The sequence below is a fragment of the Corynebacterium gottingense genome (assembly GCF_007559235.1).
GTDB classification, from domain to species: Bacteria; Actinomycetota; Actinomycetes; order Mycobacteriales; family Mycobacteriaceae; genus Corynebacterium; species Corynebacterium gottingense.
Window position 1 is genome coordinate 1 of record NZ_VMHH01000008.1, and the last position, 115,343, is coordinate 115,343.

Annotated in this window: 92 protein-coding genes (1 of these 92 running past the window's edge); 48 read left to right on the plus strand and 44 right to left on the minus strand. The window is 62.9% G+C overall.

The window, feature by feature from the left end; genetic code table 11:
• Positions 1-207: 207 nt before the first annotated feature.
• Positions 208-1,134 carry an endonuclease domain-containing protein gene (locus tag FPH17_RS09080; protein WP_154880041.1) on the minus strand — a complete coding sequence of 309 codons (927 nt, stop codon included), beginning with the start codon at positions 1,132-1,134 and terminating at the stop codon, positions 208-210.
• Between the two features lie 113 nt (positions 1,135-1,247).
• Between FPH17_RS09080 and FPH17_RS09085 the strand changes: the two genes are divergently transcribed.
• Positions 1,248-2,639 carry an SLC5/6 family protein gene (locus tag FPH17_RS09085; RefSeq protein WP_154880044.1) on the plus strand — a complete coding sequence of 464 codons (1,392 nt, stop codon included), beginning with the start codon at positions 1,248-1,250 and terminating at the stop codon, positions 2,637-2,639.
• Here FPH17_RS09085 and FPH17_RS09090 read toward each other — a convergent pair.
• Positions 2,636-3,604: a GIY-YIG nuclease family protein gene (locus FPH17_RS09090; protein WP_133064739.1), complete on the minus strand. Its 969-nt coding sequence runs from the start codon at positions 3,602-3,604 to the stop codon at positions 2,636-2,638. The two genes, FPH17_RS09085 and FPH17_RS09090, sit on opposite strands and share 4 nt — an antisense overlap.
• Positions 3,605-3,800: 196 nt before the next feature.
• Here FPH17_RS09090 and FPH17_RS09095 point away from each other — a divergent pair, with 196 nt between their 5' ends.
• The 6 genes from FPH17_RS09095 (at position 3,801) to FPH17_RS09120 (ending at position 14,569) form a co-directional block, all read left to right on the plus strand.
• Positions 3,801-6,224, plus strand: coding sequence for a LamG-like jellyroll fold domain-containing protein (locus FPH17_RS09095; RefSeq protein ID WP_154880046.1), 2,424 nt, complete (start codon positions 3,801-3,803; stop codon positions 6,222-6,224).
• An 844-nt stretch (positions 6,225-7,068) separates the two neighbouring features.
• Positions 7,069-8,580: a DUF5129 domain-containing protein gene (locus FPH17_RS09100; protein ID WP_154880048.1), complete on the plus strand. Its 1,512-nt coding sequence runs from the start codon at positions 7,069-7,071 to the stop codon at positions 8,578-8,580.
• A 367-nt stretch (positions 8,581-8,947) separates the two neighbouring features.
• Positions 8,948-10,906, plus strand: a complete 1,959-nt coding sequence (locus FPH17_RS09105; protein WP_154880051.1) for a hypothetical protein — start codon at positions 8,948-8,950, stop codon at positions 10,904-10,906.
• A 107-nt stretch (positions 10,907-11,013) separates the two neighbouring features.
• On the plus strand, positions 11,014-12,129 hold the full coding sequence (locus FPH17_RS09110) for a 3'-5' exonuclease (RefSeq protein WP_238397032.1): 1,116 nt from the start codon (positions 11,014-11,016) through the stop codon (positions 12,127-12,129).
• A gap of 195 nt (positions 12,130-12,324) precedes the next feature.
• Positions 12,325-13,521: a sodium/glutamate symporter gene (gene gltS, locus FPH17_RS09115; protein WP_154880057.1), complete on the plus strand. Its 1,197-nt coding sequence runs from the start codon at positions 12,325-12,327 to the stop codon at positions 13,519-13,521.
• A 130-nt stretch (positions 13,522-13,651) separates the two neighbouring features.
• Positions 13,652-14,569, plus strand: a complete 918-nt coding sequence (locus tag FPH17_RS09120; protein WP_154880059.1) for a type II restriction endonuclease — start codon at positions 13,652-13,654, stop codon at positions 14,567-14,569.
• On the opposite strand, the gene FPH17_RS09125 is transcribed toward FPH17_RS09120, so the two are convergent.
• A complete protein-coding gene (locus FPH17_RS09125; protein WP_154880061.1) occupies positions 14,566-15,501 on the minus strand; it encodes a DNA adenine methylase in 936 nt (311 codons plus the stop codon). The genes FPH17_RS09120 and FPH17_RS09125 overlap by 4 nt on opposite strands.
• 157 nt (positions 15,502-15,658) lie before the next feature.
• Here FPH17_RS09125 and FPH17_RS09130 point away from each other — a divergent pair, with 157 nt between their 5' ends.
• Positions 15,659-16,972, plus strand: coding sequence for an MFS transporter (locus FPH17_RS09130; protein WP_154880063.1), 1,314 nt, complete (start codon positions 15,659-15,661; stop codon positions 16,970-16,972).
• A gap of 135 nt (positions 16,973-17,107) precedes the next feature.
• Here the strand turns inward: FPH17_RS09130 and FPH17_RS09135 are convergent, their stop codons facing one another.
• The 14 genes from FPH17_RS09135 to FPH17_RS09200 form a co-directional block, all read right to left on the minus strand.
• Positions 17,108-21,871, minus strand: a complete 4,764-nt coding sequence (locus FPH17_RS09135; RefSeq protein WP_154880065.1) for a DEAD/DEAH box helicase — start codon at positions 21,869-21,871, stop codon at positions 17,108-17,110.
• On the minus strand, positions 21,868-25,488 hold the full coding sequence (locus tag FPH17_RS09140) for a hypothetical protein (protein WP_154880067.1): 3,621 nt from the start codon (positions 25,486-25,488) through the stop codon (positions 21,868-21,870). Before FPH17_RS09140 ends, FPH17_RS09135 begins: the two co-directional genes overlap by 4 nt.
• 1,021 nt (positions 25,489-26,509) lie before the next feature.
• Positions 26,510-26,785 carry a CRISPR-associated endonuclease Cas2 gene (gene cas2 / locus FPH17_RS09145; RefSeq protein ID WP_167496807.1) on the minus strand — a complete coding sequence of 92 codons (276 nt, stop codon included), beginning with the start codon at positions 26,783-26,785 and terminating at the stop codon, positions 26,510-26,512.
• A complete protein-coding gene (cas1, locus tag FPH17_RS09150; RefSeq protein ID WP_154880072.1) occupies positions 26,782-28,695 on the minus strand; it encodes a CRISPR-associated endonuclease Cas1 in 1,914 nt (637 codons plus the stop codon). The genes cas2 and cas1 overlap by 4 nt, the downstream gene beginning before the upstream one ends.
• Entirely contained in the window at positions 28,682-29,404 is a 723-nt protein-coding gene (gene cas6 / locus FPH17_RS09155; protein ID WP_154880073.1) for a CRISPR system precrRNA processing endoribonuclease RAMP protein Cas6, read from the minus strand. The genes cas1 and cas6 overlap by 14 nt, the downstream gene beginning before the upstream one ends.
• On the minus strand, positions 29,401-29,760 hold the full coding sequence (locus tag FPH17_RS09160) for a hypothetical protein (RefSeq protein WP_154880075.1): 360 nt from the start codon (positions 29,758-29,760) through the stop codon (positions 29,401-29,403). Before FPH17_RS09160 ends, cas6 begins: the two co-directional genes overlap by 4 nt.
• Positions 29,761-29,772: 12 nt before the next feature.
• Positions 29,773-31,758 carry an RAMP superfamily CRISPR-associated protein gene (locus FPH17_RS09165; protein ID WP_167496809.1) on the minus strand — a complete coding sequence of 662 codons (1,986 nt, stop codon included), beginning with the start codon at positions 31,756-31,758 and terminating at the stop codon, positions 29,773-29,775.
• 13 nt (positions 31,759-31,771) lie between these two features.
• Entirely contained in the window at positions 31,772-32,323 is a 552-nt protein-coding gene (gene csx19 / locus FPH17_RS09170) for a type III-D CRISPR-associated protein Csx19 (RefSeq protein WP_154880080.1), read from the minus strand.
• Positions 32,292-33,776, minus strand: a complete 1,485-nt coding sequence (locus tag FPH17_RS09175) for an RAMP superfamily CRISPR-associated protein (protein WP_154880082.1) — start codon at positions 33,774-33,776, stop codon at positions 32,292-32,294. The genes csx19 and FPH17_RS09175 overlap by 32 nt, the downstream gene beginning before the upstream one ends.
• Positions 33,776-36,010 carry an RAMP superfamily CRISPR-associated protein gene (locus FPH17_RS09180; RefSeq protein WP_154880084.1) on the minus strand — a complete coding sequence of 745 codons (2,235 nt, stop codon included), beginning with the start codon at positions 36,008-36,010 and terminating at the stop codon, positions 33,776-33,778. The genes FPH17_RS09175 and FPH17_RS09180 overlap by 1 nt, the downstream gene beginning before the upstream one ends.
• On the minus strand, positions 36,007-37,749 hold the full coding sequence (locus tag FPH17_RS09185) for a Cas10/Cmr2 second palm domain-containing protein (protein ID WP_154880086.1): 1,743 nt from the start codon (positions 37,747-37,749) through the stop codon (positions 36,007-36,009). Before FPH17_RS09185 ends, FPH17_RS09180 begins: the two co-directional genes overlap by 4 nt.
• The gene (locus FPH17_RS09190) at positions 37,736-39,028 is read right to left on the minus strand and encodes a hypothetical protein (RefSeq protein ID WP_154880088.1); all 1,293 of its coding nucleotides are present in this window, start codon (positions 39,026-39,028) and stop codon (positions 37,736-37,738) included. The genes FPH17_RS09185 and FPH17_RS09190 overlap by 14 nt, the downstream gene beginning before the upstream one ends.
• A 17-nt stretch (positions 39,029-39,045) precedes the next feature.
• On the minus strand, positions 39,046-41,190 hold the full coding sequence (locus tag FPH17_RS09195; RefSeq protein ID WP_154880090.1) for a hypothetical protein: 2,145 nt from the start codon (positions 41,188-41,190) through the stop codon (positions 39,046-39,048).
• A gap of 112 nt (positions 41,191-41,302) precedes the next feature.
• Positions 41,303-41,926 carry a hypothetical protein gene (locus FPH17_RS09200; protein ID WP_154880092.1) on the minus strand — a complete coding sequence of 208 codons (624 nt, stop codon included), beginning with the start codon at positions 41,924-41,926 and terminating at the stop codon, positions 41,303-41,305.
• Between the two features lie 334 nt (positions 41,927-42,260).
• Between FPH17_RS09200 and FPH17_RS09205 the strand changes: the two genes are divergently transcribed.
• The 5 genes from FPH17_RS09205 (at position 42,261) to FPH17_RS09225 (ending at position 52,371) form a co-directional block, all read left to right on the plus strand.
• Positions 42,261-47,195, plus strand: a complete 4,935-nt coding sequence (locus FPH17_RS09205) for a DEAD/DEAH box helicase (RefSeq protein ID WP_154880093.1) — start codon at positions 42,261-42,263, stop codon at positions 47,193-47,195.
• 7 nt (positions 47,196-47,202) lie between these two features.
• Positions 47,203-48,702, plus strand: a complete 1,500-nt coding sequence (locus tag FPH17_RS09210; RefSeq protein ID WP_154880095.1) for an ATP-binding protein — start codon at positions 47,203-47,205, stop codon at positions 48,700-48,702.
• The gene (locus FPH17_RS09215) at positions 48,702-51,884 is read left to right on the plus strand and encodes a Z1 domain-containing protein (protein WP_154880097.1); all 3,183 of its coding nucleotides are present in this window, start codon (positions 48,702-48,704) and stop codon (positions 51,882-51,884) included. The genes FPH17_RS09210 and FPH17_RS09215 overlap by 1 nt, the downstream gene beginning before the upstream one ends.
• On the plus strand, positions 51,885-52,028 hold the full coding sequence (locus FPH17_RS09220) for a hypothetical protein (protein ID WP_238397031.1): 144 nt from the start codon (positions 51,885-51,887) through the stop codon (positions 52,026-52,028). It abuts the gene before it with no gap.
• 106 nt (positions 52,029-52,134) lie between these two features.
• The gene (locus FPH17_RS09225; RefSeq protein ID WP_154880099.1) at positions 52,135-52,371 is read left to right on the plus strand and encodes a hypothetical protein; all 237 of its coding nucleotides are present in this window, start codon (positions 52,135-52,137) and stop codon (positions 52,369-52,371) included.
• Here FPH17_RS09225 and FPH17_RS09230 read toward each other — a convergent pair.
• The gene (locus FPH17_RS09230) at positions 52,368-53,321 is read right to left on the minus strand and encodes an NAD(P)/FAD-dependent oxidoreductase (protein ID WP_154880101.1); all 954 of its coding nucleotides are present in this window, start codon (positions 53,319-53,321) and stop codon (positions 52,368-52,370) included. The genes FPH17_RS09225 and FPH17_RS09230 overlap by 4 nt on opposite strands.
• A 406-nt stretch (positions 53,322-53,727) precedes the next feature.
• On the opposite strand from FPH17_RS09230, the gene FPH17_RS09235 reads away from it, so the two are divergent.
• The gene (locus tag FPH17_RS09235) at positions 53,728-55,569 is read left to right on the plus strand and encodes a GmrSD restriction endonuclease domain-containing protein (protein ID WP_154880103.1); all 1,842 of its coding nucleotides are present in this window, start codon (positions 53,728-53,730) and stop codon (positions 55,567-55,569) included.
• A 19-nt stretch (positions 55,570-55,588) separates the two neighbouring features.
• Here FPH17_RS09235 and FPH17_RS09240 read toward each other — a convergent pair whose 3' ends face one another.
• The 5 genes from FPH17_RS09240 to FPH17_RS09260 all read right to left on the minus strand — a co-directional run bounded on the left by FPH17_RS09240 (position 55,589) and on the right by FPH17_RS09260 (position 63,143).
• The gene (locus FPH17_RS09240) at positions 55,589-56,680 is read right to left on the minus strand and encodes a DUF3322 domain-containing protein (RefSeq protein WP_154880105.1); all 1,092 of its coding nucleotides are present in this window, start codon (positions 56,678-56,680) and stop codon (positions 55,589-55,591) included.
• Positions 56,667-60,002: an ATP-binding protein gene (locus FPH17_RS09245; protein WP_154880107.1), complete on the minus strand. Its 3,336-nt coding sequence runs from the start codon at positions 60,000-60,002 to the stop codon at positions 56,667-56,669. The genes FPH17_RS09240 and FPH17_RS09245 overlap by 14 nt, the downstream gene beginning before the upstream one ends.
• Positions 59,999-60,586, minus strand: coding sequence for a DUF4194 domain-containing protein (locus tag FPH17_RS09250; protein ID WP_154880109.1), 588 nt, complete (start codon positions 60,584-60,586; stop codon positions 59,999-60,001). The genes FPH17_RS09245 and FPH17_RS09250 overlap by 4 nt, the downstream gene beginning before the upstream one ends.
• Entirely contained in the window at positions 60,587-62,059 is a 1,473-nt protein-coding gene (locus FPH17_RS09255) for a DUF3375 domain-containing protein (protein WP_154880111.1), read from the minus strand.
• Between the two features lie 241 nt (positions 62,060-62,300).
• Positions 62,301-63,143 (minus strand): DUF4352 domain-containing protein, encoded by an 843-nt coding sequence (locus tag FPH17_RS09260; RefSeq protein ID WP_154880113.1) that lies wholly within the window; start codon positions 63,141-63,143, stop codon positions 62,301-62,303.
• Between the two features lie 170 nt (positions 63,144-63,313).
• On the opposite strand from FPH17_RS09260, the gene FPH17_RS09265 reads away from it, so the two are divergent.
• The 5 genes from FPH17_RS09265 to FPH17_RS09285 all read left to right on the plus strand — a co-directional run bounded on the left by FPH17_RS09265 (position 63,314) and on the right by FPH17_RS09285 (position 67,269).
• A complete protein-coding gene (locus FPH17_RS09265) occupies positions 63,314-64,252 on the plus strand; it encodes an ABC transporter ATP-binding protein (RefSeq protein WP_154880115.1) in 939 nt (312 codons plus the stop codon).
• Positions 64,253-64,255: 3 nt separating this feature from the next.
• Entirely contained in the window at positions 64,256-65,041 is a 786-nt protein-coding gene (locus FPH17_RS09270; RefSeq protein WP_154880117.1) for an ABC transporter permease, read from the plus strand.
• A gap of 5 nt (positions 65,042-65,046) precedes the next feature.
• The gene (locus tag FPH17_RS09275) at positions 65,047-66,123 is read left to right on the plus strand and encodes a sensor histidine kinase (RefSeq protein WP_414437214.1); all 1,077 of its coding nucleotides are present in this window, start codon (positions 65,047-65,049) and stop codon (positions 66,121-66,123) included.
• A complete protein-coding gene (locus FPH17_RS09280) occupies positions 66,120-66,719 on the plus strand; it encodes a response regulator transcription factor (RefSeq protein ID WP_154880121.1) in 600 nt (199 codons plus the stop codon). Before FPH17_RS09275 ends, FPH17_RS09280 begins: the two co-directional genes overlap by 4 nt.
• Before the next feature lie 142 nt (positions 66,720-66,861).
• Positions 66,862-67,269, plus strand: a complete 408-nt coding sequence (locus FPH17_RS09285) for a cupin domain-containing protein (protein ID WP_414437213.1) — start codon at positions 66,862-66,864, stop codon at positions 67,267-67,269.
• Position 67,270: 1 nt separating this feature from the next.
• Here the strand turns inward: FPH17_RS09285 and FPH17_RS09290 are convergent, their stop codons facing one another.
• Together FPH17_RS09290 and FPH17_RS09295 are read right to left on the minus strand one after the other, a co-directional pair.
• Positions 67,271-67,702 (minus strand): DUF488 domain-containing protein, encoded by a 432-nt coding sequence (locus tag FPH17_RS09290; RefSeq protein ID WP_154880123.1) that lies wholly within the window; start codon positions 67,700-67,702, stop codon positions 67,271-67,273.
• Positions 67,702-68,490, minus strand: coding sequence for an NADPH-dependent oxidoreductase (locus FPH17_RS09295; RefSeq protein ID WP_154880125.1), 789 nt, complete (start codon positions 68,488-68,490; stop codon positions 67,702-67,704). Before FPH17_RS09295 ends, FPH17_RS09290 begins: the two co-directional genes overlap by 1 nt.
• Before the next feature lie 312 nt (positions 68,491-68,802).
• On the opposite strand from FPH17_RS09295, the gene FPH17_RS09300 reads away from it, so the two are divergent.
• The 11 genes from FPH17_RS09300 (at position 68,803) to FPH17_RS09350 (ending at position 81,048) form a co-directional block, all read left to right on the plus strand.
• Positions 68,803-70,155, plus strand: a complete 1,353-nt coding sequence (locus tag FPH17_RS09300; protein ID WP_154880127.1) for a hypothetical protein — start codon at positions 68,803-68,805, stop codon at positions 70,153-70,155.
• Between the two features lie 633 nt (positions 70,156-70,788).
• Positions 70,789-71,319 (plus strand): flavodoxin domain-containing protein, encoded by a 531-nt coding sequence (locus tag FPH17_RS09305; RefSeq protein WP_154880128.1) that lies wholly within the window; start codon positions 70,789-70,791, stop codon positions 71,317-71,319.
• A 224-nt stretch (positions 71,320-71,543) separates the two neighbouring features.
• Positions 71,544-74,360, plus strand: a complete 2,817-nt coding sequence (leuS, locus tag FPH17_RS09310) for a leucine--tRNA ligase (RefSeq protein ID WP_154880130.1) — start codon at positions 71,544-71,546, stop codon at positions 74,358-74,360.
• 65 nt (positions 74,361-74,425) lie between these two features.
• A complete protein-coding gene (locus FPH17_RS09315; protein WP_154880132.1) occupies positions 74,426-75,622 on the plus strand; it encodes a hypothetical protein in 1,197 nt (398 codons plus the stop codon).
• A 134-nt stretch (positions 75,623-75,756) separates the two neighbouring features.
• Positions 75,757-76,695 (plus strand): hypothetical protein, encoded by a 939-nt coding sequence (locus FPH17_RS09320; protein ID WP_154880134.1) that lies wholly within the window; start codon positions 75,757-75,759, stop codon positions 76,693-76,695.
• A gap of 72 nt (positions 76,696-76,767) precedes the next feature.
• Positions 76,768-77,553, plus strand: coding sequence for a hypothetical protein (locus FPH17_RS09325; protein ID WP_154880136.1), 786 nt, complete (start codon positions 76,768-76,770; stop codon positions 77,551-77,553).
• Positions 77,543-79,054: a hypothetical protein gene (locus tag FPH17_RS09330; protein ID WP_154880138.1), complete on the plus strand. Its 1,512-nt coding sequence runs from the start codon at positions 77,543-77,545 to the stop codon at positions 79,052-79,054. Before FPH17_RS09325 ends, FPH17_RS09330 begins: the two co-directional genes overlap by 11 nt.
• Positions 79,055-79,103: 49 nt before the next feature.
• On the plus strand, positions 79,104-79,796 hold the full coding sequence (locus FPH17_RS09335; RefSeq protein ID WP_154880141.1) for a hypothetical protein: 693 nt from the start codon (positions 79,104-79,106) through the stop codon (positions 79,794-79,796).
• A 31-nt stretch (positions 79,797-79,827) separates the two neighbouring features.
• A complete protein-coding gene (locus tag FPH17_RS09340; RefSeq protein ID WP_165765702.1) occupies positions 79,828-80,328 on the plus strand; it encodes a VanZ family protein in 501 nt (166 codons plus the stop codon).
• Between the two features lie 10 nt (positions 80,329-80,338).
• The gene (locus FPH17_RS09345; RefSeq protein ID WP_095553798.1) at positions 80,339-80,710 is read left to right on the plus strand and encodes a YidH family protein; all 372 of its coding nucleotides are present in this window, start codon (positions 80,339-80,341) and stop codon (positions 80,708-80,710) included.
• Positions 80,710-81,048 (plus strand): DUF202 domain-containing protein, encoded by a 339-nt coding sequence (locus FPH17_RS09350; RefSeq protein ID WP_095555622.1) that lies wholly within the window; start codon positions 80,710-80,712, stop codon positions 81,046-81,048. The genes FPH17_RS09345 and FPH17_RS09350 overlap by 1 nt, the downstream gene beginning before the upstream one ends.
• Before the next feature lie 7 nt (positions 81,049-81,055).
• Here the strand turns inward: FPH17_RS09350 and FPH17_RS09355 are convergent, their stop codons facing one another.
• The 3 genes from FPH17_RS09355 to FPH17_RS09365 are packed head-to-tail and all read right to left on the minus strand — an operon-like array spanning position 81,056 to position 83,960.
• Entirely contained in the window at positions 81,056-82,471 is a 1,416-nt protein-coding gene (locus FPH17_RS09355) for an IS1096 element passenger TnpR family protein (protein WP_154880147.1), read from the minus strand.
• Between the two features lie 37 nt (positions 82,472-82,508).
• Complete coding sequence (locus tag FPH17_RS09360; RefSeq protein WP_095547099.1) at positions 82,509-83,423, minus strand: SLAC1 family transporter; 915 nt, start codon at positions 83,421-83,423, stop codon at positions 82,509-82,511.
• Positions 83,424-83,960 carry a pirin family protein gene (locus tag FPH17_RS09365; RefSeq protein WP_154880149.1) on the minus strand — a complete coding sequence of 179 codons (537 nt, stop codon included), beginning with the start codon at positions 83,958-83,960 and terminating at the stop codon, positions 83,424-83,426.
• A 17-nt stretch (positions 83,961-83,977) separates the two neighbouring features.
• On the opposite strand from FPH17_RS09365, the gene FPH17_RS09370 reads away from it, so the two are divergent.
• Positions 83,978-85,168 carry a multidrug effflux MFS transporter gene (locus FPH17_RS09370; RefSeq protein ID WP_154880151.1) on the plus strand — a complete coding sequence of 397 codons (1,191 nt, stop codon included), beginning with the start codon at positions 83,978-83,980 and terminating at the stop codon, positions 85,166-85,168.
• Here the strand turns inward: FPH17_RS09370 and FPH17_RS09375 are convergent.
• Together FPH17_RS09375 and FPH17_RS09380 are read right to left on the minus strand one after the other, a co-directional pair.
• A complete protein-coding gene (locus FPH17_RS09375; RefSeq protein WP_095278383.1) occupies positions 85,165-85,764 on the minus strand; it encodes a response regulator in 600 nt (199 codons plus the stop codon). The two genes, FPH17_RS09370 and FPH17_RS09375, sit on opposite strands and share 4 nt — an antisense overlap.
• Positions 85,761-86,861, minus strand: coding sequence for a sensor histidine kinase (locus tag FPH17_RS09380; protein ID WP_154880153.1), 1,101 nt, complete (start codon positions 86,859-86,861; stop codon positions 85,761-85,763). The genes FPH17_RS09375 and FPH17_RS09380 overlap by 4 nt, the downstream gene beginning before the upstream one ends.
• A gap of 89 nt (positions 86,862-86,950) precedes the next feature.
• Between FPH17_RS09380 and FPH17_RS09385 the strand changes: the two genes are divergently transcribed.
• Together FPH17_RS09385 and FPH17_RS09390 are read left to right on the plus strand one after the other, a co-directional pair.
• Positions 86,951-87,931 carry an ABC transporter permease gene (locus tag FPH17_RS09385; RefSeq protein ID WP_154880155.1) on the plus strand — a complete coding sequence of 327 codons (981 nt, stop codon included), beginning with the start codon at positions 86,951-86,953 and terminating at the stop codon, positions 87,929-87,931.
• A complete protein-coding gene (locus tag FPH17_RS09390; protein ID WP_095545655.1) occupies positions 87,932-88,591 on the plus strand; it encodes an ABC transporter ATP-binding protein in 660 nt (219 codons plus the stop codon). It begins immediately after the preceding gene.
• Here the strand turns inward: FPH17_RS09390 and FPH17_RS09395 are convergent.
• The 3 genes from FPH17_RS09395 to FPH17_RS09405 form a co-directional block, all read right to left on the minus strand.
• Entirely contained in the window at positions 88,560-89,672 is a 1,113-nt protein-coding gene (locus FPH17_RS09395) for an MFS transporter (protein WP_095553877.1), read from the minus strand. The two genes, FPH17_RS09390 and FPH17_RS09395, sit on opposite strands and share 32 nt — an antisense overlap.
• Before the next feature lie 66 nt (positions 89,673-89,738).
• Positions 89,739-90,563 carry a hypothetical protein gene (locus FPH17_RS09400; RefSeq protein ID WP_154880158.1) on the minus strand — a complete coding sequence of 275 codons (825 nt, stop codon included), beginning with the start codon at positions 90,561-90,563 and terminating at the stop codon, positions 89,739-89,741.
• A gap of 18 nt (positions 90,564-90,581) precedes the next feature.
• Entirely contained in the window at positions 90,582-91,688 is a 1,107-nt protein-coding gene (locus tag FPH17_RS09405) for a hypothetical protein (RefSeq protein WP_154880160.1), read from the minus strand.
• A 272-nt stretch (positions 91,689-91,960) separates the two neighbouring features.
• Between FPH17_RS09405 and FPH17_RS09410 the strand changes: the two genes are divergently transcribed.
• Positions 91,961-92,707, plus strand: coding sequence for a YwaF family protein (locus tag FPH17_RS09410; protein WP_154880162.1), 747 nt, complete (start codon positions 91,961-91,963; stop codon positions 92,705-92,707).
• On the opposite strand, the gene FPH17_RS09415 is transcribed toward FPH17_RS09410, so the two are convergent.
• The 3 genes from FPH17_RS09415 to FPH17_RS09425 are packed head-to-tail and all read right to left on the minus strand — an operon-like array spanning position 92,683 to position 95,972.
• On the minus strand, positions 92,683-93,630 hold the full coding sequence (locus tag FPH17_RS09415; protein WP_154880164.1) for an NAD(P)-binding domain-containing protein: 948 nt from the start codon (positions 93,628-93,630) through the stop codon (positions 92,683-92,685). The genes FPH17_RS09410 and FPH17_RS09415 overlap by 25 nt on opposite strands.
• Positions 93,623-95,155, minus strand: a complete 1,533-nt coding sequence (locus FPH17_RS09420; RefSeq protein WP_154880166.1) for a bifunctional ADP-dependent NAD(P)H-hydrate dehydratase/NAD(P)H-hydrate epimerase — start codon at positions 95,153-95,155, stop codon at positions 93,623-93,625. Before FPH17_RS09420 ends, FPH17_RS09415 begins: the two co-directional genes overlap by 8 nt.
• 10 nt (positions 95,156-95,165) lie before the next feature.
• Entirely contained in the window at positions 95,166-95,972 is an 807-nt protein-coding gene (locus tag FPH17_RS09425; protein ID WP_154880168.1) for an Fpg/Nei family DNA glycosylase, read from the minus strand.
• Between the two features lie 46 nt (positions 95,973-96,018).
• On the opposite strand from FPH17_RS09425, the gene FPH17_RS09430 reads away from it, so the two are divergent.
• The 3 genes from FPH17_RS09430 (at position 96,019) to trhO (ending at position 98,826) form a co-directional block, all read left to right on the plus strand.
• Entirely contained in the window at positions 96,019-97,512 is a 1,494-nt protein-coding gene (locus tag FPH17_RS09430) for a DUF1846 domain-containing protein (RefSeq protein ID WP_144718030.1), read from the plus strand.
• Positions 97,513-97,574: 62 nt separating this feature from the next.
• Entirely contained in the window at positions 97,575-97,934 is a 360-nt protein-coding gene (locus FPH17_RS09435) for an excisionase family DNA-binding protein (RefSeq protein ID WP_233125432.1), read from the plus strand.
• Positions 97,921-98,826: an oxygen-dependent tRNA uridine(34) hydroxylase TrhO gene (gene trhO / locus FPH17_RS09440; RefSeq protein ID WP_154880170.1), complete on the plus strand. Its 906-nt coding sequence runs from the start codon at positions 97,921-97,923 to the stop codon at positions 98,824-98,826. Before FPH17_RS09435 ends, trhO begins: the two co-directional genes overlap by 14 nt.
• Here trhO and FPH17_RS09445 read toward each other — a convergent pair.
• From FPH17_RS09445 to FPH17_RS09455, 3 genes are read right to left on the minus strand one after another with little or no spacing between them, the layout of a single operon-like run.
• Positions 98,801-99,208, minus strand: a complete 408-nt coding sequence (locus FPH17_RS09445; protein WP_095555635.1) for a hypothetical protein — start codon at positions 99,206-99,208, stop codon at positions 98,801-98,803. The genes trhO and FPH17_RS09445 overlap by 26 nt on opposite strands.
• Before the next feature lie 3 nt (positions 99,209-99,211).
• Positions 99,212-100,174 (minus strand): universal stress protein, encoded by a 963-nt coding sequence (locus FPH17_RS09450; RefSeq protein ID WP_154880171.1) that lies wholly within the window; start codon positions 100,172-100,174, stop codon positions 99,212-99,214.
• A 10-nt stretch (positions 100,175-100,184) separates the two neighbouring features.
• Positions 100,185-100,643, minus strand: a complete 459-nt coding sequence (locus FPH17_RS09455; RefSeq protein WP_154880173.1) for a MarR family winged helix-turn-helix transcriptional regulator — start codon at positions 100,641-100,643, stop codon at positions 100,185-100,187.
• Between the two features lie 58 nt (positions 100,644-100,701).
• Here FPH17_RS09455 and FPH17_RS09460 point away from each other — a divergent pair, with 58 nt between their 5' ends.
• The 8 genes from FPH17_RS09460 to rplI all read left to right on the plus strand — a co-directional run bounded on the left by FPH17_RS09460 (position 100,702) and on the right by rplI (position 107,029).
• A complete protein-coding gene (locus tag FPH17_RS09460; RefSeq protein ID WP_154880208.1) occupies positions 100,702-101,079 on the plus strand; it encodes a DUF5318 family protein in 378 nt (125 codons plus the stop codon).
• A 77-nt stretch (positions 101,080-101,156) separates the two neighbouring features.
• A complete protein-coding gene (locus FPH17_RS09465) occupies positions 101,157-103,445 on the plus strand; it encodes a transglycosylase domain-containing protein (RefSeq protein ID WP_154880175.1) in 2,289 nt (762 codons plus the stop codon).
• Between the two features lie 13 nt (positions 103,446-103,458).
• Positions 103,459-104,967 carry a glycosyltransferase family 87 protein gene (locus FPH17_RS09470; protein WP_154880177.1) on the plus strand — a complete coding sequence of 503 codons (1,509 nt, stop codon included), beginning with the start codon at positions 103,459-103,461 and terminating at the stop codon, positions 104,965-104,967.
• Positions 104,913-105,104 carry a hypothetical protein gene (locus tag FPH17_RS09475; protein ID WP_154880179.1) on the plus strand — a complete coding sequence of 64 codons (192 nt, stop codon included), beginning with the start codon at positions 104,913-104,915 and terminating at the stop codon, positions 105,102-105,104. Before FPH17_RS09470 ends, FPH17_RS09475 begins: the two co-directional genes overlap by 55 nt.
• Before the next feature lie 38 nt (positions 105,105-105,142).
• Positions 105,143-105,520, plus strand: a complete 378-nt coding sequence (locus FPH17_RS09480; protein ID WP_154880181.1) for a DUF2442 domain-containing protein — start codon at positions 105,143-105,145, stop codon at positions 105,518-105,520.
• Positions 105,521-105,634: 114 nt separating this feature from the next.
• Positions 105,635-105,931, plus strand: a complete 297-nt coding sequence (rpsF, locus tag FPH17_RS09485; RefSeq protein WP_095278341.1) for a 30S ribosomal protein S6 — start codon at positions 105,635-105,637, stop codon at positions 105,929-105,931.
• Between the two features lie 48 nt (positions 105,932-105,979).
• On the plus strand, positions 105,980-106,525 hold the full coding sequence (locus FPH17_RS09490) for a single-stranded DNA-binding protein (protein WP_095535639.1): 546 nt from the start codon (positions 105,980-105,982) through the stop codon (positions 106,523-106,525).
• Between the two features lie 51 nt (positions 106,526-106,576).
• On the plus strand, positions 106,577-107,029 hold the full coding sequence (rplI, locus tag FPH17_RS09495) for a 50S ribosomal protein L9 (protein WP_095278337.1): 453 nt from the start codon (positions 106,577-106,579) through the stop codon (positions 107,027-107,029).
• Between the two features lie 11 nt (positions 107,030-107,040).
• On the opposite strand, the gene FPH17_RS09500 is transcribed toward rplI, so the two are convergent.
• Positions 107,041-108,534, minus strand: a complete 1,494-nt coding sequence (locus tag FPH17_RS09500) for an HNH endonuclease signature motif containing protein (protein ID WP_167496810.1) — start codon at positions 108,532-108,534, stop codon at positions 107,041-107,043.
• Positions 108,535-109,085: 551 nt separating this feature from the next.
• On the opposite strand from FPH17_RS09500, the gene dnaB reads away from it, so the two are divergent.
• Positions 109,086-110,585, plus strand: coding sequence for a replicative DNA helicase (dnaB, locus tag FPH17_RS09505; protein ID WP_095278333.1), 1,500 nt, complete (start codon positions 109,086-109,088; stop codon positions 110,583-110,585).
• Here the strand turns inward: dnaB and FPH17_RS09510 are convergent.
• From FPH17_RS09510 to FPH17_RS09520, 3 genes are read right to left on the minus strand one after another with little or no spacing between them, the layout of a single operon-like run.
• Positions 110,566-112,716, minus strand: coding sequence for a heavy metal translocating P-type ATPase (locus FPH17_RS09510; protein WP_154880185.1), 2,151 nt, complete (start codon positions 112,714-112,716; stop codon positions 110,566-110,568). The two genes, dnaB and FPH17_RS09510, sit on opposite strands and share 20 nt — an antisense overlap.
• Before the next feature lie 4 nt (positions 112,717-112,720).
• Positions 112,721-112,921 (minus strand): heavy-metal-associated domain-containing protein, encoded by a 201-nt coding sequence (locus FPH17_RS09515; RefSeq protein ID WP_154880188.1) that lies wholly within the window; start codon positions 112,919-112,921, stop codon positions 112,721-112,723.
• 48 nt (positions 112,922-112,969) lie between these two features.
• A complete protein-coding gene (locus FPH17_RS09520) occupies positions 112,970-113,182 on the minus strand; it encodes a transporter (protein WP_154880190.1) in 213 nt (70 codons plus the stop codon).
• A 105-nt stretch (positions 113,183-113,287) separates the two neighbouring features.
• On the opposite strand from FPH17_RS09520, the gene FPH17_RS09525 reads away from it, so the two are divergent.
• Together FPH17_RS09525 and FPH17_RS09530 are read left to right on the plus strand one after the other, a co-directional pair.
• Positions 113,288-113,671: a thioredoxin family protein gene (locus FPH17_RS09525; protein ID WP_154880192.1), complete on the plus strand. Its 384-nt coding sequence runs from the start codon at positions 113,288-113,290 to the stop codon at positions 113,669-113,671.
• Between the two features lie 60 nt (positions 113,672-113,731).
• Positions 113,732-114,523 carry a PspA/IM30 family protein gene (locus FPH17_RS09530; protein WP_154880194.1) on the plus strand — a complete coding sequence of 264 codons (792 nt, stop codon included), beginning with the start codon at positions 113,732-113,734 and terminating at the stop codon, positions 114,521-114,523.
• On the opposite strand, the gene FPH17_RS09535 is transcribed toward FPH17_RS09530, so the two are convergent.
• Positions 114,520-115,343 carry the 3' portion of an NYN domain-containing protein gene (locus FPH17_RS09535; RefSeq protein ID WP_154880196.1) on the minus strand. The gene runs 283 nt beyond the window's last position, so 824 of the gene's 1,107 nt are visible here — the last part of the coding sequence; its start codon lies beyond the right edge, outside the window — the gene reads right to left on this strand; its stop codon occupies positions 114,520-114,522. The two genes, FPH17_RS09530 and FPH17_RS09535, sit on opposite strands and share 4 nt — an antisense overlap.

Below are 115,343 nucleotides of genomic sequence, written 5' to 3' on the forward strand. Positions count from 1 at the left end.
GCCCCGACCCGCCCCAAAACCACCCCGACCCGCCCCAAAACCACAGATACCGATAGTAAGACCCCGTTTTCGCCCCCATGGAGCGCATTATCGGTGTCTTACTATCGGTATCTAGCTGGGCGGTGGCCGCCCGGTATCCGCAAAGGCCCGGACTCCAGCCCCAAAAGCCCCACCAACCCCAACCGCAACGCCAAACCCCCGGCCCGCCTACCGCCGCCAGTGCTCCCCGTGGCCGGGCCGCCACTGCGTCGCCGGCACCCGCGGCGGCCCGAGCTGCTCCGAGCGCGCCTTGAGGTCGAGGATGTGGCGGATGCACCAGTCCTCGTCGCGCAGGATCTGCCGCGGTGTGAGCCTGGCAACCTCGTAACCCTGCACCCGGATCCAGTTCTCCCGCTGCGCCTGCTCCAGGGCGGCGGTCTGCCCGTCCTCGGCAAACTTCACGTCGCCGTCGACCTCGATGACCAGTTGGTCCCACAGCAGGTCAGGCCGCACGTACGGCCCGATCCACAGCTGCTCCTGCGCCTCGATGCCGCGCTCGCGGAGGATGACGCGCAGGAGCGACTCGTACGGCGACTGCGACAGGGACGAGCTCCAGGCCAGCGCCGTCCGCGCGTGCGCGATGCCCTTCTTCCTGGCCAGGCGGCGCACCACCTCCTCGAGCTCCGCCCGCGCGCCGGGGCCGAACTGGTGGAGGAACGAGTCCATCGCAACGACGCCGTGGCGCACCCCGTGGAGCCGGGCGACGTCGACGGCGGTGCGGGCGGGGGTGGTGAGGAGGACGGTGTCGCCGTCGAGCAGCGAGATGGAAGCCCGGTCAACCTCTGGGATCCGCATCTCCCGGTACTGCACCCCCTCGGGCCACTGCTTCTTCGGCGGCGGCGAGTGGTGCGGATTGGCCAGCATTACCGGCGAGTGCTTCGCGGGCAGCGTCCATAGGCCCATGATGACGGCGGCTGAGCGGCCCACCACCACCGACTTTTGTGCGCCGACCCCAATCGCGTACGCGCGCAGAAACTCCTGCTCGTAGGCCTTGAGACCGCGCCAGACCTGCTCGGCCACGTACCGCGTCGCGGACAGCTTCCGGCACGTGAGCGCGTCGATCTCCCCCGGCCGGACCAGGTGCGTCACAAGCATTGCTCTTTCCATGTCCCCTCCCCGCGCGTCAGCCTACCAACTCGGTTTGGCGTCGAAAGTGGGTACGACCCCCGTGCTACCCTTGTGAGCTACGACATTGAAAGCGTGGAACTATGACCACTTCACATAAGCAAGACACTACCCATCCCGTCCCCTACGCCGACCTGCCCGAGCAGTACAGCGACGAGCACCTCGAGCTCGGCCGCGCGCAGTTCGACGCTGACCACCTCACCGAGGCGGACAAAGAGCAGATCCGCGAGCAGCGGCGCTCCAAGGCTCCGGACGGCAACTTCTTCTCCTGGGTGATCGCCCTGTTCGGCACCGGCGTCGGCGCCGGCATCCTGTTCCTGCCCATCAACGCGGGCAGCTTCGGGTTCTGGCCGCTGGTGATCGCCACGCTGATCATCGGGCCGATGGTGTTCCTCTCGCACCGCGCGTACGCCCGGATCGTGGCGGCGTCGCCGTCGAAAGGCCTGGACGTGCTCCAGGTCGTCACCGCGCTGACCGGCCGCAAGCGAGGCTTGGCCAGCGCGCTCATGTACTGGCTGGGCATCTATCCGGTGGTGCTCATCTATGCCATTTCGATCACGAATACGGTTGACAGCTTCGTTGTTAATCAGCTCCATGGCCCCGAAATCAACCGCTGGATCCTGGCCACCGTATGTGTCGGCGTGCTCACGGGCGCCTACGCGCTGGGCATGAAGGTGACCCTGTGGCTGGCAAATGCGCTGGTCTACCCGCTGATTTTTGCGCTCGCGGCGGTGTCGATCTACCTGATCCCGCGGTGGGATGTCGCCAGCTTCCGCGGCTACGAGTCGCAGACGCCGATGTGGCAGGCGGTGCTGCTGATCATGCCGGTGCTGGTGTTCTCATTCAGCCACATCGCGGCGGTGTCGCAGTTCGCGCTGGATATGCAGAAGCGCACGGGTGGCGACGTCGCCGCGACCGAGCGCGCCGTCTCCAAGATCGAGCTGGTCACGGCCGCGATGCTCGTCCTCTTCACCATGTTCTTCGTCTGGTCGTGCGCGCTCGCGCTCGGCGCCGACGGCATGGACGCCGCGAACGAGCAGAACGTCCCGGTCCTGTCCTACCTGGCCAACGAGACGCACACGCCGTTCCTCGCGTGGGTCAGCCCGCTCATTGCCATCTGCGCGATCATCACGTCCTACTTCGGCCACCTCCTCGGCACCGAGGAAGGCACCGGCTACCTCATCCGCGTCGCGGCCCCGCGCACGGCGGCCAAGCTCACCCCGCGCTCGATCCGCCGCGTGGTCAACGTCTTCGTCTTCGTCACGGCCGTCCTCGTCGCGGTGCTCAACCCGTCGGTCCTGGACATGATCTCCGTCGTCGGCGGCGTCTTCGTCGCGTTCCTCCTCTACATCCTGCCCGCGCTCCTCGCGTTCAAAGCCACCGCGTTCAGGCACTACGCCCGCCGCCCGGACACCATCTTCCTCCTGGTCATGGGCTCGCTCATCCTCGTCGTGTCCATTTGGGGCATGTTCTAGCCGCTTATCGACGCCCCTCCGTCCCCCATCCCTTCCGCCTCCACCTCATCAGTCTCGCGGTCCTCCCAGTCCGCGAGGCTGACGTTTGCGTTCTCCGCCAGGTGCCAGGCGGTGCGCCCGTTGGTGGCCGCGCCGCGCACAAAGCTGGCGGCCGAGCTTGGGCTGGAGAACTCCACGTCCTTGGTCAGGCGGAAGTTGTCCATGCTGTCCGCGTACCGCTCGCGGTTGGCGGTGATGGCCTTCGGGGCGCTCGCCGTGAGGTCCTCGCGCAGCTTGGCTCCGCTGAACACCACGAACCCGCCCGGCGTGCGCTGCCCGAGCGCGTGGATGGAGCGGTCGTAGCTGGCCAGCTCGAACACGGGCTCGTCGTCAGCACTGCTTGGCGCGTGCTCCTGCGGCACCGCCGCCTGCCCGCGCCGCGTTGCCTCCGAGGCGACAGGCTGGAACGCCGTGATGCCGAGGGCGCTGATGATCAGGTTGGTGTTCTCGATGAACTCGTCGAGCACCGCCTGCACCTCCTCGGTCACGTTGCCCGGCGACGGTGTATTCCCGTTCGCCACCTCGTACCGGCCCGCGTTGACGGCGCGCTGGTGGAAGGCGTTTTCCAGGAACGTGATCTCGGTCGGACCCCACGAGTTGTCCACCACCACGAGGTAGATGATCCGGTTGAAGAAGTCCTTGTCGTCGCTGCGGGTGTGCTCGGCGGCGCGCGCGAACGCCATGCCGTTCTGCCTGCGCGTGGCCTGCCCGATGTAGATCTTCGGCTGATCCGTGTCCGGGTTCGTGCCCACCAGGAAGTACACCGCGGGCTGGTTGAGGTCCGGCCGCTGCTTCAGCTTCGCCGAATTGATCTCCGTGCGCGGGATCGAATAGACGCGGCCCACCCAATTCGCAATCGACGCCTTAATCGGCCCGTCCGGCGTCCCGTCCATCATGAACATTTGCAGCGTCTTCGGTGTGGGCATGGGGTCCTCCTGCTGGGCTCGGTTGTGCGGGTCCACTGTATCCCCTATTCCGCCCGCCCCCGCACATTGGACTTCCCTCTCCAACTCCCAACCTTCACCTCAATTTCACCGTAACGCAACCTGGCAGCGCTACGTTTGAGTGTGGATTTCACCCACCAAAGCAATCCCGTCAGTCACGCACCGCAAAGGATCCCCCATGCGCACACACATCGCGGCCGTCACCGCGCTCGCCCTGCTCACCCCGATGACGCAGCTCCCGCTCCCCACCGCGAACGCCGCCGAAGCCGGCGCCGACCTCGCCTCCCGCTTCACCCTCGGCGTGCTTCCGGACACCCAGTTCTACGCCCGCTACGGCGACAAAGACGCCGGCGACATCTTTGGCACCCGCTACGGCTCGAACCCGTTCGACGCGCAGACCCAGTTCCTGGCAAAGCACCACGAGGACCTGAACACCCAGTTCGTGGCGCATCTTGGTGATGTCGTCGACCAGGCCAACGTCCGCAACTCCTGGGACATCAGCTCGGAGGCGATGAAACCGCTGGAGGACGCGCACCTCAACTACTCCATCCTGCCGGGCAACCACGACTACTTCATGTTCGACGGCGAGGACGGCCCGTCCGCGTTTGAGGAGTACTTCCCAGAGGAGCGCGCGAAGCAGAACGCCACCTTCCAGGCCCGCCACCAGTCCACGGGCATCCACGACGGCGGCGACGGCTACGGCTTCCCGGGCCAGAAGACGGATTCCGAGTACCACATCTTCGAGGCCGAGGGACAGCAGTACCTCCTGCTCGCGCTGGGTTTCCGCGCGCCTGATGACACCCTCGATTGGGCCCAGCAGGTCATCGACGAGCACCCGGACCTCCCCGTCATCCTCACCGCCCACGAGATCTCCGGCATAGGCGGCGACGGCTCCACCTACTTCACCAAGGAGTACGGCGAGCACCTCTGGGACAAGCTGATCCGCAAGAATGACCAGATCTTCCTCACCATCGCGGGCCACCACCACGGCGCGGGCTACCACGTGGAGAAGAACGACGCCGGCCACGACGTCATCAACATCTTGCAGGACTACCAGATGGCCTACCTGGGCGGCAATGGCCTGATGGGCCAGCTCCAGTTCGACCTGACCAACAACACGCTCGACATGACGGCCTACTCGCCGTGGGTCAAGGACAAGGAGCACGCGAAGCTCACCAGCTTCGACCACCTCCTCCCCGAGGGCGAGGGCGACTCCTACTCCATCGACCTCAACTTCGCCGAGCGCTTCAAGTCCTTCGCCCCCGACTTCACCAAGGGCGATGAGAACGACCCCGACTACGCCGAGCTCCTCCGCACCACCGTCGCCGACGGCTTCCAGCCCTACGAGGTCACCGAGCAGGACAAGCCCCGCAACGACCAGGATTACGTCCACGTTGATGGCACTGCCGTCCACTGGCGCCCCGGCCAGACCACGTTCGAGGGCAAGATGCTTAACGACGCCTCCCCTGCCCCCAAGGGTGCCGTCATCCCCGATGTGGCCAACGGCAACGACATGACCCGCGTCCGCTACCGTGTCGGCGCCCGCGAGGACGCCGTGACCTTCTCGGAAGACACGCACCCCCTCTCCTCGGACCGCGGCTCCCTGCGCTGGAAGGACCCCAAGTTCAAGCACTCCACCGCCTGGTTCGAGACCGCCACCGGCGCCGACATCAACGACATGCAGTTTGAGAACGGCTACACCATGGAGGCCTTCCTCAAGCTCGACGAGGACTGGAACGCCGACAACAACAAGTGGTCCAACGCCCTCATCCGCGACGAGTCCGGCACCGTCGCCCACCCCGACAGCGAGGACGGCGACCCGATCCAGATGCTGGGCGTGTCCAGCCTCCGCGAGCTGCGCTGGTACGCCTGGGGCCAGAACGGCGAGGGCTTCTCCAACTGGACCCACGAGGTCCCGAAGGGCGAGTGGATGCACGTGGCCGTGGTCAATGACCCGAAGGACAAGTCGGTCACCATGTACGTCGACGGCTCCCCCATTCTTCGCGACGGCTACGGCCCCCTCGGCATGGGCGGCGAAGGCGCCCAGTGGCTCCTCGGCACCTCCGCCTGGGAGAACGACAAGGTCGACGGCTGGTTCGGCAACATCGGCGAGGTCCGCATCGTGGACCACCCGATCGGCCCGGACCAGTGGCTGACCGCCCGCGCGGCCGACGCTCCGGCCCCGTCGTCCACGACCTCGGCTCCTTCGGCGACCACCTCTGCGGCTGCCACCTCTGCGGCGGCGACCTCTGCGGCTGCCACCTCTTCGCCGGCGGCACCGGCGGCTACAGAGACCACCACCGTCACCACTACGGTGACCGCCCCGAACACCGAGCCGACCACTGCGGCGACCACTGCACCGACGACTGCGCCGACCACTGCGGCCCCGGCCCCGGCGACGGCAACGGCGACTGCAACCGAGACCGTCACGGTCACCGAGACCGCCACCCCCAGTGAGGGCTCCTCCACAGCCGAGTCCGCCGGTCTCTTCGCGGGCGGCGTACTCTTCGGCCTGCTCACTCTGTTCGGCGCCCTGGTCTTCGACCTCGGCGGCGTGATCAACTCGATCGTCGACCAGATCCGCTCCGCCCTCAACATCTAAACGGTCCGTTAAACGCCGGCGAGTCATCTCAACTCGCCGGCGTTTTCGCGTTCCGGTCCCATTTAAATTCGGATTTTGTGCCGCAATACCCGCCCCCTCGATATGAAATATGTCACATTCCGCACGCCCGGCTCAGGTTCTCCTGTCGTTACAATTAGGAATCTCCTTACGTGGCCTCCGCGCTCTGGTATAAATACACGTTCTATGCAGTGTTAGAAACACGCCCTCTACCTCGAACTACAACCATGTTGTGCACGTTTGTCCAGGTTATCGGTAGGGTCAGGAAACTTCCCTTGCTGGTGAAGCGCTTTAAGAAATGAAAATTATGCACCGAATCAATTGTCTTCAACGGGTAGGTAATGCCCTTCATGTTTTGTAAACTAAGGGCCGGAGAATTTCGAAGCAGGGCCCGGCGTTATGAACACGGACGTCGGGCCCTTCTCGTGCCGCCAAAAGCGCTGCACCACTCGTCCCACGGGCCCCACGCGTGCTGCCCCGGCAATAGATACCGATAGTAAGACCCCGACAACGCCGCTCAGGAGAGCGAGTTCGGTATCTTACTATCGGTATCTGCGGAGAGAGAGCGGGGATGTCCCGTCGAGCTACGACGTCTCCCTCCGAACGCCGTCCCACGCGCCCCACGGGCCCCACGTGTGCTGCCCCGGCAATAGATACCGATAGTAAGACCCCGACAACGCCGCTCAGGAGCGCGAGTTCGGTATCTTACTATCGGTATCTGCGCGAAACGGCCACGGACAGAGCACGCCAAACCTCACACCAACCCGCACCAACTCCCACCAAACCCCCAGCGCACCGCGCTAATCCGTGTGATAATCCCCGTATGGTGAGCCGAGAGTACGAGTCTGTCCCCGGCGGCAAGTGGTGGCAGATGCAGGAGACTGCGGAGAGTAAGCGTCGTAACGCGGAGTGGGACGAGGAGCGCAAGTTCAGTCGTCAGTTCAGGGCGAACGGTGCGCGTCGATTAGCGGTGCTGGTCGCGGTGGTGATCGGCCTGCTCCCGGCGATCCTCATGTTCGCCCTGTGGCGCGCGCCCGAGGAGCCGGACCCGGTGGAGACGGTCGCGGAGGCGCCGCCCGCCTTCGTGGACGACCCGGACGACCTGCTCTCCCCGGACGAGGAGCTGCGGCTGCTCGACGGTGCGGACGACCTCCCGCACCCGTCGACGGTGCAGCAGCTGCGCTTCATCGTGTTCGACGATTCGCTGGACAACGTGAACGATTCGGTGGAGAACTTCATGCGCGACACCTACCCGGACGAGATCGGCGACGACACGTTCGCGGACGGCGTCATCCTCGTCGGCGCGGCGATGAAGACGCGCCACCAGTTCATTTTCGCTGGTAAAGACGTCGCTAGCCAGCTCGCGCTCCGCAGCGGCAGCCACCTCGACCGCTCGCTCGCGGCGATGAAAGACGGCCTGGCCTCCGGCGACATCCCGCGCGGCCTCCTGGATGGCGCGCGCGTCGCGATGGACCCGGAGGAGGTCGCCAGCCGGAACGACTCCAGCTTCCTCGGCTACCTTACCGCCATCCCCACCGGCTTCGGCTTGTTCGCCGCGGCCCTCGCGGTCGGCTTCGTGCCGGTGAAGCGCATTGAGCGTCGCAAGCAGCGGATCGCCGAGGCCCGCCTCGATCGCCAGAAGCTTATCGACGCCCACTCGTCCCTCGCCCTCCGCCTCTCCGAACTCGACCTGCGCGCCCACTCCCTGTCCTCCCGCTTCGCCAACGGCGAGCTGCGCCAGGAGTGGGAGGAGGTCCGCGACCGGTTCCTCGCCATCGACGACGCGGTCGCGCACCTCCCCGTTGACACCGACAGCGACGCCCTGGCCAACTGGGAACAGCTCCACGACGCCGCCGCCACCGTCAAGGACGTGGAGCGCGCAGAGGAGAACATCAACCTCCTGTTCCGCATGGAGCAGGGCGACGTCAATGTGCGCGTCGAGCGCCTGCGCACCCTGCGCGCCGACGCCGTCGACGCCGGCAAGAAGGCGAAGGACTCCCACCTGAAGGCGGGGCTGCAGGACATCGTGAACCGTCTCGACGCGATAGCCACAGATCCGGCGAACCCCGCGTTCATGGACGCGTTCGTGCGCCTGCTCGCGGACTACCGCATCCTCATGGACGTCCTGCAGGAGCAGCAGTTCACCGCGCGAAAGGGCGTGAAGGATCCGCGCGCGCCACGCCTGTGGGAACGGGACTACGCGTACCCGGGCGTGTACACCTACGCCACCCTCTCCCTGTGGGACAGCACGACCAACCGCCCGAGCTCCAGTTCCGGTGGGACGAACTCGGGGTTCAGCTCCGGCTTCTCCGGCTCGGGCGGCTCCAGCTCCTTCTAGCGGGTGTCTGGACCGGCGGGGTCGATACTCGCCGAATGCGCAACCCCCACCGATCCTCCCTACGGCAACGCAGAACCCCCTCGCACACTCGCGTTCTAAATGGGGGGGTGTTGAACGCTCTTCCGGCTTCGGGGGGGTGAGCCGTGGGCGAAGGGGCCTGCTTATTGCAGTATGGCACGGATTGCCCAATACGTCTACCCCAACGGCGCCCTACACACACCACGCCAGTAAAACGCCAGCTCAGAGCAACGAAATTTGCACTACCCCCACCCGTTTCACTCGGCGCATCCCCCTCGCTTGGCGTACTATGTCAGCGCACGGACAGTCCGCATGCACCTCATCCCCAGCCCCGAAATCCGAAGGCGCCATGACCCGCTCCACGCACGACACGCCCACACAAAAGCAGCACGACCAGCACGCGTCTCCCCGCCGCGCCGAGGACCTCACGCCCGATGAGGCTAACGACGTCCGGACAAACCTGGCCTACGACTTGCAGGGCGCCAAGTTTGACCTGCCCGCGGACTTCGAGACCACAAAGGAAGAGCTCCCGGAGTGGCGCCTTGCGCACTTCGCCGTGATTGTCCCGCTTCCGGTGGGGGCCTTCGACAGCGCCGATTTCACCCGCTGGGCGCCGGGCCGTTTCCGCGGCATCAAGTCGATCCAGGTCCCCGCCTTCGACGAGGCGCGCGGCACCTACCGCAACCCGGAGACCATGGAGCGGGAGCGGAAGCTGGATCAGCCGGCCTGGAGGTATTCGCCGCGCGTCTTCCACCGCGGCGCGAACGTGCATTTCCGCCAGCCGCTCAATGAGTCGATGGGCGCGGACGCGCTGGACGCGAAGGGCGGGGCGTCGGAATTCGCCCCCTCGCGCAATCGCCACGGCATGAGCGTCTCGGCCCGCCGCTTCCTGTTCCAGCCGGACATCACCCCGGAAAACGGCAAGGAGCCGCCAGCGGATCCGCGCCAGTCTCCCGTGGACTCGAGCTTTTCGCTTATCGACGCCACAAATCCCCTCGCCTCCGTCACCCTCACCTGCGCCGAGCTCCTGGACTACCAGGGCCCGGAGCTCAAGTACGCCGATACTGCCAATCAACCCGAGACGCCGGACACACCTGACACACCGGACTCGCGGGAGTTCCGCAACCAGTTCCTGGTGCTGCACGTGGTCGCGGAGCATTGCTCGGGCGACGCGCTCGAGGCGGTGTCGAAGTCGTTGCACCGCCCGCGCAGCAAGGTCAAGGTGGGGCGGCCCGGCGAGGCGCCGCGGGCCGGGAACCTCCTCGAGATGTGCTTCGATAGGGTCAACGAGGGCCTCGGCGGCGCACAGCTGCAGGTCAGCCGCGGCGGCACCGCCTACGTGAAGGGGGATCGCCGGCGCCCGCTGGCAACGCGCCCGTACACCACGATCACGGCGATCCCGGCCTGCGACGAGCCCGAGTTGCCCCGCCGCATGCGCAGCTCTCTCCGCGAGGGCTTAGGCACCTGGACGCGCCACGACGCGTGGGCGTGGTTCCTGGCCACACGCGCCGACGATTACAGCCCGGAGCTCACGGCGATGGACCAGGTCTCGCTGGATGAGTCGCGGGTGCAGCTGTTCCAGGATTGGACGGTGCATTCTGATGAGAACGGGCTGGCGGTGGTGCGTCGCTCGCCGATTGAGAACCGCAACAACAACTTCTGGATGCTCACCGGCACCCGCCTCGTCGACCTGGCCATCTTGGTCCGCCGAGCGGACAACTACCTGTCCGTGATGGCGAAGCAGATGCGTCGCATGTCCTTCGGCTCCGAGGAATTGGAAGCCGTCCGCCGGAAGCCGGAGTGGGACGACGAGGACGTGGAGTTGGCGTCGAAAATCTTGCGCACCAGCTTGCGGGACTTTGAGGACATCCAGACGGAATTTGTCATCTTCCGCGACTACCTCTGGTACGAGTCGGTGAGCGGCCGCCCGGTGGATACGGCCGTGCTGCATCACATGCTCAAGGAGACCGGTACGCGCGACGATTTCCACGAGGTCGCTTCGGAGCTGGAGCTGCGCAAGGACATTTACAAGACGCAGGGCGATGCGATCCGCGTGGCGCTGGATAACGTGAAGCGCCGGCGCGCGGAGCAGGCGCAGGATCGCCGCGAGCAGCTCAACATCAACCTGGCGATCGTCGGTACCGCCCTTGCCATCCCGGGCCTGATCGACCTGTGGCCGCGCGACGATTCCTCGTACGGCGCCTTCGTCATCTCGGTGATTCTGGTGCTTACCATCACGGCATTCCTGCTCAGCCCGAAGCTGCGCGGCGTTTTCCGCCCAAAACAGGAGCCCACTGCCGAGAGCTGACACCCCGTCTCCGCAAACCAGAACTCAAAGTATAACTCAAACGCAAACCATAAAGCAGCAGCTCAGGATCATAAAAGCGGATTGTGAGTGTGATTTTGAGTTATGGTTTGAGTGCGATTGTTGGAAATCGAACTCAGAATTCGCGCCCGCTTATCGACGCCCCCGTCGCCGATTCCCTCCCCGCCGGCACCACCAACGAGACCTTCCTCCAGCGCGAGTACGAGGGCGTTGTGCTGGCCAACTCCATCACCACCAAGGCGGAGTACCTCAAGGTGGCCCGCACCGGCCGCGGCACGCCGCTGAGTAGGACTCAACGAAAGGTGGTGTGGACACTCCTGCAGTCCGCGATGCAGACCCAGGCAGTGGACGGCAAGCTGTTCTGGCCCACCATGTCCGCCGTGGGTGCCGAGCTCCTGCGCATCCAGCGCGACCGCTCGGACCGTGCCCTGTTCGACCATGTCGTGGTTGACGAGGCCCAGGACTTCAACGCCGGCCACTGGCGCTTCCTTCGCGCCTGCGTGGACCCGGGCCCCAACGACATCTTCCTCGCCGAGGACTCCCACCAGCGCATCTACGGCCAGCCCCTCGTGCTCAGCCGCTTCGGCATCTTCACGCGCGGCAAGGCGTCGCGCAAGCTCACGCTGAACTACCGCACCACCAAGGAGAACCTGGACTACGCCGTGCGCATCCTTAACGCGGCAGGGGAGTTCACCGACTCCGCGGGAGAGACCGATGACACCCGCGGCTACCGATCCGCCCGTTCCGGCCCGAACCCCCAGCTCCTGCGCTGCGCCACGCCAGCCGAGGAGTTCGACGCAGCGGCCGCCTACATTAACTACTGGCTGGACGCCGACGAGGTCCACGAGCCCCGCATCGGCGTGATGTGCCGCACCCGCGGGCAGCTGAGCCGCATTGTCAGCGGGCTGGCCGACCACGGCATCGACGCCGTGCAGACCAAGGACGCGGCGCACGCGTCGGGGGAGCAGGTGGCCGTGATGACCATGCACGGCGCCAAGGGCATGGAGTTCACGCACGTCATCCTGATGAGCGTGGGCCGCGACATCCTCCCGCAGCCCTTCCGCCTCGCCGGGCTGTCCGACGACGACCGCGCCGCCGCTTTGCAGCAGGAGCGCTCCCTGCTCTACGTCGCCGCCTCGCGCGCCCGCGACGCGCTGGTGATCACGACGGTGGGCGAGCAGTCGGAGCTGCTGCCGGAGGTGTAGGGGTTTCTCTTAGGCAAGGTCCTGCGGGAACGGAAAATGAGTTACGCGGGGCCTTTGGTCTTTCGGTTTATGGAGCGTCGCGTATTTGAACCTATTTCTCCTTTTGTGAAGGTGATAACACCCGCCCGAAGAGCGAGCTACCTCACTGTGGTGTCTAAAGTAATCGTGTTCACAAACGATGAAAGAGGGTGACATATGCAAATTGAGATAGGGCTGATTAGCTCGGCAGCAATCACACTGCTTTTGCTGTTGTTTGGCGCTTGGGCGGCGAGAAGCTGGAAGGTATTCAGCATGTTTGCCATTCCGGGGCCCGTGGTTGGGGGTTTTCTCTTTGCCCTTGTGGTGCTTGGGCTGCGGGAGTGGGGATCGGTTGAACTCACGGTTGACACCACGTTGCAGTCGCCCGCAATGCTGGCCTTCTTCACCACGATTGGTCTGGGAGCATCGCTAAGCCTGATCAAAACTGGCGGGCGTTTTCTCATGGTGTACCTGCTGGCATGTTGGTCGGTAGCGATTCTCCAGAATCTCGTTGGAATTGGCCTCGCCAAGGTCTTGGGGCTCAACGAGCTTCTGGGCATCATGGCAGGAGCTGTTTCACTCGAAGGTGGCCACGGCGCTGCTGCGGCGTTCGGCCCTACCGCCGAGGAGCTCGGTGCAGAAGGCGCTACGGCTGTGGCAATCGCAGCGGCAACCTTTGGTCTTATCGCCGGTTCACTTATCGGCGGACCTCTGGCAACGTGGCTGATTAAGAGAAACAACCTCGCGGTGGAGACCCACGATATTGGCAACGTCGAAGAGCGCGGAGTAGATAACGACTCAGACATCAGCGAAGGGTCCGTCACCGCGACTGCGGCCGTTATCGGCGTAGTGGTCGTGATCGGTGTCTACCTGGGCGAGCTCTTCGGTGAATGGACCGGGTACTCGTTGCCGGGATACGTCGGTGCCATGCTCATTGCGATTGTCTTGCGCAACCTTAATGACGCGCTTGGTTGGGTGAAGATTCACGGGAAAACCCTCAAGTTGATTTCTGACGTCTCCTTAGGCTACTTCCTCACGCAAGCCATGATGAGTCTCAAGATTTGGGACCTCTATGATCTCGCGCTGCCGCTCCTGGTCATCTTGCTTGTACAAGTTGCTGTACTTGCTGCTTTGGTCGTGTTGGTTGTCTTTCGGGTCCTGGGCAGAAACTACGATGCAGCGGTCATTTGCGGAGGCATGATGGGTCACGGTCTTGGCGGCACTCCGAACGCGGTCGCCAACATGGACGCGGTTGGCCGCAAGCACGGATTGCAGTCAAAGGTAGCAATGGTGGTTGTCCCACTTTCTGGTGCCGTGCTGATTGACATTGTTGCGCTGCCATGGATCGTCTTCTGCCTCAACTGGGTAGCGTAACCACCGGGGATGGGGGAGATCCGCTTTGGCTCCATTGATATGGAGAGGCGTCGTAGCGCCCCGTTCCCGCCCCAACACGTCGGGTGCGGTGGCGTCGATAAGCGAGACCGCCCTGGTTTAGAGTGAGAGAATGCGGATTGAAGAGGGGCCGGTGGCGTCGGCAAGCGAAGTGGAGCGGGAGGCGCTGCTGCCTCGGCACGAGGACGTGGTGGTGCGCACGATGCTGGGGCTGCTGCCCAAGGATGCGGCGGACTGGCAGCTGGTGGGGATTGTGAACAAGGACGGGGACGTGTTCACGTTTGGGAATGACTCGAAAATCGTGGGGCGCGCGTTTGAGGTGGTGGCGACGGCGTACGTGAAGCAGCTTGCCGATGCGTTGGGGTACACCTTCCGCGAAAGCGAGGTGCAGACCCAGTACCCGGACTTCGTGCTGGAGAAGCCGAATGGGCGGCTCATTGCCATTGACGTCAAATCTACCTACCGCAGCGTGGGCAAGCGCGGGGCGACTCGTGCGTTCAGCTTCACCCTGGGCAGTTTCACCAGCTACCTGCGCAACGACGGGACGAAGAACATTTACCGCACGTACGATGATTACGACGCGCACTATGTGCTGGCGTTCCTGTATTCGCGGACGAACCGCTTCGAGACGATCCGCGTTCCCGTCGCCAACATGGACAGCATCCGCCCTGCTTACGAGGACGTCGAGGTGGCGTTCATGGAGAAGTACCGCTTGGCCGGGGACAAGACCGGTAGCGGCAACACCGATAATTTGGCCACGTTCAAGGCGACGTCGATGGAGCCGTTCCAATACGGCGCCGGCCCGTTCGCCCTGCTCGGCCACGACGTGTTCGAGCACTACTGGCGCAACCACCCCAGAAACGCCGACTCCGCCGAGGTCAAACGCGCGAAGTTCAAGAACCTGCCCGCGTACTTCGACTGGCTGGAACGCCAGGACAGCGCCCCGTTCGACCCCGCGCAGCTGCGTGCGTCCTACGCGCAGTACAAGGATTTCGTGGCCGACCGCGGCTGGGCGATCCGGCTGAACTAGAACAGCGTCGCCAGGCTCGCTTCGGGGCTTGCTTTGGCGCTTGTCGACGCCACTTCATCCCCCGGCACCGCGTGCCCGGGCGAAATGACCAACGCCTCCGTCATCGCTTTGCGGTTCTGCACCGACGCGCCGACGTGGTAGAAGTGCTCGGTGGTGCGCAGCTCGCCCTCCCAGGCGCGCAGGTGCGTGTTCTCGCGGTGGATGTTTGAGTGCCACATGCTCAGCGCGTACCCGGCGGGGGAGTCCTGCACCTGGCGGGCCAGCTGGTCGGCGAGGTTCTGGCTCCACGTGCAGAAGTACTCGTCATGCCTATCGATGTACGGCGGATCCAGGTACAGAAAGTCCTGCTCCGTGAGCTGGCCGATGATGTCGGTGAAGTTGGCGTGGCGGAACTCCCACTCAGGGCGCTTGGACAGGAGCGTTTCCACCCAGTGGACCTGGTTCACGATCCTGGTAATCAGCGCAGGCTGGAAGCGCTGCGGCTTCCGGCAGAAGGGGACGTTGTATCTGCCCTTGGCGTTGAACCGCATCATGCCGTTGAAGTTGCTGCGCTGCAGGAAGAGGAAGTCGAAGGGGCTGCCGGTCTCATTGAAACGGTCGCGGACCTCGTAGTAGTAGGAGTACTTGTCCGCCGGGGTTGCGGCCAGCTTCGGCGCCTCCTGCTCCAGGTAGTCGCGGACCTTCCAGGCGGTGAGCTCCCCGGATTGGATGCTGCGGTAGAAGTTGACCAGGTGCGGATTGATGTCCACAAACACCGCGCGCTGGGGTGCGAGGTTGAACCCCACGACGCCCGAACCCATAAACGGTTCGTAATAGGTCCCTGCGCCGTTCCACCGAACGTTCGCCGCGATGAAGGGGACAAGTTTGGTCTTGATCCCTTGGATCTTCAGCGGCGGCACGTTCACGTGACCTATCTGCTGCGGCAGGAGCATGGCGGGGCCTTTCGGGCGAGTGGCGGTTGTGTGGTGAGTGTAGCAACCGCGCCGAACACGCCCGTGCGCTGCGGAAAGGGGGGTCCTGTAGCATGGCATGCACCCGACGGCCGTCACGTTTTGCCATGGTGGCGCCGGTGAGACCAGGAGCACTTGAGTGACAACTTCACACGGAACTGATGAAAAGCTCACCAACGAGCACAAGCGCGTCCTCGGCGGTGCGCTGGTGGGCACCACGATCGAATGGTTCGACTTCTTCATCTACGCGCAGGCCGCCGGCCTGATCTTTGCCACGCAGTTTTTCAACCCGGTCGCTGACGCCTCGCCGGGGCTGGCGCAGATTATCGCCTGGGCCTCGCTCGGTATCTCCTTTTTGTTCCGGCCTTTCGGCGCGATCCTCGCCGGCCACCTCGGCGACCGTATCGGGCGTAAGCCCGTGCTCGTGCTCACACTCGTCGGCATGGGCCTGGCGACGTTTCTCATGGGGCTGCTGCCCAACTACGAGTCCTGGGGGATTGCCGCACCGATCCTGCTCGTGGTGCTGCGGATCGTGCAAGGCATGTCCGCGGGCGGCGAGTGGGGCGGCGCCGCGCTCATTGCCGTCGAGCACGCGCCAGGGCTGCGGCGCGGCTACTTCGGCGCGTTTCCGCAGCTCGGCGTGCCGCTAGGGATGATGCTGGCGACCATCATGATGCTCACGCTCACCGCCGCGATGACGCCCGAACAATTCGAGACCTGGGGTTGGCGCATCCCATTCCTGTCCTCGCTCGCGCTGATCCTGGTTGGCTTCTTCATCCGCCGCTCCGTCGAAGAATCGCCCGTATTCACCGAGATGGAGCAGCTGCGCGAACGCTCCTCCGCACCGCCGAAAGACCTGTTCGCCGGCCACTCCAAACTCGTTGCGCAGTGCGCGCTCATCTTCGCCGGCAACAACGCCGCCGGCTACCTGCTCATCGCCTTCTTCGTCTCCTACGGGTCGCAGACACTCGGCTTCGAGCGCCCCGTGGTGCTGGGGATCATGCTGCTGGGCAGCGGCGCGTGGTTCATCTCCACCCTGGTCAGCGGGCACATTTCCGACGTCATCGGCCGTCGCGCCGTCTTCTTCTGGGGCTACGTCGCGCTCATCCTGTGGTCGCTGCCGCAATGGGTACTCGTCGACTCCGGCGAGATCTTCCTCTTCGCCCTGGCCACCATCGTCCTCGGCATCCTGCTCGGCGTGACCTACGGGCCACAATCCGCCCTCTACGCCGAAATGTTCCCCGCCTCCGTCCGCCTGTCTGGCCTGAACATCAGCTACGCGCTCGGCTCCATCATCGGTGGTGCGTTCGCTCCGATGATCTCGCAGATGATCCTGGAACGCACCGGCAACGCCATCTACATCGGTGCGTACATCGCCGCGCTGTGCGTGTGCTCGATGCTGGCCGTGGTGGCCGTGCCGAAGGCGATTCAGGGGCGCGCGCTGGGGGAGTAGGTGGCACGGCGTCGGTAAGCGAGAAGCCTCTGAGTCGACAGCATTGAGCCCGTATGTGAACTGCTCCCCATTAGTTGGACTGATCGACGTCGGCTCCGTCCACGCCTTGAACCCTGATGCAACTGCTGGTCGTAATCACGCTGCCTCTCCCCCAGTTGCACGGACCAGTTCACTGAGGAGGTTGATTGCGTCTTCGCGGCGTAGCTCTTCGTGGTATCGCTGGTTGGAGTAGGATCGGAGGCACTGGTAGCAAGACGTGTCAATGCCACAACTGCATTGCTGCACTCTCTTCAGTGCTGCTGCGGCTACTTCTGGCATGTGTTCGAAGATCTTCTGGCTGATTCCGGCACCGCCGGGCACGGTGTCGTAGAGGACCATGGTTGGTCGGTCTTGCCATATCGCGATGGTGCCGTTGAGGTCGTCTCTGTTGATCTCGAGGAGTTCGGAGGATGCTTCGATGAGGGCGTAGAGTGCACTTCGCCATGGTTCGAAGTCGTGGTCGCGGCATGAGGGGATAGATATTGTCGCGATATCCGTCTGGAAGAAGTGACCGAGCGTTTTCACTTCTAGCCGTCCGGTGCAGTGGCGCCCGTTCCGCGGGTTGGTGTGTTGCTTGGGGTACTCGGCTTCGTTGGTGGCGTAGCCGCAGCGTTCGCAGATTTTGAAGCCGCGCTTTTGGGGTCCCTGCTCCATGATGCCCATCTCGGTGCGCTTCCATGATGCGGTTTCTGCATGGGCACCAATCGCTGCGGAGGGGTAGGTCCTGGTGGCGTTTACGTCACCGAAGTCTCGGACGAACTCGACGCGGTTCCACCGACCGGATGGCGGGACCATCCGGGCACGGCGCGTTGCCCGTTGCGCGATGAACCCAAAGATGGGGTGCGTCATTTGACGGTCGCTTCGAATTGGCAGTGGGGCGTCGCAACGGGAGCATACGGTGCCATCTGCGAGTGGGGTGGTTGAGGTTTCGATGTGTTCACAGTGTGGGCACTGCGCCCAGTGATAGTTGGGCACGGCTCGTTCTGGAATGGTTCGTAAACCTCCGGAGGTCCATTCGTAACCTCCGGCGATCACGCTTGAGCCGGGAGCGTAGTCGCTGATAGCGAGTTGCAGGTCTCGAGACAGATTGAACTGTTTGCCGGTGTTGCTGAACGTGGTTTGGAGTTCAACGGTGTCTACTGGGAACCCGTACTTTGGCAGGAGGTTGACGCGGGGAAGGTACGTGAGCAAGTTCTGCCTGACCAGTGTGTTGATGCTGAAGCGGACGCCTTCGGCACCTTTGAAGTTGTGCTCGGCGCTCATCGCATCGCGGGCTTGCACCAGGGTGCTGTGGTCGTGTTTGAAACCGTCGTACTCTTTCTTCCACAGGTCGAGGTAGGGCTGGATCCACCCCTTGGATTCAATGCGGAGGGAATCGTGCACGGCAGCCGGGAAGATTCTTCGATAAGCAGCGGTGATGTCGCTGGGGAGGTCTGCGAGGTAGTCCTCGAGGTGCGTGAGCCCTTCGGGCACGAGGTCGGTGCCGAGGAAGAAGTCGCCGATGGTGTGCCATTCGCGTCCGCGCTCAGCCTGGTCCCGGAGGAACGCTGCGAAGGCAACTGAGTACATGTGGCGTTCATCGATGCGAACGTTCTCGGTGGTGATGAACGGTGCAGGCATTTCTCCATCGATCATGGTGAGTGGATCGGTGAAGATGGAGAAGTCATGTGAGGCGCGCCGGGCATATGTGAGCACGAACGCGGCGGAGCCGGCCCGACGCCCCGCGCGTCCGGCGCGTTGCACGTAGTTGGCGGTGCGTGGTGGAACGTTTCGGAGGATCACGGCCTGCAGATCACCGACGTCGACGCCGAGTTCGAAGGTGGTGGAGCAGCTCAGCACGTTGAGGGCGCCCTTGATGAAGTCTTGTTGGATGGCGGCGGCCACCTCGGAGGTCCACTGCGCGGTGTGTTCTTTTGCTCGAAGCGGGATGAGCTCCATGTTTTCTGCGAGGTCGCGGTAGTGGTGGCTCAGGAAAACGTCGCTACTGGTGTTCAGTGGACGGAGTGTTCCCTCGCAGGAACCGTTGGTGCACAGATTGAGCACGTTAAACGGGGTCACGGTACGGCAGGTATCGCACTCAAACCAGTCTGAGTCCTGGCCGTGCAGAACTTCTAACTGTTGGGGGACAACGGCGTATCCGGCTGCTTTGACACTCGGACGGTCTATGATGCTAGCTGCCTGCAGGCCCTCGAATGCGAAGCGCAATAGGATTTCGGCGCGTTCTCCGGTGCCATCCGTCTCGCCGATTTTGGCAAGGAACTTCCGGACATACTGCTCACGGCGGTTCGTCCGTCCGGTTGCGGGGAGCCAGGAGTAGACACGGTTGGTTGGGTCGCCTCCGCCTTCGAGGCGGAATGAATATTGGCCGTGAGTTGGCGAGAGCCTGTCGTCGTCAAGGTCGACTTTGTCGGAAGCGATAAGGGCGCCGCGGTGTCGCATTTCGGTGACTAGGACGTTCAGTAGTGCGGTTGCGGCGGCGTGTGCCTCATGAGTTGGAAGCTGTTCGCTGAGCAGCGTCGTCAGCTGGTCAAGCAGCGGCATAGTCTGGAGCGTTTCGTTCTTGACCTGGACTTTCGCGAGGGCGAGACCTTCGAGCGAGAGACGTCGCGCGACGGAGGTCAGGTCGGCGAACAGTGCTGTGTGTATGGTTTGTTGCTGCCCAGTGGTATTCAGCCCTTGCTCGAAGATAGAGTTCTCGCGTGCGATCTGCCACGCCTTTGCCGTGATCTGCTCGAGGGAAGCAGGCGCACCGGCTGTAGCTCGGAGGGCCTCTACAAAGATGCGACGTTCGAGTAGCCGCTGGTAGGTGTTCTCCAGGTACGGTGCGGCGAATGCCGCAGCTTGTCGGGAGTCGGAGAACGCGAGCAGCTTGCGTCCTCCGCCGATCAGCGCACGAGTTTCGGCATCTCGTGATTCCGGCAAGAGTTGGAACAGCGATGTGGTGAGCACTGCGGGCGCGGCGTTGTTGTCGGTGAGCAGGCGCCGGATCTGTCCTTCGCGGGAGCCCCCGCAGACGATACAGGTAAGGGAGCGATCGTTGGGAAGCAGACGGATCGGTGCGAGGTCACTACTGTGGCATGTAGTGTTTCTGCAGGCTGTAACGTCGCTGTGGTTGATGGTTCCGCACGCCATGCATAGTCTGTGCAGCTTGCTTACTTCTGCGTGCGTGTCCGTTGCTTGTGAGGGCTGGAGTACTTGGTCGTCGTCATCGGAAAGGGCGATGTCGCCGTCTGGGTTGAGTACCGCCCAATACAGGGAGCGTGAGTTGTAGCTGGATGCAGTTGGTTGGAGCGTTCCGTCGATTTGTTCGGCTCGGATGTGTACTGCTCCGCATGTGATACAACTGCCGATCTCGTAGACGGGCCGTCCGTCCTCTGTCTGAAGGTGTCGCTGGATTTGGACCTGCGGAACCAGCCCGGGTGCATAGGAGAGGAACGCGCCTTCGGTTGCGCGGATAAACATGTGGTAGCGCGCAGAGAGCACAGGGGTTCCCTGTGGCTGGGATTGCGTGATTGATCCTGCCAACAGAACAATGTTGTGCACGCGGTGCATCGCCTGACGCAGTTCGAGGTCTGGCCAGAGCTCTCGGGCGAGGTCTTCGAGGGGTTGGCTGCCTTGGGTCAGTAGTTCTCGTAGTTGTACTACGTGCTGTTCTCGTTGCAGGGCTTCGTATTCGTTGGTGGCTGTTACTTCGGCCTGGTTGTACACGGCAGTGCGGCATTCGCCGGTGTCGTAGGGGGCGTCGAGAAGCTCGGGGGTGAGTGACCAGGTGGCCTCGGTGGGGTGGGTGACTTTGGTGGCGTAGATGACGTTTTCGGATTTGAACGGCGCCCCGAAGAGTTCGGAGCCGAACTCGGTGACGCGCTCGTCTCCGCCTTCGAGCGATGCTGAGGTGGCGATGCACTGCAGCGGCGTGTCGCGTGAGACACGGTCGCGTACGCGGCGCAGCAGCATGGCAACTTCACTTCCTTGGGCACCTGCGTAGACGTGTGCTTCGTCGATCACGATAAACTGCCAGTTGTTGGCGTGTGCGCCGTCGAAAAGGGCGGTATCTCGTGGTCGCAGGAGCAGGTACTCGAGCATGGCGTAGTTCGTCAACAGGATGTGCGGTGGGGTTTCCTGCATTTCTTCACGCGAGAGGAGCTCATTTGGGATGGGTTCGGCGTCGTGGCCTTCGACGACTTTGTAGTATTCGAGCGCCTCCTTTCGCGTCGTTTTGGTGTCGCCTGTGTAGCGTCCGAACGTGATGTCAGGGATATCCGCGAGAAGCGAGCGCAGCCTCTTGACCTGGTCATTCGCGAGTGCGTTCATGGGGTAGAGCAATAACGCACGCACGCCAGGACCGAGCTTGCCGGCGTCTCTCTGGCGAAGGAGCTCGCTGATGATGGGCAGCAGGAAGCTCTCGGTTTTACCGGAGCCAGTACCGGTGGAGACGATGATGTTGTTGCCGGCTTGCGCTTTGCGTAGCGCGTGTTCCTGGTGCTCGTATAGGGGACGCTCGAGGTCGAAGCTGCCTGAGAGGTCTCGGAATCCGGGTGCGAGGACGCCTTCGTCGATGAGTTGGTTGGCCGTCTTGCCGGGGGCATACGCCGGTGTCAGCTCGAGGATAGGGCCTTTCGCCAGGGAGGCGTCATTGCGCAAGGTTTCAGCGAATGCCGCGGCGATGTCTGGTTGCCGCATGCGCAACAGGGTTCGCAGGTAGCGGTAGTAGTCATCTTTGATGGAGGAGGCAGCTTCTACGGGGTCAATGTTGTGCTGCGAGGTGGCGTTCGCCTCGTGCACCATTGCTTCTCGACGCTTTCCTTCGGTGTTAACCGGCGTCGATGCAGATTGGAAAACTTGGTCAAAGATGCTGCTCATAGTGATAGGTCCTTATTGGTGAGGGAGAGCGTGACTGCCTCCGCGTAGACGAGGTCGAAGATGAAGAGTTTTGGTGCGTGGAGCGCCAGCTCGGCAAGGGTGTCGAGGTGTTCAGTGAGGAACGGGATAGGTTTGATCAGTTCGTGCGCGGTCATGCGGAGTAGCAGCATGGACACCAACGACACATAGGGGACTTTTGACCACAGGTCGTTGCTTTGTGCACCGTTCGTGTTCAGAGTGGTGATTGCGGGGTAGAGAGCAGGGCTGGCTTTATTACCGATGAGGTATTCCACCCCCTGAAGCTCCTTGAAGAGTGTGGCAATGTCCGAGATCCTGTCCAGTGGTGCATGTGCACGGATGAGTTCGGCATGGGCAATCATGCGCGCAGCAACGTCCAGCACTGCGTGGTCGAGCGCAACCACGTTGAGTAGCTCATCGAGGCGTGCTAACCGTTCCGCAGGAATGACTGGAAGTTGTTGTAGTTCCCGATTGGTGTCTTGGAAGATCTGGGAGGGGTTTCCTTGCCGATAGAGCAGGTCGAAGGCCACTTTGCCGGTGTCTTTCAGGAAAGCCTGTGAGGCCTCTATTTCTTGTAGTGTTTCCGGGGTGGCGGTGCGTTCATAGAGGGTGCATAGGTCGTTCATTTCCTGGAGTACCGCGATCCATGGAGCCGGGTGGAATGGACCGCTGGTTTCTGGTGAGGCGAAACTGTCATATATCAGCCTGGTGGCGAGCAGCATTGCAACCTGTTCATTCTGAGACAGCGATGTCGCGTCGAGTACCTCCAGTGAGGCGCGTGGGTCGTGGCGAAGGTGGAGCTGTGTGGCCTCATTGAAGTCCAACATCGAATCACTGTACGTGCTGATGACGTGGTGGAATTTCCTCCGTGTTTCCCACACCTTCTTAAGCTCACCCGGGAGCAGCGCGTTTTTGGGCACTGGCTGGTAGAGCCAGATATCTGCGCTAAGGGGGCCGACAAAGCTGTTCACGGTCCCGTCGTCCACAACGAACGCCTGCCGCGATGGGAACGGGGATGCCCATGTAGATAGGAAGGCCTTTTCTTTCGCGTCGAAGATGAGTGGGCCTTTCCCGAGCAACGTTTCCGGAAGTTGAGCCGTGTTTCCCTGCACCTTGAGCTCGTGTGCGGGTGCTTCGGGTTCGAACAGGAGCCATGCGCGGAGGTCGATTCCCCGTTCAGCTGTTCGTCCTGTTGTCAGTACCGCTTCGGCACCGTCTACCTCCACGTTTTTGAGCAGTTTTGCGCGTGAGAGCCGCGCGATGGGAGCGAAGACATTTGTTCGTTCAACTTCCCCGGGCCGGAATTTGCCGCGGCGATTCGGGTTCTGGCGAACGTACGCATCGTATTCGGTCTCCTTGTACCAGCTCACCGCGAGTACGTAGGTCCGACCACCCTCCAAACCGGCGTTAAGGCTGGTCATGCTTGTCTGCCAGCGGTGTTTCTTATAGCTGGAGCTTAGGCTGATGCTACGGAGAACGCGGTGCGTGTCTGCCTTCATTTCTATAATGTGCGCGCTGACTTCAAAGGCCGGTTCTGGGAAGCGAAGCTCGAATAATCCGGTCGTCTCCACGTCGTCGATGTTGAACGTGAGCGGCTCGGAGCGCCATACATTGGCACGGTCTACTGTGGGGATGCGGAATGCCATGGCCGGAGCGTTGACCTGGACGTCAAGGAAGTACGTGTCTGAGGCTGCTGCGTTAGATACTCGGAACGTCTTCGGTGCGCCGTTGTGTGTTGTGCGCTTGTTGGCTGGAGGAAGCCGGAGGCCAGAGCGTGTTGCGTCGTCAAACGTTACAAACGCCGGGCTGAGCGTGCCACCTGAGGAAAAGTTCTTCCCGGGCTTGGGGATGAGGATCCGGTATGGAAGGGACTCTGCGGATTGGTACGTGAGTGAGGCCTTCAGCCCCTCGGCGATATTGATGGTGCAGGTCTCGTTCAGGCTTCCGTTCCGGAAAATGCTGTAGTCGAATACGCCGACCCAAGGGTCGTCGCAGGCGTCGAGTAGCGGAATTGGTGTGCCGTACTCATCCACTTCGTACTCGTAGACTTCGTAGTCCTCAGCGCCGGGGGTGCCATTTACGCGGTGAGTACACTTGATTGTCCAGGTTGCGCCGTCATCGGGCAGGGTAATTGATGGGATGGTGTGCAGTACCGGGTGGTGATTCAGCCCAACAACATGCTCGAGTGCAACGGCCGCGAAGTCTGTTTGCGGGGTCCGAATGCGATTCACCGGGACCGTGTGCTGCTTCGAGCCGATACGAATATTGAGAGGCTCATTGCGCAGACGAAGATGGCGAATACGCCACCCGTGCCAGCCATCGACGGGTATAGAGGAGATTTCCGGGTGGTTGCTCGAAAGCTTCGCGCTGCCAGGCATCAGGATGTATGCGGAAGAACCGGTCAACTCTTTCTGATTTCTCCGGGGCTGTCCGCTTTGACGGAGAAACAGAAATGGCCGGTCGGGATCTAAAACCTGAGCGATCTTCTTGATGCTGCCACCGCGGATGCCATAAATGTTCCGAGTTTGTTCGCTGATTGGGACGCGGACTTCCTGGAACCCGAGCGTGGTGTAGTCCCGCGGCTGGGAGATTTCGATGCGTCGGGAGTCAAAAAGGAAGGCGTGCTTGATTTCGTGGGCGTCGACATCTTCCATTGCCGGTACAGCGGGGATAACGAACTCAATCACCCCGTTTTCCAGATCAACGTGAATCGTTGGGGCGGCACTCTGCTTAGCAGCCCTCGCAGCAATTGGCTCTTCTTGAGTTACCAGTTCGCGGCCGGCGAGCAGATCGACAACCGTGGTGAACGCAGGTTCAGGTAGAGAAGCGGTATAGCCCGGCTCGAAAGCGTCTTCCCAGCCAGGGGTTGAACGCGAGAACTCTGCGAGTTCGTAGAAGCGCTCAAGAATGTTGATGGCGCGTTCGCCACTGTATTTCAGCAGGTTCTGGAGTGTGAACGGGAGATCGCGCCGGACCGCCTCGCCGTGCACATACTGCGCGAACTGGTGAGCGTCCCCGAACTTCATCCCATCGCCATGGAGTGTTTGAATCAGCTCAACGACGGTCTGCGCATCCTTCGCTGAGATTCCAGCATGCAAGTAAATCTTTGCGACGTAATCACGTCCCCGAAAAGAAACGTCATTAAACGGGGCGAGCCGTGTCCTCGTGAGCCAGGAATGCAGCCGATCACGCGTCAACTGAGGAAGCCAGTGATCTTCGTCCAAATTAAATTTGTGCAGGAAACTGTCCCAGAATGATGCATCGCCGCTTATCAACGCGTGGTGGACCAGCGCAGCAAGCACCACCATCGGGTGCCTATCGATGAGCCCTTTCGCCTGCTCCTCAGAACCTTCCGTCGCTTCGAGCAAACGTTTGAAAAGCTGGTCGAGCACTCCAAACCCACGCGTGCCGATGTACAGATCCGCCACAATAAACTGCGGCTCCTCGACTCGGGCGAGGTAGGGTTTCCTGAGGTCGCTGATGGCACGAGCGAGAATGTTTGAGGCGCTCCGCAGCTGGTCAACCACGGTATCAGTCGTGAGGACAGCGTTGAGAAGCTCGGCTAAGTCCTGTTTTCGGGCTATACGGTTTTCAGACACATATAAATATTAGCTACCGCGCCGGACATTCTTGGGGGATTGCTGATTGAGGTCTCCCGACGAATCGGCGAGATTCAGCTTCGAACGCCATGCAAGCACCATGCTTTACATGTGGGGATACATTTCAATTCACTAAACAGTGAGACTCAGCTTCGAACGTCATCAAAAAAGGAGAGATACGAAGATGATGAGTTTCGATTCGCTAAACAGCGAGACTCAGCTTCGAACTGATCCGAAGTTCATCGCTCATTCTAATGGAAAGTCGTTTCAATTCGCTAAACAGCGAGACTCAGCTTCGAACCCGGCACAGCTTGCTGGTAACAAGACCGTGTTCGACTAGTTTCAACTCGCTAAACAGCGAGACTCAGCTTCGAACTCGTCCTCACCCTCATTGTCGGATTCGTCGTTGCGTTTCAATTCGCTAAACAGCGAGACTCAGCTTCGAACGCAAGGCAAGAAAACCGTCCTTGCGACCTCACCTGGTTTCAATTCGCTAAACAGCGAGACTCAGCTTCGAACTAAGTACAGCGCTGTGATGCAACACTGTCCTAAGGTTTCAATTCGCTAAACAGCGAGACTCAGCTTCGAACATAACAATAAGTACGCCGACGACCGTGTCGAATTCGTTTCAATTCGCTAAACAGCGAGACTCAGCTTCGAACACGAATCGACCAGGCCATTGCCTCTGGTGACCAGTTTCAATTCGCTAAACAGCGAGACTCAGCTTCGAACCAGAAAGGAAAGTTCCATGCACCCTGTAGTAATTATGTTTCAATTCGCTAAACAGCGAGACTCAGCTTCGAACCTGAAGGTGAGCAGATCCCAATGACCTTCGACGCGTTTCAATTCGCTAAACAGCGAGACTCAGCTTCGAACCCTACCAGATTTTCGTAGCCTGTGACCAGCATCGATTGGAGGCGCGTTCACACACCGGGCATTTGGCATATGGATGGGAGGCAAGACGAGTTAAAAAAGAAGCATATTGCCTGGTCACGCCTGTTCACACTCCTGCCGTGTTTTCCTAGATGATGAACCACCCCTGCTGGCCGTCTTCGAGGTCCATTTGGCCATGGGATCCGATAGCAGCGTAGCAGGACTTGCATACGGGTAAGAAAAGGATGCGGTCAACATCCAGGTTGCATAGGTCGAGGATTTCTTGCTGCCAGGAGGTGTCAGGGGTGGTGGCGTGGACGATGAAGACAGATTCTTGGATGCGCTCGCCGATGGCTTGCAAGCGAGCAGACACTTTGGAGCGGCGCCGGTTGTGGGAGATGTCGTAGCAAACGAGATACTTCATCGCCATGTAAATCCTGTGAAGAGTGTCGGGTCGTGTTCCTCAATTGCGCGCATGACGCACTCGGCCTGCCGGTAGAGGGTACGGCGCGTGCTGCCTTTGAAGTTATCCAGCGCACTCGAACGGACTTGGAGCATGCGCCGTTCGTATTCTTTCAGCAGGACCTGTTTCCCTTTCTTAGTCAGGAGTATTCCGCCTGGCCGATCGCTGTCTGGGCACCCGTGGTCAGGTGTGAGCGAGCCCCACTTGGCAAGTTGGAGGACTACACTATCTACGACGTAGGGGCGGAACTCTTCCATGAGATCGAGAGCCAAGCTTGGCCTCCGACGCGCATTGCTCGATGCGTGCATAATGCCGCACGCCGGTTCCAATCCGGCGGCTGCAGCAGCCGCAGTCGCTTCCGAAGCAAGAACGGCATAGCCGTACCCGAGTGCAGCGTTGACAACGTCGCGGGGTGGGCGGCGGGACCGGCCGTCGAAACGCAGTGGTTCGGGGAAGAGCAGCCCGTAGGCGTGGAAGTAATTGCGGGCGGCGATGCCTTCAAGGCTCATGAGAGCCTCAATTGAAGAGGCGTCGGTAAGCTGCTGACGTGCTTCGACGATGTCTTTGATAGAATCTTTTACTGCTCTGGCATTCGCTACGCTGGAATGTCGCCGGAGCAGCGTGAGCTGATGGCTCAGCTTCGAAGAAAGCAACTCCCGTGCAAGTGCGAGGCAGAACTCTTCGTCGGTGCTGGCCGCAATTTGCAGCTGGAGGCGCTCAACGTTGGCTGCTGAGGAAGCACTCTGCAAGCGTCCCATGAAGGATCCGCGGCGTGACAAGAACGTGATGGGTAACCCGGTGTAGAGCGCGTGGGATCTCACACCGGCGGAAACCCCGATGGAGCCGAAACAGACGATTGCTCCGACATGGGTTTTCGGTACGCTGAGCAGCTCGTGGCGTTTGCCGTCGCTGATTCTGATGCGTCCCTTATCCGTGTGCACGTAGGAGCCTTGTTTTGCCACGTAAAGCGTTTTCTTTGGGGCTTCCTCGTACTCGTTTACTTCAGCGGTACTGGGGTGCTTTGGTCCGAATTCTTCGCCGAGGAAGGTAAACCCAGACTTGAAGTTCATAATTTCGCTGTCTTCGCTGTTGAGCGTCATGCCCTGTCTTCCTAAGAGTTGTGTGGCGTAGGTGATGGCGTCGAGCATTTCGGATTTTGTGTGTCCGAATACTGCCATGTCATCGGAATATCTGACGAGGACGTAGCCCCGTTCTTGCAGTTTGCGATCGAAGGCGCGGAGAGCAAGGTTTAACAGAAGTGGTGAGAGTGCACACCCTTGCGGGATGCCCACGTTGCTGAGTGCTTCCCCTGCAACTGGCCGCACGACCAGCTTATGAAGGAGTTCGTCGAGTGAGTTGTCGGGAAGCAGAGAAAGGAAAACCTTGAGGGCATATTCGCGGGGGATGTGGTCGAAGCAGTCGTCGATGTCCATACGTGCACACCAGTCAAGTCCGCTGTCTCGGTATTCGACGATGTCTGCGGTCGCCGTAAACACCCCACGTCCTGGGCGGTATGCGTGGGCAGCGGCATCCACCCCACGGTCTGTAAACGGGGCGCACTGTTCGACGACCGACCGCTCGACAACGCGGTCCCGAACAGAAGAAACCGACAGCTTTCGAGTGCCTCCGTCATCTTTAGCCATATAGAACCGATGGAACGGCTTGGGCTGGTATTCGCCGCTTAGCAGCTGCTCATGGAGTTCAGCAATCCTTTCTGTTGCTGCATCTTGGAACGCGTCAATTGCGCGTGAATGGTGCCGCTCCCCGGCAGCATTTCTGCGTACGTCGACCCCCCCAAGCATCCCAAAGATTGGAAGGATCGGCGACAGATTCGATGAGCGGAGCTGGCAACGTCGGCTACTTTTCTGCATCCAAGTCGATCACGCCCAAGCCACGGGTGGTGTAGGACCCCAACCCGGTAAGCAACGCGAGACCGAAGAGCGAACTGAACGTCTGGGCGGCAAGGATCGCATCGAACTCGTAGGTCATGGTGCCTTCGAATCCTGACACCGTAACCTTCTTCCCGAGGGTGAATACACGGTTTCGCCCATCAATATCAGTTACCCGACTATTGGCCAGGATATTCTGCTTCTCTGCTGTAAACGTCTCTTTCGGAAGAAGTGGGCTGCCGAACACGTCCGCCCAGCGGTGCGTCATCGAATTCAGCAGTCGCGCCGGGTCCGCCAATGGTGTGGTTTTGCTACCGGTGCGGAACGTTGTGGGTGTACGGAACACGACAGTAATCCGCCTCCAAGGCGTGATTGCTCGCAGGTCTTCCTCGCTCTTCGAGAAAATACGAGCGGGCTCAAACAACACCTGCGCCTGTTGCTTCCCGATCTGGAGCGTTTGCCCCGGAAAGGCTTGCTCAAGGAAGCGGTCGGTGGCCTCGTCGCCGATAGTAGTAACCCGTAGCGACGCAACACCTGGTTGTTCCTCCTGCAGCATGCCTATGGACCACGGTTTTGCGCGTTGCCAGTGTTGCTGGTCCAGCAAGCGTGATACGGCTGCGTGGACGTGGGCGAGTTTCACTGAGCGCGCGTCCACGTTGCCGAGCAGCAGGTCCCAAGCATTGACGATCATACGAGCCTCGCTAACCCTCTACAGCCGATAATTTCATTGCGTTCGTTGCGTGCGACTGGGTAAGGGAAATAGAGATCGTCCCGATGCGGGAGCGCCTGACAAATCAGTTGCGACACAATCAAGATGGTGCCTGCGCAATAGTCAGGCAGGTTCTCTACCTGCTCGGTGTAGCTGACCTGCGCGGTAGGGATAGCAACGCCGTCAGCGTGCAGAGCATCAGCCGGCGTGACTGCTTCTGACACCCGGGCTGCTGCGTCCGTTGCAGGGAGGGTCAATACGACATCATCATGGCAACCGTTTACGCCATCGCCCAAAAAGTGAACTGCGTGTGGTGTGAAGTTCAGGATTTTCATCATCGGTGGTGCCTTCTACTGTGGTGGGTATTCCAGGAACGGTGCTTCGCCGGATTCCCAATTCAGCATCGGCAGTGTGGCGTCAGTGGACTTCTGCCACCACTCGTACTGCTTGCCTCTCGATTCGTTGGTGAGTCGCGGGTAGTGGATCCGAGTGTTCTTACCAAAGCCCGCCACCATGAGGTAGAACTCGCGCACAGCCTGCCGGATTGAGGGGTCGGCGTTGTCGCCGTCGAAGAACTGAGTGAAATGCTGTTTGAGTTCTTCCACGTGTGCGGAGGTCTCGCTATCCGCGTCGGCCGAGTGGACGCGTAGCGGGCGTGGCTCGAAAAGCGCATCCATGCTGTACCGATTGGTTGTGTCCTCGTCGTCGCGGAGATCTGATGCCACGATTTTGCACCTGGTGGCGCCGAATCCGAGGGGTTTGCCTAGTCCTAACAGCAGTACAGGCTCTGAGCCTATACCGGGTTGTTTGAACTGAATAGTGTTGTTGCTGATATCGAGCAACCAGAGCAGGGCAGCGGCATCGTTGTGCGCAACGTTGTGGAGCTGCAACTGGCACCGGAAGGTGACGCCATAGTTCACCCAACTACTGATTGCAATAGCCACATTGGACTGGTCTTTGCCGTCGCTGGCCTCGGGAAGGAGGAATTCTCGCTTAGACTTCTTTGTCAACGGGTCATCCCAGTACTTGTCCTGATTCTTGGTTACAAAGCGTCCCTGATGCGCAACGTAAAACTTGCGGCCGCGCAGAGAAGAGCCTTGTCTATAGCTGTTTGTAGCGTAGAACCCTGCGCTATTTGTCTTGCCACCGTTGAGTACTGCCAGGTCAAGTGGCTGGCTAAAGTGCACCACCGGATTCGAACCATTTGCGCAACTGCGGTATTGCACGCTTCCGATACTTAGCTGCGCACGGTGGGCAGTCGTCGAGGTGTTCTCGCGCGGAACCCACCCGAACACGCGGTCTGCGGCGGACAACTCGTCGAGCGTTGTCGCCGGCCTGTGGCTGGTGTTCTCGATGAGTTTCCACGGAGAGGCGTCGAAAAGGGTCCTTCCGATCATGGAGGGTGAGAGCAGCTCTGAGTCCGGGTCGAACCAGGCAGTTCGGCCCGGCTGGAGTTCCCAATTCTTTGCGTACTTTGGGTCAGCGTATGTGCCGGGGCGAGCGCCAGTGCCATCATTGGTTTTCTCAAACTCTTCCGCTGCCATCCGGTAGGAATGAATGAGGTCGTCCCAGTCCTTGACCAAATCCTTTTTGGTGTAGTTTGCACTCCTGGCGAGGATGTTTTCGAGGTGATCCGACGTTGACTTGAGTACGCCGGTGATGAAGAGCCGCTCGTTCTTCTTCCCGCGAATCTCGCTTCCTGTCCAGTGGACAATGCCTTCAACAAGCGATTCATTACTAGCAAGGTCTACCTCATCTGCTTTAGCCCCGGATGGAACCAAGCGCTGGACTGTGTACCTTGATGATTTCTCGCTGTGGCTGACCACCGCACGGGTTCTCTGCATGTCGAGAGAAACATCCCCGAGTCGTTTGGGAAGCTTTGCGGCGCACTCTTTGTTAAGAATCCTGAAGGTCGCACTTTCCCGGGAAGCGTCGACCGACTCTACGATGCACGGCACGACGTTCGAGCCCTGTTTTGACTCTTGCCGTTGCGAACCTACGCTGCTGTGCGTGGCAACGTCGAACGTGCCGTAACGCGAGTTCGTGATCGCCTCATACGCCGCGCGGAGTGCCCCTTTGAGGCTTGAGCCGAGCATCAACGGCTTGTCTAGACCGTCGACCCGTGTGCCTTTGGTGTTGCCTGAATAGCGATCCTCCGCAGGCAGCAGGAGCGGTGTGAGGGTGGTCAGCTCGATAGTTACGGTGCCAGAGATGCCGGATGCCTTTCCGTGGGGTGCTGGCCTGCTGTCAGGAAAAGGGTTCGTGGCAGTGTCCCGGGGGAGAAGCGAGACAAAGTTATACGGGTTGATGAATTTAGGGCCGTGTTTCTTACTCATGATTCGTTGCTCCTTATTTCTGAGCGGTTTCTGAGCGGTTAGCGGTAGCGCATGCGAGATCGTCGATGCGCGAGGCGCCAGGGAAGCAGTTCCCAAACTCATCCGTGCTGATGTTCGTCACTTCGATCAGGCAGACTCGTTGCCCGGCGTCCAGGCCACCGAGTGGCACGGCGTAAGTACCGATGCGGGGCTCTGCACACAGCGACCAGTGTGGGCTCTGGCTGCCGTCAATGACGCTGCCCCACAACAGGTGCTGCTGCTCGATGCTATCGCTGTGGTGTGCAGATGCGTGCTGCGTATACGCGGTGCCGACTCCATTTGCTTCATGGCGCCACCGCAATTGGGCGTCGTTGCCGAAGAAGACGGCTTCGAACACGGAGTCCCACGTGGCGGGGGCTTCGCCGTCGAGGTAGCGCCGCCAGGCTGCGGAGGGGGCGTCGAAACGCACGAAGTAGGCTGCCTCCGGCGTGTAGACGAACCCGATTTCGCACCCGGCAGCGTGAGCTTGCTCTGCTGCTTGTGCAGCGCCGATGTTATGCATGAGTTGCTTCTTCCAGTTCTTCAAGGACGAGACCCCAGTTCATCGCGATGCGTTCGCGGCATTCAACGAAGTCCGTGCCGTAGAGGAAGTCGTTGAGGCTGCATTCTCCCTCGGGACAGATGATTGTGATGTGCTCAGGGTGAGTGACGATGCCGCCACTGCCCCGCGTGGTGTTCGCGCCGAACCGCATTGCGCCTTCGACAAGGTCGATGAGCAGGAACGTGAGAAGCGCGTAGGAGGCATCGATGCGCGTTTGGTCGCCGTCTGCTAGTTCGCTGAGCAGCTGAAGGTCGAGCGTGATGGAAACCGCATTCCAGGAAACGTGCGGTTCGAGCGTGCTGAACAGCGCGCCCGCGACGGTGTTGCCGGAGAACCTGTCCACTGAATTGCGCACGGCTATGTCGAGGAAATCGGGTTTGAGCTGTGCGTTGATGGTGTCGACGAGCTTGAGTGTTTCGCGGGAGCGTTCGTCGTCTTCCGCCGGCTGCTGATTCTTCGTCATACTGATGACACGCTGGTACTCCTGCTTGTTCACGCTAGTCGTTGAGATGACATCGTGAAACGTGAGGGCGCCTCGGTTCGCGGATTCGGCGTGTGAGGAGCCGAACAGGTCCGCGATTTGTGGAAGCCCAGTCTGAGACAGCTGGTCCAGGAACCGCTCTGGTACGTCGGCACCAGTGACGGTGCGGGCGATGAATTCCGCTCGGCTGCGGAACACCCCCTTGATGGAGCTGCCCGGGAGAAGAAAGTGCACCTTTTCCCCAACTGTTCTAGTCAGTGGCACGGTATCGATCGCGGTGCCGTCGCGTGTTTGACCCACAAACAGTGCCCCTTCCGCTTCGAAAGGGATGGTGATGGTGACCGTGTCCGAGGAGTATGTGGCGGTGGTGGCGCCACGAGGTTCGTCAACGGCAGTGCCACCGTTGAGCGCTTCGAGGAGGCTGGCTGGGGTGAAGTCTCGTTTTCTCAGCGTGGAGGTAGTGAGCTGGATGTGGCCATTGCCGGTAGAGGTTCCTTTACCGATCTTGATGCCCGGCTTCGTGAGCAAGCTTTTGATAGCAAGCATGAGTTGCTCGACGCGCTCGCTGGTTTCCGGTGTGCAGTCCGCGTAGCAGCGGAACCGGAAGGTGGCATCCGGCAAGACGTGCTCGCGGGAATGCAGATGGTGGGCTGCAACGCCTCCGGTACGCCGGTCGATAGAATTCATTGTGCGGGTCTCAATAACGGGTGGTGCCTCCGCCCACGCATCGCATACGGTGAGCACGCTGGTTGTGAAGTCTCCTTCGGACTCGCCCCACAGCTCGTCTTCTTTGAGCAGAGAGCGAAGCACACCGGTAAGGGACGTACCTGGCATGAGGATTCGTCTCTGGCCGTCGCGCATGAGTTCTTCATCAACAAGATCACCCTCGTCAGCAGCACCGATGTGCAGTGGCGTGATTACCTTGAGCTGTCCTTCTAGCTCCAGAGTTGAAACCATTAGCTTGCCTCCTTCTTCTCGCGCAGGCTCCGCTTCACAAGTTGCATGATGAGCGCCTGCACCATGTCCGAGATGATGGTGTCGCGTTTCTCTTTCTCCAGTGTCGGGTCCCACAGTGACTCCAGCAGCGGTCCGCCAACCTGTTTCAGCTGCGTGTGGCAGCTTTCAACGGTGGTTGGAAGACTCAGCAGGTGTTTCATGGATGTGAAGAAGTCATTCGAGTCCTGCTTCCTGAACCAGCTGCCGATGGCCTCCTGCCCGTCTTGCGACGCCATATTCTCCGCCAAGGAACGCAACTTATTCAGCTGCGTGTTGCTGATCTCCGTTGCAATCAACTCGGGTGGCAACTGGTACGAGCCCACCCGCTGATCCAGGACATCCTGGGTAATGGCTACTCGCAGTGCGCTATCGATTTCTGGTGCTGAGTGCTGTTGCGCGTCGAGTGGTATCAGTTCCAACGCGGGACGCGTGAGATAGCGCGGGCTGACAACCACCTGGCCGAAGCCTTCTGTGGTCCGCACGCCGATTCCCCGCTGGAGGCGGAGGAATTGCTCTGGGGAAATCTCCTGGCTTGAGGCGATGCGGAATACGCTACCGGCTGCGAGCCCAATCAGGCTTGGGCGTGGAAGGCCCCACTTGGTGTGCCAGGATTCGTGGCGCGCGACGCTCGTGATCTGGGTGAGGGCGAACGCTCCGTCTTCGCGTGGAGCTTCCTGCACACGCAGCGTGCCTGCCTCCAGCCCGAGTACGCGCTCGAGCTCCAGCAGTAGCTGGTCTGGGGTCGGAGAGAAGTCACCAGTCTCCCCAACCAGGAGCGCATCCGACACCAGCGAAAGCGTGAACTCGGAGACCGGAGCACCTGGAGGTGGGCACGGCGCGGTGCCATTGCGATCAATCGTGACGCTCACAAGGCCGTAGTCGTCCTTCCTGGAACTGCCGATCCTGGTCTCAACAGCATGCCCCTCCGGCAGCCGCGTACGGGTCCCCGCGGCGCAGAAAATATGCGCTACGAACTCGGTTCCGGCCGGCACTGCACGGTATTCGTACAACTCCGGGTCGCGGCCGGGTTCGAGGGAAACGTGCGTACGGGAGACGTGGTCGATACGGATCGCTGATCCGGTGCCGTCCCCGCGGTCGACGAAGTAGGCGTCGCTGAGCGGTTTCAGTTTGGGGTCGAAGACGTGCGGCTCAAGCTTGTTAGTCAGGGTGGGATGATCCGCATCCTTCTTGCGCGTGAGCGCGGCGGGCCACGGCACCCCGACCGTGCCGGCGCTGGACGGGTACGCGTTGGTCACCAGCACGTCGCCCTGGAACACGGCGGCGCGCTCCCACCCGAGGGTGCGCTGCATCAGACCGAGGAGTGTCGCGCCGGGAATGTACGTTGCCGAGGTGACGACGGTCCCCCGCTTCGTCGGGCCCACGATAAGCGGGGTGATGGTGCGGATCCTGGCCGTAAACCACGAATCTTCCGCGAGTAGTGCCGCTGCACCCCTATCGTTGGACGTGGTCACGCCGGTTGGCGGTGCAGGAATGTTAGTAGTAAACCCGTTGGGGCCGACATACCGCTTGAGTTGCGAAAGCTCGAGCTCTGGCGCGTCAAACGTGAACTCGAACTCACCTGCACCGCGGCGACGCTTGCCTCCGACACTGCGCAGCAGGCGCTTCGTGCTCGCGAGGAGGACCCACATCGGCCACAGCCGCTCCATAGTGGCATCGACTTCCGCGACGAAGTTGACGGTCAGGGTCCCGTGAAGGACTTGCCCGGCGCGGGCGCGCTCTTCGCTGCGTAAGCTGCCGTCCGCGGCGGTGCCAGTGTGGGCGTTGATTTTGACGGATTTGCGTTGCACCGTCACGGAGCGTTGCAGTTCCTGGTGGGTAATGCCCAGGGACGCTGCGATTGCTTCGCCGTCGAGGGCATCAGTAAGTCGGAGCGGCGTTGCGTGAAGCGCGGCTGAGACAGGGCGTTGGCGTCCGCCTTCGCCGCGGTCGGGCTGGCTGCCGAACAGGAAGGTGACCCACTCGTGCCACACGGCGCTGTCGCCTACTGTGAAGCTGTCGGCTAACTGTTCGGCGCGTTCGCGCAGGAGTCCGATCAGTGTTTTCGCTGGAATGTAGGGCAAGCCGGCGGCGTCGCGTACCACTGCGGAGTCGATGCCCTTTGAAAGGCCGTGTCCTGCCCGGATGCTCCAGTCGGACAGCGCTTCCGCGGTGACGGGGATGGTGAGTTGTTTCATCGCTCTACCTCTTCTTCTGCTTCCAGGACGGCCGCTACTTCGAGCGCAGTAATGAACGTGGTCGGAGATTCCGCCGTGTACAGGTTTGCCTCTGACTTGGAGGTATCCACCTTGATTGCGCGGAGCAGGCCGAGCTTGTCCTGTTGCCCGAGCTCTGATGCGCGGTGCTTCGCTGATTTGAGGGCCTCACATGCGTCGTTAACGGTTGGTGCTTCAGTCAACGCTTCGCGGAACATTTGGAGTACGCCACGGCTTGGCGCGTCCGCTGCTGCGTGGTTCGCGCCGCGGACGGTGCGCAGCATGGCTTCGAATTCTTCCGTGGTGCCCATGCCAGACGCTTCGCTATCGACCACGATGGGTTGCATGTTGAAGCATTGGCCTTCAATGGCGGCGTCGTCACGCAGGGTGTCCAAGGGGCGCAGCGAGGGCTCGTAGAGTACGTGCACGGCAACCGACGACTCGGCGCGCGTACGCGCCTTCGCGAACGACGTAAGCTCCTCCGCGACGGTGACGCTGTGGTGGAACGGGTGCTTGATCTTGGTCAGGAGCACACCCGCAGCCATCGAGAGCTGCTCCGCGTTCTGGCTCGCCGGGGTGCTCGTATCGGCGCCAAGCACCTCCCGAATCTCCCGGAACATGTGCTGAAACTCCGCTGCGTGCGCGTTGTTCGGGTCTGTCGCCACCGCCTGGAACTGTCGCGTGAGCGCCACAGCGAAGTCGTAGGCGATCGCGCCACTGACCATCACGACGACGTCGTCGCCACCGATGAGGATTGGTAGCACTGAGTTCTCGTGGTCCGCGGCTACCTGCTGTACGGCCTGCCGGAATGCGTCCCACGTGATTGCTTCCAGCCCGCGGGACAGCTTTGCCTGTGCGATGATGAATTCGCGCCCTGCCCCGCTGGGGTTGTCGGCGTTCTTCGCTTTGACGTCCGCGAGGTTGCGGAAGATCTTGCCGACGCCATTGCCGTCGGCATGGATCACCCCGACCCAGGAAGACGCGTTGATGCCCCGGTCGAGTTCCGTCATTCGTAGTAGCGCTCGCTCGAGACCCTCGCCGCCTCCTGCGAGGAGCGCGTCCTCCAGCCTGCGTCGGGCCTCCCCTGCCTGCCCGAAGAGGTAGTTGGTTTTCGCGCTGCGCAGGTACAGGCGTGCGTCGTGGCGCGTTTCCTTCGCCGCCATGGTCGCGACTTCGTTGCTATAGTCGCACCGCGCATGGAACGGGGTAGCCGGGTTTGCCGCGCTGGGGCCAGTGCGCTTGTAGCGCTGCGCTTCAAGCTGCAGCGTTGCCTCGCGCAGGCATTGCGCTGCGTCTTCCAGGTTGGCAGCGATTGGCTTGGAAACGACGCCCCACACGTCAATTCCCGTGCCGTCCATCATTGCCTTACGTGTGATGGCGTGGATGATTTCTTCACCGATCTGCCGAGTTGGTACCAGCAGGTACGCTTTGCCGGATGCTTTCACAATGTGTGCAACGGTGCGCCCGTACTGGGCCTGCTCCCCGACTTCAGCGCCAAAGCGTTGCTCGATCTCTGTGGGGTCCGACAGGTACTCGCAACCGTGCCTCCGCGCTGCCCCCTGAGCGGCTTCCTCGACCCACTCGTAGCCAAGCGACCAAATAGCTGCTGAGGCCGCCACCTGCAGGCGCTGCTTCGTCGTCGAGAAAATGTATTTCTGGTTCGACCCTGTTTCAAGCAGCACCCAGAACAGGTTGCTCGCCTCGCCGTTATGCTTCTCCATGTTTGTCTCCTTGCTCACCGTGAGCGAGTGCATATTTTTCGACGTTTTCCCTCTCCAACTCATGTGCAATCAGCCAGTAGAACTGCTCGTTTGCAAAGTGCAGTAACCGAAGGCGTGACCAGTAGTCGGTGCTCCTGTTGGTTCCTGTGTCGTCGCCGTTGCGCGCCTCGATTTCGGTGATCGCCATGCCTGCGGCGAACGCTACCGTTTTGGGTACACGCAGGACCACATCGATGGTTGCGTTCGGGAAGTCGGTGAGCGCTTGTGCCACCGCGTAAGCAACCGTGCGCGAGAGTTCGAGGCCATCGACCTGCGGTATGTCCGGCTTCTCGGCGTTGTCTTCCCGTAACGCTACTGCGTCGGCGGCACCCTGGTCATCTGAACCGTTGACCTGCTTTAGCCCGACAATCCGGACGACGTCATACGGTGCTGCTTCGCCTACTGGCGGGGTATCAACATTGTTCACACCTGCATTTAGCCCTGTCTGAACATGTAGTTTCACCCTCTTCGGCTCATGGTCCACATTGTCCGTGGTCAAAGCGGTGCAAGGGAAGTTCGTCTCCCTGATTGTTTCTGAACCGTTCCCATGTTGCTCGGTCACGCGGGCTTTCAACTCGCTACTCGTTGTAGTACTGGTGTTCTCAGCGTGTTCCACCGCGAGCGTTGTGTAGTCCCAGTGGACGAGCTTGGTTGGATCAGCCGGAGTCATTTCGCGCATCTCAACACGCTTGCGTGGAAACCACTGATGCCCAAGCCGAAACGCCAATGGCCAGGGCAAGTCCGGTGCTATCTGGAAGCGGGAGTGCTCGTTGTCCGCGTTTGTCTGCTGTTCTAGCTCACGTGAGATGGAGGTTCCAATCTCTGACAGGTCGTACAGTGTTTGATTTTCATCAACTGACGGGGTGACGCGGTTAATAGCTTTGAAGTCCAGTGCGTCGCTAATTAGCTGATTAGCCTGGAACGCGTGCCACGCCAGCGTGCTCTGAGGATGGGCGCGTAGGTAATAGACGGTGCCCATTTCTTCGGCAAGCTTCTTTTTCTTCCCCGTTCCCGAAAGAAGCAAAAGCGCCAATATTACGATGATGAGCGCCCAGATACCTGCGGAAAGCAGTGGCTCCCATCTAGACACGGAGGACTCTTCTGATGCGAAGGTGAACCCCCAATTGATCACGTACTCGATGACCAAACCCGCAAGAATACCGATTGCCGTGATGTAGATGGCATTCCAGTTTTCAATCGAGAGTTTCTCTTCATACTTCGATCGCTTGTTGCGTGGCACTGCGTGTTGGCTCCTTGCTAGGTAAGAGATGTCCAGAACTCGTCCGGAATGAGGATATGGTCGGCGAGGATTCCCCCGTAGGGGACTACCTCGAACCAGTCGTTGGCACGGACTGCGGTTTCCCAGGTGAGTCGGCGCCCGCTGGGTGATTCCTTTGCTGTTGGTGGGGATCGGAACGTGTCCGGCAGCACTACCAGCACCCGATTCAGCGGGCCAACGACGGCCTCGAGCTTTGCCTCCTCTTCGACGATGCGGTTTCGTGCAGCCCGGACAGCTGCCTGGTGAACAAAGCGTTGCGATGCCGACTGGTCCACGACTGCAACAAGAGCAGTCATGTTTCTTCCTGTCAAGATCAGTACCTCAATGGGAACGTGCGTCTCGTGTCTGATCTGGAACTGTCGCAGTTTCCCGTTCTTTGAGTCTGCCGGGACATACACTTCAATTCCGCGTGCGTCGGCTTCCTCGGCAATTGTCCGTGCTCGGCGCGTGAGTTTCCCGAATTGCCCAGGAGCCAGCAGACGGTAGTCTCCGCTTTCGGAGATGTTGGTAAATGTCTCCTCGTATTGGCGTCGGTACGCTAGCGACTCCAAGCGTGGGTTCCAGAATCGCACGCAGCGACCGTAGGTGTCGTCGTCAAGAAGAAGCTGTATACGGTCGAGGTGTGCCAGATACACTGACTCGCTTTCCCACGCGTATCGGGTAAATCCCCCAATTGCCCACTTTGGCCCCGACGTCACACCCACGTATGTCGGCTGCGAGGCGCACGCAACCTGGTACGCAACAGCTGCATCAAGCCGAGCAAGTTGGAACACTTTCTTTTCGACGCCCCCAGGTAGCTCAGGCGCACTATCTGATGAAGTCAAACAGCCAAAGACTGGAGCACGCTCGATGCCATCCATCACGAACTTAGCAGCGATCTCCCCCGCCAGCGCCTGCGTTGCCGACGCGACCCCCAACGTGCACGACAGCACATCAACCTGCGAGACGCCACGTTCATCGAACGTCGCGGGCGAGCCCTGCCGGGGTCGAAACGAGACGATCTTTTCCACAAGATGCTGGTAGAACTCCCTCCGCTCCTTCCTCGACGTGATTACATCAAAGTCCAGGCGGTCCCGTGCTGTTCCCGGTGTGTGCCCTACCTCTTCTAGCTCTTCGAGCTGGTCCTGAATCTCCCGCTGGGTGGACCGCAGCGTTACTGCCCATGCGTGCGTCTCAGGGCCGAACATGCTCCGGCCCAGCATGTCCCTATCGATGAACAGACTTCTCGCTTGCTGGTCTTTCCTTTTCACCTCAAAGTGGAGGATGCGCTGATTGACGCGCAAAACAACGTCGAATTCAGCAAGGTTGGCCTGGACACCATGTTCATTCGAAAGCTGTATCTTCACGCCACCGAGTACTTCGTACTCCAAACCGTTTTGCGCGCATACTTCATCCGCAGCGAGTGCCGCATAGCATCCCACCACTATTTCACCTGCGGTACCAGTAGCGTTGTGGTCGAGCGACACTCCATCCAGTCCAGAAAGGTAATCCCGCAAGGGCTCGAGTGCCTTGGAGAGTCTTTCGCTCGTGGCCGCATCCGGGTGTGAGGAATCGTGGCGAATTACTTTATCGCAGAGCTGGTTGACTTTCTTGAAAGCGGCAGCTCTCCTGTTAGGGCTGCTGCTTCTCAGCTGAATTGGACCAAAATCTGCGGTGAAGGTTCTTCTCGTAACGCCGATGAAATGCCGTAACGGCAAATTCTGCCCAACCCGGTGAGCACTGACACCATGCTCTTTGCCGTCCAACAGCATGTTCCCCGAATAGTTGTCCAAGTACTGGCGCAAGTGATGGGATTCGCCACCATGGTCGTCGAGGTGCTTCCAAATTGCGCATGCGGCTAAGACGCGGTTGCCATCTGTGTAGTCAAGACGGTACGGAGTACGCAGCTCTAAGGCGTTGAGCTGCGCAAGGCAGTCATCGAAGTCAACGCAGTAACCAGCATCAACTACTTCAAATTCAAGTCCTGCAAACTCTCTTTGCGACTGCAGATATTCCACCAGCACCTGTGCATCTGCGACAGCCTCCGCAGTGCTCACTATCTTGATTTTGCCCTTCGGCTGTAGCGCAAACAGTCCGGGAAGAAGCGCAGAGCTATGCCCGTCAAACAGAAAAACGCTGTCCACTCAATCCACCTTGTGAATACTTCAGGGTAGTGATTCTTCGGCTACACCCATGTGGTTCTTATCGTAGACCAGGCAGAGCGCTGGAAGAGGCGTTTCCGCGGAACGCGGGGCACTACACTTCTTCTACAGATTTCCGTCCAAGAAAGCCCGAGACAATCATGACGAGTGCCGCACAAACATACGGTAACTCACGGTACGTGTCTTGAGCATGTGTAAAGTTTTCACCGTCTTTGCCGAAGATCACGGGTCTTCTGGTGTGTGGGTACAGATGCATTTCACCGGGAGACCAGTTTCGGCCTACCTCAAATTCGTACGGATAGCCGAATTTCGCCCAGTCTTCGAGTTCTGCTGCCACGTCTGAGTTTGTGAAGAACATGTACTTCTGGTCATAGAGCTTGTAACCCTTGGCTTCCAGGTCATCCAGGGAAATTGGGAGATCCATGACGGTATCAATCTTTTGTGCTTTGTGATAGTTGTCCCAAGCATCAAAAAGATCTTGATATTGAGGGAAATCGCTACGCATCTGATTCTGCAGTTTGGTCTGCTCTTCGATCTTCATAGCGAAATATTCTTGGGTCAATTCTCGCTCTGCTGTATCGAGTCTTACGATGCACCTTTGTCTCCCGGGTTCTGGCCAGCCGTCCGCCGATACGTATTTCGCCTGCGCTGCAGGGGCGACGAAAATTGAGCTCGCGACGCTGAAGGCGCACAGTGCGGCAAGGTAACGTTTCTTCATGCTAGGTCTTCTTTCTTGGAGGACAAGTGCCACCGTTCCTATACCACTTTTTGTAAATGTAGAGGCTACTATCAGTGAATTGCCAGAATTTCGGGGGTGCTGCTCCTCCAAGTCTCGTCAAGAACGTATCGACGCCCTCTCCGCCCACCCGCAATTCTGTTCACAAAATCCCGACTCTTGTCTTGATGCCTATATCTCCCCACCAAACCAGCTAGATTAATACTCGGACTCCGCCAACGGAGAATCCCGCCTACGGACTCTGCCCCGCGGGCTCTGCTCCCAGGTTGTCCATCTCGTTTCCTTGTCTCCGTTCAGATTTGGCAGGTTTTTCCTTATGGCAACCTTTAGCGACGTTCTTGATCAGCTCCGTGAGAATCAGCCGCAGGGCAAGTATGGGCTTGCATTTGAGAAGTTGATGGTGAATTTCTTCCGGACGGATCCGACGTTGGCGCCGGAGTTTGATCAGGTGTATCGCTGGGTTGATTGGCCGTTTAATGGCGGTAAGGCGGATACGGGGATTGATTTGGTTGCGCGCCGGGTGGAGGACGGCCGGTGGGTGGCTATTCAGTGTAAGTTCTACCTGCCTACGACGCATATTCAGAAGGGGCAGCTGGATTCGTTTTTTGAGGCGTCGGGGCGTTCGTTTACTACGGAGAAGGGCGTTGAGTTCTTTGCTCAGCGTTACATTATTTCTACGACGGATTTATGGTCGAGCCACGCTGAGGAGGCGTTGCGGAATCAGCAGATTCCGGTAAACCGTATTGGGTTTTCGGATGTTCAGCATTCTCCGGTGAATTGGGATGTGGTGTTTCCTGGTTCGGAGATTGAGGTGCATTTGACGCGCCGGGAGACCTTTGAGCCGCGTCCACATCAGGCGACGGCGATTGAGAAGACGCTTGAGGGCTTTAAAACGCATGATCGCGGGAAGCTGATTATGGCGTGCGGTACTGGCAAAACGTTTACGGCCCTGCGTTTGGCTGAACGTGTTGCGCAGCAGAATTACGGTAAGGCGCGGGTGCTATTTTTGGTGCCGTCGATTGCGTTGTTGTCGCAGTCGTTGAAGGAGTGGACGGCGCAGGCGACGATGGATTTGAAGGCGTTCGCGGTGTGCTCTGATAGTAAGGTGGGGAAGCAGGCTGAGGATATTGACGCGCATGATTTGGAAGTGCAGGTGTCAACTTCTGGGCCGGATATTGCGGCGCGGTATAAGCAGGGGAAGCGCGCGAAGGCACTGAATGTGGTGTTTTCTACGTATCAGTCGATTCAGGCGGTGCATGATGCGCAGCAGTTGGGGTTGGAGGATTTTGACCTTATTATTTGTGACGAGGCGCACCGTACGACGGGCGTGACGTTAGCCGGCGATGACGAGTCGAACTTTGTGAAGGTGCATGATCCGGAGTTCATTCGTGCGGCGAAGCGTTTGTATATGACGGCGACGCCGCGCTTGTTCGATGAGAGCGTGAAGGATAAGGCGGTGCAGCATTCTGCGGAGTTGGCGTCGATGGATGATGAGGCTGTGTATGGCCCTGAGTTGCACCGCTTGGGGTTTGGGGAGGCCGTCGAGAAGGGGTTGCTCACGGATTATCGCGTGCTTGTGATGACGGTGGATGAGAATGTCGCGGCTGAGGCGATGGCGTTGCGCACGCATGAGGGCATGAACTTGACGACGGCCTCTGCGATGATCGGTGCGTGGAATGGTTTGGCTAAGCGTTCGGGGAGTTTGCAGGGCAAGAAGGGCGGCTTTGATGAGGATGCGGAGCCGATGCGTCGTACGGTGGCGTTCGCGAAGGATATTAAGACGTCGAAGTTGATTGCGGAGAGTTTCCCGGCGTTGGTGTCCTCGCATCAGCAGCTGCTTCGGGAGCACGCGGTGTTGCATGATGTTTCGCTGCACAACGTAGATTTGGAGGTTGCGGCGCAGCATGTGGATGGCAGCATGAATGCGCTGGAGCGGGGCAATAAGATTTCGTGGCTTGAGGCGGATATTCCGGCGAATGAGACTCGTGTGCTGACGAACGCTCGGTGTCTTTCCGAGGGTGTCGACGTCCCCGCCCTCGACTCGGTGGTGTTCTTCAACCCGCGTAATTCGATGGTGGACGTGGTGCAGTCAGTTGGCCGCGTGATGCGGAAGTCTGAGGGCAAGGACTACGGGTACGTGATTTTGCCCGTGGCTGTGCCGCCGGGGGTGTCGCCGTCGGAGGCATTGAACGACAACCAGCGTTTCAAGGTTGTGTGGCAGATCCTCAACGCGTTGCGTGCGCACGACGACCGCTTCAATGCCAAAGTGAACTCGATTGGTTTCAACGAGGGCGACATTTCGGAACTACCGCTTGATGTTGATCAAGTGACAAAGCCGTACGACAAGGTCAAAGAGCTCGATGGGAATGACACCCAGCCGTATGACGACAGCTCGAACGTCGTGGAGCAGATCGCGTTGTTCTCGCTTGAGCAGTGGCAGGAAGCCATCTACACCAAACTGGTGGACAAGGTGGGCACCCGCACGTACTGGGAGGATTGGGCCGACGACGTCGCCGACATCTCCAAGGCGCAGGGCACCCGTATCCGCGCACTGCTTGACCAGGCGGACGCGAAGCTGCGCGGTGAGTTCGATACGTTCGTGGAGGGCCTGCGAGGGAACCTCAACGACTCAATCTCTGAGGACGAGGCGATCAGCATGCTGTCGCAGCACCTGATCACCGCCCCGGTGTTTGACGCACTGTTTAGCGAGCATGACTTCGCCGTCCACAACCCGGTCTCCCAGGTCATGCAGCGCATCGTCGACGCGCTCGACGATAGTGACTTGGATGCTGAGACTGATTCGCTGGAGAAGTTCTATGCCTCGGTACGCGTTCGCGCCTCTGGAGTTACGAGTGCTTCCGGTAAGCAGAAAGTGATTAAAGAGCTCTATGAGCGCTTCTTCCAAAAAGCGTTCAAGCGCGACGCCGACAAGCTGGGCATTGTGTACACCCCGGTGGAGATCGTGGACTTTATCCTGCGCGCTGCCGACGATGTGTCGAAGCAACACTTCGGCCGGGGCCTGAGCGATGAGAGCGTGCATATTTTGGATCCGTTTACGGGCACCGGCACGTTTATGGTTCGTCTGTTGCAGTCCGGGTTGATTGACCCGAAGGATCTGGCCCGTAAGTACGCCAACGAGCTGCACGCCACCGAGATCATGCTCCTTGCCTACTACGTAGCGGCGGTGAATATCGAGACGACGTTCAACGCATTGCAGGCCGAAGCCGCACAACGCGAGGGATTGCCCGAGCCGGAGTACGTGCCGTTTGAGGGCATCGCGCTTGCAGATACCTTCCAGATCCACGAGGAAGGCGACATCCTGGATCTGACGGTGTTTAAGAACAACAACGAGCGCATCGTCCGCCAGAAGGAAGCCCCGATCAATGTCATCGTGGGTAACCCGCCGTACTCCGTAGGTCAGACGAGCGCGAACGATAACAACGCGAACCTGAAGTACCCGACGCTGGATGCACGCATCGCGGAAACATATGCGGCGAAGTCGACAGCGACGAACAAAAACTCCCTATATGACTCGTATCTGCGCGCGTTCCGTTGGGCCACCGACCGGATCGGGGACCAGGGCGTTGTGGCGTTTGTGTCGAACGGTGGCTGGGTAGATGCCAATACTGGTGACGGTGTGCGGCGTTCGCTCGCTGAAGACTTTAATGACGTGTACGTTTTCAATCTGAGGGGCAACCAGCGCACTGCCGGAGAGCTATCGCGCAAAGAGGGCGGCAAAGTCTTTGGTTCCGGTTCCCGTGCTGCTGTGTCAATTCTGATCGGAATAAAAGATCCGAAGAAGTCGGGGTTCGAGTTGCACTACCGCGACATTGGAGATTATCTGTCTGCGGCGGAAAAGCTCGCGATCGTCGATGCGTCGACGATTGAGAATGTTGATTGGCAGTCAATCGTGCCGAACCAGCATGGAGATTGGTTGAACCAGCGCAGCGACGAGTTCGTGACGTGGCCGGTTATCGGCGAGAAAAAGGGAAATTCGACGAAGTTCTTTGAAGAGCATTCGCGTGGCCTTTCAACTGCGCGTGATGCGTGGTCGTATTCTTCTGCGACTGCCCAACTCGTGGAAAACATCGGGACCCACGTTGCGAACTTCCGCCAAGCGCAAGACCTGTTGCGAAAAGAAGGGTTTGAGGAAAGCAAGCGGGGTGTCGACGCGTTGTTTGCGCGGCATCCTGAGTTGGTTGATAGCACGCAAGGTTCATGGAATCGCAGCCTGAAACAGGAGTTAGCCCGCGGAACCGAGATTGCTGTTGATACGGGTCGTGTCTACACCTCGTTGTACCGCCCGTTTTTCAAACAGCGCAGTTACTTTGCGAAAGAACTCAACGATATGGTGTATCAATTGCCGTCGATGTTCCCGACGCAGCAACATAAGAATATTGGCATCGAGACTTCAGGCGCTAGCAGTCCGTCGGGTTGGTCCGTGCTTGTTTCGTGTGAGGTGCCAGATGTGCAGCTACTCGGAAATGGGCAATTCTTCCCTCGTTTTACCTGGGAGCCGGTTGAAGCTTCGGATGGTGGGTTGTTCGGCGAGGGGACGTCGATAAGCGAGGGAGAATCCTCGATCTATGGGCAGATCGGCGAGGTTGTCGCGGGGTATGTTCGCAAGGACAACATCACCGACGAGATCAAGGCGCTCTACCGCGACGCGCTGGGTGCGGATGTCACCGGTGACGATGTCTTCCACTTTGTCTACGGCAAGCTGCACGACCCGAACTATCGGGAGGCGTACGCGGCGGATTTGAAGAAGATGCTGCCGCACATCGAGACGCCGGGTTCGCGTGAGGAGTTCGACAAGTTTGCGCGTGCCGGCAGCGAACTGATGGACCTGCACGTTGGGTATGAGGATGTGGAGCCGTACCCACTGGATATCGCGGTCAAGGGCGACGAGTCCGATCCTGAGACCTGGCGTGTGTTGAAGATGAAGTGGGCGCGCAAGAAGGACCCGGAGACTGGTAAGAACGTCAACGATGTGACCAAGCTGATCTACAACAAGCGTGTGACTGTGAGCGGCATCCCGGCTGAGGCTGACGAGTACATGTTGGGTTCGCGTTCCGCTCTGGCGTGGTTGATTGATCGCTACCAGGTGAAGAAGGACAAGGCGTCCGGGATTGTCAACGACCCGAATGATTGGTCCGAGGAGGTCGGGAACCCGCGTTACATCGTGGACCTGATAGGTAAGGTCACGCGCGTCGCGGTGGAAACTGTACGGATCGTGGAGGGACTGAGGTAGTACACGGATGAGTCTCCGAGAGATCTCGAACGACATTGAACACGTCGTTGCCCTGCCACCCACCGAGGGAATCCACCATGCCCTCGGGGCAAACCATGATCTGGTGACGGGCCTCGATGAGTTGATCGATAATGCCATCGACGCGCATGCCCAAAACGTGGTGCTTCACTTCCACGTCGATGGGTTCCGCCTGGTGCAGATCGGCATCCATGACGACGGCACCGGCATGTCCGTGCAGCAGATGCAGGAGATTCTCCGCCTCGGCGGGCACCAAGCGCGAAACAAGAAGAACATTGGTCGGTACGGGATGGGCATGAAAGAAGGCTCGCTCAGCAACGCGGAGATCGTCACCGTGGTGTCGCGCCAGCGCGGCCAGCACTCTGCCGGCTACGAGCTGCGTAAAGGAACCTTTGATGCTGGCGTCTTAGGTGAGCGTTCCAGTATGGACGTCTGGAACCTTCGCGCAGACATGCTCACTCTCAAGCACGGAACCAGCATCGTGTGGAACAGCCTTACCGATGTCTACCGGGGCGAAGACGAAGCACAAGGCCTCGGCTTCATCTCCAGCACGCTGGAGAAAGTGCGCCGCCACATCGGTATCCGTTACCACCGCTTCCTCGAGCGCGGCGACCTCAACGTCTCGATGTTCACCCGCTGGGACGATGCCGACTGGGCACCGAACCCCGCAGTAAAACCAATCAACCCCGTCGGCTGCAGCCGCTCAGCGCGCAAGGACTACCCGCGCACACTCACCGTCGGCGGAAAACCAGGCGCCGCGGGTGTCACCGCCCATATCTGGACCAACCGTTCCGTGAAGGACGAGTTCATCCTCGAGGGCAAGGACGCGATGGGTCACCAGGGCTTCTACTTTTACGACGCCGACCGCCTCCTCACCAGCGGTGGCTGGAGCGGTTTCCGCCGTGACAGTAAAGACACGAAGCTGCTCCGAATCATTATCGACGACCCACAAGTGATCAACGAGTACCTCATGGTGAGCCCGCAGAAGCGCTCCGTGCGCTTGAGTGAAGGCTTCCACAGGTTCATCGATTCCCTCCGGGACGTCAAGGATGCGGAATATACGTTCGATGATGTCTGCGCTGACGCGCGCGACGTCCTCCGGGAGTCCAACCAGAAGTCAGGTAATGCAGATCAGATCTCTGAAGCAGGCGTCGGCATCGCTCCGGAGGTTAAACGTGCAGTTGAGGAGCATGCGCGCCTCCGCTTCACCGACCCAATCGACATCAAATACAAGCAGCTTCCGGGCGACGATTTCGTCGAAATCGATCAGCCCAACCACTGCATCTACATCAACGCGAAGTACCGCAAACTCATCAATCCTGGCAGAGGCTCGCTCAATGACGCGCCGATTGTCAAGACTCTGTTGTACCTTCTCTTTAACGACGTCACCGTCCAAAAACGAACCAAAAAGTCGAATGCGAACGTAGAAGTGTGGAATGCGCTTCTCACCGCCGCAGCGCAAGCAGAAACGAATAGTAGGAGCGAATAATGGATTTCAACGATATTAAGAATGCGATCTCAGATCTGTATGACGCACGGAGTCTCCGCGTCCGTCCTGCGATTCAAAAGGGGGTCGAACTTCTTACCGACACCGTACTTAGCGACGACCAGCTCCGCTCCTACCTTCGTAACGGTTCGTCTGCGGACGTCCAGCCGCTCGTTTCCTACATCACCGAGATCGCAAATGCTGACGGAGCGACTCTCGACCCAAAGACAGTAACTGCACCGGACTCCGCCGAGCGGATCGCATGGATTTTGGAACAGTTGCACCTGGGCAAGTTCTCTGAGGATATCGACGAGCTGCTCGTGTCGCCGGAGCCTTCGGTGATCGTTGACCAAGTTTTTGATGATTGGTACACCCCCGAGCGTGCCGCCAAGAACGCAAACTATTGGACCGACTACAAGAACGTCCTGTCCCGCAATAATTGGGATGCGGCCTCTATCGCCGCCGTTGATGAGCAAGCAACGGAGGTGCTTCGCCGGCTCACCGACCCGACGAAGGCCGAGTACCAGTCTTCCCGTGGCTTGGTGGTGGGCTACGTGCAGTCGGGAAAGACCGCGAACTTCACTGCACTTGCCGCCAAGGCCATCGACGCTGGGTACCGCTTCATCATCATCCTTGCCGGCACGATGAACAACCTCCGCGAGCAGACGCAGCGCCGAATGGATAAGGAGCTGTGCGGTAAGGAAGCAGTGCTCGATGGTTTGGATTACGAAAACCTCACGAAGGAAGAGGTGAAGTACGAGACCTACTTTAACGAGGATGAGGAGTGGGAGCGGGACTGGAACGATCGTGGTGGTGCGTTCCTGAGTCATGGGCCGCGCTACGGCGAGCCAGGCTTCCCGCGCATCCGTCGCGTCACGACGTCGAAAATTGACTACCAGCGCAAAGGCACCAACACCATCGATATTGAGCGCCCGGACAAGTCAAAGCCGATGTATGACCCAGCCAACCTAGAAAACATGAAGTGCTTGGTTGCTGTGGTGAAGAAGAATGCCACTGTTCTGCGCCACTTCAACTCCGATCTACGCCGTGCCGCTGGTGCAGACCCCGAGTTCAAGAACCTCCCAGTGCTGGTCATCGACGATGAGTCCGACCAAGCGTCGATCAACACCCGCCCACAGAAGGGCCGGGGCAGTGAGGAGGAAGTCGACCGTACAGCGGTGAACGAGCAGATTACGGAGATCCTGCAGAACTGCCCTCGAGCACAGTATGTCGGCTACACCGCTACCCCATTCGCCAACGTGTTCATCGACCCCAACGACCCGGTTGACCTGTACCCACGCCACTTTGTACTAATGCTGCAGGAGCCGCCAGCGTATCGTGGTGCGCGCTGGTTCCACGACCGCGCAGACTTCGCCGATGGGAGCGAAATCCCGACGATTAAGAACTCGCAGAGTAAGGCGTTCATCCGCGATCTCATCGACGAAAGTTCAGTGAGCGATGAGTTTTATGACGAAACGCGGAGGGGCGAGCTCCAAACAGCCCTGGATGTGTTCGTTCTCACCGGAGCCCTGAAGAAGTATCGTGAAGCGAAAGACCCGAAGTATTCCTTCCGACACCACACGATGCTGGTCCATGAGGGCGTCGATACTGCCATTCACCAAGACGCAGCACAGATGCTTCGTGAACTGTGGAGGGAGCGTGGCTATAACCTTGGCCGCCCGATTCCCGAGATGAAGCAGCTCTTCGAGGCCGACCTCTTGCCTGTAATGCAGGAGAAACGCTACAACCCCGGCTACCCGTATCCCGAACGCTACGAAGAGTTGTTGCCGTTCATCAATGAAGCGTTCGCAGAGATGATGGTCGGCGTCACCGATAGTTCGGGTCCGGTGATGCAGGTAGACACGGATGGCAAGGACTCCCCGAACTTCGAGGCTGGCAAGGTCTGGAAGGTCTTGGTCGGCGGCACGAAACTCTCGCGTGGTTATACCGTCGAGGGGCTCACCGTCTCTTATTTCCGTCGCAGAGCGGGCAGCGCAGACACGCTCATGCAAACCGGACGCTGGTTCGGGTTCCGCAAGGGCTACCAAGACCTCGTCCGACTGTACGCACCTGCTGACCTGGTCGAAATGTTTGAAGCCGCCATGCACGACGAAGAAGTCTTCCGTGACAACATCAAGGCGTTCTCCGAGCTTGACGACGACAATGCGCCTCGCCTCACCCCAATGAAGCTTGCACCGCTCGTCCGGCAATCGTTGCCGTTCCTGAAACCAACGAGCAGTTCGAAGATGTTCAACGCGTACATCATGAAGCAGGCAGCGGCACCGCACCCGGTGGAATTCAACTCCATCCCCGTCCGGGAACAGAAGGAAGCGTTGCGCCAGAACTTTGAAAATGTCGCGATCCCCATGCTCAAGAAGATGAGTCCGGACCCAGTCTCAGCTGCCTTCTACCGCAAGGAAGGAATGTGGAAAGATGAAGTGACCCACCGCCACGGCGTGAAGGACTATTACTGCGGCACGATGCCTGCCCAGCAATTCATCCAGATCCTCGACGCAATGAATTGGAACGAGTCCATCAATTACAAGCAGAACATCGTCCAACCCCTCATTGAGTACCTCCGCGGTTTGCTGGGGCGGGGACGCCACGCTGACCCCTCTCGCTCCGACCTCCTTGAGGTAGGCATCTTGCTTCCCAAGAACAAAAAGCGGGGAAATACTCCGGAAACCGTCAGCATCCCCGGCGTTCCCTTCGACGTGCCCCTCGTGGTGCGTAAACGCCGTGAAGACCGTAACGACATCACTGGTACGGACAGGAAGGACACCTATGTCCTCGAGAGTATTGCCTCCGGCAATCCAATCTCGGTCCACCGGCAGCCAGAAATCGAAGCAATGGCCAAGGCCGGTATACACGTCAATGCGGACTACACCCCAGACGCCGAGCCATTCGACGTCACAAGCGAGGAAGCCCACAAACGCGCTGCCGTGTTGTTGACCCTTTTCGACGACCGCGACCCCGCGGACGTCAACCTCGCCAAGAAGCTCGGCACCTACACAAAACCGGACTGGTCGAAGGGCGAAATTGGCGTCGCGATCGCGGTCGGTTCACCACACGCCGCTATCAAGGGCAACGAGGGTTTCCTCGAGTGGGGAGTACACCTGGCGGCACCTGAGGGAGAGGAGGAATCTCCGATCGTCGAAGTCAGTGCGGTGGATGGAGCGGAGTGATTGGGCAAGGCTAAAACGCCCCCCAGCCTTGGGGTGTGGTCGCAAAACTTTGGGGTGCAGCGCTTTTACCACCGTTATGGCTTCTCCAAGGCCGGTGAGTACTTCTTCAAGGTTGGCAACCACCGCGATCACGAGTTCATCTAACGGCGCCCTGCCCCACTCGGTTAAGCCCACGGTGGTGAGGCAATCGTTGGGAGTGAGTGCGCTTTTCCACCTATCCTTTGACGTTTTTGTAAACATCAAAACTTAGGTGCCTAAGTTTGCAGGTTTGCTGTCTCGTGTTGATGACTGCTTTGCTGCGTTGGACGCATATCGGCGGGGCGACGCCGATCAGATCGTCGATCTTTATGCGCCAAGTGCGCTCGAAGCACTCGCGCAGGCAGGCATCGTTACCGCAGCGCAGCTAGATAAACGCACCCGCGCCTGGCGAGCCCCCGACGTGTTGGATCTGCTCGACGAGTTCGCCGAGCGCAGGCGGTGCGCCTAGAGCCCCGCGACATCCTCCGCCAGCATCGCCTGGTCCACCTTGATGCCCACGGCCGCGCCCGCGCCCATCGCCTGCGGCACCTGATCCGGCGAGCTCACCACGTTGCCCGCGGCCCAGAGCCCGCTTATCGACGTCCCACCACCGTGCACCCGCACCCAGCCGTCAGCCGTGCCGTCGACGGTAGCGCAGCCGGCCTGCTTGAGCAGCGCGTCGTTGGGGAGGAAGTCTGGGCCGGTGAAGCAGGCGTCGAAGGCGGTGGCGTCGTCGCCGGCGCGCACGAGCACGCCGGTTGCGGAGGCGGCGTCGGGGTCCACGCGGGTGACCGGGGCGTCGCTGATGGTGGCGCCGAGGGTGTGGAGGAGGTGGCGGGTGGCGTCGTCAAGCGAAGGCCCGTTGGGGAAGAAGGTGAGGCGGTCGGTCCACTTGGTCAAAAGCTTTGCAGCGTTCACCGTAAACGGCGGATTCGCGCCGCCGATCAGCGCGATGCTGCGACCGCGGACCTCCCAGCCGTGGCAGTAGGGGCAGTGGAAGACGCGCGTGCCCCATAGTTCCCGCAGGCCAGGGACGTCGGGGAGGCGGTCGGTGATGCCAGTGGCGACGACGACGTGGCGAGAGCGGAGCGCCTCGCCGGTGGAGAGCGTGGTGCGCCAGCCGCCGTCGGCGGGGGAGAGGGCGTCCGCGGTGGCGCACACGAGGGTGCCGCCGAAGGATTGGAACTCGGCGAGACCCCGATCGCGCAGCTCCATTGGCGGCACGCTGTCCATGCCGAGGATGCCGTGGGCGTGCTCGCTGAATCGATTGCGAGGCTGGCCTGCGTCGATGAGCGTGACCTGGCGGTTGGCGCGCGCGAGCGTGATCGCCGCTGCGGTACCGGCGAATCCGCCGCCGATGACGGTGACGTCGGGATGAGCGTAACTGTTTGGATACGGGATGGGTCGGTTGTGCGGCATACGGTTCCTCGTGGAGCGTGTTTGATGTGGTGCTTTCGTCACGATAATGATTCGGGACGCCAGCGCAAACGGAGCTAGCTCCATTTGCGCCGACTTCGGCAGTAAAACCCCAGTTCGCGCGAAGCCGGTAATCCGAAATGGAGCTAGCTCTGTTTAGACTCGGGAGCTGCCCGGATTCTCAAAATACGGAGAGAACGGAACTCCAGGTGTAGCAAGTTCGTCGAAAGGTGAAGTATTTGCTCTCAGAGGGAGGCTGCATACTGCCATGGTGGTGGAAACTCATTGTTCGCTTCGTTAACGCTCGAGTGGCGCTCCTCGAAGACGTTTCTTGTATGGGGCACTTTACGCGAGGCCAATGGGTTAACCTGGTCAGAGATGTGCTGCCACCAGTGGAGGAGTTTCCCGTATGGGTTTTCAAACCCCGATGATTGAGCTCGAGAAATTTCTGGAGCGAACCAACAACGGATCGATCCAGTTGCCAGACTTTCAGCGTGGCTACAAATGGGACGAAGAGCGAGTCCGGCAACTCCTGATTACGGTGCTGCGAGGACACCCCATGGGCGTGGTCATGCTTCTGGAGACTGGAAACGACCAGATTCGATTTAAACCACGGCCAGTCGAGGGGACGGAATTTCCAGAGGGAGCGAAACCACAATTCCTGTTACTCGACGGTCAACAGCGACTCACTTCTCTCACGCAGGCGCTGTCGGGTGACGGTGTAGTGCAAACCAAGGATTCTCGTGGCAAATTGTTTGGCCGTCGTTTCTTCGTAGACATCAACCTGGCTGTAGAAGATCCGCAGAATATCGAGGATGCGGTAATCGCCGTACCTGAAGACGGCAAGATCAAGACGAACTTTGATCGAGATGTTGTGCTCGATCTGAGCACGCGTGAAGCACAGCAAGAGCAAGGCTATATTCCGATCACTCTGTTATATGACTCAGAAGCGTGGTTTTCCTGGGCCATGACTGCGCCGAACCCGGAGGTCGTCCAGCGCTTCGGCAGCCAATTTGTTTTCCCAGCGAAGAGTTACAAACTTCCTGCGATCGAATTGGATCGAGAGACTGACAAAGCGGCTGTGGCTACGGTATTCGAGAAGGTAAACATTGGTGGGCTACCGCTCAACGTTTTTGAGCTTCTTACGGCAATGTTTGCCGGTGACGCCGACTACTACGCCAAGACGAATAATGATTTCCGGTTGAACGATGACTGGCAGGAAACCCGTCAGTACTGGGCGAAGTACCCCGTCCTGCACAAGGTGGAGAACACTGATTTCCTTCAAGCCGTCACCATGCTTGCGAGTTTGAAACGGAAACGCGAGGCGGCTGAAGGCAGCCGCAAGGTTGGTGTCACAGCAAAGCGCGAGGACGTACTGAAACTCACGCTTCCCGAATATCTTAACTGGCGCGACCCGCTTCGGGATGCGTTTATCTGGGCTGCGGACTTCCTCGCCGATCTCCACATCTTCCAGGCGGCTGATGTTCCATACTTGAAGCAGCTTGTGCCGCTGGCTGCATTGCGTGTCGAGCTTGGGGCCGACGCGGATCTCCACCAAGTCCGTGCACGCCTGGTCAAGTGGTATTGGGCTGGTGTTTTCGGCGAGTTATACGGCAGCGCAATTGAAACTCGCTTCGTTCGGGATCTTGAGATGGTCCCAGCGTGGGCCCGCGATGTCTCGGCACCAACCCCACGCACGGTGGCAGATGCCAACTTTGTCGAGTCTCGCCTCCATTCCATGAGAACTCGGAACTCTGCAGCATACAAGGGGATTATGGCGCTGATCATGGGGAACGGATGCATTGATTGGATGGAAGCCAAGACGTTCGGTGCCTACCAATACCAGCAGCTTGCGGTGGATATCCACCACATCTTTCCGCAAGACTGGTGCAAGAAAAACGAGATTGATTCGGAGCAGCGTGAGTCCATCGTGAATAAGACGATGCTTAGTGCGAGGACGAACCGGATCATTGGCGGCGTAGCCCCATCACGCTATTTGGGCGAAGTGCAGGAGAAAACTCAGCTTAGCGCAGCGGAAGTCGATGAGATCCTGGCAACGCACGTCGTCTCCCCGGCGGCGATGCGCGGAGATGACTTTGCGTCGTTCTTCTCTCAACGCCGTGAAGGGCTTTGCGTGCTGGTCGAAAAAGCAATGGGCAAGGCAGTGCCACGGGATGTAGCCGATGGCCGAGGCGAAGAGGACTCAACGCACTTCGAAAGCGTTGATGAGGATCCAAGCGAACTGGAATGATCCCGACGCCTGGCGAAACCTACACATCCCGCAGCCGCTCCACCGCGTAGTCGAACACGATGCGTTCCTGCTCGATGCGCAGGCACCCGCTGGAGGAGTGGCTGCGCAGGTAGTCCAGGGCGTCGGCTTCTGTGGAGGTGAGTCGCGCCGGGGTGAAGCGGCTGGGGTTTGGCTCTTCGACGGCGAGTGCGTCGTGGTCGCGCGCAGTATCCAGATCCATGAGCACGGACCGCGTATGCGGCAGGTGTGCGCGCACCAGGTCAAGGATGTAGAAGCCGTAGGAGTCTAAGTCTCCCCAGTACAACACCTCTTTTGAAGCAAGCCAAGGCAGCTGCTTCGCCAGCACTTGCGCGCGCAGGCCGCCACCGAAGATCGCGACGATGTCCGGCAGCTCCGGCAGCGCAAGGAACGTCTGGTGGTTTTCCACGAACAACACGCGGCCCCCGGGCAGTGCCTTCAGCTCGGAAAGAGGGCACGACCAGTGCCGCACCCCGCAGAATGACGCGTCCGGGTCCAAGCTCCGCAGCTCCACCAGGACCGGCCTGTCGCGAAACGTCAACTCGCCGACTACGGCAGTCAGTACTGCGCGGTGGGCCTCCACCCACTTAGAATCCACGCCGAAGATCGGGAGCTCGCGGATGTAGTAGGCGGACGGGTCATGCGTGCGCAGCCACCGCACCACGCTGACAAAGCGGGCGACGGTGGCATCATCCCACGCCTCCCACGCAGCGAGCTTGCTTATCAAGGGGCTACGGACGTCGTCGCCAAGCGAGGCGCACAGTCCGTCGAGCAGCGAGTTGATGCGCAGCCAATGCTCAGCGCGGCCGGCGACCCGCGCGGCGGTGTCCGGGCTGTCCAGCACTACGCGCGCCGGGAGTGCGTAGGTGCCCAGGTAGCCGAGCTTCTTCTCCTCCCACTCCGCGGTGATGCGGCTGCGCTTCCATTCCTGGATCCAGGCCTGCACCGCGCGCCCCTCATCAAGCTCGGCGGCACGGCCCGTCGGTGGCAGCAGGTTCACCGTGAGCGGCGAGAAATCGCCGGCAAGCCAGGCCCGGTGGTTGCGGGCGTAGAACGTGGCAGCGCGTGTGCGTACCTGGTCACAGGTCTTCATCGAGGGCTTCCTCGATGGTGAGTGTGCTGGTCTGCGAGTGCTTGCGGTCCGGGCACTCCACCATCAGCACGCCGCCGATGTAGTCCTGCACCGTCTGCAAAAGCTTCTCGGGCGTGGCGAGGATCATGTGGAATCCGAACTTGCGGAATGCTCCCATGGCCGCGCGCGTGAACTCGGCGTCCGCGCGGTCGAAGGCTTCATCCAGCACGATGGTGCCAAAGCGGGGGTACATCGCATCCTCAACCTCGACCACGGATTTGTTCGCTTGCGACGGGTTCGCGCCCATCCCCGTGAGCCGGTAGCGCAGCGCGGCGGCGAGGCAGAAGGAGGAGAGCTTCTGGGCCTGGCCGCCGGAGAGTCCTTCGGCAGAGTCGTATACCGCGCCGCGGACGCCGTCGGTGCCGTACTCCACGCCCAGGAACTTCACGTGCTGACGCGTGTCCAGGCGCAGCTTCTGTTCGCGGGCGCTCGTGGTGTCGGAGATCGTGACCGCCTCGATCACCTCGCGGATTGTGTGGAAGCGGCGCTCGCTGTCCTCTAGATCGGCCTCGTTGATCATGCCGTCGAGCGTGGCGTCGATAAGCTCGATGAACTTGCGGGCGATCTGCGGCTGCGCCTCGCGGACCTCAATTTGCAGGTGCGTGTCGGGGTAGAACTCGACCTGTGCCAGGGAATCGTTGATGGTTTGGATGGACTTGCGCGTATTGCTCGCGGCCTCGCGGATGAGGCGGCGGAGGCGGCCGAAGTGCGTGCGGGTCTGCTCCTGGAGGAGGTCCTTGAATTCCTGCTCAAAGCTCGGCAGGTTCTCGGTTTCGAGGCGGTCCAACTCGGACAGGAACGCCTGCTGGTAGCTCTTGTCCGCCTGCAGGTCGCCCTTGCGGCTCTCCCACTTGTGCAGGTAGCGGTGCATGGCGTCGAGCATCCGGCTCTCGCACTTGAGGTCACGGCGGTTGAGTTCGTCGAGCTCGGCGGTGATGGCCTTGCGCAGCTGCTCGTGCACGCGGTCGATATTCTTCTCGTCGATGGTGCCGGCACGCTTGGACAGCCTGCTGTGGACCTCCTCCGGTGGGGCTCCGCGCTCGAGGCGCGCCTGAGCCTCGGCAAGCGCCTGTTCCGCCTGCTCGAGCTTTTGGCGCAGCCCGCCGCGCTGTTCAATCAGCCCGTTGAGATGGCCTTGGGCCTGGCCCAGTCGCTTCTCGCGGACTTTGAATTGCTTCTTCAATTCGGCGACCTCCGCGTTGCCGTCGGTGAGCCGGTCCACCAGCTCCTGCGACTCTGCGAGCAGGCGGGCCGCGGTCGCGGTGTCGATCTCGCTGAAATCTGTTGTCTCTTGGAGACGCTCCACCGTGGAAATCTGGTCGCGGGCCGTCTTCATACGGCGCTTTGCGGTATCGCGCGCCTGCTCCGCCTGCGCTAGCTCCTTGCCTACGCGTTGCAGCTCTACGTGCAGTGCGTCGATCTTGTCGTCCAGGTTGCCCCACAACACCCACGTGCTCGTGTCGTCGATGCGCCGGCGGTCGTCCTTCACGTGGTCCGCTTCGCTGTGCTTGACCTGGCCATTGCGGGTTACCGCGCGACGGGCGCGCCGGAACTCATCCAGGGACTCGCAGCACTGGTGGTCGAACCGGCGGGCGAGCTGCGACTGCACCCAGTTGTAAAAGCGCCCGTCGGCCACGTCGATCTTCGTGCCGAGCGTGCCGTGTTGAAAGCTCCGGGGCGCCGCGAACTCCTGCTCCGGTGTGATGCGGGTGTACTGCAGCTTTGCGCCAAGGTGCGTGGCATCAATAGCTGTCGAGACTGCGCGGTAGTGCTCTTCGGGTACCAAGAGTGTGCGGGCGAACCCGCCCATGACGCGCTCGGCCGCGCCCTGCCAGGCGCCTTCGCCTTGACTGACAGAGATGAGGTCGGCCACAAACGGCAGGTCTTTCTCGCGGATGCCGGCCGCGTCGGCGATTATGGCGCGAGCTCGCAGCAGCCGAGAATCCATCGCTGAACTGTACTTGTGCAGCGTTTGCAGCTCGGTCTTGAAGGCTGTCTGGGTCTCCTGCAGCTTGCCCACGAGCTGGATCGCGGTGGTAGCTTTGGCGTCTTCTGCGTCGTGCTGCGCGTACAGGTTGTGCAGGTCCTTTCCCAGCTGGTGTGAAATGCGCGCAAATTCCTCCGCTGAGCCAGGTGGCGTGAGTTGGAGCACCCGCAGCCGGGAGGCGAAGGCTTCCGCGGCCTTGTTGACCTGGTCGAGGCGTGTGCGGCGGCTGTCGCGGGTCATTTCGGCCTTGGCCAGGCCGGTGTCCTGTTTGCCGTCGATAAGCTGGCGCAGCTCCTCGCGCTCGCTGCGAAGCGTTTCTACTTCAGCCTCGCCGGCCGTGATCGCGCCGCCCAGCGCTTCGAGGTCGTTGCGGTGCCGTTCGCACGCGCGCAGCGCGAACTGCTTCTTCCAGCCGAAGATGAAGGGGTCGAGCCACGTCTGCTCCTCGGCGACCACGGCGGTGGTACGCGCAATTTCCTCGCGTGCGTGCGCGGCCTCGCGGACGGGAACGAGATGCTCGATCTGCTCACGCGCGTTTACCACTGCGGTGTAGGCGCCGTGCAGCGCGGTGAAGTTCTCGGCCGCCTGTTTGGCCACGGCAAACGTGTCGGGCTCCGGAAGCATGAAGGTGCGCATGAGGTGGTTGAGATCCCCCAGCGTCTTCGCTGATTGCGTACGGTGCAGGAGCTCGAGCGCGCCGCTGTCGGCGATGCCAAGCGCTCGCTGCAGCGCGGCGATGAACTGCGGGTGCTTGCGCCCCACGTGCAGCGCGCTGCCATAGTCCTGCTTCGCCTGTGCGATCGGGAGGTGTTTCACCGCGAGGGGTTCAAACTCCGTGAGATCCGCGTCGCGCGGCAGCAGCAGGTACAGGTCCGTGATGTCTTGGTCTGCGTGCGCGTTGGCGGCGAGGAACATGAGCCTGCAGGCGGTAATCGTCTCGCCGAGGCCGTTTTCGTAGCGAAGGAGCACACCGCTCCACGTCGCGCCGTTCCGGAGGTACGAGCGGGTCAGCTCATCCAGGTCCTCGGAGTGTTCGCGGCGCCACGCGCCCCGACAGTACGTGATCATGGTGCGTCCCGAGCGTTTTTGGTTGTCCGCAGCCGCGTTGAACGAGCGCTTGGTGGGTGGGACGAGGATGGCGGAGATGGCGTCGATGAGCGTGGACTTGCCGGAGCCGGAAGGTCCCGTAATGAGGTAGCCTTCGCGGGCAATGTCGATGCTGTGCAGGCCGTTGAAGGTGCCCCAGTTGTAGACCTGGACACGGGAGAGACGGAATTGGCCGGGGATGGTGGTCATGACTGCTGCTCCAGAAGGGTGCGGAAGGATTCGGTGATTGCGGCGATTTCCTCGCCGGAGAAGATGATGCGCAGGACGGGGGAGACTTCGTAGCGGCCCTCGGTAGGGGTGTCGATGACGATGGAGTTCCGCTTCATCTTGTTCCATGAGGCAATGAACTGCTTGCGTGGATTCGACTTATCGGTTGTGGATTTCCCCTGGTAGGGCATCGTGGCCTCGAAGACCTCGTCCTCGTTGACAATCGTGCGCTCGGTGGGGCTGGTGGAGACCAGCTCGCGCCGCAGGTGCAGAATCACGACCGTATCCATGAAGGTCAGCGAGGTCTTGCGCAGCATCGCGCGCTTATCGGGGACGTCTACCTCCCACGCCTTGGTGTAGGCCACGCCAGCGTCATCGTCCACGATGAGCGTGAGGAAGAGGTTGTCCAGCTGCTGCGCGAGCACCTCACGCGACCCGGACACGGTCTGAAACACCTCCGGCGACTTGATGCTGGACACGTACGGGCCGCGGATGAGTTCCGCGAGCGCCCTGCGCTGCGGGCCGGTGAGCGTACCGGTGTCGCCGTCGTAGAGTGTGTTGTCCATTTATGGCCGTCCAATCGTCGTGTCGAATTCAAACCGTTCGTATCGCGCGCGCAGCCTCGTACCGTCCGCGCGCGTCCAATGCAGCAGTTCGGTGCCGTCTCTTCGCTCGCCGTGCCTGCGCGCAAGCTTGATCAGCCCCACCACGCTCGCAAGCCCCTGGGTCGCAGGGTGCGCGGAGAGCACATCGCTTATCGACGCCCTGCCGTCCCGCTCCACCACATCGTTCACCGCCCCGCACAGCTCCTCCCAGTCGATCTCGTTCTCCCGGATGCGGCGGCGCATCGCTTCCATATCAATCGAGCCTTGCTCGTTGATCTCCATGCCACGGTCGATCTTGTACTCCATCGGGTCGTGCAGCTTCCAGCTGGACAGCGACGTCGGCTGCATCGTTGTTAATTCCAACTCAACACCGACTGGGCTGTTGGTGCCGATGCCCTCCTGCGCGAGCTGCAGCGCCATCTGTTGCGCGGCATTGATGGATTTGATCAGTGCCTGCTGGGACTCGGCTTCACGGGATTGCACAAAGCGTCGTAAAGAGCGCGATAGGTTGGTCATGGAATCGTGGACTTGGCCCGACGACACGTCGAGCGTGTCCACGAATTGGCCCAGCTCGGCGCACTCCATTGGCGAGAGCTTGCGCACGAAGTCGCGCGACAGGACGGTACTCACCGTGGCGTCGAGCTGCTTCGACTGCTCCGGGTCTAAAAAGACCTCGTAGAAACCGCTAAACGCTTTGCCGGCCTCGGACTGCGTGATGAGGTCCACGCCACGGAACACGTTCTCCAAGACATCGCCCGCGTGAAGCTTCTCCTCGACGATGGACTCGCGCAGCTCCCGGTCAACCTCCTCGATCTCCTCGCGCACACGGGAAAAGTCAGTGGGGAGGTCGCTGACCAGCGACAGGATCTCGCGCGCCTTCTCCACCGCCTCCTCGTCCGAGATGGTGGCGACGCCGTTCATGCGCACCTGGTCGATCCGGTGCTGGATGGCATCCCGCTGCGCCTCCAGCCTGCGGATCGCATTCGCCTCGTCTTCATCGGTTTCGGCGGCGAGGTCGCGCAAGCCGGTAATGAGGGTGCTCAGCCGAGACTTTGTCACCGACCGCTGCGGATTGGTGAGCTGCTGCACGTAGTCGATCGCCACGTGGGCGTCGGTGGACAACTCGTACAGTTCCTCGCGGGTGCCCTGCGGGCTGCGGCGCACCAAGTACCCGTCCTTGACCCAGTCATTGATGTAGGCCACACCGGTCTTCGGCAGCTCCATGTCGGTCTGCTCCCGGATGTCCACCAGCATGGCGTCGACGGTGAGCGCGAAATCGGAGCCGGCGACCTGGCGATTGTCCCCTTCAAACACCGACCGCAGGATGGCCAAGACGGCCGGGGCATTCTTCGCGCGAAGTATCACCCAGGCCGGGTTCGAGGTGGATAACCTGAGCTGCTCAAGCGTCGTGGCAACCACTGAGATGCTGTTCATGCCCTCAGCCTAATAACGGCACCGGACATGGCCTGCGGTTTTCTCGAACGGGTGGGCGGTTGGCCTACATGGAGCTAGCTCCATCTACAACAGCGCCGCCCGGAAAACACCAGGTCGCGGCCTGGCGGTTGGCCTAGACGGAGCTAGCTCCGTTTGGCTCGGCGCCGCCCCTGTCGCCTGGCCTGGTGAAACGCCCACGAAACACCCACGAAGCGCCAGCCAAGCCATCCAAGCCAGCCAACTACCCGCCCATCCCAGACTTCCACGCCGCGAGCGTCGTGTGCAGCGGGCGCGGCGCGAAGTTCACCGTGTACGCCCCCGGCTCCGCTTCCGCCTTGAAGCACAGCACCCCGCTGTTGGTTTGCCCGTGCTCAAGCGTCAAGTTCAAGTGGTTGAAACCGGGCGCGTAGCTGGGCTCCACGGTCTTCCCGCTCGGCATCGTGAGCGTGAAGTCGCTCTTGGAAATCCACTGCTCGTCGTTGGTCATGTTGAGGAACGACACGTCGTTGCAAAGGAAGCTGTCCTCGCCGTATTTCCCCATGTCGCGCACTGGCCCGACGCCGATGCGCAGGCCCCCGACGTTCGCCACCTCGCCGGCCTCGAGTGGCGTGAGCTCGAAGGCGCTTTTCGACGGAGCCTCCATCCCCCTCGGACTCACCGGAACCGGATCCTGCACCCTGGATCCTGGGTCGTAATCGTCCGGGCGGTACATGGCGGGCTCCTCGCCCGCCTCCTTGGCTTGTGAGATCCGCTCATCCACCGCCCCGAAATTCGGGAACTCAGCCTCTGCCGTCGGCGACTGTTCCCGACCCTCCGTAGTCTCCGCCCCGCTGGGGCCATCGGTCATCGAGGTGTAGACCAACCCGATCGCCCCGGCCACCGCCAGCGCCAACACGATGATGACCCACCAGTTCTTGAACTCAAACAGCGTTCTTTCCTCCGGGTCGGAAGGGACGTCGTCGCGCCAGTGCTGCCCCGACCCGAACTCGCCCGGCCCAAACACACCGGACCCGCCGGCCCCAGGCTCGTTCGAACTCGGCTGGTACGAGAAGTTCTTGTACGGATTCGGGTTCTTGCTGCTCATGTGCTGGTCCTTTCGGGAGGGCCGGCGAGGCCGCACCGGGCGCGGCAACGCTTCGAACACCCCTCACAGTACCGGCCAGTGCGCCCCCGCACACGCCCATGACAATTGTCATGCCCACCTCATGACAAAAACCAGTGTGCGCCGAGTCGCCCATACGTAGGCTGCGAATCATGTCCACCGCAGCAGTCGCTTCCAGCCCCCGCCCCGTCGCCATCCACGTCGCGGACGTGACTAAGACGTTCACTCCGCGTGGCAAGAATCCGGTCCACGCGCTGCGTGGCGTTTCCTTCGACATCCGTGTCGGCGAGATCGTCGCTCTACTGGGGACGAACGGCGCGGGTAAGTCCACGCTCATCGACATCATCCTGGGGCTCACCACGGCCACGTCGGGCCAGGTGAGCGTCCTTGGCGGCACACCCAAACAGGCTACGGGGAACGCGCGCATCGGCGCAGTGATGCAAACGGGAGGCCTGCTCACGGACATCACCGTCAAGGACACGCTCAACCTGGTCGCCGCGGCGTTCCCCACGCACCGGCCGCTGGATAGCGTCGTCGAGCGGGCGAATCTGGAACCGATTCTGAGGCGTCGCGTCGGCAAGTGCTCTGGCGGCGAGCGCCAGCGACTCCGGTTCGCGCTCGCCTTGCTGGGCGACCCGGACATCATCATCCTGGACGAGCCCACCGCCGGGATGGACGCCGGCGCGCGCCACGCATTTTGGGACGCGATGCGACTCGAGGCCGCCGCTGGACGCACCATCATTTTCGCCACCCACTACCTCGAAGAAGCCGACCAGTTCAGCGAGCGCGTTATCCTCCTCGACCAGGGCCAAGTGCTTATCGACGCCCCCTCGCACACCCTCCTGGCCACCTCCCCCACCCGCCTGCTCACCGCCGAGTTCCCCGCGGGCATCCCCGACGACCTCCACCTACCGGCCGACGCGGAGCCGGAGCGCGACGGCAACATCCTGCGCGTGCGCACCGCCGACGCCGACTCGCTCGCTCGCGCCCTGCTTACCTGCACCGACGCCTGCAATCTCACCATCGCCGCCCACACCCTCGAGGACACGTTCCTCGAGCTCACGCGCAAGAACGCCAACCAAACGGAGTGACCCATGACCACCACGCACACCCCGACGTTTTCCAACACCCTGTCCTACATCGGCCACGACCTGCTTCGCCTGCGCCGAGAGCTCACCGTCCTGGTCTTCAGCGTAGTTCTCCCCATCTTCTTCTACCTCTTGTTCGGCGCGATGGACGATTACGCCGACGAGCAGTTCAACGGCGGAAACATCTCCGCCCTGGTCATGCTGGGGATGGCGGTCTACGCGGGCGTGACCGGCGCGGTCGGCGCCGCGGGGTCCACGATCACCGAGGCGGAGAGTGGCTGGTCCCGGCAGTTGGCGCTCACCCCGCTGCGCCCGTGGCAGCTCACGCTGTCCAACATGTGCAACGTGGCGTTGCGCGCCATCTTGCCCATCGCCTCCGTCTTTATCGTCGGAGCGCTGACCAGGGCGGAGATGCAGCCGCACCTGTGGCTCCTCGCGTTCATCACCTGCGTACTGGTGTGCATCCCCTTCGGGTTCTATGGGATGGCCTGCGCGATGGCGGTGCCGGGGAGTAATACGGTGGCGATAGCGTCGACGTCGATAGTCTTGCTCAGTTTTGCCGGCAACCTGTTCATTCCGCTGAAGGAGCCACTGCTGGAAATTGGCCGCTTTACCCCGATGTATGGCGCGGCGGCGCTGGCGCGTTGGCCTGTCTCGCGCGGCACGCAGCTGCTGGCCAGCGGTACAATCTCCGACCCAATGTGGTGGGCCTGGGCTAACATCGCGGTATGGACAACGGTGTTCGTCACCGCGGTATTGCTCCTCCGGCGCCGCGACAAGAACCGGAAGTAGCCGGGGTGTTGTCTGCGCCGTTGCGTGGCTTCAACACCAGCAACACCTTGTTCGCCGGCGTGTGGCTGGTGTTCCTCGCGCCCGCCATCATCGCCGTGACCGCGGATCATGCGCACGCGCCCGGGTTCCTCTCGGCAGAGGCCGGCGTCGTCCTCATCTTCTGTGTCGCCTACCTGTTCAGTATCGGCTCCGCCTCCTACTTCCCGCGCGGCTGGTCTAGCCGCAGTCGCGTGGCTGCGCGCTGGGCTCTCCTGGTGCTTGTTGCGCTGGCGTCGATCCCCGTGTTCGGCGTGTGGGCAGTGATCTTCGTGCCGTACTTGGGCGCCCTACTGGCGTATCTCGCGCCCGTCCGAGCCGCGCTGCCCGCGATCCTGGCCACCGGTACCATCGTCCTCGCGGTGGTGTGGCGCATTTCGCCTGCCGACGCCCCCGGTACCGCCATCATCGCATTCGGACTACCACTCCTGGTGCTGGTCCTCGGCGTGCTCACGCGCCGCAAGGAAGCCACCACCGAGCTCGAGCGTGACCTGGACCTGGCTCGCCAGCGCGAGGACATCGCCACCGACGTCCACGATCTCCTCGGTCACACACTCACCGTGATCAACCTGAAATCGGAGGTGGCTCGCCGGGCCGTCGATAATGACCCCGAACAGGCAAAACACGAACTCGCGGAGATTGCGCAGCTGTCCCGCCAATCCCTCGCTGAGGTCCGCGCTACCGTCACCCGCATGCGCACGCCCACCCTCGCCGGCGAGCTGGAGGCCGCGCGCCGGGCGCTGTCCACCAGCGGGATCGCCGCCCACCTGCCCGAGTGCGCACCCACGAACCACGACGCCCTCTTCTCCTGGGCGCTGCGCGAGCTGACCACGAACGTGATCCGCCACTCTGGAGCCCGCAACTGCTGGGTCACGCTGACCCCCGATACGCTCACGGTTGCCGACGACGGCGCCGGCTTCACTTCCACCACCGCCGACCACGCCGGCGGTCTGGCCGGCCTGCAATCCCGCGTCACCGAAGGCGCGCTCCTCATCACCCGCGAGCCGGGGCGCACTACAGTCACCCTGTCGATGGGCCGCCCATGATCCGCGTCCTCATCGCCGAAGACCAGGCGCTCGTCCGCGGCGCACTCGTCGCGCTCCTCGGCGCCGAACCGGACATCGAGGTCGTCTCCCAATGCGCTACCGGCACCGAAGTCGCGGGGTTGCTCGAGCAATCGCCTATCGACGTCGCACTCCTGGACATCGAACTCCCCGGCCGCAACGGCCTCGACGTCGCCGCCGACCTCGCCAGTCACCCCTGTCGCACGCTCATCGTCACCACCTTCGGCCGCCCCGGCTACGTGAAGCGGGCCTTGGACGCGGGCGTCGACGGCTTCGTGGTCAAGGACACCCCGCCTGAGGAACTGGCCTGCGCCATCCGTCGCGTCCACGCCGGCTACCGAGTCATCGACCCCCAACTCGCCAGCGAAAGCCTCTTCGCGCCGAACAATCCACTCACAGACCGCGAACAAGAAGTGACCCGCCTCCTGCTCCGAGGCCTCGGCGCCCCCGACGTCGCCGCCACGCTGCACCTTTCCTCCGGCACGGTGCGCAACCACGTGTCCAGCATCATTGCCAAGACGGGTGCCGGAAACCGTTTCGAGGCGGCCCGACTTGCTGAGGGCAACGGCTGGGTGTGACGTTTCGCCGACAACCGAGGCCGCCACCCAGACGGCGCTAGCTCCATTTGCGGCCAGCCCCACCACCCACGCACCCCCAGATATTCCACGCCCCGCCCCGGTAAAATTACCCACAAACCCAGAAACCACCCCAGGAGCAGCGATGAACCAGGATCTCCCCGTCAATCGCCCGGAGGTGTTCGGCGACGCCGACTCCACCGACGATGCTGACCGTGCAACGCGCATGGATACCGTGAACGCCGTGGAACCGAAGCCGGGCGGCGCGCGCCCGGCGGTCAAGCGCATGCTGCAGGGCGACGGCGCGAACCTCATCGTGTTTAACTTCTGCTCTGGTCAGACGCTTCCGGACCACAAGGCGGCGCACCCGATCACGGTGCAGTGCGTCAGCGGATCGCTTGAGTTCGAGTGCGGCGGCGACCGCTTTCCGCTGCAGCCGGGCGAGGTCGTTCACCTGCGCGCATACGTGCCGCACGCGGTGTACTGCCCGGATGACGCCCCGGAGAAGGGCAACGTGCTCCTGCTCAGCATGCTCACCGGAGAACGCCACTAAATTACAGGTGCACGACCTCCACGTCGTCCCACGCCTCCGCGAGGTACTCGGCGGCGACGAGCCGGTGGCAGGTGCTGGGGTCGGCCTCGGAGCAGAGGAGCACGGCGTCGCTGAAAAGCGAGCGATCGAGCGACGAGACCTCGCCGTCGTCATATTCCGCGCGGAGCTTGCGCGCGAACTCGTCGAACTCAATCTCATCATGCCGGTAGGCGTGCATGAGGTCGGCGCTGGGCGCGAGTGACACCTCGTGCGTGTACGGCATGTCCAGGATGACCTTGAGGAAGTAGCGCAGGTCGTCCTTCTTGGTAAAGCCGGCGAGTTGGTTCGTGTTGGAGCGACGGATGTCCACCACGCGCCGGGCGCCGGATTCGCGGAGGGTGTCAAAGAACTCTTCGGCGCTTTTGTGCGAGAACCCCAATGTGTACAGACGCATTAGATGATGAATCCTTGCCAGCGGGCGGCCTGCAGCGATTCGTCGAGAAGCTCGCGCTTAGGCGTCAGTTGCTTGACCACCTGGTTGATGTAGCTGTCCACGCGCTGGTTCGCGTTGCGGAGGTCGTAGTACGTGGTCATCTCCTGGTCGTAGTCGGCGAGTGCCTCGGACCAGTTGGTGCGGTGCTGGTAGCCGTTTTCCATGACGCGGAATTCCGGCGCCATGCGCGGCTTGAGCTGCGGGTCCTGCCCCGGCCAGCCGAGCGTGAGGCCGACGACGGGGAACGTGTAGCGCGGCAGCTTCAGCGTCTCGATCACCGCGGCCGTGTCGTTGTGGATGTTGCCCAGGAAGTTCGCGCCGAGACCGAGCGATTCGGCGGCGTTGACCACGTTCTGCGCCATGAGGCACGCGTCGGTGAACCCCTCCACGAACACCTTCGTCTTGCCCGCGCCGGTCGGGTCGTAGCCCTGTTCGCGCAGGATGGCGGCGTTGCGCGCGGAATCCACGATGAACAGCAGATACACCGGCGCACGCTTCACGTACTCCTGATTCCCGATCTCCGCGAGCCGCCCCCGCAGCTCCGGATCCGTCACCCGGATCACGCTGGCGTGCTGCATTCCGCGCGAGCTCGCCGTGCGCATGGCCACGCGGTACAGCGTCTCCAGCGTGTCGTCGCTCACGGGCTGGTCGGTGAACTCGCGGATCGTGCGGTGCGTCAGCTGCGCGCGCACCGCCGGCGGCGCGTCAAGAGAGAGGTCTTCGGGCTTAGGCGCGAGTGCATCAGTCATACAGCCCACGCTACCGCAGGGGCAATCGCTTATCGACGCCCCGTTGTCCCCACCTCACCTCCTCCCAAAATTCCGGCGCTGCGCCCGCGGTCGCTAGGATGACTCAAGCCACTGACCTTAACGAATGGCCGCCCCACAGAGGGGCGACGAACGTTTCTAGCAAGGGTCAAGTGCCGCAGCATGGAACCTCAATGAAAGGCCGTCCCGTAAAGGACGGCAACGACGTAAAGTTCAGATTTAACACAACTTCTGGCAACAAGAAGTAATTTATAATCCTGAGCAAATAGTGTAGCGGAAATTGGGTGTCTGGAAATGAAGGATTTAGCTCAGGTTGAAATTGAAATTCGGGATTCGAAGACAAAGCCTCTCGTCTCGGAAGCGATTAGATGCTACAACGCAGGCGCGTATAGAGCTGCATTAGTTTCGCTTTGGATTGCTGTAAACGTCGATCTCATCCAGAAGCTTCAAAACCTGTCTGATACTGGTGATGGAGCGGCTCGGGATTACCTTCGTACGTTCACGAATGCAATTGAGACTAGGAATGTGTCTCAAGCACAAAAATTCGAGCGAACACTTCTTGAAAAGTGTACGAGTGATTTTGATCTGCTGACGCATCGTGAGTATCAAGAGCTCCAACGACTGCGCGAGGATCGTGATCTATGCGCGCACCCAGGTTTTACCGATACCGACACTCTTTTTCAACCTGGTAACGAACTTGTGCGGGCCCACATTATTGCAGCGCATCTAGCCACTTTTTCGCATCCTCCGATTGCTGGGAAAACCCAGATTCAGCTCTTGGAACGTGAAATCACTGGTGACGGCTGGCCGGACACAAGCGACTACTTTGTCGAACGATTCTTTAAACGATCTACAGAGTCAGTTCGAAGAAACTTGGTCAAAACCATTCTTAAGTGGAGCCTTAGGCCGGAGTCCAATGGCCAACTTCTTAATCCCCGAGTCGGTACGCGAGCACGGAAATCGATTCTTAGACTGGCGGAAGAGGCCCCTTTGGTTTTCAACGAGGCTTTGGAGTCGGTCCTATTGAACTGGGAAGACAGTGGCAAGCTCGACGATGATGCTCTGATCAGAGCTGTGGGGACTTTTGGTGCTTACCAAGTATTTTGGGATCTATTGCCATCGACCGCGGAGAGGCGAGCATCAACTTTAATCGCGGGAGCGGACGATCGAAAACTACTCACCCACGGGTTCCTTGTCGGGGGTGTGCCACTTAGGGACGAATACGCTTCCCGGTGGAGGAATATTTTAGGGACTCTTAATGCGGATGACTTAGTAGGGTTACAGGGTCTAGCTGCGCAACACGATCTTTTACTTAAAAGAGCTTTCGAGCTCGTTGAGGAATCGGGCAACTTTAGAGCAGCTGAAGCAAATCTCCGTGTTATTGAGACTTTCGCATCTTGGCTGCGGCCTCAGCATATTGAAGCTCTCGAGTATGCGATTAAACATAACGATTACGATCAGGTTCGTTTGGCGGCAGCCACCGAGGCGATACTGATGAGCATCCTTGATCAACAGGTGGAACCGGAAAAGGCGAAGGGTGCCTGGGCCTCATTAGCGGAATGGCTATCGATGCAAGGGGAGAAAGACGGGGGGTTTGACTACCGTTATTTGGATTTGCGCGATGCCGTAGAGGCGCTAGGAGACTAAGCGAAGTCGCGATATCGAAATGGCATGAAACTGTGAACTCTAAGCCAGTGCTGTCCGGTTGCGTATTCGTCCCGAATCTGGCCCCTAAGGTTCGAGAAGTGCTGAAACTCATTTTGTTCGGTTAGGAATCGCCTCCGCCACGAGAGATCCTCAATGAAAGCCCGCATGGCTAGGGCCGGACTACATCGTTCCACTGTAGGGCAGGGAAGTTGAGATGCCCGCCAGTTTTATGACTTCCTTCGGGCGTCCTCCGTGGCTAAGGTGGTCGGCACAGGGGAACCCAGATGCGAAACGTAAACGGGGTGTGAAAGATGGCTCACGAAGGAAGCAGCGTTGATCCTTCTCTTACTACGCCTGACGTGCTGGCCCCGTGCCTCGGAAACAGTGTTGAACGAGCTGTCACAGTGACGTCTATGGCGAGCGGCTTTGGGGTAGACGAGTTGCCTTCCTGGTTGGGGCTGAATGCAGCAGCGTCGCTTCTTGGTTTGAGCGCCTTGCACGTTCGCTTGCTTGAGCGTGAGGGAAAGGTGAAGCTGCGGTCTACCCGCGATGGCCTCGTCGAATCAGCGATCGCGTCGCTGTCTCGATAAATTTCGGCTCCCTCACCTTCCCCATCCATGTCACAATGGCGTTATGCACATCTACTTCTCCTCCGTCTACGGTTCCACGAAGCAGTACGCCGAGGAGCTCGCGCGTCGCCTCGATACAACCGCGCAGGAGATCCCCAACCCTGCTGCGGTGCCCGACGCCGCAGCAGAAGGCCCCATCATCGTCCTGGCCCCAGCGCACGGCCCGATGAACGCGGCTGCGAAGTTCGCAAAGTCGCTCCCGGAAACAACGATCCAGGCCCGCCCCACCTGTGTGGTCACCGTCGGCATGACGCTAGACCATGTAGTCAGAGAGACAGACCCCACGGCGGAGCTGCTCGGCGACCGGGCGGACCAGGTGCAGCGCTTCTACCTCCCGGGCCGACTGAACTACTCGGAGCTCACCACTGCGCACCTGGGCGTGATGCGCGGGATCATTGGCGCGCTCAAGTTGAAGCCGCGGAAGTCGGAAAACGAGCGCTCGATGATCGAGATGTATAAGAAGGACACTGATCGCGTTGACCTCTCGCGCCTCGACGAGATCGTGGCGTGGTCGGAAGCAGTACAAAACAATTAAAAAAGAGATCGAAATATATCGAAACAATTCGCCTACCAGCCAAAACGACATAAACAAACCTCAAAAACCCGTCCTATATCTTTCCAATATCTTTTCCGGTCCGAAAATCGCGTCGAAAAGAATTTTCAGGGGAAATGCGTCGTGGGAACATGAGCGCCGGGCGTCGATAAGCAGTCGATAAGCAATAGTCCCTGACCGCGCTAGGCCTACTACACTGCTTAACTATGACTGACGCGACCCCGCACCGCTATTCCGCAGAGCTGGCCAACGACATTGAGCAGAAATGGCAGTCGTACTGGCGCGAGCACGGCACGTTTAACGCCCCCAACCCGGTCGGCGACCTGGCTACCGGAGAGGAGCTGCCGAAGGAGAAGCTCAACGTCCAGGACATGTTCCCGTACCCCTCGGGCGCGGGCCTGCACGTGGGCCACCCGCTGGGCTACATCGCGACGGACGTGTACGCGCGCTATAACCGCATGCTGGGCAAGAACGTCCTGCACACGCTGGGCTACGACGCGTTCGGCCTGCCGGCGGAGCAGTACGCCATCCAGACAGGTACGCACCCGCGCACCACGACGGAGCACAACATTGAGAACATGACCCGTCAGCTGGATCAGCTGGGTCTGGGGCATGACAAGCGCCGCTCCGTGGCCACGACGGACCCGGAGTTTTACAAGTGGACGCAGTGGATCTTCCTGCAGATTTACAACGCCTGGTTCGACGAGGAGCAGCAGAAGGCGCGCCCGATCGAGGACCTGGTGCGCGACCTCATGACCGGCGCGCGCACGACCAAGGACGGCCGCAACTTCCGCGACCTCACCACGGCAGAGAAGCACCAGGCTATCGACGAATTCCGCCTCGTCTATCTCGACGACTCGATGGTCAACTGGTGCCCCGGCCTGGGTACCGTGCTGGCTAACGAGGAGGTCACGGCGGAGGGCCGCTCAGAGCGCGGCAACTTCCCGGTCTTTCGCAAGCGTCTGCGCCAGTGGATGATGCGTATCACCGCCTACTCGGACCGCCTGCTCGAGGACCTTGACCTGCTGGACTGGCCGGACAAGGTGAAGAGCATGCAGCGCAATTGGATCGGCCGTTCGCGCGGCGCGGAGGTCAACTTCGACTCCGCCGCAGGCGACATCACCGTCTTCACCACCCGCCCGGATACGCTGTTTGGCGCCTCCTTCGTCGTACTCGCCCCCGAGCACGAGCTTGTGAGCGAGCTCGTGGCCGACACCTACCCCGCCGGCACCGACGAGCGCTGGACCAACGGCCAGGCCACCCCGCGCGAAGCCGTGGACGCCTACAAGCGTTCCATCGCCGCCAAGTCCGACGTGGAACGCCAGGAGAACAAGGAAAAGACCGGCGTCTTCCTGGGCACGTACGCCACCAACCCGGTCAGCGGCGAGCAGGTCCCCATCTTCATCGCGGACTACGTGCTCACCGGCTACGGCACGGGCGCGGTCATGGCTGTGCCGGCGCACGACGACCGCGACTACGAGTTCGCTACCGCCTTCGGCCTGCCCATCGTCCCCGTGATCGAGGGCGACGTCTCCGAGGCCGCGTTCACCGGCGATGCAACGCACATTAACTCCGCCAACGCTGATGGTCTTGACCTGAACGGGTTGGGGAAGGCCGAGGCGATTGAAGCGGCGCTGCGGTGGATCGTCGAGAAGCAAAAGGGCGCGGAGAAGATCCAGTACAAGCTGCGCGACTGGCTGTTCGCCCGCCAGCGCTACTGGGGCGAGCCCTTCCCGATCGTGTACGACGAGCACGGCCAGGCGCACTCTATCCCGGAGGACCAGCTGCCGGTCGAGCTGCCGGACGTGGAGGACTACAAGCCGGTCTCCTACGAGCCGGACGACGCGGACTCCGAGCCCTCCCCGCCGTTGGCCAAGGCGAAGGACTGGGTCGAGGTGCGCATGGACCTGGGCGACGGGGAGAAGACCTACTGGCGCGACACGAACGTCATGCCGCAGTGGGCCGGTTCCTCCTGGTACCAGTTGCGCTACATCGACCCGACCAACTCGGATGCCTTCTGCGACCTGGAGAACGAGCGCTACTGGACGGGCCCGCGCGGCGAGAACGACCCGGGCGGCGTGGACCTGTACGTCGGTGGCGTCGAGCACGCGGTGCTGCACCTGCTCTACGCCCGCTTCTGGCACAAGGTACTCTTTGACCTGGGCTTTGTTTCCTCCAGGGAGCCGTACCGTCGCCTGTTTAACCAGGGCTACATCCAGGCCTACGCCTACACGGATTCCCGCGGCGTGTACGTCCCGGCCGCCGAGGTGGAGGAGAAGGACGGCAAGTTCTTCTTCGACGGAGCCGAAGTCAACCGCGAGTACGGCAAGATGGGCAAGTCGCTGAAGAACGCGGTCGCCCCGGACGACATCGCCACCGACTTCGGCGCGGATACCCTGCGCGTCTACGAGATGTCGATGGGCCCGCTGGACACCTCCCGCCCGTGGGCGACGAAGGACGTCGTGGGCGCGCACCGCTTCCTGCAGCGCCTGTGGCGCCTGGTGGTCAGCGAGGAGACTGGCGAGGCCAACGTCACCGACGCGGAGCTTTCCGACGACGACGCGAAGCAGCTCCACCGCACCATCGCCGGCGTGCGCGACGACTACGAGCACCTGCGCGACAACACCGTGGTGGCCAAGCTCATCGAGTACGTCAACTACCTCACCAAGGCGTACCCGCAGCAGGCCCCGCGCGCCGCGGTGACCCCGCTGGTGCAGATGGTTGCGCCGGTCGCCCCGCACATCGCCGAGGAGCTGTGGGCCAAGCTCGGCCACGCCGACACGATCACGTTCGAGCCGTTCCCCACCTTCGATGAGTCGCTGCTCACCGATGACACGGTGGAGATCCCAGTGCAGATCAATGGCAAGGTCAAGGCGCGCATCAACGTCGCCGCCGACGCCTCCAAGGAGGACATGGAACAGGCAGCGCTTGACGACGCCCGCGTGACCGAACTCACCAGCGGCAAGCAGATTGTCAAGACGATCGTCGTGCCGGGCCGCATGGTCAACCTGGTGGTGAAGTAGGGAAGTCCTGACGGTCCCCTGTCGAGGTGGGCGTTATCGGTGGGGCGGCTGTTATCATCGGCCGCATGACTACACCGAACAATGGAAACACCCCGGGCGACAATAGCCCGAGCGGGGACTCCCCGTACGGCTACGAGCCGTACCCCGATAACCCGGCGGGGAGCCATCCGGAGAACACTGGCTCCTCCGCGTGGAACCCGGACAGCGCCGGCTCCGCCGGCACCACCGGTTCCGGTCAGTCCGACTTCGGCCAGAACAGCGCGGGCGCCGACGCCTACGGCGCGAACGGCTACGGTTCCAGCGAGTACGGCTCCAACAGCTACGGCGCCAGCGGTTCCGAGCCGTACGGCCAGGGCGGCTTCGGCCCGAACGGGTACGAACAGTTCGATGTGAACGCCGCGGCTGGTGCCGCCGGCGCGACCGCGCTGCGCTACCACGGCCAGGAGCTCACCGACGGCACCTACGGCGACGGCGCGACCCCGCACCCGATCAATGCCCCGGCCAACAACGGCTGGACGCACACCAAGGGCAACGGCAAGCTGAACATTACCGACGCGTTCTCCTGGGCCTTTAAGACCACGTTCTCCAACTGGAAGGTCTGGATCGTCCTCGGCCTCATTGCGTGTGCGTGGCAGTGGCTCACGATGATCGTCCCGACCGGGGTACTCGGCATTGTCCCGTTCTTTGTGTACCCGGTGATCTTCTCTGCCGCGTTGCAGCAGACGCTGGCCCGCTCGTTTGGGTGGGGCGACATCAAGACTCCTGCGTACGGGAAGACCCTGGGTGTCCTGGCGGTCTTTTCCGCAGTTGTCACCGTCGGCTTGATCGTGTTCCTCACCATTGGCATGGTTGCCGGTTTCAGCAGCGCGGACCTCAACGCATTGCCAGAGAACCCGTCGAGCCCGGAGGACTTCAAGGCGCTGCTTCCCCTGCTCGGCCCGCTCCTCGGCTCCATGGGCCTGCTCATGCTCATCGCATGGTTCGTATCTCCGTTCCTCATGATGACCGTGTGGTACGCCTCTGAGAACAACGGCTCCTTCGGTCAGGCGTTTAGCAAGGGCTTTGCCGACGGCAAGCGAAACTACCTGCCGCTGCTGGGGCTGGCTGTGCTTGCTGGCCTGCTCAGCTTCGTGGGCTACGTCCTTGCGTTCCTCGGCATGATCATTGCCACCCCGGTCGTGCTCCTCGCGCAGGCGCACGCGTACCGCCAGATCTCCGGCGGCCCGGTCCCGGTGGAGGACGAGTTCCCGGCGCAACTCTAAGCGCTTAACCCCGCACCGCCCCGCGCAGCCCACCGGCTGCGTGGGGCGTTCGCTATGTATCACTCATATTGCAATGTGATACAACGCTCATTTTCCGGTCGCGCAATGGTCCGCACCTTGTTACGCTCCGAACTATGACGAGACCGGAACTCCCGTACGGCCCCGATAACAACCCCGATAACAACCCAGCGTTCCACGGCTACGACCAGTACCCCGCGACCGGTGCGAACGCACCGCAGCCCAGCGTCCTCTCCCATTCCGTGAACGCTATGAAGTTCCACGGCAAGCGGCTTATTGACGACACCTTTGGCGACGGCCGCACCGCGCACCCCATCAACGCCCCTGAGCGCAACGGGTGGATCCACATGAAAGGCACCGGCAAGCTCAATATCGGCGAGGCGCTCACCTGGGGCGTGAACACCACGTTCTCCCGCTGGAAGTTCTGGATTCCGTGCGGGCTCGGGCTGCTGTTGGCCTTGTTGGTTGGCCTGATCCCGTTCGTCGGGGGGCTAGTCATAGCCGCCTTGTACCCGCTCTGCATCTCCTTGGGGCTGAAGCAGACGCTGGTGTACAAGAACGAGACATCGGAGCAGGGCACATCCACCTTCTGGGTGACGCTCGGCATGTATATGCTGACCGGGATCATGTCGCTTGGCGCCCTCGCGCTGATCGTCGCCATTGCTGAGCTGCTGCGCCTGGCCACTGGCAATCCTGCGCCTCCTCTACCTGCGGGGTACCCGGTTGTGGAACCGGAGTTGACCCCCTTTGATTACGTCGCCTTCTTCTTGTTCTTGGCCACCCTGCCGTTCTTCTGTCTGCAGGTCTGGTACGCGGCGGACAACGGCGCCGATTTCGGCGGCTGCATCGTCAGGGGGTTCAAGGCGGCGCAGCGCAACTACCTGCCGTTGCTGGGGCTCATCGTGGTCTCGTTCCTCATCTTCGTCCTCGGCGGGGTAGTGGTGGGCGTCGGCCTCATCGTCGCGGTGCCCGTCATCATCCTCAGCTGGGCGCATGCCTACCGGCAGATCTCGGGTGGCCCGGTGCCGTCGAAAAGCACGCTCTCTGTACGCTAACGGCAAAGGGCTGAGGTCACGGATTGGTATCGACCCCAAACATTTCCCCCAATCGCTGCTAGTCTCAGGCGCATGAGCACCCCGAATGGTGGGCAGAGTCCGTACGCGGAGCACAGCCCCCCGCCGCCGATGCAGCCCGCGGGCGGGCTGCGCCTCCTGCCCGCCTACGCGTGGGCGGTGCGCGCCTGGGTAACTAACCTGATCATCTGGGGTCCGCTGAGCCTCATCTGCTTCATCGGGTTGTCAACGCGGTTTTGGCAAACGTTCGCTCTCCTGGCGGTGCCGGTGTTGATTTCGCTCGCGATGCAGCAAACCACGGTGCGGCGACTCAAGCTCGATGAGAGCCTGCCCGGCTTTGCCAAACTCCTGGTCCTCGCGTTCCTCTTCGGGCTCTTTGTCGGCGGTTTCGCCATCACCTTGTTCTTCGTGTTCCTTGGCGCGTCGATGTGGAGGTTCGACCCGAGCGGGCATACGCCGGAACAGCCCTGGTACGAGGCCGGCACGACATACGTCTTGCTCGGTGGCGTACTCATCTTCACCGCGGCGACAGCCTTCGTCGCGTTCGTCCCGTTCGCCGCGGCGGACGGCCGCACCAGCTTCGGCTCCGCGGTCACACTGGGCCTACGCGCGTCGGTGCGAAACTGGTTCAAGGTATTTATCGCGGTCGCCGCCCCCTACGCCTTGATGATCGTGGCGGTGTGGAATGATCTCACCATGTTCCCCGGCTCCAGGTACCTCACCTGCGGCGTCGCCGCGCTCGTCTTCCCGCTCCTGTTCCTCGCCCACGCACACGGGTACCGCCAGGTCACCGAGGGCTTCCCGCTTATCGACGCCACCGCCAACCCCCATGACCGCTAACCCCAAAACCATCAACGCCCGCGCCGCCTTCGAGTGGTCGATCCGCACCGTGCTGAACAACTGGGCGATATGGGTGCCGCTCACGCTCGTCGCCTTCCTCGCGTGGGTCGTCCTGTGGGTCCTGCTGCAGTTTTATGGCCACCTGATCGTGTTCATGCTGGCGTCGGCCCTGTTTGCCATCGTCGCGCTGCAGCAGACGCAGCACCCCCGGCTGCGCCTGACCGAGCTGGAGTTCCCCCGCGCCTTCCAGACACTCGGCGCGACGGCGGTGGTGGAGCTCATCGGCTTCCTGAGCTTCGCCCTCTGGCTGGGTATTGCAGCCCCCTCCTTCGCCGCGCTGGTGGACCCGTACGGTGAGCGACCACCCACCCCGCTCTACGCCGACCCGGCCGCCTGGTTCATCCTCGGCGGATTCGTGGCCTTTGTTGTGCTCGCGCCCCTGTGCAGCTTCCTGCCCCTCGCCGCCGCTGACGGGTACGGCCTGCTGGCCGCGACGAAGCGCGCCGCCGCGAACTGGCTGCGCCTCATGGCCCTCGAGGCCCTGTCCCTGCTCACCCTGCTCGCAGGTGTTGTCTGCATCGGCGTCGGGTTGCTGGTGGCGGTGCCGATCGTCGTGTGTGCGTTCGCCCACGCGTACTGCCAGGCCGTAGGCCGCCCCGTGGCGGAGGAGCCCACAGAACCGACAGAACCCGAAGAGCCCGAAAATCCCACCCCGAGCCCCACACCAGCCCCCGGCGAAAACCCGTACGCCCAGGCCAGCAACACGTACCTCGACCCGCAGGCCTGGCCCACCGAACCCGGCACCGGGCGGGTCCGAGTGGGCCGCGCGTTCTCCTGGGCGTGGGCCGCGTTCACCGGAAACTGGGCCACGTGCGTGCAGCTGACGTTCGCGTTCCTCGTCATCAGTGTCGTGGCTGGCAACCCGCTGCTTTTCATCGTTGCGCTGTTCCTCTTCCCCGCCGTGTGGTTTGTCGTGGTGGTCCCGTTTGCCGTGTCGGCGGCGCTGCGGCAGACGGACCGCATCACGTTCTCGATCGGGGAGGCGAAGCCCCTGCACTTCGCGCAGACCGTGGTGGTCGGGCTGTTCGCCGCCGCGATTTCGTGGCCAGTGCCCTCCGCCGTGCGCTGGGCGCTTCACCAGACGTTGCCGTGGGACGTGCCGGAGGGGACGCCGATGGGTCCCATCACGCTGGGCATCGGTTTGCTGTGCTACCTTGCCGTATCGCCGCTGTGGGCGCTCATGCCGTTCTTTGCGGCGGACGGCAGCGGGATCGGCCAGGCGATCGGCCGCGGGTTCCGGCGCGGCGTGCGCAACTATTTCCCGCTGCTCGCCCTGGCGCTGGTGTGTACGGTCCTCAACATTCTCGGTGCCGCGGTTCTTGGCCTGGGCCTTTTGGTGACGATCCCGCTCTCACTGCTGGCGTACGCCCACGCGTACCGGGAGGCGTCGCGGGGACCGGTTCCCGTCGATAAGCACAGCACATACCGCGGCAGAAATTAATAGGGGACGTACCCGTGCAAACCCTGGGAACTTTGGTAGCGTGCGGTGTATGCAGGAGGAACATTCACGCGCGGGCACGGTCCGCATCCGCCCGGCGCTGACGTGGGGGTGGGCGGCGGCGACGTCCAACTGGCGGCTCTGGGTCCCATGTACCGCCGTCGCGCTGCTCATCACGGCGGCCAGCCTCGCGCTGTGCTACTACGTCACGCCGCTGGTCGTCGCGGCGCTCGTGATCCCCTTTGCCACGGTCACGGCGCTGCGCCAGACCCGCGAGCGCGCCCCTCGCCTGCGGAAGATGACCACCCTCTTGTACAAGGAGACGCTGCTCACCGCGCTCCTCGTCGTCTTCGTGTTCGTCGCCTGCTTCACGCTCTGGTCCACGGCCGTGGCGATCTCCGGCAGGGCGGACGGCTTCTTCCCGTCCGGCGCGCTGTGGCTGGGCGGCGGCGCGATCGTCCTGCTCAACGTGCTCGCGCCGTGGCTGACGCAGATCATCTACTACTCTGCAAGCGGCATGACCATGTGGGACGCCACCCGGCCCGGCGTCGTCGCGGGCTCGCGCAACTACGCCCCGCTCCTGGGGCTGGCGGTGCTGCTCACGCTCCTCAACGTCGCGGGCGCGCTGCTTGCCGGCGTCGGCTTGCTGGTCACGCTGCCGGTGGCGCTGCTTGCGTTCGCGCACGCGTATCTGCAGGCCTCGGGCGGCCAGGTCCCCAGCAACCACGCAGCCAACCCCCAGTAGCAGGGCAATGCGGGGCGCTAGTGTTGCCCAGGTGAAAATCTCGCCCGCCCTGTACACGCTGAGCCTCACGGTCGCGGCCGCCTTCGTGCTCGCCTTCACGGTGGGCAAGGCCTACATCTCCGTCCCCGGCCTGTGGGACGCCGCCGCGCACCAGATCCAGCAGATCCGCCTCGACCCCTTCGTCTCCTTCCAGCACTACCGCGTGTGGTGGGGCCCCTGGTTCAACCTCTTTGGCAACCTCGCCCTCTTTGTCCCCGTGGGCTATCTCGCCTATCGACGCTCCGTCGCCGCCACCACCTGCTTCTGCTTTCTCGCCAGCCTCACCGTCGAGTCCCTGCAATTCCTCCTCGCGGCGGGCTACAGCGACATGGACGACCTCATCTTCAACACCACCGGCGGTCTCATCGGCGCTGCCGCCGCCTCCCTGCACAAGTCGCCCACCGCGATGTGGCTGTTCAACGCCTGCGCCGTGGTCATCCTCGTGCCGTACCTTTCGCTCGGCGCGAACCAGCTGGCCGCGTTCATCGCCTAGGGTAGGGGGCATGAGTCAGGACACGCAGCGCGGTTGGTTTACACGCCGGGTCTTCCCGGACGGCACCGAGCCGGACCCCCGCTTCACGCTTGCTAATGAGCGCACCTTCCTCGCCTGGACCCGCACCGCCCTCGCGTTTCTGGCCGGGGGCATCGCGCTCGAGGCCTTCGACCTGCCGGGGATCGACCCCGCCACGCGCTCCATCATCGCCGCCGTGATCGTGGTCATCGCGATGGCGATCTCGCTGGGCGCGGCGGTGCGCTGGGCGCGCCTCGAGCGCGCCCTGCGGCACGGCCGCCCCCTCCCGGCCCCGGCGATCGTGCCCGTCCTCGGCGTGGGCATCTTCCTCGCTGCCGTCGTCGTCCTGGTCAGTCTGACCTGATGGGGCAGCAGACGCGGCCGATCCCGCTCGCCGACCCCGGGCTGCAGGCCGAGCGCACCTCCTTGAGCTGGGGGCGCACCGCCCTGGCCATGCTCGTGTGCGCATCCGTGCTGCTGCGCTGGTCCAGCGCCTACCCGGGCGTCATCTTCACCGTCATCGTCCTGCTCACGGTGATGGGCGCGGTGACGATGCTGCTGCAGCGCCGCGCGTACCGGCGCGAGGCGATCCACCTGGCCAACGAGCGCTCGGCGCCGAACACGGTGGGCGTCGCGGCAACCACGCTGGCCATGTGCGTGCTCGGCGGGTTGGGGCTTTACGTGGTACTGGCGGCTGCGTGAGCGTCGATTAGCGAGCCCCAGGGGCAATCACCGCGAGCAACTCCTCCGTGATCACGTTGACGTCGCCCATCGCGTAGATCCCGCCCAGCACCATGAGGGTGTCCAGCGTGTGCTCCGCCATCGGCGAGGCCCCGGACGAGTCGGTGCTGCGCAGCACCTCGACGGTCTGCCGCCACACGAACGGGGAGAAGTAGTCGGCGAACACCGCGTGGATCATCGCCTCGTGGCCGGCCAGGGACGGATTGTTGAGAAACCGCTCGCCGGCCGCGGTGCGCACCAGGTTGGAGCCCTCCTGGGCCACGAGGCCGAGCTCCTCGAGCAGCACGCGACCCAGCTGGACCGCCTCCCACGTGTCTTCTCGCGGCTGGGTGGGGTAGACCGGCAGCCCCAGCATGCGCACGAGCTCGCGCACCACGGCGACCTTGAGGTTGCCGCGCACCGTGAGCGGTGCCTCCGGCCCGAGCACCTCCAGGTACTGCGCGAGCACCGGCGAGAATCCCTTCGGGGCGTGCATGTCCGCGGACCGCGGGCCGGGGACCTCACCGCGTTCCACGCCGAACGCCTCCATCGCCGCGTCGACGCCGCCCATCTCGGCGATCGTGCGATCAAAAAACTCCGAGAACGCCTCCACGAGCACCGGGTTGTCCTGCGCGTTCGGGTCCGTCTCCAGGATTTCCTGCAGGTCCGGGCGGTCGTCGAGGAACTTGTGGATCAGCTCGCGCATTGGCGTCGCCTCCGGCTCGTCCCCGAAGCCCGCCGCGAACCCCTGCTCGAAGGCGTCATCAAAGGAACCGGGGTCGAACGTATCGGCATCGAACGGCCCACCGGGGAGCCCACCCAGGTTGGTGCCCAGCTCCTCGCTGACAAAGCCCATGCGGGTGGCCACCGCCACGGGGTCGACCACGCTGAGCCGGTCCAGCATCCGCTCCGGCGTCATCACCGGCAGGTAGCTGAGCAGCAGGGGCGTGACCTCCATGTTCGGCGGCAGCCCGGCGGCCAGGTTCCGCGCCTCCTCGTGGAAGCGCGTCATCATCTCCGGCCCGTTCGCGGTCTCCACCACGTCCGGCCCCTGCGCGTGGATGAGCAGGGGAGTGGGCCCCTCCAGCTGCGACTCGCCGAGCCGCCTGACGTGCACGTTCCAGTTGGCGGCCGGGTCGTAGACGTACAGCATCGGCGGCATCTCGCCCACGGTCATGGAGGTCATGGACCGCTCCCCGGCGCCCGGGTTCTCGGCGTAGACCTCGTTGTCGGCGGAGTGCTCCCCCTCCTGGTGAATAAACAAGTGACCGGCCACCCCCGAAAACCCGAGTGATGCGTCGATAATCTGCGCCAAACGGCTCAGATCAATGTGTGGCTCCACGTTGACACACCGGCTGATCTCGGGCTGGGACCCCTCCACGGTGAACAGCATTGTGATGATCATGCTCTTCACCTTACGTGGGCCGGGCCACCCTTACCCGCTAATGGCCGCACCGCCACGACACGAAGCGCGCCGCGCACAACCCCCAGTGCAGCACCAGCAGCGCGGGGAGCATCGTGGCTACCGCGTTCATCCAGTCGATGCCCCACGCCTGCGCGAGCGTGTAACCGCCCACCCCGATCGCGCCCGTGGGGAAGGTGGAGGCCCACCACGCCGGCGAGTAGTCCACCCACCGGGCCACGGCGGGGTAGAAGTGCCACATGGCAAACAGCATCATCGGCACCGCCAGCGCCACCAGCGCGCTGCCCACGAGGATCTCTGCGCGGGCGCCGAAGAGCAGGGCGATTGCCGACGTCGACTGCCCCACCACACCAAGCGGAATCCACGTCGTCGCCGCGCTCGGACCGCTGATGTCGGCCTCCCCGCGCAGCGCAGCCACGTACACGCGGGCAAAGACCGGGTAGGCGGCGAGCACCGACATAGCCATGAAGACAATGCCCAGCACGGCGTACCACCGACTGCCCGTCAGCGCGCTGATCGTCCCCGCCGTATTGGACGCCATAATGGGCCCGACCAGCGGCAGCCCCCACGCAAAGTTGGGCACCCCGGAGAACCTGCGCAGCTGGTTGACGTAGGCCACCACGCACAGCGGCGCGCCCACCCAAAACCCGAGCAAGATGCACCACTCGGCGCCGGTCAGCTTGGTCCACGCGGTGCCCAACGCCATCGTGCCGATGAACCACATCGCCCACGGAGCCATGAGGTCCTGGCGGAAGCGGGGGCTGCGGTAGACCAGGAAACCGCCCAGCAGCACCAGGAAGATCAGCGCGCCGAGCACCGCGAACACCCAGGCCACGGCCGGGTAGCCGCTGGTGACCATGAGCGTGGCCATCAGCGAGGTGCCCATCACGCTGCCGCCCCACGCGGGGCCGGGCGGCGGGAGCGTGCCGCGCACTTACTCGGACGGACGGGCTGCGCCAGCGCGGTCCGCCGGGTTGCCGCCGAGGAGCACCGCGTACGCGCGCTCCTGCGAGGTGTTCGCCACCGCGTGGGTGGACGCGCCCGCCTGCGTGCGGCCGCAGGACCCGGCCGGGACCGGGGTGTTGTCGTACTCAATGCCGCTCGAGCAGGCGACGACACCGTACTCCAGCGCCTCGTCGCAGGTGAAGGCAACCTCCGCGCCGGGCTCGAGCGCGAGCACCGCCGCGACCAGCGAGTCCGGGGTGGGCAGGGGGGAGGTCTGGCCGAACAGCGAGCCGGCCACGACGCGCGCCTCCCCGGAGACACGGGTCGTCACGGAGCGCAGCGTGAACGGCTCCGGGGTAAACGGCTCGGCGCCCCCAGCAGCCCCCGCAAATTGCAGGGCCAGCTCGCCGTAGCGCAGCTCGCCGTCGGAGAGTTCGACGGAGGCGGCGGCACCCAGCGTCTCGGGCGCCTGCGGTACCTCGATGGAGCGCCACGCGCCGACTACGTTGCTCATCTCAGTGCTCATACAGGTATGGTACCTGCGTGCAAAAACTTTCACCCGGGCTGCTTGTCGCCCTCGCGTTCTTCTCCTCTGTCGCCCCCTTCGGTATTGATATGTACCTGCCGGGCATGCCGTCGCTGGCCAGCGAGCTCGGCGCGTCGCCCGCGGTGGCGCAGCTGACCATCACCGGGTTCATGCTGGGCATGGCGGTGGGCAACCTCCTGTTCGGCGCGATCTCGGACGGCACGGGCCGCAAGCCCCAGATCGTCGGCGCGGCGTCCGTCTTCCTCGCCGCCTCCGTCTTGTGCGCGGTGTCGCCAAGCATCTGGCCGCTCGTCGCCGCCCGCTTCGTGCAGGGCCTGGCCGCCGGCTCGCTCGAGGCGGTGTCGCGCGCCGTGGTCGCGGACGTGTCCAAGGGCCGCCAGGCCGCCCGCGCCCTGTCGGGCCTCATGGCGCTGACCGGCTTTGTCCCCGCGATCGCCCCGGTCCTCGGCGGCGCGCTCCTGCCTGTCGTCGGCTGGCGAGGCCTCTTCTGGGTCCTCACCGCCATCAACGTCGTCCAGGCCATCATGGCGTTCCGCATGCCGGAAACCCTGCCCGCCGAGGGCCGCTCCCCCGGCACCCTGCGCAGCCTTTTCCCCCGCATGTGGCAGTGCCTGCGCCGCCCCGCCTTCGTCGGCTTCATGCTCGCCGGCGGCCTCGGCTTCGGCGCCCTCTTCGCCTACATCTCCGCGTCCCCGCTGGTCCTTCAGTCGCAGCTCGGCCTGGGCGCCACCACCTACGCGCTCATCTTCGGCGGCATGGCCCTGCTCATCCCGGTGTCCAACACGATGAACATGCGCATGCTCAAGCGCTACCACCCCCGCACGCTGCTCATCGGGGCATTGCTTATCGACGCCATCGCCGCCCTCATCCTCCTCACCTTCGCCTTCACCACGCCCTCCCTGTGGGCACTTCCCTTCCTGGCGGTCCTCTCCTTCATGGGCGGGTTCGTCATGGCCAACGCCTCCGCCTTGGCGATCGAGGAGGTCCGAGACATCGGCGCCGGCGCCGGCTCGGGCGCCCTCGGCTTCTTCCAGTTCCTCGTCGCCGGCGCGGTGCCCCCGCTCGTCGCGCTGGGCACGAACCACATGAGCTCCATGGGCCTGGGCACCCTCATCTGCGCCGGCCTGGCGCTTGCCGCGGTGCTGCTGCTCACCACGACCCACGAGCTCAGCGAGGACGCCGCCTAAATAATCCGCCGCTCGCGGGCCTTCTCTACCGCCGCGGTCCGGTTGTCCACGCCCAGCTTGGAGTAGATGTGGATGAGGTGGGTCTTCACCGTCGCCTCCGAGATGAACAGGCTGGCCGCCATCTGCTTGTTGGAGGCGCCGGTCTGCAGGGCTTTCAGGATCTCGATCTCGCGGGCCGACAGCGCCTCCTCCGGGCGCATCACGCGCTCCGCCAGCACGCCCGCCACCTGCGCGGAAAGGACCCGCTCGCGCCTGGCGGCCTTGAGCACGGCGTCGTGAAGCTCCTGCTCGGGCGCGTCCTTGAGCAGGTAGCCGAGCGCGCCCGCCTCCACGGCGGCGACCACGTCGGCCTGCGTGTCGTAGGTGGTGAGGATGAGCACGGGCGGGCCGCCCGCGGCGACGGCGCGCCGGGTGACCTCGATGCCGTCCACGTTGGGCATCTGGATGTCGGAGACGATGACGTCCACGCCGTCGGGGACCTCGGCGGTGCCGTCGGCGCCCTCGGCGACGACCTCGATGTCGCCGAAGGAGTCGAGGACGGCGCGGAGTCCGGCGCGGACGACCGGGTGGTCGTCGATAAGCATGACCCTGATCATGGTGCCTCCTTGCGTTGGACCGGGAGCGTTGCCGCGAGCACGTTGCCCTCCACCGAGAGCTCACCGCCGGCCTCCTCCACGCGGGCGCGCAGGCCGCGCAGGCCGAAGCCCTCCTTGCCGGACATGCCGCGGCCGTTATCAAAGACGTCGACGGTAACGGTGTCGCCCAGCTTATCCACCGTCACGACCGCTTTCGAGGCGTGCGCGTGGCGCACCACGTTGCTTAAGCCCTCGCGGACCACGCGCTCGACCACCTCCGCCGCAGGGCCGACCACGTCCACCACGTTGACCTGCACCTCCAGCGGCTCGCCGAGGGCGCGCTGCCGGTCCTGCGCGGACTGCGCCAGCGCCCGGACCTGCTCCGGCAGGGTGCGGCGCGACGGCTCGGCCCCGCCGCCCTCCGCGTTCACGGCCACGAACCGGCGCGCCTCCGCGAGGTTGTCCGCCGCCACCTCGCGGATGGTGCTGAGGGTGGCGCGCGCGGTGTCGTCGTCAAGCTGCTTGTCCAGCGCCCTGCCCAGCAGCACGATGGAGCTCAACCCCTGCGCCATCGTGTCGTGCACCTCGCGCGAGAGGCGGGCGCGCTCCTCCGCCGCGCCGCGGTTGCGCTCCGAGACCTCGAGCTCGAGCGCGAGCGCCTTGTAGTGCTGCGCCTCGGCGCGAAGCATGTTGTAGATCTGCACAGTGACCACCGCGACGACCGTGCCGATGGTCGGGCCGATCAGCCCGCCCACCCCGGAGGCGGGCACCGTCACGCTGAGCGTGAGCGCCAGCATCGCGGCGGCCACGACCAGGCTCGCGGCGGTGGGCAGGAGGATGGCGGCGAGGATGACCAGCGGGAACTCCAGCCACACGTACGCCTCGGAGCGCAGCGCCAGCGCCACCCACAGCCCCGTGATGATGGCCAGCCACGCCCACGACGCGCGCGCCGAGTACTCCATGCCGCGGTTATGCGCCACGGTGCCCGCCAGGTAGACGGCGGCGAAGAGGAGCGCGAGCGGCGTGAAGTCGCCCAGCATGCCCACGAGCAGGAGGACCGCGACGAGCAGGTGCAGGCTGACGCGGAGGACGGCGAGGATTCGGCTGGTGGTTTGCACGCGCACAAGCCTAATCAACCGATCGGTTGACTCAAGGTTCCACCGCTCGTCCGATGTGGAACGGTGCAGGTCAGGCAGATAATTGGGGCATGTTCGTTGGATTGAGAGAAATTGGAAACGCCAAGGGCCGCTTCGGCCTCATCATTGGCGTCGTGGGGCTGATCACTCTCCTCGTCGTCATGCTCACCGGTCTGACGGCTGGCCTTGGCAAGCAGAATACGTCGGCGCTTGAGGCGCTCAACCCGCACTCGGTCGTGTTCAAGGATATGGAGGAGCCCTCCTACACCACGTCCCGCGTCGGCCCGGAGGACGCGCAGGCCGACGATGTCCCGCTGGGCACCGGCCAGACCCTGCTGACCCGCGCGGACGGCACCGAGGAGTCCGTGGCCATCCTGGGCCTGCCGGAGGGCACGCGGCTGCCCAACGGCGAGGTGCTGGGCACCGACGCCGTTGCCTCCGAGTCCCTGGGCCTGACCCCGGGCGAGGAGCTCACCGTGGGCGGCGCGCCCGTGACCGTGGGCAGCACCGCCGACGACTTGGAGTACTCGCACTCGCCGGTCCTGTGGGTGCCCACCAGGGATTGGCAGGCCGCCATGCACACCGACGCCGAGGGAACGGTCCTCCTTGCCAGCGACGACCGCGGCATGAAGCTGTCAGACTCCTTCAACGCCCTGCCGGCCTACGGCTCCGAGCGTGGCTCCCTGCTCATGATCCAGGGCTTCCTGTACGCCATCGCGGCGCTGGTCATCGTTGCCTTCCTCACCGTGTGGACGATGCAGCGCACCCGCGACCTGGCCATCCTCAAGGCGATCGGCGCGTCGAACGGCTACCTGCGCAAGGACGCGCTCGGCCAGTCCGCCATCATCCTGGCGGTCGGCGTCATCCTCGGCGCCGCCATCGCCACCGGCTTCGGCGCGCTCGTCGGCGGCACGGTCCCGTTCACGCTCTCCGCGCTGTCCACGGTCGGCCCGCCGCTGCTCATCTGGGTCCTCGGCCTCGCCGGCGCCCTGTTTGCCACCCGCTCCATCACCAACGTCGAACCACAACTCGCACTCGGAGGTATCGCCTAAATGCTCACCATGGACAACGTCACCGTCACCTTCCAGGACGGCCAGGAGCGCCTTACCGCCCTGGACAACATCTCCTTCAGCGCCACCCCGGGCCACCTCACCTTCATCGTCGGCGAGTCCGGCTCGGGCAAGTCCACCCTGCTCTCCGCGGCCGCGGGCCTGCTCACGCCCGACTCGGGCACAGTGCTTGTCGACGATACCCCGGTCTCCACCCGCGTCCGCCTGGAAAAAATCGGCATGATTTTCCAGCAGGCCAACCTGATCGGCGCCCTCAACGTCCGCGACCAGCTCTTGGTCACCGACCACATCCGCGGCGTCAAGCCGCGCAAGGAGCGCGCCGACGAGCTGCTCGCCACCGTGGGCCTGGAGGGCCTGGGCGACCGCAAGATGCAGCAGCTGTCCGGCGGTCAGCGCCAGCGCGTCGGCATCGCCCGCGCGCTCATGGGCGAGCCGTCGCTGATCCTGGCCGACGAGCCGACCGCGGCGCTGGACTCGGAGCGCTCGCACGAGATCGTCGCCCTGCTGCGCAACCTGGTGCAGGACCGCAACATCGCCTGCGGCTTTGTCACCCACGACACGGAGCTCATCTCCTCGTCCGACGAGGTCGTCCGCGTGGCGGACGGGCAGGTTACCGCAGCTTCGGTCGCGAGAGCAGCGTAAGCACGCCGAACCCGCACGCGGCGAGCAGCAGCGTGATGAGGAGGGTGCCGGAGAGGTAGCCCGCGTCCACTGCCGCCGCGCCGAGCGCGGAGCCGGAGGCGATGCCGACCTGGAACGTCACCACGTAGATGGAGCTGGCCAGGTCCTGGTTGCGCTTGCCGGCGAACAGGAAGATGGTGGTGGCGACGGTGGGCAGCGCGCCCGCCGCGGTACCGAAGATGGCGATCATGATGAACATGATCACGCCCGAGCCGGTGTGCAGGCCGATGAGCCCGACGAGCGCGGCGACAATGAGCAGGATCCCAGCGAAGCCGTTGAGGCGGATCATGCGGACGTCGACACGATTGCCCGCGAGCACGACGCCGACGAGGCCGAACGCGCCGTACGCGCCGAGCCCGATGGGGACGAACGCGTGCCCCGCCGTGTTTTCCACGAGCAGCGCCAGGTAGGTGAAGGTGGCGAAGACCGCGGTGACGGAGAACGCCAGGTAGAAAACGAGCGAGGGGATGGCGGAGCGCTGCTGCTGCGCGGTCTCCGCCGGCGTCGGCGGGATGGCCGGCATGCTGGGCAGCGTCTTGAGCAGCAGCAGGAACGCGAAGAGGACCGCGACGCCGAGGACCCAGGTGGAGCCGCGCCACCCGATGAGCCCGCCGAGCGAGGTGGTGAGCGGGGAGCCGACCACCAGCGAGAGCGTGGAGCCGAGCGAGACCGCCGCGACCGCCTTGCCGGTCATGCCCTGCGGGGCGAGTCTCGACGCCATGGGGTTGACCAGCGACCAGAACAGGCCGTGCGTGAGCGCCGCGCACACTCGGCCCACCACGAGGACCCAGTAGGTGTGCGCGATTGCCTGCAAGATGATGCCCGCGAGCAGGAAGCCGAGTGTGGCCATGAAGAGGGGGCGTCGGTTCACCTTGCGGGTCGCGGCCATGAGCGGGATGGTCACGATGGCGACGAGGCCGGCGTACACACTCATCAGGAGGCCGATCTGGCCCTCGGAGACGTTGAGATCCGAGGCCATCGGAGAGATGAGGCCGACGGCGAACATCTCAAATGTGACGTAGACGAACGCCGCGAAGCTCATCGCCGCGAGGGGGACCACAGGGAATTTCTGGGATTGGGATGTCTGCAGATTGGTCACACGAACAATCTAGGCGTAGAAATGCGTGTACGCGAACGCCCCGTAGCCGAAGATGCCCAGCAGCATGAGGACCCCGGCGATGATGGGGATGATGTCTGTTTCCGGCTGCGGCGTTTCGGTCGGCGTTTCGGTCGGTTCCGCGTGGTCCGCCTCACACTGCGCGTCCTGCTGGTCAAAGTAATTGGCGTAGCGGTCGACGGCGCGCAGGTTCTCGTACGTCGCGGTGGAGGTGAGTGTGTCGGCCCAGCGCGTGGCGTCGGCAAGCATCAGGCCCGGGAACTCTTGGGTGAGCTGCTCGGCGACCGCCTCCGGGTCGGTGGCCACGCCGGTGGGGGCGAACCAGTCCGGGGCGTCCTTGCCCACGGGCACTTGGCCGTCGGTGGCGACGAAGTCCTTGTAGTGCTCGACCTCGGTGATTTGCGGGTTGTGGGTGGTCTGCGTGGGCGAGTGGCGCTGCAGGTACCAGTTGGCCACGGACTCGGGCAGGCCGAGGTCGACGAACGCCTCGAGAGCGTACGCGTGCTCGGTGGTGGTGGGGTCGGCGAAGTGGGCGTCATCGATGTAGATGCCTAGCGCTTCCTCGAGGATGCGGCGGCGCACGCCGGACTCGACGCTGCGCACCTCGGGGAATGCCTCGACGAAGGATCCGTAGCGGGCGTAGATGAGGTTTGCCTCGCGCTCGAGGTAGAGGTGCGCGGCGTCGCTGGCCGCACCGAAGGCCTCCGGCTCCATGGTGAGCGTGCAGGTGGCCGCGCTCGCGGCGGGAATGGGCGCAACGGCAACGCCACCGCAGACCAGTGCGGTCGCGGTGGCGAGTGCGGCGAGCGTTCTCATCGGTGCCCTGCTCGGGGTCTAGCCAAGGAAGGAGAAGGCTGCGCCGCCGATGGCTGCCAGCAGGGCGAGCACGATAGCGGCGATGATGCCGGAGTCGATGGAGATGCGCTTGCCGGCTGCGGCGGCCTTGTCCACCTTGGGCTCGTCATCCTTCTTGTTCTGCGCGTCGGCCGGGGCCGATGCGCTGCGCGACTTGGTGTGCGAGGTGACGGAGACGTTGACGGTCGTCTTGCCGTTCTCCCGCACGACGGTGGTCGTCGTGCCGTTCTCGTGCTCAGGCTGGTCAGTCTGTTCAACCTGCTCAGTGGTCAGCGGGTTCTGCTCCGCCGAGGGAAGCACGTCCGCGCCCTGGTCGGTCTTCTCTGCCGCGCGATGCTCGTCGGGGTTTGGACCGTCGGTGGGGAAGAGGACGATGGCGTCGCCGCCCTCTGCGCATTCCTGGCGGGCCTGCTCGAAGACGGACTCGAATGCGGCACCCTTGCGGTATTCGGTCAGGGCCTCCGACTCCACGAAGGCGTCGGTCCACGCGGCCGCGTGCTCCGGGCTCAGCTCCGGGAACTGGGCCTTGCGTTCCTGCTCCAGGACGGCCAGCGGGGCGACTGGGCGGAAGGCGGATTCAGACGCGGCACCGCGTTCCGAAGCAGTGATGGTGCCCGCGTCGAGGGAGTCGTGCACGTCGTCCCAGAACTTGACCAGCGCGATGTCCGGCTCGGTGGAGACTGCGAGGCTGTTCCACAGGTGGGAGAAGTACCAGAAGGACGCGTCGTGCGAGACGCCGGTTTCTGCGGAAATCCGGTCGGTCCACGCGTTCAGGTTGTCCATCAGGTTGTTGTTGAAGGACTCGCGCCCGCCGTTCTCGTAGGCGTCCTGGAACTCGGCGGCGATGTCGCCGGCGGCCGGGAAGGCAACCTCGAAGGCTTGGCGCCAGTTGTCATCCTGGTTGAACTTGGTGGAAGCGAACGCGACGCGCTCGTATTCCTGCTGCTCTTGGTCGTTCAGCTGGATGTGGCACGAACCAGAGTCGTTGGTACCAACAGTTGCGCCCTGCGCTTGCGGCGCAATGACAGCGCACGCGCCCAGGGCGACGGCGGTGGCTGCTGCTGCGAATCTCTGATTGTTGAACACGCTGTTTATGTTACCTGAGGAATTCATAAATGGAAGCATTGTGACGGGCTGCGTTCGCTTTATAAAAACGATAATAACCGTGTATATTGCTGTTATTCCAGGTAGTGGCGGCGGATAGATAAAGTATTATTAAATGTCGCCTGCCAATAGCTTGAAAACCGCCCCAATATGGGGGTGGATCCTGAATGGTATAGCTTCAGGTAGCCGGGCTGAACCTGAGAAGTTACACCATTGTAATTCTTAGACACCCCAATAGCGGTATCCTTACCCGCATGCAGCTACAGCCGCTCCAACCGCCCGACTGGACGTCGCGCAACGGGAACACCTACCGGACGATGACGCAGTACGACTCGCGGCACCTCTCAGTACTGGTTGTCCTTATCCTCTGCTGCGGCATCCTCGTCGTCGCGGCCCGCAACCTGCCCCGCAACGTGGTGAAAGCGGCGCGCAAGGTCGCCGGCGCCGTCCTGGGCATCCTTGTGTTCGCCTACTACTGCTGGGTCCTCGCGCCGAGCAACATCGTGTGGGACGAAACCGCCCCCTTCCACATCACGGACTTCCTCCGCGTTATCACCCCGACGGCGCTGCTCACCGACAATCCCACCGCAGCCGCCCTGTCCTTCTACTGGGGTTTCCTCCTGAACCCCATGGCACTGCTCTTCCCCGACATGGCGTACGTCCAGGATTTCCCGGGCCTGCAGGAATTCGCGTACTGGTTCTTCCACAGCGCCGCCCTCGTCGTCCCGACCGTGCTCACCTTCGGCCTTGGCTACCGCCCCACGTGGCGCGACTGGCGCATCACCACCGCCATCACCGTCGCTTGGGCCGGTTTCGCGGCCACCGCCAACCGCATCACCGGTGGCAATTACGGCTTCCTCGCCGGCTACCCGCGCGGCTGGTCCATCCTCGAGCTCTTTGGCAAGTGGCCCTACTACCTCCTCATCGTCGTCCCCGGCGTCCCAGCGGTCTGGGCCGCGATGACTTGGGCGAGTGCTTATCGACGCCCCGCCACCGCCTGAGCCACGTCCCTGGCAAAAGGACTCACGCCACCCAGCGTGGCCGCGCCCGGCCCGTTGATGCGGTTGTAGCCCACAAACCACAGCCCCGGGGTGTTGCGGTCCAGGCCTCGCACCGGCCCGAGCGCCGGGCGGAACCCCGTGGCCCACACGATCGCCTCGACCCCAAGCGCCGAAACCTCATCAAGCGTGTCCGGCATCGTCTCCGTGTGCATCAGCCCGGCGTCGCGGGCGCGGCGTACCTCGGGCACCACGACGATGTCGCCGCCGAAGTCGGCCCCGCCCGGGTCCGGCTTGCCCTGTGAGATAGCGACGAAACGTTCACGGTTGCGGCGGAACAAGTCCGAACCATCCACGTCATCCGGCATGAAGCGCGGCGCGTGGCGGGTCAGCCACACCACATCAACCCCGCCCAGCGCCAGGTCAGCGGTGATCTGCGCACCGGAATCGCCGGATCCCACCACGGCGACGCGTTTGCCCGCCAACTGCTGCGGGTTGCGGTATTCGGAGGCGTGCAGCTGCTCGCCGTCGAAGCGACCAGGGTAGTGGGGCACGAACGGGACGTTACCGGTGGCCATGATCACGTTGTGGGCGGTGACGCGTTGGGGGCGGAGGGTGAAGGTGGCGTCGGCAAGCGTGACGCACTCCACGCGCTCACGAACGACGGGGAAGCAGTAGCGCTGCTCGTAGCGCGTGAGGTAGTCCACGACGTGGTCGCGCGGCGGATAGCCGTCGAAGGCGGGCATGGGCCAGCCGGGCAAGTTGGAGAACTCGGCGCGGGAAAACAACGTGAGGTTATCCCAGTACGTCGGCCAAGCGCCGGCAGCACGGTCGCCGAAGATGGTGAAATCCACCTTGTACTTGCGCAGGTAATAGGCGGTGGCGAGTGCGGACTGCCCACCGCCGATGATCGCGGCATCAAGCATTGTTCGCCTCCAGAGTCGTTGTTGTCAGTAGCGCGGTAGCCTCGCGCACAAACGCGGCGATGCGGCTCGCGGGCGCGGTGGCGTCGCCGTATTCGGTGGCGGCGGCCAGCTTCGCGGCCACGGCGTGCACGGTCGCCGCGGCGATGAGCGAGGAGGTCTCCGCGCGCCGGGCCAGATGTGCGCCCGCAATGCCGGCGAGCACGTCGCCGGAACCCGGGGTGGCGGCCCAGGAGTGCCCGGCGTCGAGGCCGTAGACGAGGTGGCCGTCGGAAATCAGGGTGGCTCGACCCTTGCGCAGGACGTCGCAGCCAAGCTCCGCCGCGAGCGCGAGCGTCTCCTCCATCCGCGTATCTTCCGAAATGCCCGCAGCATCGCGCAGCCGGGCGAATTCGCCGTCGTGCGGGGTGAGCGCCGTGTAGGCGTCGCGCTCGCGCAGGGCGGACAGGAGGTCGGGGTGGGTGGCAAGGAGGGTGAGCGCGTCGGCGTCGAGAAGCAGCGGTTCGGGGGCGCTGAGCAGGGCGCGCAGCTCTGCGGCCTCCCCCTCGCCGGTGCCCGCGCCGGGGCCGAATACCCAGGCCTGGACTCGGCCGGACGCATCCACGGAATCCGCGACGACGACCTCGGGGTGTGCGCGTACGACCTCGGCGGCCTGCGGGCCCGCGTAGCGCACCATCGCCGGGGTGGCGTTGACCGCGCCCGCCGTGCACAGCAGCGCCGCGCCCGGGTACGTGTCGCTACCTGCGCGGATGCCCACCACGCCGCCGGAGTATTTGTCGTCGGCCGCGCCGGGCTCCACCGAGGGCACGGGCGCGGGGGCGAGCGTGCGCATGCCCTCGGGGACGGGGAAGCCCGGGGCGACGGCGCGGTTTGCGGTGAGCAGCGGCGGGCCGTCGGCGGACCACTCGGGCAGAGTGTCGGAGAGCGTTTCGTAGAGGTGGCGGCCGCCGATCCCGATGTCCGCAATCAGCTGCACCCCGCACGCGGCGGAGAGGACGTGGGCGCGGCGGAACCCGCCGAAGGTGACGGTCGCATCCGCGGTGACGTGGAGCTCGCCGCTCTCGCCCGTGTCGGCGTTGATACCGGAGGGCACGTCGACCGCGAGCACGCGCAGCGGCCTGAGCGCCGCAACCACGTCCGCGTATTCCTCGCGCAGCCCGGCAGTGCCGCCAATGCCGGTCATGCCGTCGATGGCGAGATCGTAGGACCCGTCGACATCGTCCACGACAGCACCGCCCGCGTTGCGCAGCGCCGCCAGCGCCCGCTCCTGCGCGCGGCCCGCCACCAGCAGCGCGTCCACCCGGTAGCCGGACATGGCCAGCTCCGCGGCCGCGTAGAGCGCGTCGCCGCCGTTGCCGCCCGGCCCCGCCACCGCGAGCACCCGGCTACCGGGCTCCACCATCGCGCGGGCGACCTGGGCCACGGCGTGCGCGGCCTGTTGCATGAGCTCGTCCGGCGAGGTTTGCGCGTCCAATAATGGCTGCTCGGCGGCGCGGACTTGGGCGACAGTAAAGGTGCAGGCGTACATATCGGCCAGGCTAGTCGCGCTGGCAGGTGGGGCACCAGAACAGGTTGCGCCCCTCCACCTTGCGCAGTGCGATCTCGTCGCCGCACACGTAACAGGGCTGGCCGGCCCGGCGGTACACGTAGACCTCGCCGCCGTGGTCGTCCTTGCGAGGCTCGCGCCCCATCGCCTCCGGCGCGTGTTCGTCGCGCACCGTGTCGATGCGGCCGTGCTCGACCCCGTAGTGCATGAGCTGCACCAGGTCGGCCCACAGCGCGTCGAACTCGGCGCGATCCAGCGCCCGCCCCGGTGTGAACGGGGAGAGGCCGAGCCGGAACAGCGGCTCTGCGCGGTAGATGTTGCCCACCCCGGCAAAGTAGGCCTGGTCCATCATCAGCGAGCCGATCGTGCGCTTCGAACGGTGCACGCGCGCCCACAGTGCGTCCGGGTCCGCGCCCGCGTCGAGCGGGTCCTCTCCGGTGCGCTCCAGGATGGCGGCAACCTCCGCCGGGTTGAGGTAGGCGCAGGTCTGCGGCCCGCGCAGGTTGGCCGCCACCGCGCCCCTCCCACGATCCGGCACGAGCCGCAGTCGGATCTGGCCCCACACGTCCTCGGCCGGCTCGAAGCGCAGCGAGCCGATGAGGCCCAGGTGGATGTGCACGGTCGCCGGCGCAAACTCCAAAAACAGGTGCTTGCCGTGGGCGCGTGCGGCGAGGAGCGGGTGGGCGTCGATAAGCGATGCATCGAAGCGCCCCTGGGGCGAGGAGGCGGCGATGGGTGCGCCCCGAAACCCCTCGTTGAAGCGCGCCGCCAGACGGTGGATGACGTGACCTTCAGGCAAAGTGCCACTCCGCAAGATTCATGGCGCAGATTGTAGTATTGCTTCCATGCCGTACAAGATCGGGTTTGACCGAGAGAAATATATTCAGATGCAGTCCGAGCACATCACCGCCCGCAGGCGGGAAATCGGCGGCAAACTCTATCTGGAGATGGGGGGCAAGCTTTTCGACGATCACCACGCCTCCCGCGTCCTCCCCGGGTTCACCCCGGACAACAAGATCGCCATGCTGGACCGGATCAAGGACGAAGTGGAGATTGTCATCTGCTTCAACGCCGGCGACGTCGTGCGCCAGAAGGTGCGCGCGGACCTGGGCATCACCTACGAAGATGACGTGCTGCGCCTCGTGGACGTATTCCGCGACCGCGGCTTCCTCGTGGAAAACGTGGTGGTCACGCAGCTGGAGGGCCACAACGAGAACGTCGAAGCCTTCCTTGAGCGCCTCGGCCGCCTGGGCCTGAAGGTGTCGCGCCACTACATGATCCCGGGCTACCCCAACGACACGGCGACGGTGGTTTCCGACAACGGCTTTGGCCGCAACGACTACGTGGAGACTTCCCGCGACCTCATCGTGATGACCGCGCCGGGGCCGGGCTCCGGCAAGCTGGCCACCTGCCTGAGCCAGGTGTACCACGAGCACAAGCGCGGCATCCCCGCTGGCTACGCCAAGTTTGAGACCTTCCCCATCTGGAACCTGCCGCTGTCGCACCCGGTGAACCTGGCCTACGAGGCGGCCACCGCGGACCTGGAAGACATCAACGTGATCGACCAATACCACCTGGAGGCGTACGGGGAGAAGGTCACCTCCTACAACCGCGACATCGAGGTCTTCCCGCTGCTGAAGACGCTGCTGCGCGAGGTCACGGGGGAGACGCCGTACCAGTCGCCCACGGACATGGGCGTGAACATGGCCGGCTACTGCATCTCCGACGACACCGCGTGCCGCCACGCCGCGGAGCAGGAGATCATCCGCCGCTACTACAAGACCCTCGTGGAGGAGCGCCGCACCGAGGCCGATTCGACCGAGTCGGACCGCATCTCCAACGTCATGCGCAAGGCGGAGGTGACTACGTCGGACCGCCCGGTGGTCGCGCCGGCGCTCGCGGTGGCGGAGGCGACCGGCCAGCCGGGCGCCGCGCTGGAGCTGCCGAACGGGAGCGTCGTCACGGGCAAGACCTCGGACCTGCTCGGCCCCTCGGCCGCCGTGCTGCTCAACGCGCTGAAGGAGCTCGCGGGTATCGACGATTCCGTGCACCTCCTCTCGCCCGACTCCATCGAGCCGATCCAGACGCTGAAGACGAAGCACCTCGGCTCCGTGAACCCGCGCCTGCACACGGACGAGGTGCTCATCGCCCTGTCCGTATCGGCGGCTTCGAGTGCGGACGCCGCCGCAGCGCTTGAGCAGCTGCGGAATCTGCGCGGCTGCGACGCCCACACGACGACCATCCTCGGCTCCGTGGACGAGGGAATCTTCCGTAACCTGGGCGTTCTGGTGACCTCCGAGCCGACCTACTGGAAGAAGCGCCTGTACCACAAGCGCTAGGTGCGGTAATTCGGGCAATTCGGGTATTGCGCCCGTTGCGTCTTGTTCGTATGATGTTTGGCATGGATCAAGACGAGAAGCTCTCACCGGTGGAGCAGGCCCTGGCGGACCTCAACGGCAATCTCTCTCGCGCCCGCACCCACTCGGAGGACAGCGTCACGCTGCCCAAGGAGACCGCGGTGTGGCTGCGCGACATTATTGAAGATATTGCGGAGGGGCGCCTCATCCCCGCCCCCGGCCCGGAGGAGGAGATGACGACGCAGCAGGTGGCCAACCTGCTCGGCGTCTCCCGCCCCTTTGTGGTCAAGCTTATTGACGATGGCCGCCTTGCCGGCCACAAAGTGGGTACCCACCGCCGCGTCTACACGCGCGACGCCGTGGCGTACAAAGATCTGATGGCCGGTAACCGTGGCCAGCGTTAGCAAGATCCTCCTGTACTACAAGTTTCAGCCCATCGCGGACCCGGACGCGGTGCGCCTGTGGCAGCGCGACCTGTGCGAGGGGCTGGGCCTGTACGGGAGAATCATCGTTTCCAAGGACGGGATCAACGGAACCGTCGGCGGCCCGATCGACGCGTGCAAAACCTACGCGAAAAAGACGCGCGAGTACTTTCGCGGCATCGAGTTCAAGTGGTCCGAGGGCGGCAAGGAGGACTTTCCCAAGCTCTCCGTCAAGGCGCGCGAGGAGATCGTCTCCTTCGGCGCGCCGGGCGAGCTCAAGGTGGACAGCCACGGCGTCGTCGGCGGCGGCACGCACCTCACGCCCGAGGAGGTCAACGAGCTGGTTGCCAACAACCCTGACGTCGTCTTCTTTGACGGCCGCAACGCCCGCGAGGCGGCGATTGGCAAGTTCAAGGACGCCGTCGTGCCGGACGTGGAGACCACCCACGACTTCATCAAAGAGCTGGACAGCGGCAAGTACGACTGGATGAAGGACAAGCCCGTCGTCTCCTACTGCACCGGCGGCATCCGCTGCGAGGTGCTGTCTAGCCTGATGAAGAACCGCGGCTTCGAGGACGTGTACCAGCTCGACGGGGGCATCGTCCGCTACGGCGAGAAGTACGGCAACTCCGGGCTGTGGGAGGGCTCCCTCTACGTCTTTGACAAGCGCATGCACACCGAGTTCGGCGGCGGCGCCGACGACCCCAACTACGTCCAGCTGGGCCACTGCGTGCACTGCGGTGCGGACACGAACCAGTTCTACAACTGCGCCAACGAGCCGGAGTGCCGCGTCCAGTACTTGAGCTGCCCCGAGTGCCGGGAGGAGAACCCGTACTGCGCGGAGTGCGCTACACGGCGAGCTTCCCAATCGTGATGATCAGCCACACCATGGTGAACGGCACGAGCGGCAGCCAGAACACGCCCATCCACGGCACCCACCGCTCGTAGCGGTTCAGCTTGCGCACCATGATCACGGCGCAAGCGAGCAGCGCCGCCACCGGCGGGATGGACGTGAGTACCGCCCACCAGGTCTCGCTCACGCCCGGAATCCACGACAGCACCAGGCCAAAGAGCAGGCAAAAGCTTATCGACGCCACCGTGAACCCCAGCGCCTGCCGCGTCGACTTCCGGTTCCGCTCCGCCACCTCGGCCGGGTCCGGCTCGTCCGCGAGCGCGTCGAAGTCCCGCGGCTCCGGCCGGGTCCTGCTGAACCGGTCGGCCCCCGAGTGCAGGTCGTTTTCTGGGTGGTCCTGCATGGGCTAGCCCTCCGCGTCCGAGCGCGGGTAGATGACTACGGGCACCGGCGCGAAGCGGATGAACTCGCCCTCGCGGGTGCCCACGAACACGCGCTTGAGCTGCCCCGACGGCTGGGAGCCGAGGCACATGATGTCGCCCTTCTTCCACTTCACGCTGTCCACGGCGCGCTTCCAGCCCCGCCCGGACGCGAGCAGCGTCTGCACGTCCAGCGAGTCGGAGACCTCGAAGGCCTGGTCGCGGACGCGGTCGAGCAGCCCCAGGGTGGACTCGTTCCAGGCGGCCAGCTCGTGGGAGAACTCGGAGCTGCGCTCGTCGGGGGAGAACGCGACAATGCGCAGCGGCACGCCGATGACGGAGGCAAGGGAGGCGGCGTAGGCGAGTCCGGGGAAGCGGTCGCGGGTGCCGGTGCCGGAGATTTCGTCGGAGTCAATAAGCGCGTAGGTCACGCGCGTAATGCCCTTCTTGGACAGCTTCACGTGCTTCGGCGCCAGCCCGAGCGGCAGGGTGGAGGAGTGCATGAGCTCCTCGGCCACGGAGGTGGGGCGGAAGCGCTTCTTGGAGGTTTTGGCGCGTGAGCCCATGACGATCATGTCGGCGTTGAAGGCCTGCGCGGCGTCGTAGAGCGGCTCCGTGCTGCTCGTCTTCTCAATGAGCCGGGCGACGTGCTTGGCGCGCTGCGAGCGGGGGACGACGCCGTCGAGGGCGTCGTCGACGCGGTCGCGGAATTCCTCGCGCGCCCGCTTGAGCCATTTCTTGTGCTTCTTTTCAGACACGGAATTGGCCCACGAGCTCTTGGTCGCACTCATGACCTGTACCTTGACGGGCAGGGAGCGGCCGAGCCAGGCCGCGAACTCGATGGCCTCGGTGTTATTGGAGTTGCTTGAGTCCCAGCCAACAACGATGCGCAGCGCCTCCCGAGTCTCGGGGAGCTGCGCGAGGTCTGTGGAGAACGAACGTGCTGACACGTCGCCCAGTCTACGTTGTGGTCTGTTCCTTATTCACGTAGGCATCGGCGAGAAGGTTGATGGTATCGGCGACGCTGGCCAGTCGGCGCAGTGAGTCGGCGTCTAGCGTGCCGAGCATCTCGCCGAGGTACTTCGTGCGCTCGTCGCCCACGCGCTCGAGTTCGTCGAGTCCCAGTTGCGTCGTCTCCACGCTCACGCCGCGGCGGTCGTCCTCGCTGCGGATGCGTTGCACGAGCCCGCGCTTCTCCAGCTGGTTGACGGTGTTGGAGGCAGTCGGCATGCGCACGCCCTTCGCCTCTGCGAGGTGGCTGATGCGGGACGGGCCGACGTCCGCAAGCCGGCGCAGGATGGACAGCTGCGGGCCCGTCAGGTCGGAGTGCTCGGCCGTGCGGAAGTAGGTGACGTACAGCGAGGTCATGGCGGGGCGAATGCTCCGCGCGATCTCGTACGGATCGGGTGCTTCATTCATGAGAAATCTCCTCCACGCTTTTCGAAGACTAAATAGTACCAGCTTTCGTACGACTATGATGGGGCGAGTGTTTGCGTACAGATACGAGGTGTCACACGAGTGGGCTCGCCGCACCACGCTGCGGGACCTCCGCCAGGGCAAGATCACGCTTGACGACGTCTGCGACGCCGATTTCCTCCTCCGCACCGCCAGCCAGTACCACGGCGCCAAGGCCGACCGCCCCTGCCCGATCTGCGGCGCGGAGCTGCGCGAAGTGAAGTGGGTGTACGGCGGGAACCTGGGCCGCCGCGCCAACACTGCCCGCAGCGCGAAGGAGATTGACCAGCTCGTCGCGGAGGTGGGGCCGATCACCGTGCACTTCGTCGAAGTTTGCCTAGAGTGCAAGTGGAATCATCTACGGAAGGCCGTGACCGCTGTTCCCGTCTCGGACGGGTAGTGTGTCCTATTAATAATGCGCAGTGGGCTTCGAGGTCTGAGGCCTGCCGCACGTCCGCACGTCTTGAGGGAAAACGAGTGACAAACAAAGAGAACGCCTCGGAAAGTGGAAGCACGGTAGCGTCGTCAAGCAAGCGAGCGTCGAAAGGCGCAAAGCGCTCGCGGTGGTGGCAGTGGCTGCTGGCGTTGCTTCTGCTGCTGGTGCTGATCGCCGCGATCCCGGCGATCTGGTTTGCCTGGAACTACAGGCAGGCGGAGATCCCGGAACCCAATGACATTGAGGCGGCGCAGATCTCCAACATTTACTTCAGCGACGCCCAGACTGAGCTGGCGCGCGTCGTGCCGCCGGAGGGCAACCGCGAGCAGATCCCGCTCGATGCGGTGCCCGAGGAGGTGCAGAATGCGGTGCTCGCCGCCGAGGACCGCGACTTCTGGGATAACTCCGGCTTTTCCTTCACCGGCTTCGGCCGCGCCGCGGTGGGTCAGCTGACCGGCAATACCTCCGCTGGCGGCGGCTCGACGATTACGCAGCAGTACGTGAAGAACTCGATCGTGGGCAACGAGCACTCCTACGAGCGCAAGGCGAAGGAGCTGGTCTACTCCATCAAGATGGCCAACTCCTGGTCCAAGGAGGAGGTGCTCAACGCCTACCTCAACACCGTGTACTTCGGCCGCAACGCCTACGGCATCGAGGCGGCGGCGCACGCGTACTTCTCCAAGCCCGCCTCGGAACTCACCGTGGAGGAGGGCGCGGTGCTCGCCGCGCTGATTCAGCGCCCGAGCCAGCTTGACCCGTGGAACAACGAGGCCGGCGCCCAGGACCGCTGGAACTACGTCATGGACGGCCTGGTGGAGATGGGCGCGATCGACCAGGCGACGCGAGCGGGCGCGCAGTTCCCCGAGACGCGCGACCCGGCGACGTACTCCGCCTACACCGAGGCGACGGGCCCGAACGGCCTGATCAAGAACCAGGTGATGACGGAGCTCGCCGCGATTGGTATCACGGAGGATGACCTGACCAACCGCGGCCTGCAGATCACCACGACGATTGATAAGAAGACGCAGGACGACACGGTCCGCATCTCCGAGGAGCGCATTTCCGCCCTGCAGGACGACGCCCGCACCGGCGTGGTCGCCGTCGAGCCGGGCACGGGTGCCGTGCGCGCCTACTACGGCGGCAACGAGGCCTCCGGGTGGGACTATGCCAACGCCGGCCTGCAGACCGGCTCCACCTTCAAGATCTTCGCGCTGGCGGCGGCCCTGCAGCAGGGTATCCCGCTGACCGCGAACTTTGACGCCTCCCCGGTCACCTTGCCGGGCGGATTCCTCGTGACCAACTCCGACGGCGGTGGCGGCGGCATCATCAACATGACCGAGGCCACCCGCACCTCCTCCAACACGGCGTTCATGCGCATCCAGGACGACCTGGACAACACGACGCAGGACACGGCGGACATGGCGCACGCCCTCGGCGTCGCGCGCTCCATCCCGGGCATCCCGGTGACCCTGCGCGAGAACGGCGGCCAGCCCTATGAGGGTATCGTGCTGGGCCAGTACCAGTCGCGCGTCCTTGACATGGCCGCCGCCGTGGCGACGCTCACGGACCGTGGCGTGTACCACCCGACCCACTTCGTGCAGCGCGTCACCGACGCGCAGGGTGAGGTGCTCTACGAGAACGATGACAAGTACGCCGAGCGCCGCGTTTCCGCCCAGGTTGCGGACAACGTGATCCAGGCGATGCAGACCGTAATCCCGTACTCCTACGCCAACCTGGCGGGTGGGCGTCCGTCGGCGGGTAAGACGGGTACCGCCCAGATGGGCGACACCGGCCAGAACAAGGATGCCTGGATGGTCGGCTCCACCCCGCAACTGTCTGTCGCGGTGTGGGTCGGCACGGCCGACAACACCTCGCCGATCTTCAACGAGTACGGCGGCCTGATGTACGGCGCGCAGACCCCGGCCAAGATTTGGAAGGACGTCCTGGACACGGCCCTGGAGGGGCAGGAGATCCAGAACTTCCACGAGGCATCGCCGGTGTACTGGGGTGTGAACCCCTACGGCGGCGGCGCGAACCTGGGCGGCAACTCCTGGGCGTACTACAACCAGCAGCAGGGCACGACGCAGTCCGGGAACGGCGCCGCGGCGGCTCCGGCCGAGCAGCAGCAGTCCGCTGCCCCGTCGCAGCCCGAGCAGGCGCCCGCACCGGACCCGGCCGCACCTGCCGCACCGGCTCCGCAGCAGCAAGCGCCGGCGCCGGCCGCCCCCGCCCCCGCGCCGCAACAGCAGCAGCCGGCGCCGGCGCCGGACCTGGGGCTCGACCAGGCGGTGGATGACTTCTTCAACGGCCTCGACAACGCGCTGCAGTAAGCGAAGGGGAGCAATGGAACAGCACACTCAGGACGTGACGGATACGGGGGCGCAGCGAGTCCAGCCGGGGCGCACCGAGCCGGTCGCCCGGGGATTCGTGGAATACCTGGGCGGCCCGATGGGCAAGTTCGCCCAGATCGGGCGGGCGAAGTTTTGGACGCCGCTGCGCACCATCTTCGCGGTCGCCTACACCTTCCTCTTCTTCGGCGCACTTTCTAAATCCAACTGCGCGCTGGGCAAGGCCGACGAGAACGGTGTGCTGCAGCTCAACTGGGACGGCAACCGGCAGTACACGTCGTTCTGCTACAACGACATCGTCCCGCTCTATGGCGCGCGCGGTCTGGACCAGCCCGGCTTTGTGTACGACTACTCCTGGGTGGAGGACGGCCTGACCCGCTACATGGAGTACCCGGTGCTCGCCGGGCTGTTCCAGGGTGTTGCCTCGTTCATCTCGCGCAACACGTACTTCCTCGTGGACCGCGTGCTTCCCGAGGTTGGCTGGTACTTCTACGTCACCGCGTTCATCCTGTCGGTCATCTGGGTCGCCACCGTGCGCATGGTGGCGGAGCTCGCAGGCAACCGCATTTGGGACACGCTGCTGGTCGTCGGCTCCCCGCTGCTGATCATGCACTCGTTTACCAACTGGGACATCCCGTCCATCTTCTTCGCGGTGGCGGCGATCTACGCGGCGCGCAACAAGAAGTTCTGGCTGGCTGGTGTGATGATCGGCCTTGGCACGGCGTTCAAGATGTGGCCCATCTTCGCCCTCGGCGCCTACCTGGTCGTCGCGCTGCGGAAGCGCGACCTCGTCCCGTTCCTCAAGATGGTCGCCGCGACCGTGGTGAGCTGGGTCGCGGTCAACCTGCCCATCTATCTGCGCAACCCCGAGGCGTGGGGCGAGTTCCGACGCCTCAACACCGAACGCAGCTGGGAGTGGACCACCATCTACGCGGTGTTCAGCCGCATCACCGGGTGGGCCGGATTCGACTCCGGCGACGGGGCCCCCGTGATCCTCAACGCGGTCACGCTCGTGCTCTTCCTCGCGGGCTGCGCGGCGGTCCTGGTCATGGGGCTCAAGGCGCCGCGCACGCCCCGCATCGCCGAGCTGCTCACCCTCATCGTCGGCTTCTTCCTCCTCTTCAACAAGGTGTGGAGCCCCCAGTACTCGATCTGGCTCATCGTCCCCGCCGTGCTTGCGCTGCCGTACTGGCGCCTGCTGCTCACCTGGATGACCGTGGACATGATGGTGTGGCCCATCCTCATGTGGCACATGATGGGTACCGATAACCTCGGGGCTCCGGGCTGGCTTCTCGACGCCACCATCATCGCCCGAGACGGCCTCATCATCACCATTATGGTGCTGGTCGTGCAGCAGATGTTTGGCAAGCGCACGGACAAGGTCGCCGAGGCCCACAACGGCCACGACCCGTTGCTGAGCACACCCGACGAGTGGGGCGAGGAGGCAGCGTGGGCACCGCAACGGTTGTCGGCATCTGCTCCATTGCAGTCGGTTTCCTCCTAATCGCGGGCGCCTTCTGGGCGATGGCCAAGCTGCAGCGTCCGATGCTCTCGCTCGGTCTTGGCATCCTCGCGTTCGTCTTCATCACGGTGATTCCCGTTTTCCTTGCATTATTTGTAGCGGCACCGCGACCGGTTTAGGTAGGGTGGCCAAAAAGTTTGACGAAACTAAGGCAAATATGCAACGCCGTTCTATTTGGGCCACCACCGTCGCGCTTGCGGGCGCACTGACCGCTTGCGGCACCAGCGAGAGCGAGCCGACGACGGAGACCGTGGAGCAGTCTGCGGAGCAGCAGGCGGAACAGTCGAGCCAGGAAGCAAAGCAGGAATCGCAGCAGGGGGCGGAGCTGCCGGCGTCGATAAGCGGCTACAGCGAGGAGGCGCGATCCGATATGGCGGAGGACGGGCTCACCGAAGCCGATGTCCAGGGGGTGCTGGACGCGGCGAAGGATGGTCGCGCCGAGGTGGAGTTCGATGACGAGCACTGGGAGCTCGAGTTCAACGACATTGACGTTGACATCACGCCGGACGGGTTGGTCACCGAAGCGGACCGGTAGGCATTTGGCCTGCGGGATTGTGTGGGGTAGCCTGGACGGGTTGCTTGACGCAACGACCCTCCTGCCACCGCAAAAGTGCGGTGGCCGAAACAAATTACTAGACCATAGGAGGTGATGAGGTCCGTGCGTCACTACGAAGTAATGATCATTCTTGATTCTAAGCAGGATGAGCGCACCGTTGCCCCGTCCCTGGACAAGTTCCTGGAGATTGTCCGCAAGGAAAACGGCAAGGTGGAAAATGTTGATGTGTGGGGCAAGCAGCGTCTTGCTTACCCGATCAACAAGAAGGAAGAGGGCATCTACGCCGTTGTGAACCTCGAATGCGAGCACGCAACCGTCGATGAGCTCGACCGTGTTTTGAACCTGAGCGATAACGTCGTGCGTACCAAGGTGCTGCGCACCGACAAGTAGGAACAGGTAGGCTCAAACCACACGTAAACCAGCTGGTAGGAGAAGAGCATGGCACAGAACGAGACCCCGATCACTGTTGTCGGCAACCTGGTTGCTGACCCGGAACTGCGTTTCACCCCGAGCGGTGCCGCGGTAGCGAACTTCCGTATCGCTTCCACGCCCCGTTCTTTTAACCGGGAAACGAACCAGTTCGAGGACGGTGAGGCACTGTTCCTGACCTGCAACTGCTGGCGCCAGATGGCCGAGAACGTCGCGGAGTCCCTGACCAAGGGCATGCGCGTGATCGTGCAGGGGCGTTTGCGGCAGCGTTCTTACCAGACTCGCGAAGGCGAGAATCGTACCGTGTTTGAGGTCGAGGTTGATGAGGTCGGCCCGTCCATCAAGTTTGCTACGGCGAGCGTGACGCGCACCCCGCGCGATGGTGGCGGCCAGCAGCGGAGGCCACAACAGCAGCAGGCCCCGCAGCAGCAGTACCAGCAGCAACCGCAGCAGGCCCAGCGCCCGCAGCAGCAGGCCCAGCCGGATAACGATCCCTGGAACTCCGCCCCACCGGCAGGTGGCTTCGGCGGGATGGATGACGAGCCCCCGTTCTAAACGTTGTTCCCACCCACACAAGATTTTTCATCATAAGGAAGGTTAGGATTCATGAAACTGATCCTCACCGCTGCCGTTGATAACCTTGGCGAGCCCGGCGACATCGTCGAGGTCAAGGACGGCTACGGACGTAACTTCCTGCTCCCGCGCGGCCTTGCCATCACGGCCACCCGCGGTGCAGAGAAGCAGATCGAAGACATTAAGCGTGCACAGGCAGACCGTCAGGTCCGCGACCTGGATCACGCGAAGGAGCTGCGCGATCAGCTGGACCAGCTCACCGGCGTGAAGGTCCCCGTGCGCACTTCTGAGAAGGGCAAGCTGTTCGGCTCCGTCACCGGTGCCGACATCGCCGACGCAGTCAAGGCTGCCGGCGGCCCGTCCCTGGACAAGCGCCGCATCAATGTGCCGAAGGGCCTTGTGAAGAAGACTGGCGGCTACCAGGTCAAGGTCAACCTCCACGACTCCGTGGAAGGCAAGATTAACTTCGAGGTCGTCGCAGCGTAAGAGCTTTACGCTTATCGACGAGCGACAACAGCATTTTCTGACGCGCACCCCTTTGTGAGGAGGGGGTGCGCGTTTTTTGCGCGCTGCGTGGGCTGCTGCGCAGGGACGTACCCTGGTGGGAACGGGCAGGGCTCGCGTTCGGGCTCGGGGTAGGGATCCGGGTCTGGTTCCTCCGGGATGACTGTTGAGTCTTCGGTCGGCGGTTCAGGGGCCAGGTCGAAGCTGTGCCCTGTGGCGTGCTCGAGTGCCTGCAGGTCCGCCATCAGCCGGTAGTAGTCGCCGTGGTTGTCGTACTCGTCCAGCAGGTGGTGCGCCCGGGCGAGGAAATCTGCGTACGCGTCCCGGTTTCGGGCGACGTTGGGCAGGGAGCTGCGCCAGCGGGTGGTGGTGGGCGTGGTTTCGTCGAAAAGCGGGCCCTCGTGGCGGCTGAGGAGGTAAGTGCCGTCTTCGCACAGCCACACGATGTCCCCGGTGACGGGGTCGGGGACGTAGAAGATGCGCTTGTCGGTCTTCATGTTGTGGTGGTGCGGGCAAAGGCAGAAGAGGTTGTGAGGCGTGGTCTCTCCACCGCGGTCGAACGGGATGCGGTGGTCCAGTTGGCAGGCGGTTGCGGGTCTGTCGCATCCGGGGAAGATGCAGTTGCCGTCTCGGGCGTGCGCGTAGTGTTTCATCCCCTCCGTCGGCGCGTAACTGTCCGTCTTGGTGGTGGCTGTCTCATCCAGGTTGGCCGTTTCAGGCGGGTGGTTGCTGAGCAGACTCTCGAGCTCCGCGGTGGCGAGGGCGTCAGTCCATCCGTAGCGAGGAATGAATACGGGGGCGCCGGCCGCCCGGGTGCCGTCGGCGCCCGCGGGTGCGTAGAGATGGATGCGGACGTTCGCGGCAGGCTCGACATCGCCGTTGAGGAGTTTTACAGCGGCGTCAGCGAGCGAGACCTTCTCCTGGCGGGCCGTGGCCTGCAGCGAGGCGCGAAGGACGGCCATCGTGGTGGCGTCGGTGCTGAGCGTCATTGTTGCGATGCCCGCGCTGCCGTGGTCCTCCTGCGCAGAGAACTCGATGTTGCGCGCGCGGTGGTTGTGCTCTGCCTCGCGCTTTTTGCGCTTTTCCGGGTTGTGGCTGAGGCCGACGTCAAGCTTGGCAATCATCGTGCGGATGCGGCGGGCAACTGACGCGCGGGAGGGGAGCTCCTGGTTTGCGCGCTTCGGTGTGAAGATCCGGGTGAGCATGTCATCAAAAGCCGCCCACGTTGCTTCGTCCGCTGAAGCGCCGATCTTGCACAGGGCAGTATCTATGCCGGTGAGCAGGTGCACGGAAAGGAGGCAGGTCTGCTCTTGTAGAGCGAGCAGCTTGGGCAGGCTGGCGAGCCGGAAATACGCCAAAACCGCAGCTTCGACCTCATGTTTGGGGCGGCTGGTAACCTGAGCTAACTCTTCGACCTCCAGGTCGAAGTCTTCAACCGCGGTCGAGGCTGCGTAGCCGCGGTAGAGGGCAAACTCGGCCTCCCGCATACGCTGCGAAAGCTGCGCGCGATGGTCCGTCGAGTTTTGGCATCTGAAGTAGTGAGCGGGTGGCACGATTCCCCCTTTCTGCGGTGAGCGGTCATTGTGGTCATTGCGGCCAATTATACCGAACATATAAACGACGGCAACGTCTGTGACCATATTGTTACGCTGTGTTCTAGTAGGTGTGTGCGAGTCCTGTTCCGCACTTTACTGCTGACATCACCATGACTGTGGATAACTCTGCGGAATAAGCCCTGCTCAACGGCAAAATTTGGGTTACTAGACGGTGAACTCACGCCTGTCAAACCTGGTGGTGAAAAGGGTTTTTCACAACCTGCACACACAACTTAATATGGCCTAAAATGTCCGTGAACAGCATCAATGCAGCGTTTCCGCAGGTCGTAAAAACCGGTTATCCACAAGTTATCCACACCCTGTCCTGGGCTGTGTGCACAAGACGCCGATTCATCCCCAAGTTATCCACATATGCCTGTGGAAAACCCAGTGTTTGGCCCTCGCGGTACGCTGTAGGCCTACGAAACAAAGGGGTGACGACGATGGCCGACGATGCACTTCACGGCTTTGATGATGACTACGTCCTGCCGCCAGAGCCACGCGATGAGTTCAGCGAATTTGGCGACTTTGACGACTTCAGCGGAAATTCGCGGCGAGGGCGCGGGAATCAGCGGTATCAAGGACAGCAGGGGCAGCGGGGGCAGCGCGACAGCCAGGGCGAGTACCGCCAACCGCCGCACGACGAGCGCGCGGAGCGCTCGGTGCTGGGCGCGATGCTGCTCAACCAGGAGGTCGTACTCGACGTCGCGGAGGGCCTGCAGCCGGAGGACTTCTACTTTCCGGCGCACCAGCTGATTTACCAGGCCATTATCGAGCTGTTCTCCTCGGGCAGCCAGATCGACGTGCTCATCGTCTCCGGGCGGTTGGACCGCCTGAACCAGCTCGAGCGGGTGGGCGGTGCCCCGTACCTGCATACGCTGATTTCGGAGGTGCCGACGTCGGCAAACGCCCGCTACTACGCGGAGATCGTGGAGGAGAAGTCGCTCCTTCGGCAGCTTGTCAACGCCGGTACGCACGTGGTGCAGCTGGGCTACGAGGGCGAAGACGGCATGGAGATCGAGGCGCTGGTGGATCGCGCGCAGCAGGAGGTCTTCGGAATCTCGCGCAACAACCAGGGCGAGGACTACCGTGTCCTTTCGGAGCTGCTCAAGCCGACTATCGACGAGCTCACGCAGATCGCTCAGGGCGGCGCCCTCGACCAGGGCGTGCCGACCGGGTTTACGGACCTGGACAACCTCACGAACGGCCTCCACGCGGGCCAGATGATCATCATCGCGGCCCGACCTGGCGTGGGTAAGTCGACGCTCGCGCTCGATTTCATGCGCTCCTGCTCCATCCAGCACGGCAAGACTTCAGTTATCTTCTCACTGGAGATGAGCGCCTCCGAGATCATCATGCGCATGCTGTCGGCGGAGACGGAGATCAAGCTGTCCGCCATGCGAGCGGGCAACATGGAGGAGCGGGATTGGGAAAAGCTCACCACCCGCCTCACCGAGATTCAGGACGCCCCGCTGTTTATCGACGATTCCCCGAACCTCACCATGATGGAGATCCGGTCAAAGGCGCGGCGCCTGAAGCAGCAGCACGGGCTGGATCTGGTGGTGCTGGACTACCTGCAGCTGATGAGCTCGGGCAAGCGCGTCGAGTCGCGCCAGCAGGAGGTCTCGGAGTTCTCGCGTAACCTCAAGCTCCTGGCAAAGGAGCTGGAGGTGCCGGTGATTGCGATTTCTCAGCTGAACCGTGGCCCGGAGGCGCGTACGGATAAGAAGCCACAGCTGGCGGACCTTCGCGAGTCAGGCTCGCTGGAGCAGGACGCCGACATGGTGTTCCTGCTCTACCGTCCGGACTCGCAGGATCGTGACGACGAGCGCGCGGGCGAGGCGGACATTATCGTCGCGAAGCACCGCGGCGGCCCTATCGATACGATCCCTGTGGCGCACCAGCTGCACTACTCACGCTTTGTCAATATGGCGCACGGTTAAACCCGCGTAGGCGCAGCGAGTTGGACACCACAAATACGGAGGACAGGGCCATCGCGATGCCGGCCAGCATCGGGTCGAGGAGGCCGAACGCAGCGACCGGGACGAGCACGACGTTGTAGGCGAACGCCCAGAACAGGTTGCCCTTGATGGTGCGCAGGGTGCGGCGCGAGAGGCGGATCGCGTCCGTCGCAGACATGAGCGTGTTCTGCATGAGAGTGATGTCGGAGGCCTCGATCGCCACGTCCGTGCCGGCGCCCATGGCCAGGCCTAGGTCGGCCTGCGCGAGCGCGGCTGCGTCGTTGACGCCGTCGCCGACCATGGCCACGTGGCGCCCCTGCTCCTGCAGCTCGCGGACCACGCGCACCTTGTCCTCCGGCAGGACGCCGGCGGTGACGTTGTCCGGGTCGATGCCTACTTCCTCGGCTACGGCGCGCGCAGCGCCCGCGTTATCGCCGGTGAGCAGGTGCGGGGTGAGCCCCAGCTCGCGCAGCTTCGCCACTGCGCGGGCCGAGTCCGGCTTCACCGTATCCCGGACCGCGACCATGCCCTCCGCGTGCCCATCGACCTCCACGGCGATCGGGGTGGCCCCGGCCCGCTCGGCCTCACGGAACGCGCGGGCCAGTGGCCCGTCGAGTTCCGCGCTGGGCCGGCCCACGCGCACGCTGTGGCCCTCCACGGTGGCGGACGCCCCGCGGCCCGGCTCATTGGTAAACCCGGACGTTTCCGGTACGTCGTCGCCCGCGGCTTTGACGATCGCGCGGGCGATGGGGTGCTCAGACCCGGCCTCCACGGCGGCGGCGAGGCGCAGCGCGTCGTCGCGGCCGACGACGTCCACGACCGCCATCTCGCCGCTGGTCACGGTGCCGGTTTTGTCCATCACCACCGTGTCCACCTGGCGTGTGGATTCCAGCATCTCGGGGCCCTTGATCAGTAGGCCCAGCTGCGCGCCGCGCCCGGTGCCCACCAGGATCGCGGTGGGGGTGGCTAGGCCGAGGGCGCAGGGGCACGCGATGATGAGGACGGCGACCGCAGCGCGGAACGCCTCGCTCACGCCGTTGCCCACGAGCAGGTGCCCGACCAGGGCCACGACGGAAATGGCGATGATGGTGGGGGCGAACACGCGCGAGATCCGGTCCACCAGCCGCTCGACCGGGGCCTTGCCGGACTGCGCGTCCTTGACCAGCTTGCCCATCTGGGCGAGCGTGGTCTCGCTCCCCACGCGCGTCGCCTCCACCACGATCCGCCCGGAGGTGTTGAGCGTCGCGCCCGTCACGTTGGCGCCCTCGTCCACTTCGACGGGAACGGATTCACCGGTGAGCATGGAGGCGTCGATAGCCGAATGCCCCGAAACCACGCGCCCATCGGTAGCAATCTTCTCGCCGGGGCGCACAACAAAACGGTCGCCGACCTGGACTTCCGCGATCGGGACGCGGACTTCCTTGTCGCCGCGCAGCACGCTCGCGTCCTTCGCGCCCATGCTCAGCAGCTCACGCAGTGCGGCGGAGCTTTGCCCCTTCGCGCGCGTTTCAAACCACCTGCCGAGCAGCAGGAACGTAATCACGACGCAGACGGATTCGAGGTAGATCTCGTGCGGACCGCGCTCCGCAAACAGCGCCACGATGGACCACACGTACGCCGCGGTCGTGCCCAGCGTAATCAGGGTGTCCATGGTGGTGGCGCCGTGGCGCAGGTTGATCAGCGCCGCGCGGTGGAACACGCTGCCGGCGGAGAAATACACCAGCGTCGTCGCGGCGAACGCGGCCCATTGCCAGTTTGGAAACTGCAGGCCGTGCACCATCGACACCAGCATGACCGGCACCGTCACCAGCGCCGCCCAGATCGTCGTTCGCTTGAGCCGTTCGGCCTCGTCGTCGCGGGCCTCGCTTATCGACGCCCCCTCGTCCCCGCCTTCCTCGTCCCCCATAACAAAGGCGTCGTAGCCTGCGGTACGCACGACGTCGATTAGTTGCTCCGGCGTGGTGCTGGCCTCGTCGAACTCCACGGTCGCTGTCTCCGTGGAGTAGTTGACCGCGGCGTCGACCCCGTCGAGCTTATTGAGCTTGCGTTGGACGCGCGACGAGCACGACGTGCACGTCATGCCCGTGACGCCCAGCTCGATGTGGCTGGTCATAGCGCTACTTCAGGGTGTAGCCGGCCTCGGCGACGGCCTTGGCCACGTCCTCGGTGGAGAAGCCTTCGCCTGACACGGAGACGGCGCCGGTGGTGTGGTCGGCCTTGACGTCGGTGACGCCCTGGATCTCGCTGATCTCCTCCTGCACACTGAGCTCGCAGTGTCCGCAGGTCATGCCTTCAACGGTGAATTCGCGGGTTGCCATGATGCTGTCCTTTCGGTTGGCGGTTCACGTACACCCGCAACTATACCCCTAGGGGGTATCTGGCGAAAGGATGGTGAAGCCGGCGTGCTCCGCCGCAGCCATGATGTCGGCGTCGGTGAAGTTTTCGCCCGAGACCGTCATGCGGCCCTCGTTCGGCTCCACGGTGACGTCGAAAGTGCCCTCGACCAGGCGTACTTCGTCGACCAGCGAATCGACTGCGACTTCACTGGACTGGCCCGAAATGTTGTAGTTCTTCGTCATGATTTCCGCCCCTACCGGATCGGCTGAGACTGCAAAGGAATGCAGTCGCGCTTGTTACTGTTGCACCGAGGGCAACGTTAACAAACCCCTGTAAAGGAGTATGCAATGAGCACTATCGATATGACGAAAGAGAACTTCGACGAACTCATCCAGAAGGACGGCATCGTCTTCGTCGACGCTTGGGCGGAATGGTGCGGTCCGTGCAAGGCCTTTGCGCCGACCTTTGCCAAGGCATCGGAAGAGCACCCCGACGTCACCTTTGCCAAGCTTGACACCGAGGCAGAGGAAGAGCTTGCTGGCAAGCTCGGCGTGACCAGCATTCCCAACATCATCGTCTTCCGTGACGGCATCCCCCTTTACCAGCAGGCCGGAAACATGGCGCCGGCCGACTTTGAATCGCTCATCGGCCAGGTCAAAGCGGTCGACATGGAGGAGGTCCGCAAGCAGTACGAGAAGATGCTGGCCGAGCAGGGCAAGCAGGGCGAGTAGCCCGAAAACCTGCGTACACTGGGGCGGCGACCATTTTGCGACGACGGAAGGACACGACACATGGCAAACCCGTTCTCTAAGGGCTGGAAGTACCTGATGCAGTCGTTCGACACCAAGATCGACGAAAACGCTGACCCCAAAGTGCAGCTCCAGCAGGCGATTGAGCAGGCGAAGAAGAACCACCGCGACATCTCCGAGCAGGCGGCCACCATCATTGGTAACCGCAACCAGCTAGAGATGAAGCTGGATCGCCTGATCAAGTCGCAGGAGGACCTGCAGCAGAAGGCCCGCGTGGCGCTCCAGGCCGCCGACAAGGCGCAGGGCGAGGGCGACGCGCAGAAGGCGCAGGAGTTTAACAACACCGCCGAGGTGCTCGCGTCCCAGCTGGTCGCTGTGGAGCAGGACCTGGAGCAGACGAAGCAGGCCCACGCGTCGGCCGATCAGGCGGCGCGCGAGGCGCAGGCGCAGCAGCAGCAGTCCGAGGCGCGCCTGCAGGAGCAGCTGCAGCAGGCGAAGCAGCTCGAATCCCAGCTGGGCCAGGCGAAGATGCAGGAGGCCACGTCCAAGACGATGGACTCCATGAACAACTTCACCGCGGACCAGAACGTGCCCACCATGGATGGCGTGCGCGACAAGATTGAGAAGCGCTACGCCACCGCGCTCGGCCAGCAGGAGCTGGCCAAGGACTCGCTGGGCGACCGCATGGCGGAGATCGAATCCGCTGGCACGGACGTTGCCGCGGCAAGCAAGCTGGACGAGATCCGCGCCTCGATGGGCTCCGGGAGCGCCGACAAGCAACTGGAGGCCCCGGAAGCTCCTGAGGAGTCCGAGGAGTCCAGCAAGGACAACTAGTTGCGGCTGATGCTGATCAGCACGCCGCGAATGCCCGAGTGAAACCCATCGCGGAGATTGACGCGCTGGGTTTCACTCAGCGTGTACTCGTGCAGCGTCTCGCATGCGAACTGCAGGAGCGGGCGATCAATTTCGGGCGGGAGGCCGCCTCCGGAGAGCATGTGCGCCTTGTCGCGCTGCTCCGAGGAGGCGGCATTTTCGTACCACCAGGACGCATACTGCTGGCCCACGTCGTACGGGGTCTGGAAGCCCGCCGAGGTCCACACCTCCTCCGGGAGAGGGACGTAGCGCGAGCGTAGCTTGCGCCGGGGTGCCATCATTGACGGCTTCGGAGCGGGCTTCGGCTTCGGTGCCGGCGCTTCCTCTGGCTCCTGGGCCTCCGGCTCCGGCTGCGCCTCCGGTTCCTGTTTTTCCGGCTCCTCCTGCGCCTCCGGTTCTTCGGGTTCCTCGGGCGCCAGCGGGTCCGGGCCGAGCGGGACGGGGGACGGCCCCTCCGCCTCGTCGAGCGGCTCGGCGTCTGCGAGCGGGCGCTCCCGGATCGTCGGTGGCAGCGGGCCTTCGAGGACCTGCAGCTGCATGGCGTCGGCGAAGTCCTCGCGGGGGTCCAGGATCGTCGTCGTATCGCACGCGTGGCGCAGGGCGGAGGACATGGAGTCCCAGCCGAACCCGTAGAGGTGTACGCGCATCCCGTTGACGGTCGCCTCCTCAACGCCGGGGATCATGTCCGCGTCGCCGGAGACCAGGACAAAGTCGGTGAACTGCCCGCGCATGGCATGCGCGACCAGGTCCGCCACCAGGCGGGTGTCCACGCCCTTCTGCG

What these genes read in the sequence shown, in the direction of transcription:
- FPH17_RS09080 (WP_154880041.1), bottom strand. Translation starts at nt 1,134, where the DNA reads ATGCTTGTGACGCACCTGGTCCGGCCGGGGGAGATCGACGCGCTCACG.
- FPH17_RS09085 (WP_154880044.1), top strand. Translation starts at nt 1,248, where the DNA reads ATGACCACTTCACATAAGCAAGACACTACCCATCCCGTCCCCTACGCC.
- FPH17_RS09090 (WP_133064739.1), bottom strand. Translation starts at nt 3,604, where the DNA reads ATGCCCACACCGAAGACGCTGCAAATGTTCATGATGGACGGGACGCCG.
- FPH17_RS09095 (WP_154880046.1), top strand. Translation starts at nt 3,801, where the DNA reads ATGCGCACACACATCGCGGCCGTCACCGCGCTCGCCCTGCTCACCCCG.
- FPH17_RS09105 (WP_154880051.1), top strand. Translation starts at nt 8,948, where the DNA reads ATGACCCGCTCCACGCACGACACGCCCACACAAAAGCAGCACGACCAG.
- gltS (WP_154880057.1), top strand. Translation starts at nt 12,325, where the DNA reads ATGCAAATTGAGATAGGGCTGATTAGCTCGGCAGCAATCACACTGCTT.
- FPH17_RS09120 (WP_154880059.1), top strand. Translation starts at nt 13,652, where the DNA reads ATGCGGATTGAAGAGGGGCCGGTGGCGTCGGCAAGCGAAGTGGAGCGG.
- FPH17_RS09125 (WP_154880061.1), bottom strand. Translation starts at nt 15,501, where the DNA reads ATGCTCCTGCCGCAGCAGATAGGTCACGTGAACGTGCCGCCGCTGAAG.
- FPH17_RS09135 (WP_154880065.1), bottom strand. Translation starts at nt 21,871, where the DNA reads ATGAGCAGCATCTTTGACCAAGTTTTCCAATCTGCATCGACGCCGGTT.
- cas2 (WP_167496807.1), bottom strand. Translation starts at nt 26,785, where the DNA reads ATGAAGTATCTCGTTTGCTACGACATCTCCCACAACCGGCGCCGCTCC.
- cas1 (WP_154880072.1), bottom strand. Translation starts at nt 28,695, where the DNA reads ATGCAGAAAAGTAGCCGACGTTGCCAGCTCCGCTCATCGAATCTGTCG.
- cas6 (WP_154880073.1), bottom strand. Translation starts at nt 29,404, where the DNA reads ATGATCGTCAATGCTTGGGACCTGCTGCTCGGCAACGTGGACGCGCGC.
- FPH17_RS09160 (WP_154880075.1), bottom strand. Translation starts at nt 29,760, where the DNA reads ATGATGAAAATCCTGAACTTCACACCACACGCAGTTCACTTTTTGGGC.
- FPH17_RS09165 (WP_167496809.1), bottom strand. Translation starts at nt 31,758, where the DNA reads ATGAGTAAGAAACACGGCCCTAAATTCATCAACCCGTATAACTTTGTC.
- FPH17_RS09175 (WP_154880082.1), bottom strand. Translation starts at nt 33,776, where the DNA reads ATGGTTTCAACTCTGGAGCTAGAAGGACAGCTCAAGGTAATCACGCCA.
- FPH17_RS09180 (WP_154880084.1), bottom strand. Translation starts at nt 36,010, where the DNA reads ATGAAACAACTCACCATCCCCGTCACCGCGGAAGCGCTGTCCGACTGG.
- FPH17_RS09185 (WP_154880086.1), bottom strand. Translation starts at nt 37,749, where the DNA reads ATGGAGAAGCATAACGGCGAGGCGAGCAACCTGTTCTGGGTGCTGCTT.
- FPH17_RS09200 (WP_154880092.1), bottom strand. Translation starts at nt 41,926, where the DNA reads ATGAAGAAACGTTACCTTGCCGCACTGTGCGCCTTCAGCGTCGCGAGC.
- FPH17_RS09205 (WP_154880093.1), top strand. Translation starts at nt 42,261, where the DNA reads ATGGCAACCTTTAGCGACGTTCTTGATCAGCTCCGTGAGAATCAGCCG.
- FPH17_RS09210 (WP_154880095.1), top strand. Translation starts at nt 47,203, where the DNA reads ATGAGTCTCCGAGAGATCTCGAACGACATTGAACACGTCGTTGCCCTG.
- FPH17_RS09215 (WP_154880097.1), top strand. Translation starts at nt 48,702, where the DNA reads ATGGATTTCAACGATATTAAGAATGCGATCTCAGATCTGTATGACGCA.
- FPH17_RS09230 (WP_154880101.1), bottom strand. Translation starts at nt 53,321, where the DNA reads ATGCCGCACAACCGACCCATCCCGTATCCAAACAGTTACGCTCATCCC.
- FPH17_RS09235 (WP_154880103.1), top strand. Translation starts at nt 53,728, where the DNA reads ATGGGTTTTCAAACCCCGATGATTGAGCTCGAGAAATTTCTGGAGCGA.
- FPH17_RS09240 (WP_154880105.1), bottom strand. Translation starts at nt 56,680, where the DNA reads ATGAAGACCTGTGACCAGGTACGCACACGCGCTGCCACGTTCTACGCC.
- FPH17_RS09245 (WP_154880107.1), bottom strand. Translation starts at nt 60,002, where the DNA reads ATGACCACCATCCCCGGCCAATTCCGTCTCTCCCGTGTCCAGGTCTAC.
- FPH17_RS09250 (WP_154880109.1), bottom strand. Translation starts at nt 60,586, where the DNA reads ATGGACAACACACTCTACGACGGCGACACCGGTACGCTCACCGGCCCG.
- FPH17_RS09255 (WP_154880111.1), bottom strand. Translation starts at nt 62,059, where the DNA reads ATGAACAGCATCTCAGTGGTTGCCACGACGCTTGAGCAGCTCAGGTTA.
- FPH17_RS09260 (WP_154880113.1), bottom strand. Translation starts at nt 63,143, where the DNA reads ATGAGCAGCAAGAACCCGAATCCGTACAAGAACTTCTCGTACCAGCCG.
- FPH17_RS09265 (WP_154880115.1), top strand. Translation starts at nt 63,314, where the DNA reads ATGTCCACCGCAGCAGTCGCTTCCAGCCCCCGCCCCGTCGCCATCCAC.
- FPH17_RS09270 (WP_154880117.1), top strand. Translation starts at nt 64,256, where the DNA reads ATGACCACCACGCACACCCCGACGTTTTCCAACACCCTGTCCTACATC.
- FPH17_RS09280 (WP_154880121.1), top strand. Translation starts at nt 66,120, where the DNA reads ATGATCCGCGTCCTCATCGCCGAAGACCAGGCGCTCGTCCGCGGCGCA.
- FPH17_RS09285 (WP_414437213.1), top strand. Translation starts at nt 66,862, where the DNA reads ATGAACCAGGATCTCCCCGTCAATCGCCCGGAGGTGTTCGGCGACGCC.
- FPH17_RS09290 (WP_154880123.1), bottom strand. Translation starts at nt 67,702, where the DNA reads ATGCGTCTGTACACATTGGGGTTCTCGCACAAAAGCGCCGAAGAGTTC.
- FPH17_RS09295 (WP_154880125.1), bottom strand. Translation starts at nt 68,490, where the DNA reads ATGACTGATGCACTCGCGCCTAAGCCCGAAGACCTCTCTCTTGACGCG.
- FPH17_RS09300 (WP_154880127.1), top strand. Translation starts at nt 68,803, where the DNA reads ATGAAGGATTTAGCTCAGGTTGAAATTGAAATTCGGGATTCGAAGACA.
- FPH17_RS09305 (WP_154880128.1), top strand. Translation starts at nt 70,789, where the DNA reads ATGCACATCTACTTCTCCTCCGTCTACGGTTCCACGAAGCAGTACGCC.
- leuS (WP_154880130.1), top strand. Translation starts at nt 71,544, where the DNA reads ATGACTGACGCGACCCCGCACCGCTATTCCGCAGAGCTGGCCAACGAC.
- FPH17_RS09315 (WP_154880132.1), top strand. Translation starts at nt 74,426, where the DNA reads ATGACTACACCGAACAATGGAAACACCCCGGGCGACAATAGCCCGAGC.
- FPH17_RS09320 (WP_154880134.1), top strand. Translation starts at nt 75,757, where the DNA reads ATGACGAGACCGGAACTCCCGTACGGCCCCGATAACAACCCCGATAAC.
- FPH17_RS09325 (WP_154880136.1), top strand. Translation starts at nt 76,768, where the DNA reads ATGAGCACCCCGAATGGTGGGCAGAGTCCGTACGCGGAGCACAGCCCC.
- FPH17_RS09330 (WP_154880138.1), top strand. Translation starts at nt 77,543, where the DNA reads ATGACCGCTAACCCCAAAACCATCAACGCCCGCGCCGCCTTCGAGTGG.
- FPH17_RS09335 (WP_154880141.1), top strand. Translation starts at nt 79,104, where the DNA reads ATGCAGGAGGAACATTCACGCGCGGGCACGGTCCGCATCCGCCCGGCG.
- FPH17_RS09345 (WP_095553798.1), top strand. Translation starts at nt 80,339, where the DNA reads ATGAGTCAGGACACGCAGCGCGGTTGGTTTACACGCCGGGTCTTCCCG.
- FPH17_RS09350 (WP_095555622.1), top strand. Translation starts at nt 80,710, where the DNA reads ATGGGGCAGCAGACGCGGCCGATCCCGCTCGCCGACCCCGGGCTGCAG.
- FPH17_RS09355 (WP_154880147.1), bottom strand. Translation starts at nt 82,471, where the DNA reads ATGATCATCACAATGCTGTTCACCGTGGAGGGGTCCCAGCCCGAGATC.
- FPH17_RS09365 (WP_154880149.1), bottom strand. Translation starts at nt 83,960, where the DNA reads ATGAGCACTGAGATGAGCAACGTAGTCGGCGCGTGGCGCTCCATCGAG.
- FPH17_RS09375 (WP_095278383.1), bottom strand. Translation starts at nt 85,764, where the DNA reads ATGATCAGGGTCATGCTTATCGACGACCACCCGGTCGTCCGCGCCGGA.
- FPH17_RS09385 (WP_154880155.1), top strand. Translation starts at nt 86,951, where the DNA reads ATGTTCGTTGGATTGAGAGAAATTGGAAACGCCAAGGGCCGCTTCGGC.
- FPH17_RS09390 (WP_095545655.1), top strand. Translation starts at nt 87,932, where the DNA reads ATGCTCACCATGGACAACGTCACCGTCACCTTCCAGGACGGCCAGGAG.
- FPH17_RS09395 (WP_095553877.1), bottom strand. Translation starts at nt 89,672, where the DNA reads ATGAGCTTCGCGGCGTTCGTCTACGTCACATTTGAGATGTTCGCCGTC.
- FPH17_RS09400 (WP_154880158.1), bottom strand. Translation starts at nt 90,563, where the DNA reads ATGAGAACGCTCGCCGCACTCGCCACCGCGACCGCACTGGTCTGCGGT.
- FPH17_RS09410 (WP_154880162.1), top strand. Translation starts at nt 91,961, where the DNA reads ATGCAGCTACAGCCGCTCCAACCGCCCGACTGGACGTCGCGCAACGGG.
- FPH17_RS09415 (WP_154880164.1), bottom strand. Translation starts at nt 93,630, where the DNA reads ATGCTTGATGCCGCGATCATCGGCGGTGGGCAGTCCGCACTCGCCACC.
- FPH17_RS09420 (WP_154880166.1), bottom strand. Translation starts at nt 95,155, where the DNA reads ATGTACGCCTGCACCTTTACTGTCGCCCAAGTCCGCGCCGCCGAGCAG.
- FPH17_RS09430 (WP_144718030.1), top strand. Translation starts at nt 96,019, where the DNA reads ATGCCGTACAAGATCGGGTTTGACCGAGAGAAATATATTCAGATGCAG.
- FPH17_RS09435 (WP_233125432.1), top strand. Translation starts at nt 97,575, where the DNA reads ATGGATCAAGACGAGAAGCTCTCACCGGTGGAGCAGGCCCTGGCGGAC.
- FPH17_RS09445 (WP_095555635.1), bottom strand. Translation starts at nt 99,208, where the DNA reads ATGCAGGACCACCCAGAAAACGACCTGCACTCGGGGGCCGACCGGTTC.
- FPH17_RS09455 (WP_154880173.1), bottom strand. Translation starts at nt 100,643, where the DNA reads ATGAATGAAGCACCCGATCCGTACGAGATCGCGCGGAGCATTCGCCCC.
- FPH17_RS09460 (WP_154880208.1), top strand. Translation starts at nt 100,702, where the DNA reads ATGGGGCGAGTGTTTGCGTACAGATACGAGGTGTCACACGAGTGGGCT.
- FPH17_RS09470 (WP_154880177.1), top strand. Translation starts at nt 103,459, where the DNA reads ATGGAACAGCACACTCAGGACGTGACGGATACGGGGGCGCAGCGAGTC.
- FPH17_RS09480 (WP_154880181.1), top strand. Translation starts at nt 105,143, where the DNA reads ATGCAACGCCGTTCTATTTGGGCCACCACCGTCGCGCTTGCGGGCGCA.
- rpsF (WP_095278341.1), top strand. Translation starts at nt 105,635, where the DNA reads ATGAGGTCCGTGCGTCACTACGAAGTAATGATCATTCTTGATTCTAAG.
- FPH17_RS09490 (WP_095535639.1), top strand. Translation starts at nt 105,980, where the DNA reads ATGGCACAGAACGAGACCCCGATCACTGTTGTCGGCAACCTGGTTGCT.
- rplI (WP_095278337.1), top strand. Translation starts at nt 106,577, where the DNA reads ATGAAACTGATCCTCACCGCTGCCGTTGATAACCTTGGCGAGCCCGGC.
- FPH17_RS09500 (WP_167496810.1), bottom strand. Translation starts at nt 108,534, where the DNA reads ATGCGGGAGGCCGAGTTTGCCCTCTACCGCGGCTACGCAGCCTCGACC.
- dnaB (WP_095278333.1), top strand. Translation starts at nt 109,086, where the DNA reads ATGGCCGACGATGCACTTCACGGCTTTGATGATGACTACGTCCTGCCG.
- FPH17_RS09510 (WP_154880185.1), bottom strand. Translation starts at nt 112,716, where the DNA reads ATGACCAGCCACATCGAGCTGGGCGTCACGGGCATGACGTGCACGTCG.
- FPH17_RS09515 (WP_154880188.1), bottom strand. Translation starts at nt 112,921, where the DNA reads ATGGCAACCCGCGAATTCACCGTTGAAGGCATGACCTGCGGACACTGC.
- FPH17_RS09520 (WP_154880190.1), bottom strand. Translation starts at nt 113,182, where the DNA reads ATGACGAAGAACTACAACATTTCGGGCCAGTCCAGTGAAGTCGCAGTC.
- FPH17_RS09525 (WP_154880192.1), top strand. Translation starts at nt 113,288, where the DNA reads ATGAGCACTATCGATATGACGAAAGAGAACTTCGACGAACTCATCCAG.
- FPH17_RS09530 (WP_154880194.1), top strand. Translation starts at nt 113,732, where the DNA reads ATGGCAAACCCGTTCTCTAAGGGCTGGAAGTACCTGATGCAGTCGTTC.